The organism is Ruminococcoides bili (assembly GCF_040093295.1).
GTDB classification, from domain to species: Bacteria; Bacillota; Clostridia; order Oscillospirales; family Acutalibacteraceae; genus Ruminococcoides; species Ruminococcoides intestinale_A.
The window spans coordinates 1-115,343 of the sequence record NZ_JBBNJY010000004.1 but is presented as its reverse complement, the minus strand read 5'-3'; the positions used below and the strand labels follow the sequence as shown (position 1 = coordinate 115,343).

The 115,343-nt window shown below is 38.1% G+C and carries 111 protein-coding genes, 3 tRNA genes, 1 other RNA gene and 2 pseudogenes (1 of these 117 running past the window's edge); 30 read left to right on the top strand and 87 right to left on the bottom strand.

The genetic code is table 11. The annotated features are described in order from the left end of the window. From AAAY30_RS02550 to AAAY30_RS02465, 18 genes are all read left to right on the top strand, one after another. On the top strand, window positions 1–18 hold the end of the coding sequence (locus AAAY30_RS02550) for a protein arginine kinase (protein ID WP_022235012.1). It extends 981 nt beyond the left edge of the window; the window shows 18 of its 999 coding nt (coding positions 982–999); its start codon lies off the left edge, out of view; the stop codon is at window positions 16–18. A 39-nt stretch (window positions 19–57) separates the two neighbouring features. After that, window positions 58–2,511: an ATP-dependent Clp protease ATP-binding subunit gene (locus AAAY30_RS02545; protein WP_195411091.1), complete on the top strand. Its 2,454-nt coding sequence runs from the start codon at window positions 58–60 to the stop codon at window positions 2,509–2,511. 142 nt (window positions 2,512–2,653) lie between these two features. Then, on the top strand, window positions 2,654–2,851 hold the full coding sequence (locus AAAY30_RS02540; protein WP_117705753.1) for a DUF1858 domain-containing protein: 198 nt from the start codon (window positions 2,654–2,656) through the stop codon (window positions 2,849–2,851). A gap of 41 nt (window positions 2,852–2,892) precedes the next feature. Continuing rightward, window positions 2,893–3,549, top strand: coding sequence for a class I SAM-dependent methyltransferase (locus AAAY30_RS02535; RefSeq protein ID WP_499215940.1), 657 nt, complete (start codon window positions 2,893–2,895; stop codon window positions 3,547–3,549). Then, complete coding sequence (locus tag AAAY30_RS02530) at window positions 3,549–4,301, top strand: Nif3-like dinuclear metal center hexameric protein (RefSeq protein WP_195411089.1); 753 nt, start codon at window positions 3,549–3,551, stop codon at window positions 4,299–4,301. The genes AAAY30_RS02535 and AAAY30_RS02530 overlap by 1 nt, the downstream gene beginning before the upstream one ends. Before the next feature lie 107 nt (window positions 4,302–4,408). After that, entirely contained in the window at window positions 4,409–5,080 is a 672-nt protein-coding gene (gene trmB, locus AAAY30_RS02525) for a tRNA (guanosine(46)-N7)-methyltransferase TrmB (protein WP_195411088.1), read from the top strand. A 29-nt stretch (window positions 5,081–5,109) separates the two neighbouring features. Next, on the top strand, window positions 5,110–6,453 hold the full coding sequence (locus AAAY30_RS02520; protein WP_195411087.1) for a hypothetical protein: 1,344 nt from the start codon (window positions 5,110–5,112) through the stop codon (window positions 6,451–6,453). Window positions 6,454–6,487: 34 nt separating this feature from the next. Further along, entirely contained in the window at window positions 6,488–7,189 is a 702-nt protein-coding gene (locus AAAY30_RS02515; RefSeq protein ID WP_022235019.1) for a response regulator transcription factor, read from the top strand. Window positions 7,190–7,225: 36 nt separating this feature from the next. Beyond that, on the top strand, window positions 7,226–8,698 hold the full coding sequence (locus tag AAAY30_RS02510; RefSeq protein WP_022235020.1) for a HAMP domain-containing sensor histidine kinase: 1,473 nt from the start codon (window positions 7,226–7,228) through the stop codon (window positions 8,696–8,698). Between the two features lie 16 nt (window positions 8,699–8,714). Beyond that, the gene (locus AAAY30_RS02505) at window positions 8,715–9,704 is read left to right on the top strand and encodes a DUF1385 domain-containing protein (RefSeq protein WP_295053457.1); all 990 of its coding nucleotides are present in this window, start codon (window positions 8,715–8,717) and stop codon (window positions 9,702–9,704) included. A gap of 15 nt (window positions 9,705–9,719) precedes the next feature. Then, window positions 9,720–10,571 carry a peptide chain release factor N(5)-glutamine methyltransferase gene (prmC, locus tag AAAY30_RS02500; RefSeq protein WP_295053460.1) on the top strand — a complete coding sequence of 284 codons (852 nt, stop codon included), beginning with the start codon at window positions 9,720–9,722 and terminating at the stop codon, window positions 10,569–10,571. A gap of 121 nt (window positions 10,572–10,692) precedes the next feature. Further along, complete coding sequence (gene recA, locus AAAY30_RS02495; protein ID WP_178586275.1) at window positions 10,693–11,811, top strand: recombinase RecA; 1,119 nt, start codon at window positions 10,693–10,695, stop codon at window positions 11,809–11,811. After that, entirely contained in the window at window positions 11,811–12,428 is a 618-nt protein-coding gene (locus tag AAAY30_RS02490; RefSeq protein ID WP_252558866.1) for a regulatory protein RecX, read from the top strand. The genes recA and AAAY30_RS02490 overlap by 1 nt, the downstream gene beginning before the upstream one ends. Beyond that, the gene (gene rimO / locus AAAY30_RS02485; RefSeq protein WP_302196686.1) at window positions 12,418–13,764 is read left to right on the top strand and encodes a 30S ribosomal protein S12 methylthiotransferase RimO; all 1,347 of its coding nucleotides are present in this window, start codon (window positions 12,418–12,420) and stop codon (window positions 13,762–13,764) included. Before AAAY30_RS02490 ends, rimO begins: the two co-directional genes overlap by 11 nt. Window positions 13,765–13,831: 67 nt before the next feature. Continuing rightward, window positions 13,832–14,422 (top strand): CDP-diacylglycerol--glycerol-3-phosphate 3-phosphatidyltransferase, encoded by a 591-nt coding sequence (gene pgsA, locus AAAY30_RS02480; protein ID WP_296152634.1) that lies wholly within the window; start codon window positions 13,832–13,834, stop codon window positions 14,420–14,422. 29 nt (window positions 14,423–14,451) lie between these two features. Then, window positions 14,452–15,102 carry a serine O-acetyltransferase EpsC gene (gene epsC, locus AAAY30_RS02475; protein WP_022235027.1) on the top strand — a complete coding sequence of 217 codons (651 nt, stop codon included), beginning with the start codon at window positions 14,452–14,454 and terminating at the stop codon, window positions 15,100–15,102. Between the two features lie 12 nt (window positions 15,103–15,114). Beyond that, a complete protein-coding gene (gene cysS / locus AAAY30_RS02470) occupies window positions 15,115–16,512 on the top strand; it encodes a cysteine--tRNA ligase (protein WP_295026571.1) in 1,398 nt (465 codons plus the stop codon). Between the two features lie 78 nt (window positions 16,513–16,590). Next, window positions 16,591–17,370, top strand: a complete 780-nt coding sequence (locus AAAY30_RS02465) for a polysaccharide deacetylase family protein (RefSeq protein ID WP_022235029.1) — start codon at window positions 16,591–16,593, stop codon at window positions 17,368–17,370. Between the two features lie 220 nt (window positions 17,371–17,590). Here the strand turns inward: AAAY30_RS02465 and AAAY30_RS02460 are convergent, their stop codons facing one another. The 3 genes from AAAY30_RS02460 to spoIIID form a co-directional block, all read right to left on the bottom strand. Next, a complete protein-coding gene (locus tag AAAY30_RS02460; RefSeq protein ID WP_294663443.1) occupies window positions 17,591–17,749 on the bottom strand; it encodes a hypothetical protein in 159 nt (52 codons plus the stop codon). 191 nt (window positions 17,750–17,940) lie between these two features. Further along, the gene (locus AAAY30_RS02455) at window positions 17,941–19,146 is read right to left on the bottom strand and encodes a DegT/DnrJ/EryC1/StrS family aminotransferase (RefSeq protein ID WP_186935678.1); all 1,206 of its coding nucleotides are present in this window, start codon (window positions 19,144–19,146) and stop codon (window positions 17,941–17,943) included. A gap of 138 nt (window positions 19,147–19,284) precedes the next feature. Continuing rightward, entirely contained in the window at window positions 19,285–19,581 is a 297-nt protein-coding gene (spoIIID, locus tag AAAY30_RS02450; RefSeq protein ID WP_022235032.1) for a sporulation transcriptional regulator SpoIIID, read from the bottom strand. 269 nt (window positions 19,582–19,850) lie between these two features. On the opposite strand from spoIIID, the gene AAAY30_RS02445 reads away from it, so the two are divergent. Then, window positions 19,851–21,386 (top strand): transglutaminase domain-containing protein, encoded by a 1,536-nt coding sequence (locus AAAY30_RS02445; protein WP_499215939.1) that lies wholly within the window; start codon window positions 19,851–19,853, stop codon window positions 21,384–21,386. A gap of 238 nt (window positions 21,387–21,624) precedes the next feature. Here the strand turns inward: AAAY30_RS02445 and AAAY30_RS02440 are convergent, their stop codons facing one another. After that, window positions 21,625–22,503 (bottom strand): DUF624 domain-containing protein, encoded by an 879-nt coding sequence (locus AAAY30_RS02440; RefSeq protein ID WP_294657341.1) that lies wholly within the window; start codon window positions 22,501–22,503, stop codon window positions 21,625–21,627. 359 nt (window positions 22,504–22,862) lie between these two features. Here AAAY30_RS02440 and AAAY30_RS02435 point away from each other — a divergent pair, with 359 nt between their 5' ends. The 3 genes from AAAY30_RS02435 to AAAY30_RS02425 all read left to right on the top strand — a co-directional run bounded on the left by AAAY30_RS02435 (window position 22,863) and on the right by AAAY30_RS02425 (window position 26,097). After that, window positions 22,863–24,209, top strand: coding sequence for an ABC transporter substrate-binding protein (locus tag AAAY30_RS02435; RefSeq protein ID WP_249376019.1), 1,347 nt, complete (start codon window positions 22,863–22,865; stop codon window positions 24,207–24,209). A gap of 101 nt (window positions 24,210–24,310) precedes the next feature. Beyond that, window positions 24,311–25,189, top strand: coding sequence for a carbohydrate ABC transporter permease (locus AAAY30_RS02430; RefSeq protein ID WP_022235036.1), 879 nt, complete (start codon window positions 24,311–24,313; stop codon window positions 25,187–25,189). After that, the gene (locus AAAY30_RS02425; RefSeq protein WP_022235037.1) at window positions 25,189–26,097 is read left to right on the top strand and encodes a carbohydrate ABC transporter permease; all 909 of its coding nucleotides are present in this window, start codon (window positions 25,189–25,191) and stop codon (window positions 26,095–26,097) included. The genes AAAY30_RS02430 and AAAY30_RS02425 overlap by 1 nt, the downstream gene beginning before the upstream one ends. A 363-nt stretch (window positions 26,098–26,460) precedes the next feature. Here the strand turns inward: AAAY30_RS02425 and AAAY30_RS02420 are convergent, their stop codons facing one another. Continuing rightward, the gene (locus tag AAAY30_RS02420; protein ID WP_302601865.1) at window positions 26,461–28,416 is read right to left on the bottom strand and encodes a fructose-1,6-bisphosphatase; all 1,956 of its coding nucleotides are present in this window, start codon (window positions 28,414–28,416) and stop codon (window positions 26,461–26,463) included. Window positions 28,417–28,620: 204 nt separating this feature from the next. Here AAAY30_RS02420 and trhA point away from each other — a divergent pair, with 204 nt between their 5' ends. Continuing rightward, window positions 28,621–29,265 carry a PAQR family membrane homeostasis protein TrhA gene (gene trhA, locus AAAY30_RS02415; protein WP_302484271.1) on the top strand — a complete coding sequence of 215 codons (645 nt, stop codon included), beginning with the start codon at window positions 28,621–28,623 and terminating at the stop codon, window positions 29,263–29,265. Between the two features lie 268 nt (window positions 29,266–29,533). Here the strand turns inward: trhA and AAAY30_RS02410 are convergent, their stop codons facing one another. Next, window positions 29,534–30,508 (bottom strand): Gfo/Idh/MocA family protein, encoded by a 975-nt coding sequence (locus AAAY30_RS02410; protein ID WP_302190723.1) that lies wholly within the window; start codon window positions 30,506–30,508, stop codon window positions 29,534–29,536. Here AAAY30_RS02410 and AAAY30_RS02405 point away from each other — a divergent pair. After that, window positions 30,499–30,729 carry a hypothetical protein gene (locus AAAY30_RS02405; protein ID WP_302196690.1) on the top strand — a complete coding sequence of 77 codons (231 nt, stop codon included), beginning with the start codon at window positions 30,499–30,501 and terminating at the stop codon, window positions 30,727–30,729. The genes AAAY30_RS02410 and AAAY30_RS02405 overlap by 10 nt on opposite strands. Before the next feature lie 121 nt (window positions 30,730–30,850). On the opposite strand, the gene AAAY30_RS02400 is transcribed toward AAAY30_RS02405, so the two are convergent. The 22 genes from AAAY30_RS02400 to AAAY30_RS02295 form a co-directional block, all read right to left on the bottom strand. After that, window positions 30,851–31,483, bottom strand: coding sequence for an acyl-CoA thioester hydrolase/BAAT C-terminal domain-containing protein (locus tag AAAY30_RS02400; RefSeq protein WP_499215847.1), 633 nt, complete (start codon window positions 31,481–31,483; stop codon window positions 30,851–30,853). 210 nt (window positions 31,484–31,693) lie between these two features. Continuing rightward, window positions 31,694–32,785, bottom strand: a complete 1,092-nt coding sequence (locus AAAY30_RS02395) for a hypothetical protein (RefSeq protein WP_295053471.1) — start codon at window positions 32,783–32,785, stop codon at window positions 31,694–31,696. Between the two features lie 177 nt (window positions 32,786–32,962). Continuing rightward, complete coding sequence (locus tag AAAY30_RS02390; RefSeq protein WP_303248263.1) at window positions 32,963–35,194, bottom strand: S8 family peptidase; 2,232 nt, start codon at window positions 35,192–35,194, stop codon at window positions 32,963–32,965. Beyond that, window positions 35,187–36,254, bottom strand: coding sequence for an ATP-binding protein (locus AAAY30_RS02385; RefSeq protein ID WP_302601867.1), 1,068 nt, complete (start codon window positions 36,252–36,254; stop codon window positions 35,187–35,189). Before AAAY30_RS02385 ends, AAAY30_RS02390 begins: the two co-directional genes overlap by 8 nt. 149 nt (window positions 36,255–36,403) lie before the next feature. Further along, complete coding sequence (locus AAAY30_RS02380) at window positions 36,404–38,047, bottom strand: recombinase family protein (RefSeq protein WP_499215848.1); 1,644 nt, start codon at window positions 38,045–38,047, stop codon at window positions 36,404–36,406. Next, window positions 38,008–38,907, bottom strand: a complete 900-nt coding sequence (locus AAAY30_RS02375; RefSeq protein WP_295026589.1) for a recombinase family protein — start codon at window positions 38,905–38,907, stop codon at window positions 38,008–38,010. The genes AAAY30_RS02380 and AAAY30_RS02375 overlap by 40 nt, the downstream gene beginning before the upstream one ends. Then, window positions 38,904–40,424, bottom strand: a complete 1,521-nt coding sequence (locus AAAY30_RS02370) for a recombinase family protein (protein WP_295026590.1) — start codon at window positions 40,422–40,424, stop codon at window positions 38,904–38,906. The genes AAAY30_RS02375 and AAAY30_RS02370 overlap by 4 nt, the downstream gene beginning before the upstream one ends. 89 nt (window positions 40,425–40,513) lie before the next feature. Beyond that, window positions 40,514–40,669: a hypothetical protein gene (locus AAAY30_RS02365; RefSeq protein ID WP_295026591.1), complete on the bottom strand. Its 156-nt coding sequence runs from the start codon at window positions 40,667–40,669 to the stop codon at window positions 40,514–40,516. Further along, the gene (locus AAAY30_RS02360; protein WP_295026592.1) at window positions 40,662–40,799 is read right to left on the bottom strand and encodes a DUF3789 domain-containing protein; all 138 of its coding nucleotides are present in this window, start codon (window positions 40,797–40,799) and stop codon (window positions 40,662–40,664) included. The genes AAAY30_RS02365 and AAAY30_RS02360 overlap by 8 nt, the downstream gene beginning before the upstream one ends. A 500-nt stretch (window positions 40,800–41,299) precedes the next feature. Further along, window positions 41,300–41,746 (bottom strand): RNA polymerase sigma factor, encoded by a 447-nt coding sequence (locus AAAY30_RS02355; RefSeq protein ID WP_295026594.1) that lies wholly within the window; start codon window positions 41,744–41,746, stop codon window positions 41,300–41,302. 188 nt (window positions 41,747–41,934) lie between these two features. Further along, window positions 41,935–42,597 (bottom strand): hypothetical protein, encoded by a 663-nt coding sequence (locus AAAY30_RS02350; protein WP_295026596.1) that lies wholly within the window; start codon window positions 42,595–42,597, stop codon window positions 41,935–41,937. A 36-nt stretch (window positions 42,598–42,633) separates the two neighbouring features. Continuing rightward, window positions 42,634–43,785, bottom strand: a complete 1,152-nt coding sequence (locus tag AAAY30_RS02345) for an ABC transporter permease (RefSeq protein ID WP_337781443.1) — start codon at window positions 43,783–43,785, stop codon at window positions 42,634–42,636. A 3-nt stretch (window positions 43,786–43,788) separates the two neighbouring features. Next, window positions 43,789–44,199 carry an efflux RND transporter periplasmic adaptor subunit gene (locus AAAY30_RS02340; RefSeq protein ID WP_295027203.1) on the bottom strand — a complete coding sequence of 137 codons (411 nt, stop codon included), beginning with the start codon at window positions 44,197–44,199 and terminating at the stop codon, window positions 43,789–43,791. An 11-nt stretch (window positions 44,200–44,210) separates the two neighbouring features. Beyond that, entirely contained in the window at window positions 44,211–45,047 is an 837-nt protein-coding gene (locus tag AAAY30_RS02335) for a carbohydrate ABC transporter permease (RefSeq protein ID WP_295027202.1), read from the bottom strand. 11 nt (window positions 45,048–45,058) lie between these two features. Beyond that, window positions 45,059–45,733, bottom strand: a complete 675-nt coding sequence (locus tag AAAY30_RS02330; RefSeq protein ID WP_295027200.1) for a carbohydrate ABC transporter permease — start codon at window positions 45,731–45,733, stop codon at window positions 45,059–45,061. A 201-nt stretch (window positions 45,734–45,934) separates the two neighbouring features. Continuing rightward, entirely contained in the window at window positions 45,935–47,290 is a 1,356-nt protein-coding gene (locus tag AAAY30_RS02325) for an ABC transporter substrate-binding protein (protein WP_302704195.1), read from the bottom strand. A 213-nt stretch (window positions 47,291–47,503) separates the two neighbouring features. Continuing rightward, window positions 47,504–48,175 (bottom strand): ABC transporter ATP-binding protein, encoded by a 672-nt coding sequence (locus AAAY30_RS02320; RefSeq protein WP_302198913.1) that lies wholly within the window; start codon window positions 48,173–48,175, stop codon window positions 47,504–47,506. Between the two features lie 12 nt (window positions 48,176–48,187). Continuing rightward, complete coding sequence (locus tag AAAY30_RS02315) at window positions 48,188–49,300, bottom strand: hypothetical protein (RefSeq protein ID WP_302198912.1); 1,113 nt, start codon at window positions 49,298–49,300, stop codon at window positions 48,188–48,190. 7 nt (window positions 49,301–49,307) lie between these two features. After that, a complete protein-coding gene (locus AAAY30_RS02310; protein ID WP_295058548.1) occupies window positions 49,308–50,357 on the bottom strand; it encodes an FtsX-like permease family protein in 1,050 nt (349 codons plus the stop codon). Between the two features lie 61 nt (window positions 50,358–50,418). Beyond that, the gene (locus AAAY30_RS02305) at window positions 50,419–50,871 is read right to left on the bottom strand and encodes a hypothetical protein (protein ID WP_302198911.1); all 453 of its coding nucleotides are present in this window, start codon (window positions 50,869–50,871) and stop codon (window positions 50,419–50,421) included. A 177-nt stretch (window positions 50,872–51,048) separates the two neighbouring features. Continuing rightward, a complete protein-coding gene (locus tag AAAY30_RS02300) occupies window positions 51,049–51,627 on the bottom strand; it encodes an accessory gene regulator ArgB-like protein (protein ID WP_302198910.1) in 579 nt (192 codons plus the stop codon). Further along, the gene (locus tag AAAY30_RS02295) at window positions 51,627–51,782 is read right to left on the bottom strand and encodes an AgrD family cyclic lactone autoinducer peptide (protein ID WP_296152243.1); all 156 of its coding nucleotides are present in this window, start codon (window positions 51,780–51,782) and stop codon (window positions 51,627–51,629) included. The genes AAAY30_RS02300 and AAAY30_RS02295 overlap by 1 nt, the downstream gene beginning before the upstream one ends. A 200-nt stretch (window positions 51,783–51,982) precedes the next feature. Between AAAY30_RS02295 and AAAY30_RS02290 the strand changes: the two genes are divergently transcribed. Both AAAY30_RS02290 and AAAY30_RS02285 read left to right on the top strand, forming a co-directional pair. Next, window positions 51,983–52,690 (top strand): LytR/AlgR family response regulator transcription factor, encoded by a 708-nt coding sequence (locus tag AAAY30_RS02290; protein WP_295026612.1) that lies wholly within the window; start codon window positions 51,983–51,985, stop codon window positions 52,688–52,690. Between the two features lie 653 nt (window positions 52,691–53,343). After that, complete coding sequence (locus AAAY30_RS02285; protein WP_295026610.1) at window positions 53,344–53,985, top strand: sensor histidine kinase; 642 nt, start codon at window positions 53,344–53,346, stop codon at window positions 53,983–53,985. 165 nt (window positions 53,986–54,150) lie between these two features. On the opposite strand, the gene AAAY30_RS02280 is transcribed toward AAAY30_RS02285, so the two are convergent. The 47 genes and pseudogenes from AAAY30_RS02280 to AAAY30_RS02050 form a co-directional block, all read right to left on the bottom strand. Then, entirely contained in the window at window positions 54,151–54,417 is a 267-nt protein-coding gene (locus AAAY30_RS02280) for a helix-turn-helix domain-containing protein (protein WP_295026608.1), read from the bottom strand. Then, on the bottom strand, window positions 54,404–56,236 hold the full coding sequence (locus AAAY30_RS02275; RefSeq protein ID WP_295026606.1) for a VirD4-like conjugal transfer protein, CD1115 family: 1,833 nt from the start codon (window positions 56,234–56,236) through the stop codon (window positions 54,404–54,406). Before AAAY30_RS02275 ends, AAAY30_RS02280 begins: the two co-directional genes overlap by 14 nt. Further along, the gene (locus AAAY30_RS02270; RefSeq protein ID WP_302601837.1) at window positions 56,218–57,138 is read right to left on the bottom strand and encodes a DUF3991 and toprim domain-containing protein; all 921 of its coding nucleotides are present in this window, start codon (window positions 57,136–57,138) and stop codon (window positions 56,218–56,220) included. The genes AAAY30_RS02275 and AAAY30_RS02270 overlap by 19 nt, the downstream gene beginning before the upstream one ends. A 431-nt stretch (window positions 57,139–57,569) precedes the next feature. Beyond that, the gene (mobP3, locus tag AAAY30_RS02265; RefSeq protein ID WP_295026604.1) at window positions 57,570–58,997 is read right to left on the bottom strand and encodes a MobP3 family relaxase; all 1,428 of its coding nucleotides are present in this window, start codon (window positions 58,995–58,997) and stop codon (window positions 57,570–57,572) included. A 6-nt stretch (window positions 58,998–59,003) separates the two neighbouring features. Further along, window positions 59,004–59,423: a hypothetical protein gene (locus tag AAAY30_RS02260; protein ID WP_303248613.1), complete on the bottom strand. Its 420-nt coding sequence runs from the start codon at window positions 59,421–59,423 to the stop codon at window positions 59,004–59,006. Between the two features lie 387 nt (window positions 59,424–59,810). Further along, the gene (locus AAAY30_RS02255; RefSeq protein ID WP_295026602.1) at window positions 59,811–60,209 is read right to left on the bottom strand and encodes a hypothetical protein; all 399 of its coding nucleotides are present in this window, start codon (window positions 60,207–60,209) and stop codon (window positions 59,811–59,813) included. After that, window positions 60,206–60,718 (bottom strand): gamma-glutamylcyclotransferase family protein, encoded by a 513-nt coding sequence (locus tag AAAY30_RS02250; protein WP_302601836.1) that lies wholly within the window; start codon window positions 60,716–60,718, stop codon window positions 60,206–60,208. Before AAAY30_RS02250 ends, AAAY30_RS02255 begins: the two co-directional genes overlap by 4 nt. Before the next feature lie 12 nt (window positions 60,719–60,730). Beyond that, window positions 60,731–61,750, bottom strand: a pseudogene (locus tag AAAY30_RS02245) (amidoligase family protein). Then, window positions 61,747–61,986: a DUF6103 family protein gene (locus tag AAAY30_RS02240; protein ID WP_303248614.1), complete on the bottom strand. Its 240-nt coding sequence runs from the start codon at window positions 61,984–61,986 to the stop codon at window positions 61,747–61,749. The pseudogene AAAY30_RS02245 and the gene AAAY30_RS02240 overlap by 4 nt, the downstream one beginning before the upstream one ends. Further along, window positions 61,983–63,020 carry an NlpC/P60 family protein gene (locus tag AAAY30_RS02235; RefSeq protein ID WP_499215849.1) on the bottom strand — a complete coding sequence of 346 codons (1,038 nt, stop codon included), beginning with the start codon at window positions 63,018–63,020 and terminating at the stop codon, window positions 61,983–61,985. Before AAAY30_RS02235 ends, AAAY30_RS02240 begins: the two co-directional genes overlap by 4 nt. 54 nt (window positions 63,021–63,074) lie before the next feature. After that, complete coding sequence (locus AAAY30_RS02230; protein ID WP_303248616.1) at window positions 63,075–63,257, bottom strand: hypothetical protein; 183 nt, start codon at window positions 63,255–63,257, stop codon at window positions 63,075–63,077. Between the two features lie 9 nt (window positions 63,258–63,266). After that, the gene (locus AAAY30_RS02225; protein WP_303248617.1) at window positions 63,267–64,235 is read right to left on the bottom strand and encodes a hypothetical protein; all 969 of its coding nucleotides are present in this window, start codon (window positions 64,233–64,235) and stop codon (window positions 63,267–63,269) included. A gap of 85 nt (window positions 64,236–64,320) precedes the next feature. After that, on the bottom strand, window positions 64,321–66,159 hold the full coding sequence (locus AAAY30_RS02220; protein WP_499215850.1) for a VirB4 family type IV secretion system protein: 1,839 nt from the start codon (window positions 66,157–66,159) through the stop codon (window positions 64,321–64,323). A 10-nt stretch (window positions 66,160–66,169) separates the two neighbouring features. After that, window positions 66,170–66,988: a class B sortase gene (locus tag AAAY30_RS02215; protein ID WP_178586101.1), complete on the bottom strand. Its 819-nt coding sequence runs from the start codon at window positions 66,986–66,988 to the stop codon at window positions 66,170–66,172. Further along, window positions 66,975–67,574: a hypothetical protein gene (locus AAAY30_RS02210; RefSeq protein WP_106765355.1), complete on the bottom strand. Its 600-nt coding sequence runs from the start codon at window positions 67,572–67,574 to the stop codon at window positions 66,975–66,977. Before AAAY30_RS02210 ends, AAAY30_RS02215 begins: the two co-directional genes overlap by 14 nt. Window positions 67,575–67,660: 86 nt before the next feature. Then, entirely contained in the window at window positions 67,661–67,924 is a 264-nt protein-coding gene (locus AAAY30_RS02205; protein WP_106765356.1) for a hypothetical protein, read from the bottom strand. A gap of 10 nt (window positions 67,925–67,934) precedes the next feature. After that, window positions 67,935–68,867 (bottom strand): annotated as a pseudogene (locus AAAY30_RS02200) (conjugal transfer protein TrbL family protein). 15 nt (window positions 68,868–68,882) lie between these two features. Next, window positions 68,883–69,233, bottom strand: a complete 351-nt coding sequence (locus AAAY30_RS02195) for a DUF3852 domain-containing protein (RefSeq protein ID WP_302199169.1) — start codon at window positions 69,231–69,233, stop codon at window positions 68,883–68,885. Next, window positions 69,234–69,563 carry a DUF7768 domain-containing protein gene (locus AAAY30_RS02190; protein WP_302199170.1) on the bottom strand — a complete coding sequence of 110 codons (330 nt, stop codon included), beginning with the start codon at window positions 69,561–69,563 and terminating at the stop codon, window positions 69,234–69,236. It abuts the gene before it with no gap. Next, the gene (locus AAAY30_RS02185) at window positions 69,563–73,273 is read right to left on the bottom strand and encodes a SpaA isopeptide-forming pilin-related protein (RefSeq protein ID WP_337781439.1); all 3,711 of its coding nucleotides are present in this window, start codon (window positions 73,271–73,273) and stop codon (window positions 69,563–69,565) included. The genes AAAY30_RS02190 and AAAY30_RS02185 overlap by 1 nt, the downstream gene beginning before the upstream one ends. An 80-nt stretch (window positions 73,274–73,353) precedes the next feature. Continuing rightward, window positions 73,354–73,932 carry a hypothetical protein gene (locus AAAY30_RS02180; protein ID WP_302199087.1) on the bottom strand — a complete coding sequence of 193 codons (579 nt, stop codon included), beginning with the start codon at window positions 73,930–73,932 and terminating at the stop codon, window positions 73,354–73,356. A gap of 76 nt (window positions 73,933–74,008) precedes the next feature. Then, the gene (locus tag AAAY30_RS02175; protein ID WP_337781438.1) at window positions 74,009–74,713 is read right to left on the bottom strand and encodes a hypothetical protein; all 705 of its coding nucleotides are present in this window, start codon (window positions 74,711–74,713) and stop codon (window positions 74,009–74,011) included. A 63-nt stretch (window positions 74,714–74,776) separates the two neighbouring features. Then, entirely contained in the window at window positions 74,777–75,175 is a 399-nt protein-coding gene (locus AAAY30_RS02170; RefSeq protein ID WP_181966179.1) for a SpoVG family protein, read from the bottom strand. Between the two features lie 19 nt (window positions 75,176–75,194). Continuing rightward, window positions 75,195–75,479, bottom strand: a complete 285-nt coding sequence (locus tag AAAY30_RS02165; RefSeq protein ID WP_207735349.1) for an AbrB/MazE/SpoVT family DNA-binding domain-containing protein — start codon at window positions 75,477–75,479, stop codon at window positions 75,195–75,197. A gap of 2 nt (window positions 75,480–75,481) precedes the next feature. Then, on the bottom strand, window positions 75,482–75,679 hold the full coding sequence (locus tag AAAY30_RS02160) for a hypothetical protein (protein ID WP_117521226.1): 198 nt from the start codon (window positions 75,677–75,679) through the stop codon (window positions 75,482–75,484). Continuing rightward, a complete protein-coding gene (locus AAAY30_RS02155) occupies window positions 75,669–76,658 on the bottom strand; it encodes a DNA adenine methylase (RefSeq protein WP_207735348.1) in 990 nt (329 codons plus the stop codon). The genes AAAY30_RS02160 and AAAY30_RS02155 overlap by 11 nt, the downstream gene beginning before the upstream one ends. Before the next feature lie 123 nt (window positions 76,659–76,781). After that, window positions 76,782–77,999 carry a DNA (cytosine-5-)-methyltransferase gene (gene dcm, locus AAAY30_RS02150; RefSeq protein WP_302484710.1) on the bottom strand — a complete coding sequence of 406 codons (1,218 nt, stop codon included), beginning with the start codon at window positions 77,997–77,999 and terminating at the stop codon, window positions 76,782–76,784. 38 nt (window positions 78,000–78,037) lie between these two features. Next, entirely contained in the window at window positions 78,038–78,355 is a 318-nt protein-coding gene (locus AAAY30_RS02145) for a DUF4314 domain-containing protein (RefSeq protein WP_302199091.1), read from the bottom strand. 510 nt (window positions 78,356–78,865) lie between these two features. Next, window positions 78,866–78,950: transfer RNA gene (locus AAAY30_RS02140), tRNA-Tyr, on the bottom strand. 37 nt (window positions 78,951–78,987) lie between these two features. Next, a tRNA-Thr gene (locus AAAY30_RS02135) sits at window positions 78,988–79,063 on the bottom strand. Between the two features lie 411 nt (window positions 79,064–79,474). After that, window positions 79,475–79,551 (bottom strand) — tRNA-Arg (locus tag AAAY30_RS02130). Window positions 79,552–79,589: 38 nt separating this feature from the next. Then, window positions 79,590–81,485 carry an ABC-F family ATP-binding cassette domain-containing protein gene (locus AAAY30_RS02125; protein WP_252558854.1) on the bottom strand — a complete coding sequence of 632 codons (1,896 nt, stop codon included), beginning with the start codon at window positions 81,483–81,485 and terminating at the stop codon, window positions 79,590–79,592. Between the two features lie 41 nt (window positions 81,486–81,526). Further along, window positions 81,527–81,904, bottom strand: a complete 378-nt coding sequence (locus AAAY30_RS02120; protein WP_337781437.1) for a DUF5658 family protein — start codon at window positions 81,902–81,904, stop codon at window positions 81,527–81,529. Between the two features lie 45 nt (window positions 81,905–81,949). After that, complete coding sequence (locus AAAY30_RS02115) at window positions 81,950–83,395, bottom strand: TrkH family potassium uptake protein (RefSeq protein ID WP_186935669.1); 1,446 nt, start codon at window positions 83,393–83,395, stop codon at window positions 81,950–81,952. Window positions 83,396–83,407: 12 nt separating this feature from the next. After that, window positions 83,408–84,763, bottom strand: a complete 1,356-nt coding sequence (gene trkA / locus AAAY30_RS02110; RefSeq protein WP_302193547.1) for a Trk system potassium transporter TrkA — start codon at window positions 84,761–84,763, stop codon at window positions 83,408–83,410. Window positions 84,764–84,939: 176 nt separating this feature from the next. Beyond that, a complete protein-coding gene (locus AAAY30_RS02105) occupies window positions 84,940–86,235 on the bottom strand; it encodes an ATP-binding protein (RefSeq protein ID WP_195411073.1) in 1,296 nt (431 codons plus the stop codon). A 173-nt stretch (window positions 86,236–86,408) separates the two neighbouring features. After that, complete coding sequence (locus AAAY30_RS02100) at window positions 86,409–88,178, bottom strand: ArnT family glycosyltransferase (protein ID WP_337508943.1); 1,770 nt, start codon at window positions 88,176–88,178, stop codon at window positions 86,409–86,411. A 20-nt stretch (window positions 88,179–88,198) separates the two neighbouring features. Further along, on the bottom strand, window positions 88,199–89,758 hold the full coding sequence (locus tag AAAY30_RS02095) for an NAD(P)/FAD-dependent oxidoreductase (protein WP_443719464.1): 1,560 nt from the start codon (window positions 89,756–89,758) through the stop codon (window positions 88,199–88,201). A gap of 25 nt (window positions 89,759–89,783) precedes the next feature. After that, a complete protein-coding gene (locus AAAY30_RS02090) occupies window positions 89,784–90,281 on the bottom strand; it encodes a GtrA family protein (protein WP_302186263.1) in 498 nt (165 codons plus the stop codon). A 396-nt stretch (window positions 90,282–90,677) separates the two neighbouring features. Further along, window positions 90,678–91,139, bottom strand: a complete 462-nt coding sequence (smpB, locus tag AAAY30_RS02085; protein ID WP_302191188.1) for an SsrA-binding protein SmpB — start codon at window positions 91,137–91,139, stop codon at window positions 90,678–90,680. Then, on the bottom strand, window positions 91,139–91,741 hold the full coding sequence (recR, locus tag AAAY30_RS02080; protein ID WP_186935666.1) for a recombination mediator RecR: 603 nt from the start codon (window positions 91,739–91,741) through the stop codon (window positions 91,139–91,141). Before recR ends, smpB begins: the two co-directional genes overlap by 1 nt. A gap of 2 nt (window positions 91,742–91,743) precedes the next feature. After that, window positions 91,744–92,094: a YbaB/EbfC family nucleoid-associated protein gene (locus tag AAAY30_RS02075; RefSeq protein WP_022235210.1), complete on the bottom strand. Its 351-nt coding sequence runs from the start codon at window positions 92,092–92,094 to the stop codon at window positions 91,744–91,746. Between the two features lie 27 nt (window positions 92,095–92,121). Further along, window positions 92,122–93,801, bottom strand: a complete 1,680-nt coding sequence (gene dnaX / locus AAAY30_RS02070; RefSeq protein ID WP_499215851.1) for a DNA polymerase III subunit gamma/tau — start codon at window positions 93,799–93,801, stop codon at window positions 92,122–92,124. A 70-nt stretch (window positions 93,802–93,871) separates the two neighbouring features. After that, an RNA gene (ffs, locus tag AAAY30_RS02065) (signal recognition particle sRNA small type) lies at window positions 93,872–93,970 on the bottom strand. Window positions 93,971–94,125: 155 nt separating this feature from the next. Further along, window positions 94,126–94,755 (bottom strand): formate/nitrite transporter family protein, encoded by a 630-nt coding sequence (locus AAAY30_RS02060; RefSeq protein ID WP_337785840.1) that lies wholly within the window; start codon window positions 94,753–94,755, stop codon window positions 94,126–94,128. A 102-nt stretch (window positions 94,756–94,857) separates the two neighbouring features. Then, complete coding sequence (locus tag AAAY30_RS02055) at window positions 94,858–95,862, bottom strand: GGGtGRT protein (protein WP_337785841.1); 1,005 nt, start codon at window positions 95,860–95,862, stop codon at window positions 94,858–94,860. Window positions 95,863–95,882: 20 nt separating this feature from the next. Further along, entirely contained in the window at window positions 95,883–96,575 is a 693-nt protein-coding gene (locus tag AAAY30_RS02050) for an iron-sulfur cluster assembly scaffold protein (protein ID WP_195411066.1), read from the bottom strand. Window positions 96,576–96,922: 347 nt separating this feature from the next. On the opposite strand from AAAY30_RS02050, the gene AAAY30_RS02045 reads away from it, so the two are divergent. From AAAY30_RS02045 to AAAY30_RS02035, 3 genes are all read left to right on the top strand, one after another. Next, a complete protein-coding gene (locus tag AAAY30_RS02045) occupies window positions 96,923–97,744 on the top strand; it encodes a hypothetical protein (protein WP_303107139.1) in 822 nt (273 codons plus the stop codon). A gap of 75 nt (window positions 97,745–97,819) precedes the next feature. Further along, the gene (locus tag AAAY30_RS02040) at window positions 97,820–98,830 is read left to right on the top strand and encodes a stage V sporulation protein AD (RefSeq protein ID WP_303107137.1); all 1,011 of its coding nucleotides are present in this window, start codon (window positions 97,820–97,822) and stop codon (window positions 98,828–98,830) included. 148 nt (window positions 98,831–98,978) lie between these two features. Continuing rightward, a complete protein-coding gene (locus AAAY30_RS02035; RefSeq protein ID WP_022235203.1) occupies window positions 98,979–99,509 on the top strand; it encodes a phosphatase PAP2 family protein in 531 nt (176 codons plus the stop codon). 161 nt (window positions 99,510–99,670) lie between these two features. Here AAAY30_RS02035 and AAAY30_RS02030 read toward each other — a convergent pair whose 3' ends face one another. The 12 genes from AAAY30_RS02030 to AAAY30_RS01975 all read right to left on the bottom strand — a co-directional run bounded on the left by AAAY30_RS02030 (window position 99,671) and on the right by AAAY30_RS01975 (window position 113,923). Next, window positions 99,671–100,126, bottom strand: coding sequence for an L-2-amino-thiazoline-4-carboxylic acid hydrolase (locus tag AAAY30_RS02030; RefSeq protein WP_337781434.1), 456 nt, complete (start codon window positions 100,124–100,126; stop codon window positions 99,671–99,673). Window positions 100,127–100,689: 563 nt separating this feature from the next. After that, a complete protein-coding gene (ruvX, locus tag AAAY30_RS02025) occupies window positions 100,690–101,115 on the bottom strand; it encodes a Holliday junction resolvase RuvX (protein ID WP_022233826.1) in 426 nt (141 codons plus the stop codon). A 50-nt stretch (window positions 101,116–101,165) separates the two neighbouring features. After that, entirely contained in the window at window positions 101,166–101,831 is a 666-nt protein-coding gene (locus AAAY30_RS02020) for a potassium channel family protein (protein ID WP_186935663.1), read from the bottom strand. A gap of 12 nt (window positions 101,832–101,843) precedes the next feature. Further along, window positions 101,844–103,187: a TrkH family potassium uptake protein gene (locus tag AAAY30_RS02015; RefSeq protein ID WP_186935662.1), complete on the bottom strand. Its 1,344-nt coding sequence runs from the start codon at window positions 103,185–103,187 to the stop codon at window positions 101,844–101,846. A 107-nt stretch (window positions 103,188–103,294) separates the two neighbouring features. After that, window positions 103,295–104,689, bottom strand: a complete 1,395-nt coding sequence (locus AAAY30_RS02010) for an NCS2 family permease (protein ID WP_186935661.1) — start codon at window positions 104,687–104,689, stop codon at window positions 103,295–103,297. Window positions 104,690–105,070: 381 nt separating this feature from the next. Further along, window positions 105,071–107,944, bottom strand: a complete 2,874-nt coding sequence (gene secA / locus AAAY30_RS02005) for a preprotein translocase subunit SecA (RefSeq protein ID WP_302333230.1) — start codon at window positions 107,942–107,944, stop codon at window positions 105,071–105,073. A 30-nt stretch (window positions 107,945–107,974) separates the two neighbouring features. Continuing rightward, window positions 107,975–109,372: a penicillin-binding transpeptidase domain-containing protein gene (locus AAAY30_RS02000; protein WP_302198987.1), complete on the bottom strand. Its 1,398-nt coding sequence runs from the start codon at window positions 109,370–109,372 to the stop codon at window positions 107,975–107,977. A gap of 70 nt (window positions 109,373–109,442) precedes the next feature. Continuing rightward, complete coding sequence (locus tag AAAY30_RS01995) at window positions 109,443–111,116, bottom strand: FtsW/RodA/SpoVE family cell cycle protein (protein ID WP_186935947.1); 1,674 nt, start codon at window positions 111,114–111,116, stop codon at window positions 109,443–109,445. A gap of 144 nt (window positions 111,117–111,260) precedes the next feature. Next, window positions 111,261–112,013: a heparan-alpha-glucosaminide N-acetyltransferase domain-containing protein gene (locus AAAY30_RS01990; RefSeq protein ID WP_295053559.1), complete on the bottom strand. Its 753-nt coding sequence runs from the start codon at window positions 112,011–112,013 to the stop codon at window positions 111,261–111,263. Between the two features lie 11 nt (window positions 112,014–112,024). Then, window positions 112,025–112,771: an ABC transporter permease gene (locus AAAY30_RS01985; protein WP_295053557.1), complete on the bottom strand. Its 747-nt coding sequence runs from the start codon at window positions 112,769–112,771 to the stop codon at window positions 112,025–112,027. Between the two features lie 2 nt (window positions 112,772–112,773). Then, the gene (locus AAAY30_RS01980) at window positions 112,774–113,499 is read right to left on the bottom strand and encodes an ABC transporter ATP-binding protein (protein WP_499215852.1); all 726 of its coding nucleotides are present in this window, start codon (window positions 113,497–113,499) and stop codon (window positions 112,774–112,776) included. A 10-nt stretch (window positions 113,500–113,509) separates the two neighbouring features. Further along, on the bottom strand, window positions 113,510–113,923 hold the full coding sequence (locus tag AAAY30_RS01975; protein ID WP_177444159.1) for a helix-turn-helix domain-containing protein: 414 nt from the start codon (window positions 113,921–113,923) through the stop codon (window positions 113,510–113,512). A 341-nt stretch (window positions 113,924–114,264) separates the two neighbouring features. Here AAAY30_RS01975 and AAAY30_RS01970 point away from each other — a divergent pair, with 341 nt between their 5' ends. After that, a complete protein-coding gene (locus tag AAAY30_RS01970; RefSeq protein ID WP_499215853.1) occupies window positions 114,265–115,167 on the top strand; it encodes a dockerin type I repeat-containing protein in 903 nt (300 codons plus the stop codon). The last annotated feature ends 176 nt before the right edge of the window (window positions 115,168–115,343 follow it).

Below are 115,343 nucleotides of genomic sequence, written 5' to 3'. Positions count from 1 at the left end.
GCACTTGAAGAAGTGTAAAAAATAATCAGTAAAAAATTATCGAAAGGACTGACGATTATGTATGAATTCAGAGGATTTACTCAAAAGGCAAACAAGGCATTAAACCTTTCTATTGAGTCAGCTCAAAATTTCGGTCACGACTATATTGGCACCGAGCATATTCTGCTTGGTCTTATAAAAGAGGGCAGCGGTGTTGCCGCCGCAGCTCTTGAAGAATGCGGCGTAACGGCGGAGGCACTCGAAAAAGAGATTGCCAATGTTGACGGCAGAGGTATTCAGACTTCCCTCTCACCCGACAGCTTTACTCCCCGTACAAAGCGTGTTCTCAGAACCGCAATGATGATTTCTGCAAGGACAGGTAGCAGCTATGTAGGCACAGAGCATATTTTGCTTGCAATAGTTTCCGAAAGTGACAGCTACGCTACAAGTATTTTAAGAAAGCTCGGCGTAAGTTCTAATGCTGTTGCAAATGCGGTTGCAGGCGGCCTACAGAAAGGCTCATCCGAAAATCAGTTTTCGGGTATGGAAAACGGCTACCCACAAGGCAAAGAGGAGGGCGGCTCCGCACTCGAGAAATTCGGCAGAGATTTGACAAAGGCTGCCAAGAACGGTGAAATTGACCCTGTTATCGGCAGAGAAAAAGAAATAAAGAGAGTTATTCAGATTCTCTCAAGGCGTACCAAAAACAACCCTGTGCTTATCGGTGAGCCGGGCGTAGGTAAAACAGCAGTAGCCGAGGGACTTGCCCTTGAAATTGCAAACGGCAATGTACCTGAAATTCTGCGTGACAAAAAGGTTGTAAGTCTTGACCTTACAGGTATGATTGCGGGTGCCAAGTACCGTGGCGACTTTGAGGAAAGAATCAAATCCGCAATTGATGAAGTTAAAAAGTCAAAGGACACTATCCTCTTTATTGATGAACTCCACACCATTGTAGGTGCAGGTTCTGCCGAGGGCAGTGCCGATGCGGCAAACATCTTAAAGCCGTCGCTTGCAAGAGGTGACTTCCAGGTTATCGGTGCAACAACCATTAACGAATACAGAAAATACATTGAAAAAGATGCGGCTCTTGAGCGTAGATTCCAGCCTGTAAAGGTTGGCGAGCCTACAAAAGAGCAGGCTGTTGAAATTCTTAAAGGCTTGCGTGACAGCTACGAGGCGCACCATAAGGTAAGAATTACAAACGAGGCAATTGAGGCGGCAGTAAATCTTTCTTCCCGTTACATTGCCGACAGATACCTCCCGGATAAGGCTATTGACCTTATTGATGAGGGTGCGTCTAAGGTAAAACTTAAGGGTCTTACCTCTCCTCCGGACATCAAGTCGCTTGAAGAGTTAATTGACAAACTTGAGCAGGAAAAAGCAAGTGCCATTAACGAGCAGGACTTTGAGCGTGCCGCAAAATTAAGAGATGAACAGAAAAATGTTCAGTCACAGCTTGACACAGCCAAAAAGGAATGGTACGAAAACAGAGAGAACCGCAACGGCGAAGTTACTCCGGAAGTTATCGCCGAGATTGTATCGGAATGGACAGGAATCCCTGTTGTTCAGCTTACAAAAGAGGAAAGCGAGCGACTTCTCAACCTTGAAAAAGAACTTCACGAAAGAGTTGTCGGTCAAAACGAGGCAGTAAGCTCTGTTGCCAAGGCAATCCGCCGTGGCAGAGTAGGTCTTAAAGACCCTAAGCGTCCTATCGGTTCATTTATCTTCCTCGGTCCGACAGGTGTAGGTAAAACAGAACTTTGCAAGGCACTTGCCGCCGCTATGTTCGGTGATGAAAACGCTATGCTCCGTATTGATATGAGTGAATATATGGAGAAGCATACGGTATCCCGTCTTGTAGGTTCACCTCCTGGATATGTCGGTTTTGACGAGGGCGGCCAGCTTACGGAAAAGGTAAGAAGAAAACCATACTCGGTAATCCTCTTTGATGAAATCGAAAAGGCACACCCGGATGTATTTAACATTCTTCTCCAAATCCTTGATGACGGCAGACTTACCGACTCACAGGGCAGAACGGTTGACTTCAAAAACACTGTTATCATTATGACATCTAACATAGGTGCAAAACTTCTTACGGAAAAGCACAGTTCACTCGGATTTACCGATGAAAACAGTGAAAACAAGGAAACCGAAAACACCAAGGAGCTTGTGCTCGGCGAACTTAAAAAGGCTTTCCGTCCCGAATTTATTAACCGTATTGACGACATCATCGTATTTGACAGACTCAGCAAGGACGAGATTAAAGAAATTGCAGTCAAGATGCTTGCAGGTCTTAAAAAGCGTTTGTCCGATATGGAAATTGAAATTGAATTTACAGACGAGGCTGTTTCCGCAATTGCCGACAAGGGCTTTGACGAAGTCTACGGTGCAAGACCTCTTCGCCGTGCCATAACATCAGACATTGAAGATCCGCTTTCGGAGAAAATGCTTGACGGCACAATCAAAGCGAACAGCAAGGTTAAATGCGACTTTGCAGACGGAAAGTTTACCTTTGCCGAAGTAAAGTAAAAAATCCTAAAATTTAATATATATTTTTTGACTTTCGGTTAAAAAATATGTTATAATGATTTATCCGCTAAAATACCGTTTTTGGCGGATAAATCTGCTTTTAGATTTAATTTTGGCTTTGCCGACAAGGAGGTTTTTAATTATGGAAATCACAAAGAATTCTATCATCGGTGATGTTCTCGACAAATATCCCGAAACTGCCGAGGCTTTCTTCAGCATTGGTATGCACTGCCTTGGTTGCCCTGCATCAAGAGGCGAAACAATCGAAGAGGCTTGTATGGTTCATGGCGCAAATGCCGATGAGCTTATTGATGTTCTCAATCAGATTGCAAACAAATAATTTGTCCGTTTTTCACATTCGGGCTGAAAGGATTGATTAATTTGCAAAATAAAATATCTCTTGACCAAAGGCTTAGAATGTGTGCGGATTTTGTAAGGCAAAACGCAAGGCTTGCCGATATTGGCACAGACCACGCCTATCTTCCGCTGTGGCTGTGCCTTAACGGCACCTGTCCGTCTGCTATTGCCGCCGACATTAACCCCAACCCGCTTTCAAGAGGTCAGGCGGCAATAATGAATTTCAATGCCGAACACCTCATTTCCACAAGGCTTTCAAACGGTCTTGAAAATATCGGCGAAAACGAAGCTGACGATTTTGTAATTGCAGGTATGGGTGGGGAACTTATCGCAGCCATTCTTGACAGCTGTACATATACAAAAAACAGTGAAAAGCACTTTATTCTACAGCCTATGACCAAAAGTGAAGTTTTGATTAAATACCTTTTTGACAACGGTTTTGAAATTTTAAAACAGGACTGCTGTACCGCCGCAGGCAAATGCTACACAGTACTTCTTGTATGCTACAGCGGCAAAAAACGCGAATACACGCAAACCGAGCTGTATTGTGCAAAGCTGCAGCCATCCGTAAAATCCACACACAGGCTTTTTACAGAAAAGCAAATAACAAAACTTGAAAAACAGGCAAAGGGCGATGCCCGTTACGCTGAAATCGCAAAAAAGCTAAGGGAGATGCTCTGATGACTACAATAAAAGATATACTTGAATTTTTTGAGGAATTTGCACCCGTTGATACCGCTATGGATTTTGACAACTGCGGTCTGCTTATAGGCAGTAAAAACAAACCTGTAAGCCGTGTGCTTGTTGCTCTTGACATAACAAACGAGGTCGTTGACGAAGCAGATAGGCTCGGCGCAGAGCTTATCATAAGTCATCACCCCGTTATTTTTAATGCAATAAAAAAACTTGATTCCTCCTCTGTTCCCTACCGTCTTGCGGAAAAAAGCATTTCTGCCGTTTGTATGCACACAAACCTTGATTTATCCGAAAGTTTCGGTGTAAACCTTTGCCTTGCAAACGCAGTGGGACTTAAAAACACAAGGCTTTGCAAAAGCGGCGAATGTCTTTTTATGGGCGAACTCGACACGGATATTGAAAGTTTTGCAAAAACCGTAAAAACAAATCTCAATTGCAGCGGACTGAGATACACTAATGTAAAAAACGAGATTCACAAAGTCGCAGTATCATCGGGAGCAGGCGGTTCCAATGTGGAAAGTGCATTTTATGAGGGAGGCGATGTTCTGCTTACAGGTGAAATAAAACACCACGAAATTCTGCTTGCAAATGAACTCGGAATTTCAATTGTTGACGCAGGACATTTTAAAACCGAAGATATTGTAATATCTCCGCTTTGCCGTAAACTTTCTGAAAGATTCGGTAACACCTGCTTTACAAAATCGGAAGTATGTAACGATAAGATTAAATACATTTAAGCAATGTATTATTTATTAAATATTCGTTGCAATATCTGTAATAATTTGATATAATAGTATGATGAATATTTATGAGGAGATGCACATTAAGTGCATAATTTTACATTATGAGAATCAGAAAGAAAAAATGGGCAGAGCCTGAACTTGCGGTTTGCGATTTTTTTGTAAAAAATCCTGAAGAACACGCAGGCAAATGGAACGAAACTTTTAACAACGGACTTCCTCTTTACCTTGAAATAGGCTGCGGCAAAGGCGGGTTTGCAGGACAGTTTGCCGTTAAAAATCAGGATAAAAATATTATTGCGGTTGACATTAAAATTGATATGCTCGGCGTCGGCAGACGAAACATTGTTGAAATTTTCAAGAACGAGGGCAAAACAGACGCCGATATTACAAATCTTTTGCTTGTAAACTACAATGTAGAGCAAATTGATAAAATAATTACAAAGGACGATAAAATCAAGGGTATGTTTATTAATTTCTGCAACCCGTGGCCTCGTCCAAAGCATAACAAGAGAAGACTTACATTTCCCAAGAAACTTGAAATGTACAAAAATTTTCTTGACGAAAATGCCGAAATTCGATTTAAGACCGACGACGATGCACTTTTTGCGGACAGTCTTGAATATTTTGAGCAGAGCGGTTACGAAATCATCTACAAAACATACGACCTGCACAACAGCGATGTTACAGACAATATTGAAACCGAGCACGAAAAAATGTTTTCTGCCGAGGGTATAAAAATAAAGTATTTAAGAGCTGTTGTAAAGCACGATTAATTTTAACTTTTTATAAAGGAGGGACGGATATGAAAGTCAAAGCGGTTATTTCCGCCGCACTGTTGTGTGCGTTTGCAATTTCCGCAAGCGGCTGTGACGGTGCAGACATAGGAACAGACAACCTTATCCGCCCTCCGAAAACCGTCGGTGACGAGGCGGAAATCGAACAGCTTATTGCCGACACCGCAGGCAGCGGATACACCTTAAAATATCCTAAGTCGGGCAACTACCGCAGTGCCATAGTTATGAAAGACCTTGACAATGACGGTACCGACGAAGCAATTGCTTTTTACCGCACTCCTAACGAAACCAAAGCGGAAGTGCATATGCTTGTAATGTACTGCGCAAATGACGAATGGAAGCTCTCCGAAAACTGCGCCTTAGACGCAACCGATGTTGACTGCGTTGACTTTGCCGATGTAACGGGCAGCGGTACGCTTGAGATTCTTTCGGGCTATACTACATATAACTCAAGCATTAATAATCTTGCCTGCCACTCATACTCAAACGGCAAGACAAACAGGCTTACGGTTGAAAGCAGTTATTCAAGTTTTTACTGCTCCGATTTTGACAGTGACGGTGTAAACGAAGTAATGCTGCTGTCACTATATACCACAGAAAATGACGCAACAGCAAATATGCTTGTTTACAGCGAGGAACGCAACTGTCTTTACTCAAAGGCAAGCGTAAAAATGGACCCGAATATTACAAGATTTAAAAATATTACGGTAACAGCTGCCGAAAATGGACAAAATGTGCTTATAGTTGACGGTTGTTTTGCCAATGATGATACCGTCACACAGATTATTTATTTTAATACCGAACTTTCGGTTTTGAGAAATCCTCTTTATAAAGAAAAAGATAAAAATATTACTCAACGCTCTGCCGATATAATCTGTACGGATATAAACAACGATTCCGTTACGGAAATTCCTGTCGTTGACAAATTACCTTCAACAAGCGATGAAGATAAATCGGCTGTTGCGGATAAAATAAGCTGGAACAGTTTTTATCCGCAGAGTGAAATTTTAAATCACTTATCCGACCAAATTCCCGATTACCAAAACGGCTACAGCTTTACCGTTCCCGAAAGCTGGGCAGACGGTACATATACCGTCAGACTTGACAGTGAAAAACGGGCTATGAGCTTTTTTGAATGGGATTCCGACAACTTAGGACAAAAAGTATTTGAAATCAGAGCTTTTAAACTTGAGCAATGGGATGTCGGCGAGGACAGTGACGCTTATACATTAATATATAAGAACGAAAGCACAGCATACGCTTTTGCGGATGTAAACGAAGAAACATCACTTTCAATCAGCGAAGATGATATAAAAACAGCTTTTTCACTGATGACAGTTAATAATATATAATTTTTTTGGATAAAACACATTACGGAGGTTTATTATGAAAAAAATTCTTGTTTGTGAGGACGAGGCTGCAATTCGTGACTTTGTCGTTATCAACCTTACAAGAGCAGGCTATGATGTAGTCGAGGCTGACTGCGGCGAGGCTGCACTTCAAAAATACGAAGAACACAACGGCGACTTTGATGTTGCCATTCTTGATGTTATGATGCCGGGTATTGACGGTTTTCAGGTTTGTAAGGAGCTTAGAAGCCGCAACGGCGGTATCGGCATTATTATGCTTTCCGCAAAAACACAGGAGATGGATAAGGTAACAGGTCTTATGCTCGGTGCGGACGATTATGTTTCAAAGCCTTTTTCACCAAGCGAATTGCTCGCAAGAGTTGACTCCCTTTACAGAAGAGTGGCACTTGCACAGTCACACGCCGAAAACAACTTCAAAGAAGAGCTTAAAAGCGGCGAATTTACACTTAACTTAAGAAACCGTGCACTTATGAAAAACGGTAAGATGATTGAACTTACACAGGTTGAATTTCAGATTATGGAATACTTTTTCTCTAATCCGGGTACTGCCCTCGACAGAATGGACATTTTAAACCATGTTTGGGGTGACGCTTATGTCGGCGAGGACAAAATCGTTGATGTAAACATCAGAAGACTTAGAATGAAAGTTGAAGACGAGCCGTCTAATCCTAAGTACATTATCACCGTATGGGGACTTGGCTACAAGTGGAACGCCTGAACTTAAGGAAACACCTTTAAGGAGGGCGACAGCGTAATGTTTAAGGGTATTACAAAACGCTGGATGTTAAACACATTGAGCGTTATATTTACAATAATAGTTCTGATCGTTGTCAGCCTTATCTTTGTTATTACATATGTTTACCAAAGCAGTGTTGAACAAACACTTTCTTCGGCAGGCAATGAATTGTCGCTTGTATTTTCAGACTACGAGAGCGACAACACAACAAGTTTTAATTCATCTGCCCGTGAATATGTTGAAAACTTTGACCGTAAAGAGCAAATGGAAGTTATTGTAATAAATTCATCGGGCAGAGTAATAATGACTTCCACGGGTTTTACCCCGTCGGATAAAACTCAAATGCCTGATTTTCAGGACGCTCAAAACAACTCGGACGGTTACGCCGTATGGAACGGCAAACTTCTCTCCGGAGAAAGAGCAATGAGCGAAACCCGCATTATCAGCAATTCAAACGGCGTTATGCTCGGTGCCGTAAGATACATCGTGTCTATGGAACCCGTGCACTCAAGAATCTTATTTATTTCTGTTCTTTGCGTTGCGGGCGGTCTTGCAATAATGGCGCTTGTATTTTTGTCGGGACTTATGTTTATCCGCTCCATTGTTAAACCGATAGGCGAACTTTCACTTATAGCCGGTCAGATTGCGCAGGGCGACTTTTCCGCCTCCGAAAAAATCGAGCATAAGTACGATGACGAAATCGGCGACCTTTGTGACGCTATATCGGATATGGCAAAGGATTTGCAAACTACCGAACAGACTAAAAACGATTTTATTTCAAGAGTATCTCACGAATTAAGAACCCCGCTCACGGCAATAAAAGGCTGGGCAGAAACCATGCAGCTCAACGAAAAAGGCAAACTCGACAGGCGCACCTTTGACAAAGGTATGGGCGTTATTATAAAAGAAAGTGCCAGACTTACAAGCATAGTTGAAGAACTCCTTGATTTCAGCCGTATTCAGAGCGGCAGAATGGTGCTTAACAAAGAGAAACTCGATATTCTTGCCGAATTTGACGAAACCGTATATATGCTAAAGGACAGAGCCGTAAACGAGGGCAAGCATTTACTCTATGACGAACCTATGGACGCAATGTATCCGCCTGTTTACGGTGACAGCAACAGACTTAAGCAGGTTTTCCTCAATGTAATTGACAACGCACTTAAATACACACCAAAGGGCGGTGTGGTTGCGGCACAGGTTATTTACAGTAAGGATGACCCCGACATTATAAAAATTATAGTTACCGACACCGGCTGCGGAATACCTGCCGAAGACTTGCCAAAGGTTAAAGAAAAGTTCTATAAGGCAAATCAGACGGTACGAGGCTCGGGAATCGGTCTTGCAGTTGCAGACGAAATTATGAATCTGCACCACGGCTCTCTTGACATTGAAAGTGGAGAGGGCGTTGGCACAACAGTTACTCTTACCTTCCCTATCTACAAAGAGGGTGACGAGGATCAGCCGCAAACAGAAAATGTAAAACTATAAACGAAAGGATTGTGCGATGAGAAAAGTCAGTACAAAAAAAATCACTTCAATAGGCGGCAGTGCTCTTATTGAAGGTATTATGATGCGTGGACCTAAGCGTACTACCGTATGCGTAAGAACAGGCGAAAACGAAATTTACAGCGAAGACATAAAAATTACCACTATTCCCGAAAAATGTAAACTTTTTAAATTGCCGCTTTTACGAGGAATAGCAGGACTTATTGATTCAATGCGACTTTCTTATAAATCGCTTATGCTTTCCGCTGACAAAGCAGTTGAAGCGGGCGAAGTGGAAGAAGAAGAACCGAGCAAGTTTGAAAAATGGCTTGACGAAAAATTCGGCGACAAACTTGTTAAAGTAATAATGGTGTTTGCTTCAATCTTGGGTGTGGCACTTGCGGTCGCTCTGTTCTTCTTTCTACCGTCTTTCCTGTTTGACCTTACGGCAAATGTCGTACCCGTCTTTCAGGGTGACGGCGAGGGCGCTGTTTTCTGGAAATCAGTTTTTGAGGGTGTATTAAAGATAGCCCTCTTCCTCGGATACATTGTATTATGTTCACAAATGACAGAAATGAAGCGTGTATTTATGTACCACGGTGCAGAGCACAAAACTATTTTCTGCTACGAAAACGAAGAAGAGCTTACCGTTGAGAATGTAAGAAAACAGATTCGTTTCCACCCCAGATGCGGAACAAGTTTTATGGTGCTTATGCTTATTGTAGGCATTGTAATCGGTCTTTTTATTCCCGTTGCTCCGTTCGGCATCGGATTTTTAAGACCTGTATTTAAAATTCTTCTTCTCCCCGTTTCCTGCGGTGTCGGATACGAACTTATTAAAATTTGCGGCAAACACGACAATGCTTTTACAAGAATTATCGCCGCTCCGGGACTTTGGGCACAGAGAATTACAACAAAAGAGCCTGATGACAAGATGATTGAAGTTGCCATTGAGGCTATGAAAGCTGTTATCCCCGATGACGGCACAGATATTATTAACAACAAATAATTGCGAGGCTTTATTATGACTGTCGGCGAGGCTTACAGAAAAACTAAAGACATTTTAACAGAGGCAGGGTTTGAAGCTCCTGCCTTTGAGGCTTTGTGCCTTACGGAAAAAGTTTTCGGGTTTAATCGTCTTGCGCTCATTACAAAGGGCGAAGAAACTGTTGCAAGTGAAGAAAAACTTGCGGTTCTTGCCGAGCTGACAGAAAAACGCCTTAATCACGAACCGCTGCAGTATCTCCTCGGAAAGTGGAGTTTTATGGGAATTGACTTGCTCGTGGGCGAGGGTGTTCTTGTTCCGAGAGATGACACAGAGGTAGTTACTTCGCTTTGCATAGATTACTTATCATGCAAAGAAAGTCCGAATGTAATTGACCTTTGTGCAGGCAGCGGCGCTATTTCCCTTGCGCTTGAAAAATATGCAAACTGCAAAGTAACAGCGGTAGAACTAAGTGACAAGGCTTTTTCGTATCTTACACAAAACATTAAATTAAACAATTCTGCGGTAAACGCCCTGAACGGCGACATTTTTGAATGTCACAAAGACATTGCCGATAACAGTCTTGATCTCATAGTATCAAATCCCCCGTATATCAAAACTGCCGATATTGCATCATTACAGAAAGAAGTTCAACACGAACCTGCAATGGCACTTGACGGCGGCGAAAGCGGTCTGGACTTTTACCGAAGAATTGTTCCTTTATGGAAATCAAAACTTAAAGCAGGCGGTGCGCTTGCTTTTGAGCTTGGAGAAGGTCAATATGACGAGGTAAGCCGTATTTTGGCAGACAACGGCTTTGGCGGAATCACCGAAAGTATAGACTTCGGCGGTGTTCAAAGGGCTATAATTGGGACTTTGCTCCAAAAATAGAAAATTAGTTCGATTTTTTAGCCCTATACTTATTGCATTTTTTATGACGATATCTTATAATATACAAGTAATCAAACGGATTAACTAAAATTTAACCTGCATATACGGGAGGTACTTAATAATGGCTTTAGATAAGGAAAAAGCGCTGCAAACTGCGCTTACTCAAATAGAAAAGCAGTTCGGTAAAGGTGCGGTTATGCGCCTTGGCGAAAACAAACATATGAATGTTGACCACATTTCAACAGGTTCTCTCACACTTGACATCGCACTCGGTATCGGTGGTCTTCCACGAGGCAGAATCGTTGAAATTTACGGTCCGGAATCTTCGGGTAAAACTACGCTTTCACTCCACTGCATTGCTGAGGGACAGAAAAACAACGGTAATGTTGCCTTTATAGATGTTGAGCACGCACTTGACCCTACCTATGCGGCTGCACTCGGAGTAGATGTTGACTCTCTCCTCGTTTCACAGCCTGATACAGGTGAGGACGCACTTGAAATTGCCGAAGCACTTATCCGAAGCGGCGCTATTGATGTAATCGTTATCGACTCGGTTGCCGCTCTTGTACCAAAGGCTGAAATCGAAGGTGAAATGGGCGACAGCCATGTAGGCTTACACGCAAGACTTATGTCACAGGCATTAAGAAAACTTGCGGGCGCAATTAACAAGAGCAACTGCGTTGCTATCTTTATCAACCAGCTGCGTGAAAAAGTCGGCGTTGTTTACGGCAACCCGGAAGTTACCACGGGCGGCAGAGCGCTTAAGTTCTACAGCTCGGTAAGAATAGATATTCGTAAGCAGGAAGTTCTTAAGCAAAACGGCGAAATGATAGGTGCACACACAAAAGCAAAAGTCGTTAAGAACAAACTTGCACCGCCGTTCAGAGAGGCAGAGTTTGACATTATGTACGGCAAGGGTATTTCAAGAACAGGCGAATTGCTTGACCTTGCGGTAAAGGCAGATGTTGTTCAGAAAGCAGGCGCATGGTTCAGCTATGACGGCAAGCGCCTCGGACAAGGCAGAGATAATGTAAAGGAACTTCTTGAAAACGACAAAGAACTTTCAAAAGAAATTGAAGATAAGCTTATGGCAAATATAGACAAGGTTGTTGCGGCAAGCTCTCCTGCCAAAAAAGGCGCAAAGGCAAAGATAACCGAAGTTGCCAATGCTAAAAAGCCCGCCGACGCTCCTGCAGAAAATGCAAACAGCGCAAACATTGATGTGCTTGTTGACGAATAATGAAAATTACAGAAATCAAACCACGCAGAAAAAGACTTAGCGCTGTTTATATTGACGGCGAATTTGCCGTTTCTCTCGACACACAAACGCTGATTGAAAACCGTTTTGATGTCGGCAGAGAGATAGACGACGAAGATTTGCACGAAATTATAAAACTAAGCAATGAAAGGCGTGCAAAAGAAAAAGCTCTTTGGCTGTTGTCGTACAGAGAACATTCAAAAAAAGAGCTTGAGGATAAAATCCGCCGTACGGCAGACGAAGCTTCTGCACAGAAAGCTGTTGACAGAATGGAAGAGCTCGGCCTTGTGGATGACGAGCGTTTTGCAAGACACTATGCTGAAAAACTGCTCAACTCCAAGCATATGTCAAAGCGTGGCATTGCCTTTGAACTTACAAGAAAGGGCATTGATAAAGAAACCGCCGAACAGTTATGCGATGAACTTGATATTGATGTTCACGAACAAATAAGGGCGGTTATTGAGAAAAAATATAGGAATCTATCCGATGAAAAGGTAAAAAGAAGAGCTGTTGCCGCACTGCAAAGGCTCGGTTACCGCTGGGACGACATAAAAAGCGTTCTTTCGGAATATAATGAGGATGAAACAGATGAGTTCTAAAGTTGGTATTGTATCACTCGGTTGCCCTAAAAATCAGGTTGACGCTGAAATGCTGCTTTTTACATTAAAAAGCAAGGGCTTTGAATTAGTAAACGACCCCGCAGACGCAGATGCGGTTATTGTAAACACCTGCGGATTTATTGAATCGGCAAAACAGGAAAGCATTAACGAAATTATAGAGCTTGGCAAGCTCAAGCAGGAAGGCAAAATAAAAGCCATTATTGTAACCGGTTGTCTTGCAGAGCGCTATAAAAACGAAATCACCCGTCAGCTTTACGAAGTTGACGCAGCACTCGGAATCGGCGCTAACTCTCAAATTGCGGATGTTGTAGCCGAGTTGCTTTCGGATAATACAGAACATAAAGAAAAAATCGAGAAATTTCCCGACAAACAGCTTTTATGTCTTGAGGGCAGAAGAATACAGTCAACTCCTCCCTACACCGCTTATCTCAAAATTGCGGAGGGTTGCGACAACCGTTGTACATACTGCGCAATTCCTATGATTAGAGGTAAATTCAGAAGCCGCCAACCCGATGCGGTTGTTGAAGAAGCAGAACAGCTTGCCAAAGACGGCGTAAAAGAGATTATTGTTATTGCTCAAGATACAACACGCTACGGTGAAGACCTTTTCGGTGAACCTTACCTTGCAAAGCTTTTAAAAAGACTCTGTAAAATTGACGGATTAAAATGGATAAGAGTGCTTTATTGCTATCCGGACAGACTTACAGATGAACTTATCGACACATTTGCAGAGGAAGAAAAACTTGTTAATTACATAGATTTACCGCTCCAGCATTGCGACGGCAACATTTTAAAGAGAATGAACAGACACGGCAATCGTGAAAGTCTTACCGCATTACTTAACAAGTTAAGAGCAAAAGTACCCGATATGATTCTTCGTTCAACATTTATTACAGGTTTCCCCGGCGAAACCGACGAACAGTTTGAGGAACTTGCGGAGTTTGCCGCTGAAATTAAATTCCAGCGCCTGGGTTGCTTTGCCTACTCGGCAGAAGAAGGCACACCTGCGGCAAGTTTTCCCGACCAGATTGACGATGAAATCAAACAGCACAGAGCCGATATTATTATGGAACATCAGCAGAGCGTTATGGCAGAATACTGTGAAAGCCTCATCGGCAAAGAAATTGAGGTGCTTGTAGAAGGTTATGACAGAATTGCGGAATGTTTCTACGGCAGAACCTATGCCGACGCACCTGAAATTGACGGATGTGTATTCTTTACCGCAAACGGCACCAAACCACAGCCCGGCAGTTTTGTAAAGGTTAAGATTACAGATTATACGGATTGTGACCCAATCGGCGAATTGGCAGAATAATTTTATTTACATATAACCGACATCGGCATATAATATAATGGTGTCAAAAGGAGATCAGAGGGCAATTATGAATTTACCGAACAAACTTACTTTAAGCAGAATAATACTTGTGCCGTTCTTCGTGGCATCCTTGTTAATAAATTTTCCTTTTCACACAGCAGTTGCCCTTGTAATTTTTGTTGCGGCAACTTTTACAGATATGTTTGACGGTAAAATCGCAAGAAGCAGAGGACTTGTAACTGATTTCGGCAAGTTTGCAGACCCGCTTGCAGACAAAATTCTTGTATTAAGCGCATTGCTTTGCTTTGTGCAAACAGGTTGGTGCGACTGCATCGCAGTTATTATCGTACTTTTCAGAGAATTTTCAGTAACCTCTATCCGCCTTATTGCCGCTTCAAAAGGCAAAGTCGTTGCCGCAAATATTTTCGGCAAAATCAAAACCGTAACCCAACTTGTAGCTATTATTGCCATACTGTTAATGCAGTTTTTAATTGAATTATTTACCGTAACATCTGCATTTTCCGTTGATACAATTTTGTATCTCCAAGGCATATTTACAGTAGTTTCGCTTTGTCTTATTTGGATTTCAACAATTATGGCTCTTGTTTCGGGCGTAATTTATATTGTTCAGAACAAGCAGTTTATAGCAGATATGTAAAAAATCAACACCACATCGGATGTGATACTTTGTTTAAAACACTAAAGGCCGACCTTGACGCCGTTATGGAGCGTGACCCTGCCGCAAGAAACCGAGCCGAAGTATTCTTTTTATACTCGGGTTTTAAGGCTGTGCGCTCTCACCGTAAGGCTAATTGGTTTTTAAGGCACAATATGAAGTTTATTGCCCGCTGGATTTCACAGCGCAGCAGGCATAAAACAGGAATAGAAATACACCCGGGAGCTACCATAGGCAAGGGATTATTTATTGACCACGGTATGGGCGTAGTTATCGGTGAAACAACTATCATCGGCGACAACTGCACAATTTATCAGAATGTAACCCTCGGCGGTACAGGTAAAGATACGGGAAAACGACACCCTACACTCGGCAACAATGTGCTTGTAGGTTCGGGTGCAAAGGTGCTCGGCCCGTTTAAAGTCGGAGATAACGCACGAATTGCCGCAGGTGCGGTAGTATTGAGCGAAATTCCGCCGAATGCCACAGCGGTAGGTGTACCTGCCCGTGTGGTGAAAATCAACGGAATACGCAGCGAAACTCTCGACCAGATTCATGTTTCAGACCCTGTCGCACTTGCACTTTGCAGCCTGGAACAAAAAATTACAGATCTACAAAAAGAAATTGACGCTCTAAAGGCAGAAAAGGAAAGCAAAAAGTAAAGGAGCAGTAAAATGATTTTATACAATTCATTGGGACAGACAAAACAGGAATTTATACCTCATACAGCAGGCAAGGTTAATATGTACACCTGCGGCCCTACTGTTTACCACTTTGCCCACATCGGCAACCTTAGAACTTATATTATGGAAGATGTGCTTGAAAAGTACCTTCGTTTTGCGGGATATGATGTTAAGCGTGTTATGAATATCACCGATGTCGGCCACCTTTCAAGCGATGCGGATACAGGCGAGGACAAAATGCTCAAAGGTGCAAAGCGTGAGCACAAGACTGTTATGGAAATCGCAAAGTTTTACACTGACGCATTTTTTGAGGACTGCAAAAAGCTCAACATCAAAAGACCTGATGTTGTAGAGCCTGCAACAAACTGCATTGACGAGTTTATTCATATGGTTTCTGTTCTGCTTGAAAAAGGCTATGCCTATATTGCAGGCGGCAATGTATATTTTGATACTTCAAAACTTGATAATTACTATGTTTTCGGAAATATGAACGAAGATGACCTTGCTGTCGGCGTTCGTGACAGCGTTGAAGAAGACAACAATAAGCGTAATAAAGCGGACTTTGTTCTCTGGTTTACCAAGTCAAAATTTGACTCACAGGAGCTTAAGTGGGAAAGCCCATGGGGCGTCGGTTATCCGGGCTGGCATATTGAATGTTCAGCTATCAGCTGTAAGCACAACGGCGAGTATCTCGACATTCACTGCGGCGGTATTGACAACGCATTTCCTCATCATACCAATGAAATTGCACAGAGCGAGGCTTACCTCGGTCATAAGTGGTGCAAGTATTGGTTCCATGTACTCCACCTCAATGATGCAAGAGGTAAAATGAGTAAATCAAAGGGTGATTTTCTTACCGTATCTTTACTTGAAAGCAAAGGTTATAACCCTCTTGTTTACCGTTTATTCTGCCTACAGAGCCATTATCGCAAGCCGCTTACTTTCTCTTATGACAGTCTTGACAATGCGGCTATCGCTTATGACAAACTCATTAAGAAGATTTCTACACTTTCTCCTGACGGAGAGCCTGATATGGAAGCTGCCAAGCCTTATCTTAATGAATTTAATGACGCTCTCGGCAACGACCTTAACACTTCACTCGGTCTTACTGCCGTTTACAGCGTATTAAAAGGCAACATCAGCGATGCAACTAAACTTTATCTCATAGGTGAATTTGACAAGGTTCTCTCTCTTGACCTTACAAAAGCACAGGAGAATAAGTCTGAAAACCCTGTAAACGAAGAAGTTGAGTCACTTATTGCACAGCGTACAGAGGCTCGTAAAAACAAAGACTGGGCGACTGCCGACGCTATCCGTGATAAACTTAAAGAAATGAAAGTTGTTGTGGAAGATACAAAAGACGGCATTAAGTGGCATTTTGAAAACTGATTTTAAAAACGAATAGAATAAAATAAAAATCCCTTTCATATACTTTGACATAAGCAAAGTCAATATGGAGGGGATTTTATGCGTCTTTATATAATAACAAAACGAACCTTATTTTCAATTGGATTTTGTCTGCTGATTGGTGTAATTGCGGGCGGAATTGCTTTGACTTCTACCGTACAGGCAATTCAGACCGCAAGCGCACAGCGAGAAATCCCCATTTACTGCGTTGATACAGATAAAAAGCAGGTAGCGCTGTCTTTTGACGCCGCATGGGGCAACGAACAAACCGAACATTTACTTGATATTCTTGATAAATACAATGTAAAAACAACATTTTTCCTTGTCGGCGATTGGGTAGAAAAATATCCCGAGTCTGTAAAAGAGATTTCAAAGCGTGGTCACGATGTAGGCAATCACAGCAATACGCATCCGCATATGACGCAGATGTCGGTTGACGATATGAATACGCAGATTCAGACTTGCAACGAAAAAATCAAAGCATTGACAGGCAAATGCCCTACCCTGTTCCGTGCGCCTTACGGTGACTACAACAACGATGTGGTAAAAACGGTAAAAGCTAATAATATGTACTGCGTGCAGTGGGATGTTGACAGTCTTGATTGGAAAGACCCTACTCCAAATCAGATTACCCTGAACATAACAAATAAACTTAAAGACGGCAGTATTATACTTATGCATAACGGCGCAACAAATACACCCGAAGCTCTGCCAATGGTAATTGAGGCTATAAAAGCACAGGGATACGAAATAGTGCCGATAAGCCAAATTTTGTTAAAAGGCAATTATACAACCGATGTACAAGGTAAAATGCTCCCTGCTCAAAATGCCACATCATAATGTTTTAGCGAAGTAACAATCAGGCAACCACTAAGCTATATGCCAAAATTATAAAAGTTTGGTCTAAATTTTTAATTATTCCTCTTAAATTTTTCTCTGATTAACAGCAAAAAGCCTCCGCAATCAAGCGGAGGCTGATTTTATGGGATTTATTCTGCAACCTGATTAATAATAGCAAACTGATAAGCTGTAATCAGGTTAGCTCTCTGTCGCCAAAGAGTCAAAAGCTATTTGTATCATAGAGCAATGTAAGCTGATCAAGATATCCGTTAATCCGGTTGAGCTTATTCTTTGTTGCGGTTAAAAGCTTTGCGTTTGCAAACTCACCGTTAAGTATAGCGTCTTTCAAAGCCTTCCTCTGCTCGCTTGTAACAGTCACCTTTGGAATATCCTGCGGCTTTGCAAGTGAATATGTGCTTGTGCTGTTTGAAGTTATTGATGCAGCCGCAGTGGCATTGTCAATAAGTTTATTATTATATATTAAATGTTAAAACAAAAATTCCCTTACAAACCGATATAAATTTAACCTAACCGGTCTGTAAGGAAGTTTTTATTAAATTACATTAAATTTTACTTTAAAGTATTAATACACTGTTTAAAAGTTTCAATAACATACCATGCGTCATCGTCCGACATGGTTGTATTGAGCGGAAGTGTAAGCTGATTTTTATGCATATTATAGGTATTCGGATAATCCGAAATCTTAAAGCCTCTCTTTTTGTATGCGGAAAGCATTGGGAGCGGCTTAAAGTGAACATTGCACATAACACCGTTTTCCGCCATCATATTGTAGAACTTGTTACGATACTCGTCATCTTTTCCGATAAAGCGTACAAAATACAAATGACCGCTGCTCCTGTGATTTTCGTCGCAATGGTTAAGCACCTGAATAGGCAAATCCTTAAATTCCTCGTTATACACACGGATAAGCTCGTGACGGCGTTCAAGGATTTTTTCGTATCTTTGCAGCTGAACCACACCGAGTGCCGCAAGAACATCCGGCATATTACATTTATATTGAGTATCCACAACATCATATTCCCAAGACGCTACCTTGTTCTTCTGATAAGCGTCCTTTGTCTGACCGTGAAGTGACAAAAGCATATACTGCTTGTATATGTCGTCCTCGTCAAGCCATTCGTGCGGACGGTGAACGGCTGCGCCGCCCTCAGCAGTAGTCATATTTTTAACTGCGTGAAAACTGAAGTTTGTAAAATCGGCAATTTCTCCGCACATTTTGCCTTTTCTTCTTGCGCCAAAGGCATGTGCGCCGTCTGCCATAACAATTACTCTTCCGAATTTCTCCTGAATTTCATTCTTTGGCTTAAACACGCTTTTCTGTCGTTCAACAGCCTCAAAAATTCTGTCATAATCACAGATAACACCCGCAAGGTCAACAGGAATGATTGCCTTTGTATTGTGATTTATGGCAGCCTCCATTTTGTCATAATCCATCTCAAAGCTGCCGCTTTTGCAGTCAATCATAACGGGCTTTGCACCGACATGATAAACTATAGACGCTGTAGCTGTGTAAGTATATGCAGGTAAAATTACCTCGTCGCCCGGTCCGATACCGAGAATACGAAGTGTAAGTTCTGCGCAAGAGGTTTGTGAAGAAAGGCAAGCCGCACGCTCAACATTGCAATATTCTGCAATACGGCTTTCAAAAAGTTTTGTTTCGGGACCTGTAGTAATCCAGCCCGACTTTAAAACCTTTACAACCTCGTCAATTTCAGCCTGTGTAATATCAGGCGGCGAAAACGGAATTTTTCTCATTTCAACTTCTCCTTGTAACGGGATATTCAGTGAAAACAATAAGTATATAAAAATACTATAAAATCTATATTTGTAATTAAATGCTAAACTTCATTATACATCATATGTTTATAAAAGTAAAGCAAACAAATTGACTTTTCACTGATTTTGTTCACTATTTTTTAATTTTTCCCTCTCCTGTGCCTGTTTTTTAAGTAAATATTTATTCTTTGTTGCCATTCCCCCTCTTATATGTCTTTCGCTTTTGTTGGTTTCGAGTATTTGCCGCACCTCTCTGTACAATGCAGGATTTACCTTTCTTAATCTTTGGCTTACATCTTTATGTACTGTTGACTTTGAAATTCCGAATTTTTTAGCGGCTTTTCTTACGGTTGCCTTGCTTTCTATTATATATTCGCCGAGCATTGCCGCCCGTTCCTCAACTATACCTTTCATAAATTCCCCTCCGAATGGTTTATGGTAAATTATATGAAAGTGGCAACTTGTGTATGCAAGATAATATCATTTGTGGAAATCAGACATTTTATTACAAAATATTTATGTAAAAGCAACACAGAAATTGCGGCTTTTGTAGATAATAATAAAAAGAAGCGGCAAAGTTTGTGAGTTTATTTGCCTTGTTATATATTTATATTTATGCTAAAATGTAAATAGTAAATAAAGCATTTTTAGTTACTATGTTCAAAATAAAGGAAGCTGTAATTATGAAAAAACACAGTCGCTTATACAAAATGTTATCTGTTTTTTCAGCACTTGCAATTACTGCGCCTATGTTTGTAATCTCCGCATCAGCCTCTGTGAACGATTCCTCTGTAGGCAACCCAAACTATATTTCATATAATCAGGATTTTTACAATTCAAACTCCGAGCTTTGCAATACCCTTATAGATAGTATGGAAAATTTGAACAGCGAAATTGATGTTGAAAAATATCAATTATCTATAAATGATATAAAAAAAGCTATGCGCACAGTATCGGAAATAAGCCCCGACCTTTTCTATGTAAGCAAAACAACCTACGGTCTTGCAATCGGTTCTTGCGTAGCAAGAGTTATTCCTACATATATATATTCAAACGAACAGATTGTACAAATGCGAAGCGAGCTTGAAAGCAAGACAAATGAAATTCTTGCAAAAATTCAGCCGAATATGACTGATTTTCAAAAAGCCGCAATAATTCACGATGAAATTGTACTTAACTGTGAATACTCAAATTCACCTGACACACAATATACCCGTACTTCCGTTTATGATTGTATTGTAAACGGATATGCAAATTGCCAGGGCTATGCAAGCTCAATGTCTTATTTGCTTGAAAAAGTAGGTATTAATTCCGAAATTGTTGAATCCTCTCAAATGAATCATATTTGGAATCTCGCTGAAATTGGTGGAAATTATTATCATATTGACGCTACATTTGATGATCCTACGCCCGACAGATACGGTTTTGTGTCACACAAATATTTTCTGTTGAGCGACAGCGCAATTAAAACATCGTCGGATATTTCGGTGCATTACGGATTTAAAACAAACAATTCTTGTACCGGCACCGCTTATGATAACTCATATTACAAAAATCTTAACACAAAATTCTGTTACTCAAATAATCTTTTTTATGCCGCAGACAATAGCAACAGCGGTAAAAACTCAAAAAAACTTGTTGCTTTCAATCCCGAAACCGGTTATGCAGAACCTGTAGCGGATATTTCCGATAAATGGTACACTAACGGCGGTTTAAGCTATTGGCGCGACAGTTTTGTAAGTACAGACGAATACAACGGCAATATCTATTTTAACCTTAACAATTTTGTATGCAAATACAACACTGCAAACGGAACGGTAACCCAAGTTACAAATAAAATCAATACTTCAAACTATGCATACATCTATGGTATGAAAGTTGATAACGACGGAAATTTTCTTGCAGATGTAAAAAAATCCCCGTTAGACGATGCAAATATTATTAAACTTAATGTTTTGCCTGAAAACAAACAGGAAAAACTTGATATTGGTTTTGGCAAAGTAAACACTGATTTGTTAATTCCTCCTAAATTTTTATTAGGTGATATTAATGAGGACGGCAATCTTTCAATTCTTGATGTTACTCTTTTACAAATGATTTGCACAAATTCACTTGATGCAAAAGAATCGCAAAAACTTGCGGCGGACTATAACGCTGACGGACAAATTGATGTTAATGATGCAACCGCATTGCAAATTTATATTTCTAAAAACAGTTAGTAGTTTTTTCATTTTATACCATTTTTCCGAAAAGACATCTTCAAATAATGAGGGTGTCTTTTTTATTCCGTTTTTATATCGGAGTAAAGGAGTTAAAATAAGGTTTAGCAAAATACTTTGTTATAGTCTTATATTTTTTGTAATACTATGTTAAACCATAATATTCCCACTTAAAAAAAGTACAAAAGCAAAACTCCGCACAGGTCAGCCGACAACCTATGCGGAGCGTAATTTTATATTATTTTTCTGTTTTACTGTCTGTAGTATTTGATTCTCTCTTAATCATTTTTCCGTTTACAAAGACATAATCATTACTGCTGTCTGCTCTTTCGACAGCCTGCTGTTCAACTATTTTTTCTACTTTTTCTTCAAATTCTTTATCAACCAATAAATCTTTACCTGTAAAAGAACCAACATTTTCCTGTAATCCCTTTGCTATTATGACATTCACACCATAAGTTGCTATCAAGGGATAGAATAAAACCGCAACTGTTATTGCAATCACCAGCATTGCTCCCTCTGCTGCGGCAATCCATAATATAAAACCAAGCGATACGGCAATAAAGAAAAGCATTGCAAGAATATTTTTAAGGATATTACCGAAAACAAGTATAAAAGAATTTTTATAAATATCTGATATTTTCAGTTCATACGTAACCGACATTATCGGCACATAAAACATCATAGATGTAAGAATAAGCGAAAACAGAACATATACGGTAAGCATTGAACCGTATGCAAGACTTGAACCGAGCAATGAAAAATAATACATAAACGCAAATATCGAACAAGCTATAATTGCGTAAGTAACAACTCCGTGCAATAAAAACGCCTTAAAATTCTCTTTAACTGTACCGAAAAATGTTTTTGCAACCGGTACATCTTTTTTTTCAATTCCTATTTTTCGCACCGTCATAACAAGTCCCGCAAAAAACGGCATTGACGGAATAATTCCCAGACACCATACTATAATATTGTTAAAACCCGTAAGGTAACCTATCAAAACAAACAACGCCGTAAATACCGCAAACGCAACTGCATTGATAAGTTGGGCAAGCAGTAATTTGGGAAATTCAGTAAAAAACCGTGCAAAAGCACTATTTGAAAAACTGTTCATAAAAACCTTCTCTTTTAAAAGATATTAATACAATTCTACCACATTATAAGCTTTTATAGCAATAGTAATTTAATATTAATAAATTACAAAACTGTAAATTCAACCGATTATTTATGCTGTTTTGATATGATTACGGCGAAACGAGTCAGATTTCCACTGAAAAATTTGCCGTAATTTTTTGTAATTATTCATTTTACGCAACACCGTGTTTTTATAACAAATATAAATTTTTTAAACTTTTTTTAAAAAACTCTTGCAACTGTGACAAAAATATGTTATCCTTGTGATAACGAAGAAAAGCAAGGATTGCTTTTCACAATGCTCGCAAAGAGTAAATAATTGAAATTAAGGTGAAAATTATGAAAAAGTCAACAATCATAAGAGCATCTGCTCTTTCCGTTGCTGCTCTCATGGCTGCAACATCACTCGTAGGCTGCGGCGGCAACTCAAGTTCAAGCGACAGCGGTAGCAAATCAGACGGCGCTAAAAAAGGTTCGGTTTATTATTTAAACTTTAAACCTGAGCAGGACAAGGATTGGCAGGCTTTAGCAGCTAAGTACACAGAAGAAACAGGCGTTAAGGTTACTGTTGAAACTGCTGCCGAGGGTACATACGAATCAACCCTTACAGCTGCAATGGATAAGGACAACGCTCCTACACTCTTCCAGGTAAACGGCCCTGTAGGTCTTGCAAACTGGAAAGATTATTGCTATGACCTTAAAGATTCACAGCTTTATTCACAGCTAACAAATCAGGATTTTGCTCTTAAAGAAGGCGACAGCGTTTACGGCATTGCTTATGTTGTAGAAACATACGGTATTATTTACAACAAGACACTTCTTAAGAAATATTTTGATTCTGATTTTGCAACAATTAAATCAATTGACAAGCTCAACAACTTTGCAGCTTTAAAGACTGTTGCAGACGAAATTCAGGCTCACGCTTCTGACCTTGGCGTTAAGGGTGCATTTACATCAGCAGGTATGGATTCATCTTCAGACTGGAGATTCAAGACTCACCTTGCTAACCTCCCAATCTACTATGAGTACAAGGCAGACGGTATTACATCTACAGACGCTATCAAGGGTACATACCTTGACAACTACAAGAACATCTTTGATCTTTACATCACAGATTCAACTTGTGCTCCGACTGATCTTGCAAACAAGACAGCTACAGACGCTGTAACAGAGTTTACATCAGGCGAGGCTGTATTCTATCAGAACGGTACTTGGGAATACACAGGTATTAAGGACGCAGGTCTTACAGACGACGATCTCGGTATGCTCCCGATTTACATCGGTGTTGACGGCGAAGAGAACCAGGGACTTTGCACAGGTTCTGAGAACTACTGGTGTGTAAACAAAAACGCAAGTGAAGATGACATCAACGCAACACTTGATTTCTTAGACTGGTGTGTAACAAGCGAAGCAGGTACATCTGCAATGGCTGACAATATGGGCTTTGTAATTCCTTTCAAGGCTGCTAAGGAAGCTACCAATGTATTTGTAAAGGCTGATGCTGAATACACAGCAGCAGGCAAAACTCCGGTAAGTTGGAACTTTACAACAATGCCAAGTGAAGACTGGAAAAACGGCGTAGGTACAGCTCTTACACAGTATGCAGCAGGCACAGGCTCATGGGATGATGTTAAGACAGCATTCGTACAGGGCTGGGCTACAGAATACGCTAAGGCTAACGGCTAATCCGTAAATCCATTAATCATTAAAGGTTAAAATGTATGGCAGGGGAGGCGGCATCGTCTTCCCTGTTTTTTTGACAGAAAGTTTGACAGAAAGGTAAAAATATGTTTAAAAAACGCAGCAGAAAAATATATTTTCTTGTTTTTGTTGTGCCTACTCTTATTGCTTTTATGATCGGCTTTATATACCCATTCTTTCAGGGCATATACCTTTCGTTCTGTAAATTCCGTACAACAAGTAATGCAACATGGGTAGGTTTTGACAACTACATAAAAGCTTTTCAGAACGAATCGTTTATCCGCTCATTCTGGTTTACCGCACTTTTTGTGGTAGTATCGGTAATTCTCATTAACGCAATCGCTTTCTTTGTCGCCTATGCTCTTACGCTTGGCATAAGAGGCTCAAATGTTTTCAGAACCGTGTTCTTTATGCCAAACCTTATCGGCGGTATTATCCTCGGTTACATTTGGAAACTTATATTTGACGGTATTTTACAGAATTTCGGCACAAACATTGTGCTTGATGCTAACTTCGGCTTTTGGGGACTTATAATTCTTATGTGCTGGCAGCAAGCCGGATATATGATGATTATTTACATAGCCGGTTTCCAAAGCGTTCCGTCCGACCTCTATGAAGCAGCAAAAATAGACGGTGCAAACAAAAAGCAGTTACTTACAAATGTAACTCTTCCAATGATGGCTCCATCAATTACAATTTGTACATTCCTTACACTTACAAACTCATTTAAATTGTTTGACCAGAACCTTGCCCTCACAGGCGGTGCTCCGGGCGTTCTATCTGAAACAAGCGGTACAATGATTTATCAGACACAGATGATGGCTCTCAATATTTACAACACATTCTACGCTAACCAGAACTCAAGAGGTGTTGGACAGGCTGAGGCTGTAATCTTCTTTGTAATTGTTGTAATTATAGCACTTGCACAGCTTTACTTTACAAGAAAGAGGGAGGTGCAGCAGTAATGGCTAACGAAACAACTAAAGTTGCTCCTGCAACAAAAGTTAAGGCTAAAAAAGAAAAGCCGCCTAAGAAAAAGCAAACAAAGGGTATGAAAATACTCACAGTTATTTTTTCAATAATTTCTGTATTTTATGTTGCACCTGTTTTTATTGTTCTTATGAACTCGTTTAAAACAAATGCAGGCATCAGTAAGTATCCGTTTGCATTGCCAAATGCAGAAACCTTTTACGGACTCAAGAGCTATATTACAGGTATGTTCTTTGGTAATTTCCCATTTTGGAAAACAATTTTATGCTCGCTTTTCATTACTGTTGGCGGTGTATTTCTGATTTTGCTCTGCACATCAATGTGTGCATGGTATTTACAGAGATCAAACTCAATTATCTGCAAAATCATCTACTACTTCTGCATTTTCTCAATGGTAGTACCTTTCCAGATGGTTATGTTTACCCTTGCAAAAACAGCCGACAACCTTCACCTCACAAACCCCGTTGGTATTTTGGTTATATATCTTGGTTTTGGCGCAGGTCTTGCGGTGTTTATGTTCTCGGGATTTGTAAAATCTATTCCGATTGAAATTGAGGAGGCGGCCGATGTTGACGGCGCAGGTCCGCTAAAAACTTTCTTCGGCATAGTTCTTCCGATTATGAAACCTACATTTATTTCGGTTGGTATTCTCGAAACAATGTGGATCTGGAACGACTATCTTCTCCCTTATCTTATTCTTGATAAGTCGCTTTACAAAACCATTCCTATTCATATTCAGTATCTTAACGGTAGTTATGGTCACACAGATACAAGTGCCATTATGGCGCTCATCGTACTCAGCATTATTCCGATAATTATTTTCTACTTTGCTTGTCAGAAATACATTATTGAAGGCGTAGTAGCCGGTGCTGTAAAGGGTTAATAATTTTTCAGGACATTTTCAATGTGAAAATGTCCTGAATTTTTTAAATTTTCGTTGCTGAAATAACAACGGTCTGCAAAGTGGCAAACGGTACTTTTTACACATATTTTAAGAGGAAAGAAGATGTACTCTTTGAATTGAGTGAAGAGGCTTTCGGCAGTATTTTATTATGTTTTCAAGCAAACATATCAATTCTACAACAAAACAAGCGACAGTCTGATTCTCTGTTGCTTGTAATTACACTTTATTCGATTTTTTCCGGGTTACCCCAACTATTGACATTAAGCCGTAAAAGTTTTATAATCGTTTAAACTATTCATATACATATAGCAAAGCCGAACTCAATCAAGAGCTCGGCTTTATTTAATTCTTCTGATTTTGTCTTAGTGTACCGTTGCGATAGGCTTTTATGAGGTCTTTTAAATCTTTTATGTTCTCTCGTATTTTTTTGCCGTTGTCGGTATCCCCCACAAGTATTCTCTTTTGGCTGACCTCGGTCGCTACCTGATTTGTCTGCATATCTCTGCCGCTGCGGATTGTATAATCAACCGATTTAAACGGCTCGTGAGCGGTCAGCATTAAACCGTATGAATTATAAATCAGCGTATAACCCGCAATACCCGTAACTTTATGATACGGTTGAGAAAATCCGCCGTCAATTATAATAACCTTGCCGTTGCATTTAACGGGGCTTTCGCCCTCTGTATGGTGAATAGGCACATGACCGTTTATAATATGAGCATTGTCGCCCTTTATACCGAACATTTTAAAAATTCTGTCTACAACCTCTTCATCATTAAAGAGTCTGTAATAAACATCTTTTATTTCTTTATGGGTGCTCTCGTCTGCGATAAAATACCGTTCAAATGTAGTCATTTTATCCCTGCCGTACAGCGGAGAATCCGCACCGTTCCACAAGAACCACAAAATGTCCCTGCCCACTCGCTTTTCTTCTTCATTCACGGAGAAAAACGCTTTTCTGGCGCAGCGCTCAAGTTCATCGTAAAGTTCTTTTCCGCATAAATCTTCACCAAAAAGATTTATATTTCTGAAACTGCCGTCCTCATTCATCGGAATACAACCGTGGAAAAGCAGATTATTATTGCAAACCTTATAAAGACTTCCTTTTTGCAAAAGTAAATTAATATGTGATTTCAGCTTTGAACAGTTCACAAATGAATTGCATAGCTTTGCAATTACCGACTGTTCTTCACTTGTAAGCTCATAAGGATTATTAAAATCAATTGTCGGGAAATATCGGTCAAGCATAGGATATTCCTTACCGTCAATTGTAACCGTTCCTTTGTCTGCGTCAATTTTGTCAAGCAAGCGTCTGTTATCCATATTATACTCGGGATGTTTTGCTATTAACTGTCCCTCAAGTTTAAACTGAATAATCGTAATCGCCTTGTGCATTTTCATTGCGAGCACAGTTTGAGTATCCATCTCACTGCCGTGGCGACTGCGAATTGTAAACTGAGCGCAGGGGTCATCTGCATAGGTTTCCATTGCAAAAAGCACGAGCGGCATCATACTTATTCCGTATCCGTTTTCAAGCACAGAGAGATTATCGTACAAAAGGCTTGTACGCACAATATTTGCAATGCAGGCAGGCTGACCCGCAAAAGCACCCATCCACAATACATCGTGATTTCCCCACTGAATGTCAAGCGAATGATAATTCATCAGGCTGTCCATTACAAAATGCGAGCCGTAGCCTCTGTCATAAATATCGCCGATAATATGCAGATGGTCGATAACAAGCCTTTGAATAAGGTTTGACATCTCAACTATAAACTCGTCCGCACAACCTATCTCTATAATTGTATTTATAATTTCATCATAATAAGCCTTTTTATTGAGAACTTCTTTTTTCTCGGTAATAAGCTCCTCAATAACATATCTGAAATTTTCAGGCATAGCTTTTCTTACCTTTGAGCGTGTGTATTTTGAAGATACAATCTGACACACAGACACAAGTCTGTACAGCGTTGTGCGATACCAACTGCTGTCGGCTCTGCCCTGATTTTTTACATACTGTAATTTTTCTGACGGATAATAAATAAGTGAAGCCAAATCTTCTTTTTGGTCTTCAAAAAGAGTATCGCCGAAGACATCGTCAATCTTTTTCATAACAGCGCCCGACCCGTTGCGCAGTACATGGGCAAAGGCTTTGTATTCGCCGTGAATATCAGACAAAAAATGCTCTGTTCCCTTTGGCAAATTTAAAATTGACTGCAAATTAATAATTTCCGTTGCAGCACTGTCTATGGTCGGATATTGCTTTGAAAGACATTCCAAAAATCTTATTTTTTCCATAAATTCACCGCCAATTTCATTATACCCTTATTATATATTCAATTCTTGCATAATTCAATATTTTTATAAAAATCAATAAATCTGTTATGCCGAAAGTCAATAGCAAACGCTTTAGATTTTACAATTTGCATTATTCAGGATATTGAACAAAATCAATATAAAATGTATAATAAAATAAAATTCAACAATACTTGGAGGCATACAATGTCTGAAAAACGAAAATACACACTCGGAGAAGAAATTTTTAACTCTGTATCGCACGGTGTGGGCGCTTGCCTGTCTGTTGCCGGAACAGCAGTAATGATAGTCGCCTCGGTAATCCACACCAATGTATGGGGAATTGTCAGCTCGTGTATATACGGTGCTTCGCTGATTATTCTTTACACAATGTCAACTCTTTATCATTCGTTTACAAACAAAAAAGCCAAGGCTTTTTTCAGAATAATGGACCACAATACAATTTTTCTGCTGATTGCGGGAACATACACACCCATTACTCTTTACTATCTGCAAGGCGCAGTAGGTTGGATATTATTCGGCATAGTGTGGGGTGCGGCAATATTCGGAATTGTAATGAATTCAATTAACCTTGAAAAAGCACGAATACCGTCAATTTTCTGCTATGTGGCAATGGGATGGGTAATAATCTTTGCCATAAAACCGCTTATTGCATCAATGCCGAGTATTTCACTTGTATTTTTAATAATCGGCGGAGCTTTCTATACACTCGGAATTATATTTTACGCAATAAAAAAGGTAAAATACTTTCACTCAATATGGCATCTATTCACCATTGCAGGCAGTGTTTTTCACTACTTTGCAATCTTACTCGGATTCTGGAATATATAACAAAAAGCGACTGTCTGCGGGCAGTCGTTTTTCATTGAAGCAGCGTTTGCAAACTGATAATTAATCCTATATTTTTCGGCTCTATGTAAATAGTTGGGGTAAATCCGAAAAATAAGAAAGATTCTTTATCAAAAGTTGGGGGAAATTATGATTTTCGCACAAATTAAGCGAAATAATTTTTAAATACAGGTCAAGCCTTTTACCTTTTATAATTGCTCGATAAAACAATTTGCTAAATCATAATAACTCAACCGTTAATGAATAACCGTTACTCTTCTTCCGGGTAGGTCATTCCCCATTCTTTGCGAATATCGGTCATAATTTTCATTACATCTCTTGTAAAATCAAGGTGCATTAAGTCAGCGTTACCTGCAACCGTTTGCTCCATATCTTCAACTTCATAAAGCAGGGCATCCTTGGTTTCGCCCTCACTTACAGTTTCTGTATGTCCGTCATCTGTGTATGTTATAACCGCTTTCTGTCCTCTCGGATATTCAAAAATTTCAACATATCCTTTGTCAAAAGCAATTGTGCCACGCTTTGGCTGTTTTGCATGCAGTGAAAGTATCACAGACGCCATCTCTTCCTCTTTGTTTTTAAGAAGAATACTTGCCTGTTCGTCAACTCCCGTTTGCGCATATTTGACTTGTGAGAGCACTTCATTAGGGCAAGAGGTCATAAACCATCTTACAAAAGAAAGCGCATATACGCCAATATCAAGCATTGCACCGCCCGCAAGATTTCTGTTAAAAAATCTGTTTTTCGTATTATATTCTTTGTAACTGCCAAAATTCATCTGCAAAAGTCTTAACTCTCCCAAATCGCCCGACTGGATTTTTTCGTTGAGCGCTTTATAAATCGGCATATGGTAAATTGTCATAGCCTCGGCAAGCACAACATTATTTTCCTTTGCAAGCTTTATTGCCTCTTCAAGTTCTTCTGAATTAAGCGTTATTGATTTTTCGCAAAGCACATGCTTTTTCGCTTTCAGCGCCTTTCTTAAATAAGAAATATGTGTATTATGCGGTGTAGAAATGTAAATAATATCAACATTTTCATCTTCAAACAGCTCGTCAATGCTGTTATAAACCTTTTCAATACCGTACTTTTCGGCAAAAGCAACCGCTTTTTCGTGAGTTCTGTTTGCCACAGAGTACAGCTTTTGTCCACGGCTCTGCATTGCTTGCGCAAGCTCGTTTGCAATTACACCGCAACCAAGTGTTGCCCAATTAAATGTCTTCATCATCACCAGCTCCGTTTCATAATATAATACTTTCGTATTACAAAATCAGTATAGCATTACAAACGGCAATTGTAAATGTAACTGATGTTAATAATAAGTCAAATTTTGCTTTTTTATTTATAATAATTAACGAAGATGTAATTACAACTTCCACACCTTCTCCGATAGAGCAAACCGAAGCAAAAGAAAATGCTTATTATGACTTTTGGGGCCTTGAATAAAATCAATCCGCTAAAATAATTTAACCTAAAACCTAAAACCGCCGCTCAGATTTTTACTGAGCGGCGGTTTACTGTCTTAATTATTGATATTGTTTTGAATATTTGGATAATATTTTTAGAATCACATATTATTCCATTCACGCATAACCTTTCTTAATTTTAAATCAATATCAATTCTTGTCTGCCGACATTCATCGGCATGCTCTTTAGCTGATTTAAAAACAAATTTCATAACAAATTTTGAAAAGCCCGGCACAAGTAATTTAATTAATGTTTCAGGGAACACAAAATGAGTGCCGTATTTGTACACAAGCACCTCGTAATCACACTTATGAGGCGTTTTCTTTAATCGCTCGTCCATTCGTCTTATATACTTTCCCGTATTCCATAAAGTATCGTCATCTGCGCCGATTAAACATAACTTTCCGCAAATATTTTCAACCTTAATCATTTCTTTTTCGGTGAGATTATACGCTTTTTCGGAATCATCAAAAAGTTTTCTTGAACACAGAATATTGCCTGTTCCTTTTGTTTCCTGTTCTATCACTTTCCAATAATCAGGGTGTTTATACACAAAAGGCATATAATCAAGAGGTTTTCCATGCCACGATAATGTAGATTCACCCTCAATAGGCCATTCTTTACAGCCATCTTTATTACCTTGCATAAACCCCTGCCATACGAAGTCGCTTGGCGTCATTGCAACAGTTAAAGTAATATCAGAAAAATAAGATGCCGCCACCAAAGCAAGCATAAGCAACATACAGGCAAAAATAAAAATCCGTCCTCAATGAGAACGGATTTTGTCAGGGTTGAGCAAAAAAGATGTTTTTGCCAATTTTTATGGTAGTTTCGAACCAACGAAAACGAAAATAATTATTAGCAAAAACGCTTGATATGTCCCTAATACATTAGTATATTACTGCTAATCAATGCAGAGAGCGTATAAATTCTCTACCACAAATTAATTTATCTTGTACTTTTCTAAAAGAAGATTTGGAATAAGTTTTCTTTTAGATAAATCATAAGCTTCCTTTGCTACTAATATAGGATCAACAAAAGGAGTAGGAGATAATATTTCCGACGTATTTCTGCTAATTTTTTGAAGTTGCTCGTTGGGAAATATCTCTTTTTCAATTCGCTTTGAAAAATACACTTCTTCAGAATAAGATAACATTATATAGGTTAATGCTAATAATCTATCATCTCTATCCAACTTGTTAAACTGCCTATAGAAATTCCTATAACGCTTATCTCCGCTTTCTATAAACATAAAAACTGCGGTTTCATTTTGTAATGGGAATACGCATATGTTTATATTTTTCACTTTATATTCGGGAGACATATTATAAATATTATTAATAATATTTCTATTGAAATCTGCAATTAACGCTATTGCACCTTGAAAAGCTATCGGTACCACATAATTTAATTTTTCATAATAACATAGATAGTAATCCGAAGTACTATTTTTGTCTATAGATTTTTTAGCCTTTTTATAGCTTTCAATATATTCATTTAAATCCAAAGTATTTGTTTCATTCTTTACTCGCCTTAATTCTGATGGTAAACCAAGTTCTTTTTCTGCCTTATCATATAAGTTAATTTCAAACATTCTTTTACTTATAGCCATTAAGTTATTTTTCAAAGCTATTTGCCCAAGCATTTTTTGTGTTGGAACATTACAATAATTTTCCGGATTTTCATATTCTGAAAAAATCTTACTATCACAATTTCTGCAAATTAAATTAAATGTTCCTGCCTGATTAACACCTTTGTCAACTTTAAATATGGGATTATCAATAAAGGCATTTAGGGTAAGCACCTCGCCATTTTCTGCAATATTTCTTAAAACAAATGCAGGTATAGAATGAGAATTACAAAAGCTGGTAAACTTATTACCGCAGTAATAACAAGTTTCTTGCTTAGTTATCTCTCTAATTTCTTTTGAAAATTTTCCTATTTTCTTTTTCATCCCTATATCTTCTCTTAATCTTGATTTATCTCTTGGTAAAATATCACCTAAATCAAAAACTGATGCATAATCCTCAAACAAATAAAATCACCTCATATAATGTTTTTCAATAACATACAAAAATCGAATTACTTTACCAATCATTCAAAATGTTCAGATTATTTAAATTTGCAAGGGGGAGAGAGCATAAAATATGTTTTCACAAATTGAAAGATTTTCTTCAATTTAAAGAATTAGGTTAGAATTTTGATGTCATTTTCAGCTAAATTCGATTTCTTCATTAACTTTCTCATGGATATCAATTCTATTTTCAATATCAATCTTATTAACCAGCCAACCGTTCAAATTGCAATTTCTGATAAATTCATCAATCCTGTTAACGCCATACATTTCTTTCAGCGTCACTACAACTCCAAAACGAAGTCCCACACCATCTTTTGGATCTAACCTATTATTTGTTTTTATTTCCATTCCCCACTTTTTATTTTTGTACGATTTTTTGGGGATTTTTCTACTCTTTGGCTTCTCTGATATATACTTTACATTATCCCATTTTCTGAATCGTTCTCTTGCTTCGCCTTCAAGAATAAAACTTTTTGCTGTTCCCAACGAATCCTCTTGATTTTGCTTATCGTCATTTATTTCGATCAGCTTTCCATTATCTTTTATTCTTCCAAAGTGCAGATTAAGCTCGGTGTTTGTATAATCGACTCCTTGAGACCTGTCGCATATCGGGAAATAACACATAGTCGCTCTAGCAAAATAAGGGTAACTGTCATCTTTAAGCGGAACAGGAAAATGATAATTATAAGTATTCCATTTCTCACTTATATCTGTTACCACAAATTTGATTTCATCGTCTTTTGTCTGGACGATATCCTCAATTTTGATTGGAACAACACCGTGCCCATAAATAGCAACTTCTTCCGGAGTCGGTGTTTCATTCCAACCTCTCGCTGAGTCTATAATCATTGCTTTAGCTACTTCTCTGTTCAAACCTAATACATCAATCAAATAGGATAATTTTCTTGCAATCCAAGGAGCAGCAAAGGAAGTTCCTGCTACAAATGCAGCGCCCAATGGTTCGCAAACTTGAATATACTTTTCCTCACTTCCTCCATAATAGCTAACATCAGGCTTGGCGAAAAAGGAAAGCGCAAGACCTTTTCTGGTGTATTTAGTTGATAATCCGCTTTTTGTTACTGCATTTACTACTAAACTGTTTATTGAGTCTGCCGGAGATCCGATTTTTTCAATGTTTTCATTTGGCTTATTAGTTCCCGCAACAACAAAGATTATATCATTTTCGGCTTGGATCTGATCCAATACTGCAGCTTCGGCTGAAATGAAATTATCATTTACTTCCTTATTACTTCCTAAAGAAATATTCCAAACTTTAATATCCTTATTTTCGGCAATAATACATTTTATTTGCTTAATAATTGTGAATGATGAAAATTGGGCTCCGGCTGCAACACCAAAATGTCTTACTCTAAATCTTCCGCATCCATCATTCAGCCAAGGATTCAACTTTGGTCCATCTACAATAATCGATGATACCGCTGTTCCGTGACGATAATCACTGGGATTTTTGGGAATGTTTTTATCAACCATGTCGTGATATTCTACCCATTCACTGAAATATACCCGAATATCAAACAATGTATCAATTACACCAATAGTAGGCTCAATGCTTGGTGATGGAATATGAACAATATCTTGTTGATAATCTTCAATAAAATCTTCAGGGGACAGGTCTGATAAATTTTCTGTTGCCATAGAAACAAGATAAGGAGCCTTTTCAAACAAAACTTTAGATTGATTCTCATCTAAGAAAACCGTACGATTATCGAGAATCCTGCTTGATAAAATATCAATGCCAATTTCGTGGAATAGTTGTTTTGTATCCATTCCTGTATCATACAAAGTAATGATACTTTCCTTAAATTGTTGAGTTGCTTTTTCTACTTCAAAATCGTCAATATATGATACATCAGCCACTATCTGTTTGAATAAACTTTTTGTTAATCCGTATTTTTTAAAATTGATTTTATCGGTCACATAATTATCAAAAATTGCTTTAGTAATGTCATCTTTAAATACAGAAGATATTATTTCATCTGATTTATATAACATATCCATACTGCTATCTAAATCATCAATTGATAAAAAATAGGTGATTATATGCTTTGTTTTTTCGGCATTAAATTTTGCTCCTACGATAGCATAATTAGATTGATCTCCTTTAAACAGACCGGCAATACGGTTGCTTTTAGCTACTATTTTATTATAATGCACACTAATTAAAATACCGTTAAATGGTCTATTTTCGTGTGCCCAAAAATCTTTAATCTGAAAAAGCTTGGATGTTAGTTCCTTCAATTTCTGACTTGTAACAACTACTTTACTATTCATCGCAGGACCGCCACCGCTGGCACTCTTTGGTGCTTGAACAAAACGGTTTCCTTTTAGTTCCAAAACATTATTCATTTGTTTCATCCTCCTTATTCAGTTTTCTTGATACGGTGCTTTTTGACTCTCCTTTGAGTTTTTCGATTTCCCTTACCGTAAAGCCCTTTCCATACAATTGGTTAATATCGGTTTTATCAAGATTACCAATCAAACTGTTATAAAGCCTTCTTAAATAATCATATCCGGAATTAATATCACTGAAAGCCAAAGATGTTTTGATAATATTCTTCAGTTCTCCGGGATAAGGCAATTCGTCAGACGCATTTAAGATTTTTTTAAATAATCTTGTATCTTTAGAAATCCCTTTGAAATTTTTGATAAATGCCGAGAAATAATATTCAGCAACTTCAATTAGATCATTCTTGCTATATCGATTAAAATTAATAACAGCATCAAAACGTCTAATTAATGCTTTGTCAAAGTTCGAAAATAAATTGGTTGTTGCGATAATCACTATTTCTTTATTTAAATCAGTTAGACGATCAAGTTCTCGCAAGATAGTTGAAGTAACTCTTCCCATTTCACGCACATCATTGGAATTTATTCGATCTAATGCAATTACATCTATTTCATCAAATAATACAACCACTCTATTTGAATTTGGAAGCATATTAATTTCATTAAATACACTTGCTATATTCTTGTTAGTCTGCCCTAGTTTACTATCAATTAAGTTATCAAAATCCACACAAAATAAAGTTCTATCCAGCAAACGAGCTATGTGTTTAGCCGCCTCGGTCTTTCCGCTACCCGGGAGACCCTCAAATAAAAATTTATTGATGCCGATATTGTGATTAACCGCATTAATAATTCCTTTTATATCTTCTGAAATTTCAGTTGGTAAATTTAATGGTTCCATTACATTAGTGTTAATTTGTTTTAAAAATTCACTTTCAAAATCGCTGCTTTGAGGTGTATACAAATTAGATTCAGCAATCAAACTCATAATATATTCTGCCAACTGTTCATCTCCAATACTGTCAAAATATCTTGCTATATTTATTGCTTCGTTTCTAAAAGCATTTTCGTTTCTTTCAACATGATATTTTATCAGATTGATAACATTTTGCTTTTTCAAAACACATCACCTCTCATATTTTTAATTATAGCACGTTCTGGGACATAAATCAATATATTGGGACAAATCTTTTAGAGTTTATTATAAGTGTCTGTTTAAGGCATCACTATATATATGCTTATTTTTCTGATATAAATCGAACTTCACCCTCAATCAGAACACAGCCTTTGTTCCACCTCATACCCACCAACAAATACCACCTTGATTTTCTCTTTTGATTCTACGATTATGCAGTCGATTATTTGTCTGATAATTACATCGTTAAATTCCATAGGATGGTTTTTAAGTCCTTCTATGATTTGGAAGATTTCATCAAGTCTTGTTTTTGTATTTGCCTGTTTGCTGTTTGAGTTTTCATATATTTGCAATTCGTTTTGTAAGCTGTGTTTCTTAATTATGATTTCTTCAAGCTGTGATTCCAAAGCTTCTGCATTCTCAATATCGGCAGTTATCTGATTAAGCAAATCGACATATTCTTTGTCTAACCTTGCAATTTCTATTTGAATATCTATTGTTTTATCTTCAGTTTGTTCGCCTGAAAGTCCCATTTTAATGTGTTGCTTTAATTTTTCAAGCACTTCCGAGCATTTGCCGATGTTATTCTGAACAGCTTGTACAATGGCATTTTGCAATACACTTTCTTCAACTGACGGGGAGTGGTGACAATACTTTTTGCCGTAATCAAGTCGGTTAATACATCGCCACATTATTTTCTTTTTGCCGTCTGTTGTAGTCCAAGTGCATCTGCGATAGGGAGTGTGGCACTCACCACATATGAGCAGTTCCGACAGAGCGTACTTACTTGAGTATTTGCCCAACTCGGTTTTTGTGCCTATTTGTTTAACCTTTTTCTTACTTGTTCTTCTCGCCATTTCTTCCTGCACTCGATTAAACTTTTCGGGGGAGATAATGGCAGGGTGATTGTTTTCTACATAGTTTTGAGCCCTTTCTCCGTTGTTTCTTTTAACCTTTTTTGAGATACAGTCAACTACATATGTCTTATTTATGAGAGCGTCACCCTTATACTTTTCATTTGATAGAATTGATTTGACAGTACCGTAATGCCACACTTCCTTTCCAGTGGGGGTGGCAATCTGATTGGCAGTCAGATATTTAGCTATTGTTCTTACACTTTCACCCTCAAGATATTTATCAAATATTTCTCTGACAACCTTCGCTTCATCTTCAACGATTTCTGGTTTTCCGTCTGCTCCTTTTTTGTATCCAAGAAATGAGTTATAGGAGAATGACACCTTGCCTTCCTTTGCACTTTGTTGCTTGCCCCATTTTACATTGGCGCTGATATTTTCTGCTTCACTCTGTGCTATACTGCCGTAGATTGTAATATAGAATTCGGCGCCTGCATCCTTACTGTGCAGTCCCTGTTCTTCAAAATACACATCAACATTGAGTTCTTTCAGAATTCTTATATATTTCAGACAGTCAAGTGTATTTCGTGAAAATCTTGATATTGATTTCGTTATAATCATATCAATTTTGTGCCGCTTGCAGGCTCGAATCATCTTCATAAATTCATCTCGCTTTTTGGCACTTGTTCCCGAGATACCTTTATCTGCATAGATCCCTGCAAAAGACCATTTTGGCTCACTGTTGATTTTGTCGGTATAATGCTTTACCTGAACTTCATAGCTGTTGAGCTGTTCTTCCATTTGAGTAGATACACGGCAATATGCGGCTACCCGAATTTGTCTGTAGGAATTTTCGGCATCAGTTTCGGTCTTTATTTTTGGGGCTATGTAGTTGACCTTTCGCTGCAATACTGTTTGTTCCATAGTGCACCTCCGATTTTTTGATTATTCTTTAGCGTTATCTTTATATAGCTTTTGTCAAGGGTTATTGCGGTAACTGTTTTTGAGAATAGCGATAATGAAAAAGCTGAAAGCGGACTTGTGTTGAAGTCTGATCTCAGCTTTTCCGTTATATGATTTATCGAATTTATATTAGAATACTTTATGGAAGCGTTTCTGAATATCATCTCTGTAATGCTGTCTTTGTTAATTTTTCCGTGTTCAAGAATTTTTCTAATCTCATTTTCAATCCTTACGGTTTCGTTACTGATAACGCCACAGCCGTTATCCTCTTTTATTAAATCGGGATTTTTGATTATAGTGTTTAGCAAGTGGGTTGTTTCTTTAAGCAAAGTATCATCGTTGAGATGTATTATATTATGACAATCGTTGTTTTTGCAAATCCATCGAGTACCCTGAACACACCTTGTTTCGTGGTTTCGCTTTAAGGGCGAACCGCAGTTGGCACATAATATCGGTACATTGAGTTTGTATATATCCGACTCTCTGTCAACATTCTTTTGAGTATCTCTTGCAGTTTTCACTTTATTTGCCTTATCGTATGTTTCTTTACTGACTACAGAAGGGTATAAATCGATTCCTGTGTAAATATCATCATCAATTATTCTCTTGATTTTCCCTTTGTTCCACGATACTTCTCCGGGCATATATTCAATGTTCTCCGAAGTCAGAAGCTGTGCGATTTTCAGTAATGACAACCCACTGATATATAAATCAAATATTCTTTTCACTGTCATTGATTCTGTCGGATTTATTGTGATAATGCCGTTTTGATAAGCATATCCGTATTTAACCGTCCTGTTTTTCATTTTTTGTCCTTTCATCTAATAATCTCAGTTAATTCAAGTCCACCTGTTAAGGTGAATACAAGCTTATGATCATAGTCTGCTTTAATCAGTTCAACTGTGTCACTGAATATTTCCTCGTTGAATTGTTCACGGTAGTCGAATTTATCTATTATTTCACTCAGATGTTTCAGATTGCTGATTGTTTCCTCTGCTGAATCATCATTTAGCAGAACCTTGCGATCACTTCGCAGCTTTGAGATTTTTGAGTTGATTTCAAGAGTCTGCTTCGAGTATTCACTCTCACTTAATATTCCTCTTGTGCGGAGTCTTGCAACCATAATGTTCTGTGAGCTTAAATCGGCTATCTGTTTATCTATAGCGGATATTGTTGCCTGATTTGGATTTGATATATTTTCTATGTACTCAAGCTGACTAATCATATTGTCGAGAATTTCCGATTTATATCTTTTCAGTTTGCTCATCATCGTAATGTATGCGTCATATATATCAGTTTCAAGAAGTGTTTGTGTTGTACAATCTGTTTTCAGCGACGCTTTATATGAACAGCCCCAATACGCTTTGTTGTTGATTACTATCCGTCTGTAATTGTGGCCACATTCACTACACTTAATAATTTTGCTTAATGGATATGAATTTGTTAAATGTTGTACACTTCTCCTTTTTTGTAGTTCCTTTACTGCGTTAAATGTTTCTTTGGAGATAATTGCAACATTGCTGTTTTCTATATAGTATTTTGCACATTCACCCTTATTTTTCTTTCTCGCAAATGGTAATGCTTCTGTTGTATATGTTTTTTGTAGTAATGCATCTCCCATATATCTTTCATTATTAAGAACATAATCTACCGTAAAGCAATGCCATTTACCTTTTCGGGACGGAATTTGATTTTCATTCAGTGTATTTGCTATGGCTTGTTTTCCCATACCTTGTAAATACAGAGCAAATATTGTTCTTACTGTTTTTGCTTCATCTTCGTTAACTATAAGCTCATTGTTTGACAATCGATAACCAAAGGCTGGGTATGTAGTATTAAAAGCCCCTGACTCCATTCGTTTACGATAACTCCACCGCATATTATCCGATATATTCTGTGATTCCTGCTGTGCGGCAAGACCGGGAAGTGTTACAAATAATTCAGCATTCATTTTTTCGGAATCAAGAGCTTGTTCTTCGAAATACACACGAACACCTAATGCTTTAAGCATTCTTAATACGGTCAACAAATCACTTGTATTTCTCGCAAATCTTGAAATTGACTTAGTAATTATGCAATCAATCTTATGCTTTTCGCAGTCCTTTATGAGCCTTTTGAATTCATCACGCTTTTTCATAGATGTCCCTGATATACCCTCATCGGCATAAATATCAACCAATTCATATTCAGTGTGAATTTTAGAATAGTCAGTATAATATTTAATCTGAGTTGCAAATGAATTTAACTGGTCTGAAGAATCACTTGACACTCTGCAATAGGCTGCAAGTCGAATTTTTTTATCTGAATTTTTTGATGGCTGTATTTCAGTAACTACCATTTCAACGCCCTTTCCTTGGATTTTTGCAAGACAACAATATCACAATAGTTTGAAACTATCCAGCGAATATTACATCTTTTTTGAGCTTTTTATGCGGTCAGCAAAATGTTTTCAGATTCTTTCAAAACTATTTTTACTACGCATTTGTATTCTTCTTCTGTCAGTAAATTCATTTTAAAGAGAAGTTTCAACATATTCAATTCATAGTAACATTCTGAATTTTTTATTGCTCTACTCTTATTCATCTTTTTTGTTTTCCTTCGCATATTTGTAGTTTTCCGTATCTTCATCTGCTTTTGATGTGACACTGCAAAGGCACATTACCGCTACTCCGATAAACGCACCAAGAAACAAACCTATAATAAAACCTAACATTATAATCTCTCCATTCTATAATTTTATTTGTTACGCAGGCAACGGCTATGCACAGCACAACCGCCGCCTGCTGTTTATCAATCGTTTTGGATAGTTCTGTATTTCACACTATCCGATTGTCGCTATTTATCCTCGATTTCCTGCGACAAGGAACACATCAGACAGTTGTGCATACAACTTCATTGGAATCTCACCACCCTGAGGATCTCCCAGAGCCGCCCTCGTATGTTGCGACGGTTTTATCACGCTCGACTTTCGACCGGACGGAAGTATCATTATCCCATCTGCCTGTCATCGCCTTCTTTATATTTACCTTACAAAGTCAGAGTCCTAAAGTCCTTTACAGGAGTTCGCTCTTGTAGCTTGTCCATTCCGAACAGCAGAAGGAAAGTATCTGATGTGCTGATATTCTGTTTTCAAGGTTCACAGAGGTATAAAATAACCCCCTCACTTTATTTGCCGTTAAGTGAGAGGGTTGATAACCATAAAAATTAAAAATTTTAATTTTTATTTTCTATGATTTTTTTAAGTTTTTCAAGGATGCGATGCTTTCTTTTGTTCACTGCTACCTGTGAGATACCAAGCAATTTAGCTATCTCTCGTTCAGTCATATTCTCAAAAAACACCTTTTTAATAATATCCAGTTCTTCCGCTGTCAGTTGTTGCAAAGCGATATGTAATTTTTCAAGATCAACATTTATCTCAACCTCACATTCTACACTTTTACTGTCATACGAGAATTGCATTGAATTATCATCAATCAGCCTATTAAGAGAATCTTCTCGACTTGGCACAATTTCTTTGATATTTCCATCCTTTTCTTTAATAACACGCTCTGTTTTCAGATCTTTTTCAAAATAATCAATTTTTCTTTGACCTTTCACATAAGCTGCATAGACTTCGTCTGTCACTTCAATAAAATGACCGTCTATCCATAATTCTTTCAATATTATTTCCTCCGATTGTTCTGAATTTCCGTAATTTCAGATTAATCGGAGGGTTTTTATTCCTATAAAGCATTTTGCCCTTTCTGCTTTTAACGCAAAAAAGGTAAAAAAAATGCCGACAGGTAATAGCATTAAAAGCTATAACTTGTCGGGATTTATTATGTAATTAAATTATTTCTTTATGTATTTTATCTATTTTCGTTATTATGAGAACAAAGCATATTTATAACAGTCTGATTAATATAAAATGAACCTTTTGCACCTGAATCTCTTCTCATATTACGAAAACATTTTCTGACTTTAGCTCGAATATTGCTATATTTTGTAATATCATTCAAACATTCATTATATACATCAACAATATCCCATATTAAACTCACCGAAAATGTATTGCACATTTTCTCATAATTTTCGCAAATAAACTTCTTTAATGGAGATATAATTAGATTTTGTTTTGCAGCAGTATTCATTTCAGCACGTACATTTTTATTATGAGCAATGTATTCATCCGCTAACAACTTGACTAATATATCACTCAATCTTTCATATAAAGGCCTATTATTTTCATATAATTCGTCAACCATTTTCTGTTTGCGTTTTATATGATTAATTAACAGCGGAATAACAACCAGAGATAAAATTCCACCTACAATTGACGCAATCCATACACGAATATCTTCAGGACAGGATAAAAAAGCTAATGCAGTTGGTACACCAATTATGACTACAGAACAAACAAACAGAATAATATAGTTTACAACTAACATTTTATCACAAAAATCACTTATTTTATCAAAGACTCTTCTAACTTTTGGCCGCTCTTCCCTGAGTTTTTCAAATTTTAATAACATTGTATAAATTTTTCTTTCTCTAAAAATTGAGTAATCTTAGCCTCTGTTTTGAAGTAACAAAATTACTCTATTTATCAGTATATTAACAATACTAAAAAGAACTACAGAAAACAACGCAAATACAACCAGTAACCACACAAGTAATAAAAATGAAATTGAGTAGAGGTTAATAAGAAAAGTATTACCTGTCAAAGCAAGAGAATTAATATTATTTGAATTATCAACAATCACCGATATGTAATAGGACACATCAAAAATATTATCATTTGGTATATACTTTGATATTATGAAAATGCTGAAATCCGACAGCAGGAATATTGTCAGCAATACCACAGGTATACCGAGAGCTGTTATAATTAACAGAATATATTTGTGCGGTATTGCTCTCAGTGATTTCCAAAAATAATTTTCAGTCAGATTTTCTTTGATATCGGCAACAAACTTTCTGCATAGTCTGTACCATATTTTCAAAGACACGGCACACAAAGCTATAAACAAAATCAAAAGTAAAATATGCTCAAAGTTTTCGATAACCTTTGCTTTTTCGGAAAAATTCGTCGGGTGGTACTGAGTCAAATTCATCTGCTCAATCAGTGGCGCTGAAAAAGATTTGTTGTCATAAGCAATGATATTAACGTCGCAGTTTTTGTATTCTTTGTAGCCGGAATAAGGGACATAAACTCTCTGCTTTCCGTCGCTTGATAGGCTGTTTATTATGTTTTCATCTTCATTTATGATACCGCAAATTGTGTAAACTTCATCATTTAGCGTTATTGTTTTTCCTACTGCATTAGTATTAAAAAACAGTTTAAGAGCAAGACTGCTTTCAATGACAGCAACCTTGTCTTTATTCTCCATATTCTCTTTTGTAAAACCTTTTCCGATTAGTTTATGATTATAAATCTCAAAGTAACTCTCATTGGTAAGAACCGGTAAAACCGTTTCCGCTTTAACACTTGTTTCTTCAAGCTCTGCACAAAAACTTACTCCATCAAAAGAAATTCGCTCTGACAGTTTTTCAATATCTGCAATAGTAAGCGGTAAAGCGTCTGATTTCAGATTATAATTCATCTGCGTTATAGAGGGCAGCTGACGCAACGCATTGCCGCTGACATAAAAGCAAAGGCAAAAAACACAAATGGTAAGTACTGTAACTAAAACAGCAGAAAAAATTCTCTTCTTTTTCATCCGCTATTCCTCCTCAGCAATATGCACCCTGTCACCATTTGCAATGCTCTTTGAAGTCGAGTACACAACCTCCATACCGCTGTATATATTGTCAGAAGTTACCTCATAATAAAGGTCGTCACTGTTTTTGATGTCTACGGTAACTTCGCTGACAGTGGTTTTGTTATTTTCATCAGTTTTTGCAACAAATACCGTCCCTGTGTTCCCCATTGCATCAACAGCAGAAAGCGGTAGTAAATATCTGTCATCACGGCTCTGCTCTCCGTCAATAGTACCATATGTTACCTCTGTAACCTTTACCTGCGGCAAAAGTATGTTGTCAATAGTGGTTGAGAAGTATGTAAGAAGAGCAAGCGCAATTAGAAATGCAATACCAAATCGTAATGCGTATTTTTTCAGCTTATTTTTTTTCATTTGGCACTCTCCTAACTTTTATCAACTTGAATAAACGGCGAATCTATATCCCTTTGCCCATAAAGATAAATAAGCAAAGGAATTATCATAAACATAACTCCGCAGGCAAAAATTATTCCATAATCGGAGTTACTTATATCCGACAGTCCGATTGAAAGTGGATACATAGCCTCATCATCAAAGTAGATAAGCGGCTGTTCAACAACATTCCAATTATCAATGAAGCAGAGCAAAGTCAGGGTAATTAGCCCTCCCTTTATTTGCGGCAAAATAATGTTTGTAAAAATCTTAAAATATGACGCACCGTCAATTCTTGCGGCTTCAATTGTTGATTCGGGAATATACTTTATGCTCTGTCTTAATAGACAAATTCCGAATGCAGAAAATGTACCGGGCAGTATTATTGCAAGAAAGTTATTAAGAAGTTCAAGATTGTCAAGAACAATATAATTCGGTACAAGTGTTACTTGCAAAGGTAAAATTAACAGAACAATATAAACAAAAAACAGCTTATCTCTGAAAGGAAATTTCAGCTTTGCAAAAGCAAATGCCGCAAGTGCAGATACTATAACTTGAGCTATTACTGTTGGAAATGTTATAATTACCGAGTTCCAGAATTTAAGAAGATATTCAGGGCGTCTGAAAAACACCTGATAATACTGTTCAAGTGAGAACATCTCAGGAATGAGGTTAATCTCCTTATATGCTCCGTTAGTAAAATCCAGCATTGAAGCGACCTGCGAATTTGACATAAACGAACAGGCAATCATATACACAACAGGGAAAAGAAAAATCGCTGTAATTAAAATAAGAAAAATATACTTAATAATTTTTATCGTTCTTTTCACTTTACTGCCCCCTATTCTGCAAAGCTGTGCTTTCGTTCGAAAATGAAGAAAGCAAGCAGTACAATTATCATAAACGCAGATAAAATTATTGATGCTGACGAAAGTCTGGGATAATTCAGATTGTAGTAATTATTATTGATAAAGTTTTGCAGAAAATAGACATTTGAATTCGGATAATCACCAAACAATGCAAAGACCTCACGGAAGATTTTGAAAGAATAAATCAATTCCATAAGGAAAACAAAAAATGTTGTCGGTGTAATCATCGGTATAGTAATTCTTGTAACTATTTGAAATGAACTTGCACCATCAAGCCTTGCACTTTCATAGAGCGACTGCGGAACATTTGCAAGTCCTGCCGTAAACAAAATCACACAAAATCCGCAGTATTTCCAAATGTAAATAAAAATTATCATCACCATTGAAAATTCGGAATTAAAAAATTCAATAGTATTAAAACCGAAAAAATTAAGTATTCCGTTAATTGCTCCGTAATCATCAAAAACCACCTGCCACACGCAGATAAGCGAAGCTACAGGCACTACAACAGGGATAAGCAAGGCACTTCTGAAAAACGATGATATTTTCTTAAAAGAATTAAGAAACAGTGCAATTAAAAACGAAATCACCATTAAAAGCGGTATTGCAACAACAGTAAATATTGATGTGTTTTTTAAAGCAAGCAAAAAGGTATTATTTTGAAAAAGGTGTATGTAATTTTCTATTCCTACAAAAGTGCCTCCAACGTATAGGCTTTTTATAAAACAAATTATGTACGGCACAACGTAAAAAACTGCTATCCCTAAAAATGATGGCAATATAAACAGATATGCCGCTATATGCTCTTTTTGTTTCCTTGTTAATTTAGATTTTCTCATAATTCATTCCTACTCAGTCAAATAAATTTCCGTTGCCGCCGAGAGCTGACGAATAAACTTTTCCTTTGAAATATCCCCGTTTAAGTAATCGTTCACAATATCTCCGATAACCGAGGAGTTGTAATAAGTATTTTCAAATTCCAGATAATCATATAAAGTACAACTGCTTATACTGTTAATCATATCTAAATATTCATTAAAAAACTTAGTTTTTATTTCATCTGAATATTCTTCCTCAGATTTCTCATACTCTCCATCATCATTAATATCATATACACGTTTTGACGTATAGTCAATTACATATTCAAAAGCAGCTTTATTTACAGGCAGTGCCCTTACCACTATTGATGGTGATGAGCTGCTTTCACTCCATAATTTTTGAATATCATAACTTAAAACATATTGAATAAAAGCCAATGCTTTTTCTTTGTTATTTGAATTATTATTCAATGCAATACCACATTGAACAAATGCTGATACTGCATTCGCCTTTTTATTGTAGTTTGGAATAATAACCGGCGTGCTGTTATTATTATAAATATAAAAATAAGAATTTAGCGTACTCATCATAGAACCGTCGAAAGATAATTGTGAAGTACGAAACAAATAATTACCTATTATATCCCATGTAGTTCCTTCTTTTCTTGAATTATCATTCCTAATCATTTTTCCAATATAATCTAAGCTCTCGGTAAATTCATCGCTTGAAAATTCTGTAGTTTTATTATAAAAATCCACATATTCATTAACATAGGAAAGGAAGAACTTATATGTTTCATCTTTATTTCCAAAAAGCGCATAACTATGGTCTTTGTCAGATAACCGTATCTCTAACTCTTTAAATGAAAAGTTAGTATTTCCCAGATTATATTTATCTAATATTTCCTGAGTTGTTATAAGTATATTGGGGCAATAAGCTATAGGTATAATATATCGCTTTCCATTGTAAATTCCGCAATCCATTATTGTTGAATTATAGTCATCAAAATCTATATCGGATTTGTATAATTCCGCAAGCTCATCTATATCCGCAAATGAACCGTTATCAATCAGCTTTTCAAAAGGTAATTTTTGATTCAATGAAATTATGTCGGGTCCTTTCCCCGCCATTATCTCCGTTGATATTTTTGTAAGCATAGTATCTTCCGAATCAAATTCCACAATTTCAATTTGATAGGACTCATCGTAATGCTTTGTACAATATTTATTGTACCTTTCAATAATATCGCAAATATCATCCTCATAGTATGCACAATATGTAAGCTTTGAGGAATTGCTTGAAGCTGTGCTTTCACCACATCCGCTGAAAGCAAACACAGTAATAATAAATTGTAATGTTAAAATTATCGCAATTTTATTTTTCATAATGATTCACCTTGTGATTATATATATCTTAACATAATTCTAAATTATTAATCTGTAGTTTATCTGAATTTTTATTAATTCAGGTAGATTGGAGGACTTCTGTTTTAAAAAAACATAACTGCCCTTTCTGCTTTCAATGCAAAAAAGGCAAAAAAATAATGCCGACAGGCAATAGCGTTAAAAGCTATTACTTGTCGGCATTTTAATATTTTTTTACGAACAAATATCCTTAATAATATTACCGTCCTTTATTTCTATAATATGGTGGCATTGATTGGCTATTTCTAAATTGTGTGTTACTATAACTATTGTAATTCCATTCCTGTTTAAATCAAAGAGCATTTTCACTATTTCTTCCGATGTTTTACTGTCCAATGAGCCTGTAGGTTCGTCGGCAAATATGTATTCTGGGCTTGTAACCAAAGCACGCGATATAGCTACCCTCTGTTTTTGACCACCGGAAAGCTGTGATACTTTTTTAGCTTTCAGGGACACAATTCCTGTTTTCTTTAAAGCTCTCATTACTGAACCTTTTTTATCCTTTATTTTCTTATTAAAATATAAGGGTGTCATTACATTTTCAAAAACAGTAAAATCATCAATCAATGCAAAATCCTGCAATACTATTCCAATCTTAGAACTTCTAAGCTTTGATTTTTTACTTTCGCTAAGTTTATTAATATCAATATTATCAAGATAATATTCTCCGTCAAAATTATCAATGCATGACATAATATGTAATAATGTGGATTTACCCGCACCGCTTTCTCCTATAATTGCAACCGTTTCTCTATCGTCAATTTTTAGGTTTATGTTGTTTAACGCATGAACCATATTTTTTTTCCCTTTTAAATATATCTTGTTCAAATTTTTAATTTCAATCATAGTTGCCTCCGATTATCTTTTATATTTAAAAACTTCTATAGGTGGGTTTTTCTTTAATATTCTATAAGGAATTAACGATAATGATAACAGTATCATAATTATAGCTATTATAGCAATATAATTAAGCCAACACATACTTTTTTGCATAACAAAAATAAATATTACAAAGAATACAACCAATGTCAGAACAATATAGATAACAGTATATAATAAACTTATCAAAAAACATTTTTTGGTTGAAGCACCGCATAGATATAAAATGGAATAAAAATAAAGATTCTTATAAGTAGAAATAGCAATGCAACCAATCATTCCAAACAACGAAACTAAAGATAAAGTTAAAAGAATCGGACCTAATGCTCTAACTCTTGCATAAGCATCTTCTTTTCCGTTTTCTAACACATCAAAAAAAGTTCTGACATAATAATAATTACTAAACAGTTTATAAGCTTCATTTAAATCGTTTGAATTTTTTAAAACTATAGCTTCAGTCATTCCGGTACTAATAATTTCTTTTGGCAAATAATTATATAATGTTAATAACGGAATTTCAAATGATTCATCTGCTTTGCCTAACATATCTTTTGTATTCAATTCTGTACCGCCATTATTAAAAGTACAGTAGTAGGAGGTTTTTAATATACCAACAATCTTTCCCGTAAAACCATTTTCTGAATCAATATCAATTATGTCACCAATATTAAAATGTTTATTTAAGGAATAAGGTATTACTACAGGAATGTTTTTTAAATCATCTGTACACTCGTTTAGCCATGTTCCTTCTAATAATTCGGGAGTATAATCATTTACAAATTCATTGCTATATCCATAAAGAGTATATTCTCCTAAGTAAGCTACACCACCCAATTCACAATAATCTATTGAATTTTCGGGCAATTTATTTAATAATCTTTCCGGAACAGGATTACCGCCATTATCAACTATTATTCCGTTTATATTTGAAAGTCCACTGCTAATGTACTCATCAACTGTAACAAAGTAACTATTTGCAGTAACTAAAATATCGCTTAATAATAAAGTGGAAGCAACTAATTGTATTATTATAATTATGCTCATTAATATATTCTTACAGAAAAGATGGTATGAAAATTTAATTAACTTCATTATTTTGTCACCCCAATCTTTTTTCGGAAATAGATATATTTTTTACATATTTTGAAATTACAGGAGCACTAGTAATAATAATAACTATAAAGTACACTATAATCATACTAATGTAATCATATATTCCTAAGCTGTATGTAAAATCCTCATATTGTACATATTCAATTATGCTTGGCAAGACACATCTTGAAAAAATACATCCACATACAAATGATATTAAAGCAATAATGAAAATTACATTAGCTAAGAGAAAAATGCAAGTTGTTTTTGTCGCACCGTTCAATCTATAAATATAAATAATTTTGTTATTCTTTTCTAATATATATAAATAGACAAATGCTACATTTATCATTGATAACAAAAATATTCCTATATATATAATAGTAGTAGAATCATTCCATAAGCTGTCAATATTTTTTATTCTTTCCGGATAGATTATTTCTGCATTTTCAAAGCATTCCGTCAATTGAGAAATAATTTTATTATTTTCATCGTCATCAGGATATTTATCTAAAACAATTGATACAGATTCATTATTATGCTTCACATCATTTATAGACGATATAGGCAATATATTATAACCGCCAACTGAATATGTACCAATTACAGTATATTTATCATTACATATTGATATTTTATCCTCTTCTATCACACCTTCATCACCTGATATTATTACATGTTTGTTTGTCACAAATTCGTCTTGGTTGAAATATCTACCATGCTTAATGTGATTGGGATAGTAAAGATAGTCAAACATTATTCTTGTATCATCAATATTAGCTTTTATGGAGACTGCATTTAATTCTAAATCACACTTATTATTAAAATGCTCTATCTCTTTTAGCATCGTATTATCATCAATGAATGCACCATTAAACGATACAGTATAGGTCTTAGAACTATCATATTTTTTATTTGCATTTGTATAGCTTGCAAAATACGAAAACACAAAAAGAGATGCAAATATAGATATTATCTGTATTAAGCAAAGAAATCCAACCAATAACTTATTATTTTTAAAAAAATGCCAAAAGATTTTAATTGATAAATTTAACATTAGCTTCATCCTCAAAAGGATGCCCTTATAGTACAAGGACACCCTCAACTTGAATATCTACTTATGATTGAGTTCCCACAACATTGTATATTAATGTATTGCTGTTATTGCTCAACGTGAAAATGTGTTTAGTGCTACCAACAGTAGTACCGTAGCCTGCCTCTTTGTTTACATAATTTGAAGAAGAACCGCTTGCGGCCAAGTCACCGTTTGTTTTATAAATATAAACGGCGACACTTGTTGATTTTAAACTGCTACTGCTATTAATTTTGGAATAAGCTGTATCAGAATATGTAGGGAAAGTACTGCCTTTCCAATGTTGTGCGGTGACTGTTGCACTACCTCCACCAGAAACCGAAAGCGATTTTGTATGCTTTTTCTCAGTTTGATCGGTCTTACTGAGTACGTACGAACCCGAACTGGTTGTGGTTGCAGCTGATGCACTAAAACAACCTAACATTATCGTTGAAACCATTAAGATACAAAATCCTAATAAGAACATTTTCTTTTTCATTGTAAAACCTCTTTCTTTTTAATATATTTATAATTTTTCGCAAATTATTAAAACATCGGAAACTCCTCCTTCCTGAGAATACAATAAATAATTTCTTTTGTATTTATGTTCTTCATTTATATTTGTTGAGTTTGTCTACAGTAACCTGAAATCGTAAATGCTTAGTTTAATCCTAGTTTAATTTGTAATTTGGACTTTTCTCATTAATAACACCAAGGTGCTCATTATAACTCCGCATATCAAAGAGTACCCTATGTTTCTGAGTTCTGTTAAAACACAAAATAATGATATGATAAATATACAGACTGAAATTAAAACAGCTAATGTTTTGTACCACTTTTTCTCGTAACTATTCAATGGATTGTTTTCTGTGTCAAGAGGGGACATTAATATTATCAACACCACACAAAGCAATTCAAATATTATGAGTAAATAAGTAAATATATTACCAACACTATTTGACAATTTAATTAAGCACAACATTATTATGCTTGAAATAACAGAAAACGCATAACACCTGACCGGCGTTTTAGCGTGATAGCCGCCTGCAAACTTACGGATAGCTATAAAAGAAAAATAGAAAACTAAACTTTCAATAAATAAATTGAAACACAATCCTAATATCATAACAGTTGCAATATGTATTAATGATGATAAAATAATATTAGCAGCATATTCGTAAATTTCTTTATCTTCGTTTTTTATAAGGTCGTTTGATACAAAAAACTCTATGAGTTTTGAACTAAACTTTTCCATTACTTTATCTTTTTAAATTTGTCAAGCTTGGCAGGAGCCTTAGGCTGATACATAAAAAAGCAAGTGGATGAATTAGCATTTATTGAGAGTGCTAATGTAAAACTAGCAATAATTGCAGGTGAAATTTTGCAGATAATGGTTTTAATTGTCTTCATAGTATTATTTCCTCCTTTTGTTGGAATTTTAACACATATTAGAAATAAAAACATAATTTTTGCAAAAATGATATCAATTTCATTCAAAGTGATGTATTTTTCTAATTATTTCGTCAAAAATAAAAAAATTATACCTAAAACAATGACATTTTTTGCAATATATGTTATAATTATGTTATAATTCGCGGGAGGTTTTCCTTTTGAAAGTATTAATTTGTGACGATGATAAATGTATTGTCGATGAAATTAAAAACAATCTGAATACATTTTCAGATAAACATAGAATAGTTTTTGATATTGATTTGTTTTACAATGGTGTAGAACTGTTGAATAGTAATATCAGTTATGATATGGCGTTTATCGACATTGAAATGCCGCAGGTAAACGGGCTTACTTTGGCGGCTCATTTAAAAGCTTTTAATTCCAATATAATTATTTTCATAATTACTTCCCACGAGTCTTATCTTGACGACGCAATGGATTTGGATGTGTTTCGCTATCTGTCAAAGCCTATTGACAATGACCGTTTTTTCAGAGCATTAAATACGGCTATTAACTATTATCATTCCAATACTCAAATAATAACTCTTGAATACTATGACGAGTATTATTCTGTTTTCACAAGCGATATAGTATATATAACTACTGAAGAAAGAAAGGCTGTTATTATAACACGGCAGAAGAAGTATTATACAAATAAAAAATTAAGTTGTTGGAAAGAAAAACTAAAGGATTACGATTATTTTGCACAACCGCATTACAGCTATCTTGTTAATCTGAGGTATGTCTCGGATTTTAATAAGACTCAGCTTAATATTAAAGTAGATTTAAAAACTGAAACTCTACCTATATCTCAAAGGAACTATTCAAACTTTAAAAAGGCATATTTTGCATACATAGGGGTATAAAAATGGTATATACAATTTGCTATGCGTTTATTTTTCTTGCAGAAATTCTGATATCACTGTTTTATTTTGAAAACAAATTTGAAAGAAAATCAAGCAAAAAATTTTTGTTATTTTCAGTTGTTATTGTGTATGTATTATTGTATTTATCTCGATTATTGAATTTAACATTGGTTAATTTAATTGCATTTTTTGCGTGTAACTTCTTTTTACTTTATTTTTGTTATTTCATAAGTGTTAAATCCTGTATTTTCCACTGTAGCATATTACTTATATTTATGGCAATCACAGAAAGTATTGTTATGTTTGTTTCAACAGTATTATTCGGTACGGATTTATTCACTTGCCTGGATAATTCTCTAAGTCTCATTATTCAATCGACTCTCAGTAAACTGTTATATTTTTTGATAATTTACTTTGTATCAAAATTCTCAATAAAAGAACATAAATCAGAAAGTTATTCTCTTTCTATACCTCTTTTGGTTTTACCTGCCTCAAGCATTCTGCTACTGTATGCAGTATCATATGCACTACACAATTTTGATTTAGAACAAAAATACATGTATTTATTAATAATAAGTATAGTGCTATTACTTTTCTCAAATATAGCGGTTTTTTGGGTATATGAATTTACTTTGAAAACTCAAAGACACAATATGGAATTGGAATATGAAAGGCAAAATGAAAAATCTACGGCTGAGTATTATGATTTACTTAATGAGCAAAATGAAAACTCAAAAATTGTTATGCACGACATAAAACGGCATTTAAACGCCATTAAGAGCATTGCCAAAGACAAGTCTGTTACAGAGTACATAGACGATTTTATTGAAGACTTCAGCATAAATAAATCTGTTGATTATTGTAACAATCCTATGGTCAATTCAATCGTCAACAGGTACAAATCCTTCTGTGACAAGTTCGGGGTGAAGATGAATATTGACATCAGAAGTGCTGATTTTAGCTTTATGAGCGAACCCGACATAACTGCTCTGCTTGACAATCTGCTTGAAAACGCAGTTGAAGCGGCACAAAATACAGAGAACGGATTTATAGATTTTTCGGCTTTCGTCCGCAAAAATAAGTATCTGTCAATACAGCTTACAAACTCTGTAAAGAATATTATAACCGTCAAAAACAACCGCATAGCATCATCAAAAAAATCTGACGCAATACATGGAACGGGACTGAAAAGCATTAAAAGAGTAGTTAAAAAATATGACGGTGAAATAAATATGAACTTCAATGAGGATGATATGACCTTCACATCAAATGTTGTGTTTGAAATTCGGAGATAACGCAGTAATCGAATCATATAATTCCTTGACTAATGAAATGCATTATATAATGAGAAATTCCAATACCTAATAATACTGATATCAACAAGATGAGATCTAATTGATGGAATTAAGAATCGGAAAGAAATTGCAAATATAAAAGTTTTGCAGTTGGATTTATTGTTATTATTTTTGCCTATTAAACATTTTATATAGCAAGCTACTTTTACCCCCATGTTCACGGTATCTCTGCTTGGTTTCGATTAGTCCAACTTTTTTTAAATCTTTAATAGCTCTTCTAACTGTGGCAGGCGACAGCTTTATGTCGCCTGCTATTTTATTTACTGAAGGCCAACATTCGCCGTCTTTGTTGGCTCGGTCAAGGAGGTAGCGATATACGGTAAATGCTCTGTGTGGTAAGTCAATTTTGTAGAGATAATCAAGGTTGCTCATTGTATTTCGCCTCCGTTTTTAGAACTGTCTTTTTATCTGCGCCTTTTGACTCGTCATCATTTTCGTTAGGTTCTGTACGGATATTTCCGGTCTGTGGATTATCAACTTCATCTGTTTCAGGTACAGGCTTTTCAGTTAGTTCAGGGGGATAACTTTCAATAATACCGTTTATTATTTCAACTCGGTTTGCATACTGGACATTTCGGTTGCCGTTTTCTGCTACCTGATATTGTTCTTCAAATTCAATTCCCCACTTAAAGAACAGTTTTAACTTAACCCTCATCGGGTAAAAGCCTGTTTTCATAACAACAAATGTACCTTTTGGGAGCGACTTTAATTCGTCAGGTGTCATCAACGGTCGTTCTATCATCTGCAAAGACTGCGACGGGTCGTTCTTACTTTTACTTACAGAACCACTCATTACAGTTCTACTGCCAAGTGACTTTGACAACACTTCAGCACTTGTGCTGTTGGGAGCAAAGCCACCGAAGATTGTTAGCTGTGTGTTGTCGATTATGACATCTGCACCCTCTTTACCGTAGTTCTGCTCAAGCTGTGCAAAGGATTGAATGATTGGCACTATCTGCAATCGTCTTGAACGAGAAGCAGAGAACATCATTTCTGCCGATTCAATCTTAGGCAGAGTTCCGAATTCATCGCAAAAGAAAACACAACGGTTTTTAAGTTTACCTCCGTTTTCATCAGCAACTGCAAGTATTTCCCTGTAAAGCTGTTGGATAATTAGCGACACCATAAAGAATGTATTGGGATTTTCCTCCGGCATAACAATGAAAATTGCACTTTTCTCCTTGCAAAATCTCTCCGCATCAATTTCTGTATCAAAACACAAAATCTGCTCTAACTCGCTGTCAAGAAAAGCATTAAGCCTTGAAAGTGCCGTACTCATAACAGATGCCATACTCTGCTCTGATGTGTTAAGAGCCGCACCGGCAAACCATTTAGCCTTGTGATTTTCAGGGAGTAAATCCATAAGCTGTTGAAACTGATTTTTTCCTTTCTGTCCTGACGGAGCAAGCAATTCCTGAATGATTTTATAAACTGAAACAATGTGCCTTTCTTCAGGCTTGCAAAACTCTGCAACTAAAAGAATTGTTGCAGTCAGCAATCCTTCGGCAGAATCATAGAAATATGAGTTTTCACCGAAAGATGCACCGTCCATTCCGTTTGAGATAATCGTCTTTGATATGATTTTTGCGTACTTTTCGGCTTTTGCCTTGTAGGAAAGGCAGTCGGGATTTTCCTTGTATAAATCAAAATATTTATTCACAAGGTGCAGAAGGTTGTTTCCGTGTGAGCGTGTGGGATTACGCAAATCTATAACCGAAACATTGTAACCGTAATACTTTTCTGCAATCGTTCCGTAATTGCGAACTACATCACCTTTAGTGTCCGTTGATAAGAATGACATACCTGTTGCACAGGCATACTCAATGCAGGGATACAGCCAGTAGGCAGTTTTACCCACACCTGCCGCACCAATCATAAGTGCGTGAACATCTCCGGTATCGACAAGTGCTGTTGTACCACCTCTATGGCTCTTACAACCTACAACTATACCTTGTTCCGTAGGTCGGCTGTCGGGATTTGTTCTCCATTCAGTCGGCTGAAAATCAACTTGCTTGTAGGTGTTTCGTATCTCTTTTTTGGTCGCCCACCGAGCTGTGCCGTGCTGTCCTTGTCCAACAGTTTTATCCTTTATACGATTCAGCGAATAGTAATTACCCACAGTTGAAATGATTATTAACATAGCAAACATTGTGCCTGTTGCGATAATCAAAGTTATAATTCCTGACGGCATAATTGTTCATCTCCTTTCTCTGATAAAGTTAAATCCTCATTCCAGTCCTTATGAATTGGAATGAGGATTTCATTTTGTATGTTCATTTTGTTTAATTTTTCTGCAATTCTTTTGTTTGCTAACTGTCCGGCTTGGTCGTTATCGAAACATAGATACACATTTTTGATGTTGGGGTTGTCTTTCAGGCATTGAAAAAGCACCCTGTTCGAAACTGAACAGGATGCCCCATAGCTGTGACTTTTCCAATTTTCCTTATGCATACTTATGAATGACAGCATATCTATCGGTGCTTCAAACAAATAAAATCTGTCGCTTTTTCCATGCCAATGAAAACTAAACTCAGGCTGACTGCCTGCAACATTTCCTTTGTACGGATTGCTTGTTACCGTTCCCCTCTTATGTGCGTGGCGAGGTTTACCGTTTGTATCGTAGCCTACGAACAAAGCACTATGGTAGTCGGCAGATTCATAAATCATCTTTCTACGCACAAATTCATAAAGCACATCTTTATCAATGCCACGAGTCAACAGCAGATAAGAAAAAAGTCTGCTCATTCTGTCATTCTTCTGCGGCAGTTCAAAGTTTTTGTACCTTATTTCTATGGGCGGTGAAGTTATTATCTGACCGCCACTACCATTCAAAAGCATTTCCACCGTTTCGGCATAGTCCTTGTTGTAAAATCTGCGGACAAAATCTATTGCATCTCCGCCTTTCTGTTCGTACTGATGATACCAGAGATGACCTCTGATTGTTACCTTTTGTGAACCGTCAAGCCACTCATACTCCGAACCGGAACGCTTAACTTTTTCACCTTGGCTTACAAGAAAAGAGGCAAGGTCTGTTCGCCTTGCCTGTTCTCGTTGTTCTTTTGTAAAATGAATGTATGTTGATATTGTTATCACTTCCTTAGTTTTAATATATTTTTCTTTTCTGCTGTAATATCTTAACTTGGGTAAGTTCTTCTCCTATCACCATGACAGGTGGCACCTGTCTTTGTTTGGGTATAGTTGCCCCTTGGCGGAGAAATATTTAATTTTTACGCTTGAAATAAAACAATTTTTTGCTATAATAATATTATAGAATAGTCCTTAATGAGTGTGGTTGCAATTTTGATTTCTGGCTTTTCTGTTTCAATTTCTTTTAAAATCAAGAGCAATTTAGATTTCAAATTTACATTGTCTGGAGAGAATATTATGAAATTAATAGTGACATGTATGCTGGCGGATATTACAGGCGGTTGTGGAGATTGTAACAGCTACTATGTCCAGTATCTCAGCCACACATTGAAATAAGGTAACACGCCTGGGGGTTCGACTCCCCCAGTCTCCGCCATTTACATTTTCAAACCCTGTGCCTGCTTCTTATCATTAATCTTCTGCTGTAATTTTTTATCTGTTCTTTGTGCTTTCTGCTTTTCTTCAAATCTCAGTTGATTTTGAATCATATTGCAGAGGTAACGCAGGAGATTTAATGAAGAAACTGCAACGCTGTTTCGGTTTGTTTTAATTGAATAATGAGGATACAAAACACCTCTGCCTGAATCAAAGACTGATTTGACAGAGGTGTTTTCTTCATATTTAAAGGGACTTGTAACAGGTTCTTCGTCTGCATTCTCGATTTCTTCAACCTCGTCTTCGGCGAGTTTTAATTTCAATGCTTCCTTGATTATTGCATTCTTAATAGATTTGAATTCTTTGTTTTGAGCAAGAGGTATTCTGTCCGGCACTTCATCTGTGTAGGTTTTGATTGTGTTTTCCTTTTGCTCATACCATAAATCATACAGTTTTGCTATCCTATCATCACTTGCAAGTTCTTCAACAATAAAATCCACAAGTGCCTTTACATCAGGCTTGAGATAACCGTAAACTTTTTTGCCACTTGTCTTTGAAAGCCTGTGGGCAAGTTCCAACAGCTTTTGCTGAATAGATGAGTTGATATGGATTTCAGAATTGATTTTAGAAACCAAATCATCAACAACATACCTCGCCTCTGCTCGTAGCTTATCCCTGTGTTCTGTTTGCTTTTCGTATACGCATAATAAGTCCTGTTGAAATATATCCTTCGCAAAAGAGGAACGCAGATTTTCAACTCCCTTTTGAGTAAGATAACCTTCATTTTCAACAGTTGAATATGCAATCAAATGAACATGTGGATGATGTGATTCATTATGAAATGCAGCATACCAATGAAGATTTTGTGTAGGTATTTTCAAGTTTTCAGCAAGAGTTGCTGTCTGTGTTCGTAGCATATCTCTCCATCGAGTACCCGTGTTAAAGCCAAGCCGTTCAGCATCTTCTCTGCGAATTGAAATAATTGCAGTCCAAATATTCCCTTTGTGATTGTTAAGTTCTTCAGATACCTTTGACAACTGAACCTGTACGCCATCATCTGTGAACAGACCATGAGAGCCAAATCTTTCGGCACGGGGACGGGTAGCAATATATTTTGCATATGATTTTCTGCCCTCAATTTCATAAGCATTATCCTCAATCGCACGGGAAATAAAATCGGATGCCGTACCCATATTCAGCTTTTCAAGGTAGTCCGCATACTCAAACATTTCCTTGCAGTCTGGAAAATCTTTTATGATTTTTTCAATTAGATTCTTCTGCTTAGTCGTTGCAGGAGCAAACTTTTGCGTATCGTCTATCTTGTCAACGCCATCACGAGTAGCAATATACTTTGCATAACCGCCTGCACTTACTTTTCGATTTGGCTTGAGATACTTGAGATATTTGAATTTGGTAACCAGTCTTGGCATTATAATTTATCCTTTCTGCCAATTGTAAGCATCGTCTAAAGAAAAAGAACCGTTTAATCTTTTGACTTCCTTTACACATTCACCACGAAGTTTATTAAGCAATTCCTTATCAATATTCTGCGTAGCGGCAACAATATTCATTGTCATCGCAAGCTCAACAGCAAGTTTGAAAATCATTCTGTTCATTCGATTGTCGCTCTCGGCAACAATTGATTTTAAAGTTGATGTAAGAATGTTTGGAAGATACTGACTATTGTCATTAGAAGAAAGGTAACCTATATAAAAAATGATTGCTTTTTCTATAAATTCACTTCTACTACCACAGTTATCCTCCTTGTAAATATTTTCAACCATATCAAGTGTTGATTCTTTTATCCAAAGTGCAAATTTTCTTTTAACTTCTTTTCTATTATCCTTTTCATTCAAGTACAAAACCTCCTTTAAAGTCACAACCCATAGTTGTAACTCCTACAATTATGGCTGTTTATTCGGCAAATCGGGCAGAACAATCCACATATATGACCCCAATGCTTAAAATTAACTCCTATGAAATTATGAGACCTAAAAGTGCGAAAAACCGCATGGCAGTCGGCGTTGCCGTCTGCTGTGAACCGACACGAGGGAGCAACTGCAACCCCGTGTCTTTCTCCTGCTTAAATACCTACCCTCGAAAAACTGCCCAATTTGCCGTAACTTCGATTTTTCACACCTTGCCACAAACCGCCTGATTTTGGCTTTTATGCGATTTCGGATACTTTCCCGACTTCTTGTTTAAAAGCCGACACGTGGCAAATGTGGCGAAAGTTTCGCCGATTATTCCTTATTCATAACCTTGCCTTTTACGACTTCAAAATTGCAGTCGATATATGAGAGTTTGTACTCTTTAACTTCACGACTTAGTATATTGAACATTTCCTGTTCCAGATTCAGAGAATTGTATTTCACATCATCATTTAATGTGTCATAGCATATCCATCCTTTGCTGTCGGGAGTGTCCTTTACAAGAATGTCATATCCTATCGTCATACAGTCAGGTGTGGGAAATATTATTGCATTGATTTTTACACAACCTACTGTGAGAGATGCAAATAACTTTTCATGCTTGTCCTTTGGATTTTCGGAAAGTATCTTTCTGACTTCTTGCGTTGATAAATACCTTCTAAAAATATATTTATCTCTAAGTTGCTTTTTCAGTTTCTTTCTCTCATTCACAATTTCATACCTCCCATGCTGAAATCTTCATCATCAAATAAATTCGGCTCACTGTTTTGTTCTTCCATAAATCTATCTGCGCTGTTCTTCACTGCATCTTTAAACACACTGTCATCAAGATTGCAATCATGGTAGCCCTGAAGAACTGTGTAATAGTAATTACTACCGGGCAATCCAAATTTTTGCTTTAAGTCCATAATGTAAACCATAGCAGACAGTTCTTCTCCGTTGTTCATCTTGACAGAAACATCCTGTTTGAAATAGTGCGAGGGATAACCCTCATATCGGTCAAGTCGCATTTCATCAATAGGTTTTATATCCCATACAGCAACGGGAACGGACTTTCCTTTGCAATGTGCGATAGTGGCATATGCTCCGGTCGGCATACCTTTAAACTGCAATTGATAATTTTCTATCACTCCTGTTCCTACAAGAGTTGCAGTTGGACAACGATATGCCATCTGCTTTAAATTCAAGTTGCTTCCATAGGCAACATATAACTTACTCATAATTCTTCCTCCTTACATTCTCATAACTAAACCCGAAGTTTCTTCCTGCTGTTCAGCAGTTTCAACTTCGGGTTCTGAATTTATATTTTCATTTGTACTGTTCTGCAAGACCTCAAGTCTTTTCTGTGCAAGTCTTTCCTTTTGCTTTTCAGCCTGTGCAGGATCTTTCCACGCAATATTGCCGTCAAGATTTTTCAGGAGATGATGACGGGCGGTTTTAAACTCGTCACCGATAAGTCCTAACCTCAACAACCAAGTACGGAAAGTATATTTTTCGTTATCCGATACTGTTTTTGTATGTCGTGCAGACTTTTGAATTAAAGCCTGATGACTTATTGCAAGGCAAAGCTGAATTGCACTTTTCACTTCTCCTGCGTGTAGTGTTGAATTGAACAGGCGAAATTCAATAGTACCCTTACTGAACACGCTGTGCAAATTCAATCCGTGATAACGGCTGTCATCATAGTGTCTGTAACTGTAGTCACCTCCGTCATACCACATTGATTTTAGTTGTTCCATTGAAAGAGGAGGTCGGTTATTGATTTCATCAAGAAATCTTGTATCCATCTTCTGACAGTAATGCTCACGGCTAACATTCACTTTAAGTGACTTTTAGAGCAAGTCCTCTTTTGATGCCATAATATTAACTATATTGCGAAGTGTTTTCGGGGTGTGTGTTGATGCGTCTATGTGGCAATGCATACCGCAACTTGAATTAACTCTTGCTCCTGCACCACGAAGTTTTCTGACTAACTCCTGTATAGTTTCAATATCATTGTAATTACAAATGGGTGTGACGAATTCAACAGAGTACAAAGCACTTGCCTGTTCACCTGAACGGTTGGTACATCTAAGGCTCGCATCACGCATAATCTTCCATTGTCTGTTATCATTATCACGGACAGAATATGAATCATAGCAACCTCCGATATGAGTTGCTGTGGTATTAAAATAACCGGCTATCACTTTCGCCGCAGTACTGCGAGTGATGCCGGTCATTTCAATTTCTACACCAAAGTTTTGAGTTTTCAAGTTACCACCTCGGTATTTTCTTCCTGTGGCTTTGGCTTTTTAGGTTTGGGTGGTTTTGCCTGCAATGACTTCATATCAATAAATTCCCTGACATTTGCAGGAACATATTTTGAGTACAAAGTATCAACCGATTTTTCCAGTTCTTCTTTGAAATCAAAATCACGCTGTGACATATACAGCTTGACAGCAGACAGTTTTTCATCATCATACATTATGCTTACGCTTGTTTTCTTCATTTTGATTTTACCTCCACATATTTGATATTTGGTATCTTCATCCACTTAGTCCAGCCACGATTTTTAAGCTGTGTTTTCACAACTCCGTAGGCTGTGCCTTGTGCTTCTATTACTTCTCCGTTGCCGACATACACACCTATGTGACCGTCCATCCATACAGCAAGTCCGGGTATATCGGGCATAGTTGAGATTGCTCCGCCTTCTTTAACATTGTTCCGGATTGTATTCGCACCGCAATCAGTAAAGCCGTTTGAACCGACTGTTATCTGATCACTGTCAGCATTGTACCAAGCGTATGATTTAATCAGTCCTATGCAATCAACAACTCGTTTGCCAAGCCATTTTTCACCGACAGTTCTCATCTCTCCACCTGCCTCGTTGTTGCCGGGAAACAGACTTGCCTGCTGGTCGAGATACTGCTTTGTACAAACTTGTCCGTGACCGCCGTATACATAACCCCAGCCGTTTTTGTATGCGTTCTCACACCACTTAACAAGGTCAAGATTATTCTTTGTGGTCTTATCAGTAAAACCTGCGGTACTGATTTCAGCACCATTGATTGACTGCATCATCTTTTGGAACTCGTCATATTCAATCTCTGTTCCGAATTTCTGATTGACGGCATTTATCAAATCCTCATCAGACTGATTCTTCTTAAAACAGGAAACAAAGTTTTTTACAAAATCTTTATCCTTTGATTTATCAGACAGAGAAAACAGATATATTACCTCTGCCTGCGTATTGTAGTCAGACAATTTCTTTTTATCAAGCTGTTTTTCAACCTCGGTCATTGTGTCGTTGATAAGCTGAAAGTTTGCCATCTGCTCGGCAGATATATTTTCCTGTATAGATTGACTTAACTTGTCCGTGTCAATATCCATACTGCCGTTAAAAATTGAAATAACAGCAACAATCGGCATAACCACAATTATGATTATGCCGATTACTATACCGCCTATTGTTTTTATTACTTTTTTATCTGTTAGCAGAGCAACTGCTATTTTCTTCAGTGCCGCACCTATTGTGGCAGACATTGTATCACCTCCTAAAAAATGCTAACGAGGTTCTGATGAACCCCGTTAGCATTTTTATTCATTATTTTCAATTAATTTCCTTTTACAATTCCTCTTTATCTTCCTGTTAATAATAATAGGTGAAGCAACATAGTTGCTGCTTTTACTAATATTTTTATCATCATAATTATATAATTCTTCTATAATAGGATCATAACAAATAATTTTAAAATAAATTTTTTTTATAAATTTAATCATGTCAACCTCCTAAGAAATTTCTTTAATTAGATAACTTTCAAAGAAATGATATAAAGAATCACTAATTGCACAAGCATATTTAATGCTACTCATAAACTGACTATACTTATAATTATTCTTTTCGTCATCAAAAGTTTCTTCAGAATCAATACATAAAAAACCAACAACATGAAAATAATCATCATCTCTACACAATCTTTTCAAATCTTGATGCATATTAGATACTTTAATTCGTATTGGTACAACTATTGCAGAATTATACTTATATCCCTCATGAGAATTTCTAAATTTTTCGCCAGAGTCTCTATCAAATTCAGCTATAGTTTTTTCTAAATTTTCTGAACAAAAACAATCTCTTTGTTTAAACTTACCAACATTTCTTAAAATAATTTCAAAATCCGTATTTTCTATTATTTTATCTGTTTTTCTATCATGTTGATAACGTTCATCTGCAGTAGAAGAACTTCTTACAAAAGTTTGTATTTCCCATTCCTCTAATTTTTTGTTCAATAAAGTATCTGTTTTCAGCAGTTTGATGCAAACTGAAGTTTTCGCATTTAGCAATCGATTAAATATAGTTTCTACTTGGTTGCATAAATTTTTAGCTTTATCTCGAAACATCTCAATTTCCACATCTTTATTTTTATCCAAAAAACTATTGCAGTCCCTTAAATCATGAAAGAATCTATGAAGCTTTTCTCCTATCTCTTTATTAATTGCTAAATTAATTTTCTGAATATTTGCTTTTGCTCTTTTCACTGCAAACACTCTATACACTAAATATATTGATATAGTAAAAATTAGTACAGCTACAAGAATAGAGAATACCAATATACAAGTCTCATTACCAGTAACGCAAGAAACAATTAATCCAACTAAAGAACAAAAATTAAAAAATAGCATTATCCAAGCATTATTAGCAATAGTTTCTATGTTAAATTTTGAAGTATCGTTATGTTTTTTGTCAACCTTTGTCATATAATTCCTTCTCTTGCCCATTATAATTTTATTATAGTTCTTATACAACTATTTGTCAACTTCAAACATTTTTTGTATTATATTTTCATCTTCCCCCTGCACTGCCGAAAATCTCAGCCTTATATTCCGGTGCCTGAACAAGTAACAAATACCTTTCATTACCGCACCTGTACAGGCAAGTGCCTCTTTCTGCGAACTTGATTAAGTCGTATTCGTTTGGCTCAACCATTAAAGCATCTTCAAAGTCCTTTGGATTGATATTGCCCGGATAGAACAGGAAGTGATGAGTTGGAATTGAGAAAAGCGGTTTTGTAAATTCCTTGATACTCGGAATCAGAAAATCATCAATGTTCTGACTTGCAAGAATTACAGACGAATCCTTTTTACGCACACGCTTCATTGCGTTTCTGATATATTCAATGGCAGTTGGGTTTGAAAGAAAAAGATACATTTCATCTATTGATGCAACTGTATTTCCCTCTCCAAGGAGCTTGTTGCTCATATATGAGAGAATATTAAAAAGCATAGCGTCTTTTAGTCTTTTGTTTGTATCGAGTAACCCTTTAACTCCGAAACACAAAAAGCTGTCATCTGTGATGTTTGTATGACCGTTAAAGTATTTGCTTTCGGAACCTACACACATACTGTGAATACCCAAACAAACCTCCTGCAAAACTTCTTCTGTGTAGAGGTATTTTCTCTTGCGGTCGTAGGTCATATATTCTTCTTCACATAAGTCGTAAAAGTCACTCATTACGGGAAAGTCTGACGGTTTCTTTGTGCTGTAATCCGTTGAGTCTGTAATGCCGAATCGTGCATATAGCTTCATAAGCAAAATTTCAATGGTATCAAGCTGAACATCTGTAAAGTCCTTGTAGGCGCTGAAAAAATCCTTTAAAAACGCAATGTGTTGTGACAATCGGGTAACTTTGTTAAACGCATCAGGCGCATCTTTGTCAATATCACCTTGACCTGTATTCCAAGCCTTAGGTTCAAGAGGGTTTATCTTGTATCTGCCGGACATAAAGTCAATGTAACAACCGCCAAGTGAGTCGGTCAGGTTCTCATACTCTGATTCAGGGTCAAGACAAACGATTTTCTTTCCACTTTCACGAATGTTTGTGAGAATGAGTTTCAACAAATAACTTTTTCCTTGCCCTGAGTTGCCGAGAATAAGGATATTTGAATTTGTCTTGTCCTCTGTTCGTCTGTCAAAGTCAACAAGAATATTCGTGCCGTATTTATCTCGTCCGATATATAAGCCGTTGGGGTCTGTCTTAACTGAGAAGTTAAACGGGAACAGATTTGCGACAGAACTTGCCGGCAACACTCTTTCATAAAGACTGCCGAATTGATTTGAACCTATGGGTAGAGCAGACAAGAAACCTTCCTTTTGACGAAGTGTAAGTCTGTCAACCACAATATTTGACCGGGTAAGCTCCATTGCAATATCGGTTTGAAGTTCCTTTAGTTTCTGTTTGCTCTTGGCTTTCAATTCTATAAATACCGAACAATGCAAAAGAGGTTCTTTGTTCTTGTGCATATTTGCAATGAGGGTAACAACATCCTGCAGATTGCCCTGTGCCTCAATGGTTTCGTTTACATCATTACCGCTTGATTTCAGTTTGTTTTTGCGTGTGGCGTTCTGTATGATTTTTCTCTGCTCCATACTTTCCACAAGTCTGTGATAAATGCGAAGCGTTACACAATTTCTGTCGGCAAGCTGAGAAAGTATTGCCTGTTCTTCCGTTGAGGTTGGATATTCACGCACCGCCCACACACTGCGATATGAGTCCCCAACAATGTAGTGATCGGTAAAGAACTTTATTGTTGACGGCAGAATCATATCAAAGAAATCTTTAGTGTAAATCTCCTCTGCCTGCTGTGGTGTAAGCACCTTTGGTTTTCTTTTAAACAGTCCCATTTTTACCTCCTTAGTTTCGTACCGCCAATACAAGTATGCGGTCATCCTGATTGTTGCCGTAACAGGTTGACAGCGTTAATATCTGCTGACCGTATTTTGGTGCGATACCTGTTTCATAAATAGATTTTTCTTTTGCGTATTCAACCAAAGAGTTGTACCTCTTTTCTGTAAGCGCTGATGTAAACCTGTACCATTCATCATCAGACTTAACTTTCAGAACAGCAAAGACGGTATATGCAGATACACCGCCTTTTGTTTCAAGCGCAACTGCTTTGTGTTCATCTCTGTATGAAGAGCTTGTATAGTTGCAAAGCTCGGCAAACATTGTGCCGTTGTTCATATGGTGTCCGTAGATTATGAGGTTTGTGCTGTCGGTTGAACATCTGCTATCCAAAAAAGGCACACCGCTAAGGCTGTATTCACCGTAAAAGTTTTTATTCAGATACTTTTGCGGATTATCGGGTGTGTGCATAACAGGATAGTTTATGTTTGTGCCTGTTATGCTTATCCAACCGAAGCATTCGGAATTCATCGCAATTAATTCTGATATTGAATGAGGTTCGTAATAGGTTGTGTAATACACAGGCTGTTCAGCTTGGACTTCATTATCTGAATCACTGACTTTTAATAAATTCGGCTTTCTAACTATTTCTTCAAGAGTTGCATCTGTTGTTTCCTCAGTAACGATTTCTGCAAGCTGTCTGAATTCTTCTTTTTCTTTGTTTTCGGTGTAAAGTTGTGAGAACACCGAAACAAGACAGGTAATTAAAATTGAAGAAAATATACCTATAACAATTCCCATTTGGATTTTCCCTTTATGCTTCTTCATTTTCAGCCTCCGAAATATATTGCTCGCCGTCATAGTCAGGCATAAGGTCACCGTTCATACTTGCATCAAAGTAGATTGCAAGAAATCGCTTGATGTCACCTTTGCTCATTCGTGTTACCTCAAAGCCTTGGTCTGCAATGATTTTTTCAACCCTGTTTGCTTTCTGCAACACATTTTCCGACTTTGCGGATTTGCACCTTGCAATGAACAAAAACTGTCTTGCTGTTGAAGTTTCCGTCTGAATACTGTCAAGAAATTTTAAATCCTTGTTCAGAATTTTTCTGACTTTTTCATTACTTTCTTCTTCAATTCTGTCTTTGATATAGCTTTTGTTTGTGTCAAAACACTCACAGGAATCGGTACAGGTTATCTCAATATCAGGCACAGCAGAAAGAATCATCATAAGGTGACGAATCTTGATTTCAATGTTGATGTGCGACAACACAGAAATATTTGTAGGCTGTACCATAAAGAAAACAAGCTCGTCTTTACCAACCTTTAAGCCGTTTTTGGTAAAGGTCTTTATACCGATTAAGTACTGCGTTGATTTGCCCTTCCTTTTTTTCTTAATTCTTGATTTACGCATTTTGTGTTTTTCCTCCATATCATAGTAATTTCGCAGGCACACAAAACTTGTTAACAACAAGCCAAGTGTGCGAATTGGGTGCAGCGTCACGCTGCCCATATAAACTCTTGTTGTGTTGAAATAAAATACTTCACAGCATAGCGGATAAAATCAAGCACAGTTGTATCTTCAAGTCGGATTGTAAGGAAACCGAAGCATAGAGTTACAACAAGTGGTAGAAAAAACTGTGTCTGTGCAAACATAAGCACAGACAACAAAAGCGCTATACAGATAATTGCAAAATCTCTCAAACTCCACAGCCATAAGTTGGCTGTGGCTTTTAAGTTTTTCGGATATAAATATGTGGTCATTTAATTCTCCTCATTTCGTAGCTCTCGCTACACTTTTTGTTAGGTTTACTGCTGTTGTAGTTGCGTGAACAATGCTTGTCATATTCACCTTTACAGATGAATCAAGACCAAACTGCTGTGCTATTCTCGGTACTTCGTTTGCCGACAGCATAATGCCTAACCCCAACAACATATTGTCGGGAAATGTGAGCAAACCGAGGAACAACAGAGTTGTCTGCAAAAAGGCTGTAAGACAAAGGGCAGCAATCTGTTTCATCCACTGATTAAAACCGTCCTGATAACCTCTCGGAACGCTGAACATATACAGAGAGCCTACTGCCATTTGAATCAAAAGTATTCCGCCTCTCTTTATATTTGCGAAAAAGATCTAAATAACGCAATAAGCAAAGGCTATCATACATAACAGATTCAGTAACCCAAATGTTGTCTGTGTTGATACTGCAAAACAGCCTTCTAAAACACTTGTACTTTGTCCCGACAAATTGAGGCTTTGCTGTCCTGCCATTATAGATGACAGATCCTTTGAAAATGTGTTTTGCAGGCTGATACAGAATTTGTACAGTTCCACAGGCACAACACCAAAAAGAGAACAGGCAAAGAAGCCTTTTAGAACATTGATTGCAGTTGTCTTAATGTTGGCCCTGCCGTTTTGGTATTCTATTGCTACATCAAATACGGCAACTACCGTGCCTGCAACAAACAAACCCCAGCCGAACAGGGTAAATAAATTGATTGTTGCCTGAACCCATTCAAGGTCGAAAATATCTGCACCCATATTGCCCATCATTGTGAAGAAGTCAGCCACGGCATTGTAAATGGTTTCATAAAACCACTGAAGCATTGTGTTCCATATTGCGTTTGAGATTTGTTCACCGAGAAAGTCAAATGTACTGCCGATAGCATCGCCTATTCCTCCGATAAAATCTCCTAACCAATCAAACATTTAATTCCCTCTTTTCTATCCCAGTACTGTCCAGATATACAGAGGAGCGGTCAACGAAAATACAAGACAACCGAAAAGGATTGCAGGTGCAGTAAATTCAAACTGACCGTGTTTGCGATAGTCCATATACGCTGTTGCAAGTTTGACAAAGAACAGAATTGCAAGAATCATATCAACAGCAGGAAAAACTACATTATTAACTACATTTTTGATTTGTGTTTGAGCCGCCGTCCAAGTGCTTTCGATTGCACTTGAAACATCACCTGCGGCGAATACCGTTACTGCCGATATTGCAAACAAAACAGCAACAACGGCAACAGTCAGAAAAATCTTTAAAAGTTTCACTCTATTACTTTTTACTTTCATTTAGATAACCTCCGTTTTCTTCAAATCCTTTTCCGATATATATTTCACCTTGATATTGAGCTTCTCGGCAAAGATAATTTCCTTTTTCATACCCTCGGTTATTTCATCACCGAACACCCATACTTCATCACATACCCACAACAGAGAGAGATCTGCCTGCATACCGAGTTTTCTTTCGTCAGGGATTGCATCATCTAAAATGAGGGCGTAAAAATGCGGTATGACAGGAGCCATACCGCACTTAAATATATATCGGGCATATCGTTTTGCGTTTTCAATGTTTCCGGAAATGTTGCCACTCAGTGGTGAACATATATATGCCCTTCGCATTATTCATCATCCCCGTCTTTCTTTTTGATTTTGATAATTACAACAGATACAAGTCCGCCCAAGGCTACTGCACCAAGTCCAATCCAAAAACCGATATTTGAGTTATCGCCCGTCTGTGGCTTTTCAGGTTCAGGCTGTGGATGAATTTTAACGGTCTGATTCTCGTCCTCAATATCTGTGTGTGTGGCAATTTCTACATCTTCACTGTACAGAGATTCAAAGACGACAATATCGGTTTCTTTTGTAACAGCAGAGCCGTCAAAGGTGAAAGACACAGTTACTTCACCGTTTGATGTTTCCGGAGTGAATGTTACTTCAGAGGTAATTTCTTCATCGTCAACTACAAACGGCTTTCCTGTTTTCTTATCCATTAAAACACCTTTTAAAGTGTATTCCTTGTTAGGTACAAGATGTCTGAAACTTACAACATCATCAATGGTAACTGTTTCTCCTGCTGTGACTTCCTTTTCTCCGTCAATAGTTGCTGTGGTTTTCAGTTTGGGGATTTTATCGTTTTCCACTGTGATTTCAATTACTTCATCATTCTTTGATACAGTAACGGGATAGGTTTCAGCGTTTGGCAGATAACCCTCGGCAGGCTTTAATTCACACACAATGTACTGACCGTAAGGAATATTAAAAAATTCAAACACACCGTTCTCATCTGATTTTGCCGTGAGGATTGCATTTTCTTCAGTATATTTCTTTTCATCTGTGCCGAATAAGCCGAATACCGCACCACAGATTCTGTCTTTAGTTTCACGGTCAATCTTCAAACCTTTGATTGTACCGTAGATAAGATCATTTATGATTGGTTCTCCGTTGTTTACTGTAATATTTACAGTTGCAATATTCTGCCCTGCGTATTCAAACACAACGGGATATTTCTCATCAGAGAGAATATAATGGATGTCAGTTTTTATTTCCTTAACATAGTAACTTCCAAACGGAAGGTCTGTTGTGAATGTTGCCTTACCGTTTTCATCACAAGTGATGATTTCAACAAGTCCGTCTTTTGGAATAACCGTACCGTTTGATGCTTTAATATCCTCATCGGCATAAAGTCCGAAAGAAATTCTTTTGATTTCATCACCATTACCGATACCAAAAGTTTCATCCTTTTCAAGCACTTTTAAAAGGTCGATTTCCGCCTTCTGTCTTTCGTTTACAAATGAAGTTGATGTGTTTGTCACCTTTTCGTTCTGTCCTGCATAGGTGAGTTCAATATGATTTACTGTCTTGTTCAGAACAGTTCCGTTAGGAGCAACGGTTTCTATAACACGATATTTACCGAGGTAAAGTTCGTTACTTGTTGCTGTACCTTTTTCGTTTGTTTTCAGCGTTGCAACAAGTGTGTCCTTTTTCACTCTTACTGTACCATCAGGAGTTGTAATGTCCTCATCAGCATAGATTTCAAAGACAGCACCTGACAAACCGCTGACAGAATATTCAGGCTGATAGATGGTCGGAAGTGCAATATCATTTCCGTTTTCATCTGTATATCCGCCGCCTATTGCAGTTACATTTGAGAAAATCTCGCCTGTTTTTTCTACGGTAATTGTACCTTTCTGCGGTGTGTTTTTCTTCTCTGTTTTTACGATTGTAATGCCGTTTTCTTCACTTGTGTTTTCTGCTGTAATATCAAAATATACAGGAGTGCTGTCAAGGATATATCCGTATGGAGCCTGAACCTCTACTATGGAATATCCTTTTCCATATGGTAGAGTTTCGGGTGTGATAAGACAGCCTTCTTCATCTGTATAGAAAGCATCAATCTTTGTAACAGTTGGGTAAGTATATTTCATAGTTACAAGCTCACCCTTTGGATTGTAAATCTGAAAGCCTGCGCCTGCATATGGAATCTGCTTACCTGTTTCAGAATCCACCTTTACTATCTTTACATAACTTTCAAGACCTGCGTTGTTAATTAAATATTTATAGGTCTTGTCGTTTTCGTTTATGAACACATCAAAGTCCTTTAAGAACTCTGTACCGTCCCAACCTTTGGTCTGATGAACAGTGTATGTGCCGTATGGTAAATCTTTAGTTTCTGCAAAGCCGTATTCATCAAATAGAAGTGTATCTCTTTCCGTTTCTTTTGCTTTACTGTAACTGCCCGACGACTTGAGATACACCTGAAACTCTGCACCCTTTTCGGGAGTTTCTATTTTTGTACTTCCGTCATCGGTATGCTTGATTATAGAGATTTTTCCCTTTGTAATATCTTCGGTAACACCTATTGAAATTGAGTTGTTTTCAACTGTGTAATTCTTTGATTCTGTGCCGATATGGTATTCGGTTTCATCAAGCAGATAACCCTCGCTTGGCTCAATTTCTTTCAAAGTCCACTTATCACCGCATACATAGTATGAGGTTGTGAAACTTCCGTTTTGGTCTGTGGTATATTTATCTACAAGTTTTCCGTTATTGTAGATGCCGTAAACTGCACCTGCAAGTGTAGCGTTTCCCTGTGCTATTTTTGTTTCGGAATCGGTTTTGGTGACAGTCAAATTCCACTTCTTAAGGACATTTGCAAATGAAACTGTGACAGTTTTGCCTGACTCCACCTTAACAGTTTTACTGTTCTGTTTTGCATATTTTTCCTCTGTGTTTTCGGTTACTGTGTAAGTACCGGGTGCAAGGTCTGTCAACTTAAATTCACCCTTTGAATTTGTTTTTACGGTCTTGCTGTAGTTTTCGCCCTTAACTGTAAACTCAATATTTGCAACATTTCCGTCCTCGGAGGTTTTAACAAGTTTCAGATTACCTGAGCTTGTCTTTACTTTGAAATATGCTCTTATCGGGTCTGCATCATTTTCAACACCCGTGATTACATCCTGCAAACTCGCATCACCATACGGAACAAGCACAGTTTTGCCCACATCCGGCATCAACTTTTCAGAGTTAAAAATTACTGCATCATTTACTGCTGAAGTTGAGGTTAATGTCAATTTATTTCCCGATTTTGTGGCTGTAATTCCGTTTGTTGTTTTGAAAGTAAACTCATCAAGAATTTTGTTGCTATCAGTAAGTGTAACAGAATATTTTCCATCACTATACTTCATTTCATAGGTTTCTGCCTTTGATGCGATTGCTGATGCAAAGCTTGGAACAGTTGAATAGTTTGCAAGGCTTTTTGAAATTGCATTGTAAACCGACTTAACACCTGGGTTTGCACCGCCTGCACAAATGCCGTCTATATATTTTGTGTTGGTGCATTTGTAACCGTCATTTGTACTTCTGCAACCTGACACAAACTCCCAGACAATGAGCTGTGTTGCAATCCATTTCTGATCTTCTGTACCGCTTAAATTCTTTCCCGAACCGGGTTTACCATACAGCAGAGCAAGGTTAATTGCTTTCTGCTTTGCAGTACCTAAATTTTTCCACACAGTCGAACCGTTTTCCGTCAATGAATTGCCTGAAAACAAGCTGTGACCGGGTTCAATGCAGTAGGCTTCTTTTCCGTCTGCAAAAATCTTGCACAGTTCTTCGCCGGGAGTTCCGACCGTGTAACCATCGCTGACAGTTGTCTGCTGAAATTTGATTGTATTGCCCGTGCTGTCATAACAATAATCAAAAGTGATTGTAACCTTATCACCGCTTGCCGCACTTACGGGGAGAGTAAACATTGTGCTAAATGCGATGAGAACAACAAGTAGTATTGCCATTATTCTTGTAAATTTCTTGTTTTTGATTAAATTCGTCATATTAAAAATCCTTTCATAAAAAATATGGGGCAAGATTTTACCCTTGCCCCGATTGATGTTTTATTCTGTTTTTAATCCAATCATAGATTCATCATCTGCCTTTCATCGTAATCTTCATCTATATCATCGGACTGCTTACCGCCGTCCGTTATATTGACATACTCGCCGATAATGCTCAGCGCCTCGCAGTAACTGCCTGATTTTGTAACACGACCGCACATTTCTTTTGCCTCATCTGCCATACCGTTTTGCTTTAAGGTATGACTTGCAATTCCCATCAGATTGAAAATATTGCCGTCCTGACCTATCAATTCACAGTCGGGTTTCTGCTTTACCTCAAAACCGCCCAGCTTGTTATCCACATAATCGGAAAGCCAAGTTCCGGCAAAGGCTGTATATGACTGCAATCGCCACATTGACAGCTTGCCAACATCAAGGTGAACATTATCAAAGGGATATAGAATACAGGTAACTCCCTCATTTTGAAACACAGACACATTATCGAATTTTGTATCATCAAGGAGTATTCCGTTTTCTGTGAGAATATCATTTATACCGTCAACCCATTCCTTTACTTCACCTCCGCAACCTTGGAGGATTAGTCCTTCCTTGTTATTCATCTTTCTTAAATCATTTGTTGTAATGTTTTTAATTGTCATTTACATTTTCCTTTCACATAAAAATAGCACCCACAATTAGGTGAGTGCAGAAAAATTTGGCTGTCGGGCCACCCGACTAACAATAGACCACATATATTTTGTTGCTTTCTGCTACTACATTAAATGACAGGTCACTTGGAACTATGCCGTCATTTTTGTAGTAGTGTGCCACATACTCTATATCGGCATAACAGTCTGCAATCAAACTTTGTGTATCATCATAGTATGATGCATTTGTAGGTGAGAACCAACTTGCGTTGCCTGTGTTAAGAGAACTGTCATATTTCATACCAAGCTGTTTGCCGTAGCTTATGGCTGAATTTACAGCAGAAGTTACATCAACACTTTTCTTCTCTGTGGGTGGTTGTGTTATCTTTTCGGTCGGTTTCTCTGTTGCTTTTTGAGTAGGTTTTTCTTTGGTTGCTTTGGTTTTCTGCTCCGTATCTTTTGGTATTGAACCTTGCTTTGCTTGAGTTGGTTCAGTTGCCGAAACAACCGACGGATTTTGCCCACTGTCGGCTTTTTCTTCGGATTTGGTATCCGTTTTCAAAGATTTTGTTTCTTGCGATACTGTGGGGTTTACCGTGGTTTCTGCTGTTACAGTAGTTTCAATCTTACTTGTTGTATTGCTTACAAAAGTTGTTTCAGATACAGAAACATCCGCAGTTTTTGAAACTACGGATGTCCTAATATCATTATTTGCTTTTTCTTCTGCTGTACAAGCCGTGAATGTTCCTGCCGCTAAAATAAATGTAAACATAATTGCGATTTTCTTTTTCATGCTATCGCCGTCCTTTCAAGCAACAAGTATATCCAAAGATTTTGAAATGTCCAGAGAATTTTACTACATACTCTGCAAAAAGTTTTCCGATTCATCTTCCGACATATTCTCAGTTTCTGATTCTGCCTGCTGTTCGTCGAGTGACTGATGATATGCTTCCATAACCTTGTTGTTTAGTAAAGTCCTGGCTTCTTTGGAAATTGGGTGGGCAATCTCGTTGAAATGTTTTTCACCGTTATCATCAACATATACATTTGCAGGCATAGCAACAAACAGACCCTTTGCTGAATTCATAATTCTTACGCCGTGAACAACTACAGCACCACCGATTGTGACGCTGGCAAAGGCTTTTGTTTTGCTTTCTTCAAGACTTATGATCTTGTCAATTTTCACCTTGATATATGGCAGTTTCTTTTTCTGATTGTTGTTTTTGTTTCCTTTGAAATTTGTATTCTGTGCCATTATTAAATTTACCTCCAATTTAGTGTTTCTGTTTTTCTGCCCACAACAGAGAAAGATGCACAAGTGCGTCTTTCTGTTCTTCTTCGGACAGACTGTCAAGGAAATCTTCAAGAGTGTAATTTTCCTCGAATTCTTCTGCAAATTCATTGCAGTTATCGCAGATTTTCTCTTTACGCACAACTACCGAATCGTCATCAAGTTTTGTAAATGACAACACATCATTGTACTTAAACCCGATATATTTTCTAATTTCATATGGAATTGTGATTCGTCCTCTCTTTCCGAGAAACCTATATAATTTCATCGTTATTCATCCTCACTTCCTTCAAATTCATGCTTTTCTCTGCAATCATCACAGATGCAGTCGCAGTCACATACTTCATCTTTGCATCTTTCAAGAATAATTAAGCCATCTGTGGCTGTAATCTTGATAATCGAACCTGATATGATGCCTGATACAATTAATAAATCAAGCGGCATGCTGATGTATACTCTATTTTCCATGGTAAACAACATTCTCCTTTATAATTTTATTCACTTCTCTTGTTTGGTTTGTATCAAAAAAGTTGAGTTGATACGGCTTTGACCGTTCACGCTCACGCATATCATAATTTGATATTATAATTTCGTGGAATTCCTCTCCCGGTTTATACTTTTGAGCCATACTGTGAACTCTCGTAAACCTCAAAAAGTAACATCCTTTATACAAGTTTCTGCTTTCTTCACAATCGTTATATGAAAGCAGGAATTTCCCTTTGATTCCGAAAAGAGTATCACGAAGTCGCAAATGGTCATCCCAATTAAAACCACAAGAATAAAAGTGTTCAGTTTTAATATAGGGAGGATCACAATAAAAGAAAGTATCTTTTCGGTCATAATGGTTTATCAGCGTTTGAAAGTCCTGATTTTCAATTACCACATTTGACATTCTCACACTTACATCTTCTATCAACCTAAATAGACTTCGTATAGAAAAGGGTTGACAGGCAAAAGATTTTCCACTGCTTGAATAACTGTATCGCAGTAATTTTAGAAACATAACTGCTCTGCGAATATCATAATCCGTTGCAGATTTACTAAATAGTTCTATAATTTCTTTAGCTTGAGGTTCAGGTAACATTATTTTAGTAAGTTCTGTTTCCTCGTCAATAAAGTCGTTTCTAAAATTTTTGTGCTTAAAAAAGTCTTTGAGTACATTAAAATCATCTCTTGAATTAAGAGGATAGAACCCAAGTTCTTTTAAAAAAGCCATGGGTCTTTCCTTTATGCAATGAAACAAATTTACAAGGTCTTGATTATAATCGTTGTAAACCTCAAATTTGTCCGGCTTTGATTTGCCAAGCATTACTGCTCCTGAACCACCAAAAGGTTCAACATATCGGTAGTATTCCAATGGAATAACCTGATAAATAATAGGTAATATTGAAGTCTTATTACCTACCCATGTTACGGGTGTTTTGATATTATCCACCTCCTGTGGCAATATCAATCGCCCCTGAAACGACAAAAAGCCGTTGATTAAATTAAAAAATCTAACCAACGGCTTATATATATATGAAAACCGATATCAGTCGTTTGGAACGATTGATATCAGTTGTTATTTTTATTATGTTTTACTGTTTTCGTTGACCTGTTTAATTATCTTTCCTATTTCAGATATTACATTCACTGTAACAGCATTTCCGGCTTGTTTATAAAGCTGGGAATCCGACATTCCTGTTGCAAGGACTTTATCAAACTGCTCATCTGTAAAGCCTTGCAATCTCCAACACTCTCTTGGAGTAAGCTTTCTTATTCTGCCGATATGAATTTTCTTTTCCTTATCCACGAATACAACAAGGGGATGTTCCTCATCATCTGTAAGGTTGTAATCTTCTATGAACACAGCAGAATGTTCTCCTTTTCTATTGCTGATGTCGGATGCGTGACGGGCTGTAATGCACCTTGCAATTTCGGTCATTTTAGGGTCAGGGTTCATATCAATAAAGTAATATGCCTGAGTTTGGGATGTTGTAAGGGTGTGTGCAACTTGGTTTCCAACTCGTCCACGCCTTGAATTTTGTCCCAAAAAAGCTGTATCAATGCTGTCACCGGGATAGGCAATTTGGTATCCGTCCTTGGTATTTACCTTTATCGGAAGTCCAAATTCCTCTATGCTATACAGACCTGTTCTGCCACCAAAGCCACCGGCATTACTTGTTAATGTAATACTTGTTCCTTCTGAGGAATATATGCGGTCACCTTCTTTGCCCGGGTATCTTTGTACAGTAGTTTTAGAATTTGTCTGCGTGAAAGATAATACTTGTCCGGCACATTTTTCTCTATGAAATCCGATAATATACAATCTTTTTCTGGATTGCGGAACTCCGAAATTTTTGCTGTTAAGCACTTGCCATACGACATCATACCCCAATTCGTCCAACGAACTGAGGATTGTTTTAAATGTCCTGCCTTTGTTATGACTAAGCAGTCCGGGTACATTTTCAAGGAACAGATACTTAGGTCTTTTAACGGAAGCAATTCTTGCAATTTCAAAGAACAGCGTTCCTCTGGTATCTTCAAATCCTTTCCTTTGTCCTGCAATTGAAAAAGACTGACAATGGAATCCTCCTGTAATAAGGTCGATATGGGGTAACTGTTCGGGTATGATTTTTCTTGCATCTTCAAAGTAAAGTTCGCCTCCTGTATCATACATTGCTTCATATACCTGCTTTGCATATTTGTCGATTTCACAATATCCTATGCATTCAAAACCGCCGATGGCTTCAAGACCTGAACGGAAACCGCCTATACCGGCAAACATATCAAAAAATTTGATTGCCATAAATCTTCATACCTTTGAAGATTTGTTTTATACTCACCTCACTGTTTCATAATCATTTCATTATCTTCATCAAGCGTTTCTTCTTCAACTGCTGATGAAGATTGGTTTTCAGCTTCAATTTCTTCCTGCGAAAGTTTTCTGAATACATCTTCACTGGGAACAACACCAAGAGAACGACCGTTGTCCCAATCAGGAAAAATCGTACCCATATCATCTACGGCTCGAACTGTACCTCTTGTACCGGATGGCACAGGAGAATATGGGTCGTTCATACAGATAAGCTCGATTCTTGTGCCGGGTGGATACATCTGCTTAACGCTTGCAGCAAGTCTGCGCTTTCTATCAAATTTATTCAAGTTTATTACCTCCATAATTGAATTCGTAATCTTGTTGAATTTAAGTAGGACTTCTGATTTTTGTTTTCATATGTCTAACCTCCGTTATTAAATTTTTTGTTGTCATCAGATTTGATGTCTTTTCTTTTATGACTACTTTCATTATCAAAAGAGTAATCGTTACGCCTATCAAAGTTAGGCTTTTGTTTCATTTGTCGCTCAAACTTTCTAAGTTCAGGTGTGTCTGTAAAGTACATTAAAATCTCCCTTTCTTTGTAAAATAAAAAAAGCAACCGTCTTAATCTAAATTAAAACGATTGCAATAAAAAAAGAGCCGAAATTATATTTCTATAAAATCGGCACTATTAATGATATTATTAAATTGTATTTTCGAGGGTTCAAATCTCCAAAAGTGGGAAAAGGGTAAAAAAACATCTACGGTTATGTCTTTAAAAATCACTGGAGATATAACAAAAAAAGCCCGATTTTATCGGACTTTTTTGTGGTTATATCTTTTTTGCACAACCATTATGGTGGGAGAAGGTGGATTCGAACCACCGAAGTCAGTGACAACAGATTTACAGTCTGCCCCCTTTGGCCACTCGGGAATTCTCCCATATGTAAAGCCTACTGCCTAAACAGTAGGCTTCTTTTGGAGCTGGTGGACGGACTTGAACCCCCGACCTGCTGATTACAAATCAGCTGCTCTACCAACTGAGCTACACCAGCGTTTTTCGCTGTTTCACAAGAGATTTTGTTTTGTTTTTGTATCTCTCGTTGACTGCTCATATATAATACCATACGAGGTTCCAAATGTCAACACTTTTTTCAAACTTTTTTAAAAAATTTCAAAAAAGTTCTTCAGTCCCGCAAAAGCGGCTTAAATCCCTTTTTCCTTTGTATATAAAAATAAAAAACACCGCAAAGGATGTTTTTTATTTTTTGGCCCACCCGAAGTACTCTTTCTTATTCTTTTACTCTCTGCCTCGTATATAACGGCTTGTTCTCAATTATAATATCATCAACGCTCCTCCCTAAAAACAGTCCACCGGACTGTTTTCTTAACGGTCGGCTTCAAATCCCTTCGTTTTCTTTGTATATAAAAAATAAAAAACACCGCAAAGGATGTTTTTTATTTTTTGGCCCACCCGAAGGGATTTGAACCCCCATTCTCCAGAATCGGAATCTGTTGCGTTATCCAATTGCGCCACGGATGGATATTCAGCCGTATTTTCATACGGCTTTTTATATTTAATTAATCTGAAAGTTCTTCCCAAATTGCATACTGTTCTTCCTGTTCATTCTGCAATTCTTCGAGTTTATTTGTAAGTTCAATAAGTTTTTCGTAATCAGCCGCTACTTCCTCGCCTGACAGCAATTCCTGTGTCTGCGCTATTTCTTCATCAAGTCTTTCAATTGCCTCTTCCGCTTTTTTAAGTCTTGTCTGTTTTTTGCGTTCTTCACTCTGTCTTTGCTTTTGCAGGAAGTAATCATTCTGCGGTTTTTCTTTTTTGACCGCCGCTGTCTTAACTTCGGTCTGCTCGGTTCTTATATGCTCAACATAATAATCGTAATTGCCAAGATATTCGGTTATACCGTTCTTATCAAGCACAAGCACTCTATCTGCCAACTTATTGATAAAATAACGGTCATGGCTGATTATGAGCAAAGTACCGCTATAGTCGGCAAGTGTTTTTTCGAGTTCTTCTCTTGACGCCGAATCAAGGTGGTTTGTAGGCTCGTCAAGCAAAAGGAAGTTACTGCCCTTAAGCATAAGTTTTGCAAGCGAAATTCTCGCTCTTTCGCCGCCGCTCATTTTTGAAAGAGGTTTAAATACCTCGTCACCTCTGAAAAGGAATGATGCAAGCGCACTTCGTACCTCTGTTTGAGTCATCTGAGGAAAAGTATCCCATATTTCATCTACGGCGGTATTTTCAAGGTTAAGGTTTTGCTGTAACTGGTCAAAGTAACCTACCGTTACATTTGTACCGTACTCGTACTCGCCGCTGTCCTGCGGGCATTTTCCCGTTAAAATTCTGAACAGAGTTGTTTTTCCGCAGCCGTTACCGCCGAGAATAAATACTTTCTCGCCCTTTCTGATATGTATGTTTACATCAGAAAACAGCTTTTTATCTCCGAAAGATTTTGAAAGATTACTGCACATAAGAACATCATTGCCGCTTTCAATCTTCGGAGTAAATCTCATTTTTACGGTATCAAGCTCGCTTTCGGGTTTAACAAGCTGAGCCTTTATGCGGTCTGCCTCTTTCTGCTTGCTTGCGGCGGTGATAAAGTTTCTCTCTCTGCCCCAGCGTTTCTGCTGTTCTACTATGCCCTCTATACGCTTAATTTCGTTTAAGTCATTTTCATATTTATTCTTTAAAGACTCGTTATATGCCTCTTTTTTCTTGATAAATTCAGAGTACGAACCTTTATAGCACATTGTTTTGCAGTGCTCAAGTTCAATCGTCTTGTTTGTAACATTGTCAAGAAAATATCTGTCATGACTTATTATAATCATTGCGCCCTTAAAGTCACGCAAAAAGCTCTCAAGCCAATTTACTGCGCTTATATCAAGGTGGTTTGTAGGCTCGTCAAGCAAAAGGAAGTTGCTTTTTGAAAGCAAAAGTTTTGCAAGGCTTAATTTTGAACGCTGACCGCCGCTTAAATTTCCGACAGGCATATCAAGTTCTGCCTCTGTAAAGCCGAGCCCGAGCAAAGCCGAGCGTGTGCGGCTTTTGTATGTAAGTCCGCCAAGTCTTTCAAACTCGTCAATAAGCCTTGTCTGGCGCTCTACAAGCGCATTTAAGTCGCCGTCTTTATTTTCTATCGCATTTGTTACTTCGGCTATCTCCTGCTCTGTATCGGTCAAATAATCGAACACGGACAGCAGTTCGTTATAAATGCTGATTCGTGGATTATTGCAGGCATGCTGCTCCATATAGCCGACAACAGTATCCTTGGCAAAAACCACATTGCCCGATGTAGGTGAAATTTCGCCGTCCAATATTTTAAAGAGAGTTGTTTTGCCCACGCCGTTTGCACCGATAAAGCCAACTTTATCCCTTGACTCTACCTCAAACGATACATCGGTAAACAAATTTCTTTCTATAAATGTCATTGTAAGATTACTTACAGATAATGCGGGCAAAAACAACACCTCCGTCTTTACTCATTCTCTATTATTTTACATTAAAATATAAAAAAGAGCAATACAAAATTGAAAATATGCCAAAGATTTACGAGCATATATATAGAAATACCCACATACAGCATTATGTTTATTATAATACTGTCGCCTGCGTTCGCCCATTTGTTTACCAAACAGCTCAACAGAATTACCGCAAGGGGAATTACTCCCTTGATTATAATTGTCTGCCAAAAATTGTTTAAAACAGGCTGCATAACAGGATTAGCCTCTGCAAAGTATCCGCTTGCAAGCAAAGCCTCAGTGCATATCCAATCCGTTATATTGAGAAAATACAGAAAAAACATCTTTTGATAAAAGGTGAATTTTATCCTTTTGGGTTTCTCTGCTTTTTTAACCGCTATGTTTATTGCCTCTGACATTAAAAATCACCTCACAACTATTATTTGCTGTGAGGTGGTTAAATATTACGATTTTTTCCATGCAGACGGTGCAAAAAGGAGCAAGAGCGGGTAAATCTCAAGTCTGCCTGCCAACATATCGAAAATAAATACTATCTTTGACAAAATGCTGAAATCGGCATAATTTCCTACAGGGCCAACCGCACCAAGGCCCGGGCCCGTATTGTTAAGATTTGCCGCTACCGCCGTAAAACTTGTTGTAAAGTCCATATTGTCTATGGAAACAAGCAAAAAGCTAATGGCAAACACACCTATATAAAGCACCAAATACATTGAAGTGGTACGCATAATATCGTGATTTACTGCCTTGCCGTCCATTTTTACGAGTTTAACATTTCGTGGGTGTACAAGGAGAGAAAATTCCTTTCTTACCTCCTTAAAAAGCAGGATAATACGGGAAATTTTAAATCCGCCGCCCGTACTGCCCGCCGAAGCACCGATAAATGTAAGAATTATAATAACCGTTTTTGAAAGTTCAGGCCATTTATTAACATCGGTAAGTCCGAAACCTGTTGTAGAAATAATTGATGATACATAGAAAAAGCTCTGATGGAAAGCGTCATACGGCTTGTAAATCGAGCTGATATTAAATGCAATAATTGCAGTTGAAACCGCTACTATTCCAAGGTATATCCACAATTCCTCAAATTTGAGCGATTGTTTGAATTTTCTTGCAATAAGACAGAGATATACCGAGAAATTTATGCCGAACAAAAGCATAAACACGGCAATTACAGTCTGCACATAATAGCTCTCAAAAGCCGCTGCGTTGCTGTTATATATTCCGAATCCGCCTGTACCGGCAGTTGAAAAACTTGTGTTTATTGCCTCAAATACATTAAGACCGCCAAACAAAAGCAAAATAAACTCAAGTGCGGTAAGAGTAATATAAATGCCGTAGAGCATAGTGGCATAATTTCTCATTCGAGGTACAGCCTTGCCTATGATAGGACCGGGGCTTTCTGCTTTCATAAGAAAAATATTCTGCTGTCCGCCGAGTTTAGGGATTATTGCGAGCAAAAAGACGATAACACCCATACCGCCTAACCAGTGAAGAAAACTTCTCCACATAAGCATACCTTTGCTAAGCGCCTCTACATCATTGAGAATTGTTGCGCCGGTTGTAGTGATACCCGATACGGTTTCGTAAAAAGCATCTATAAAAGACGGGATTTCTCCGCTAAGCCAAAACGGCATACAGCCTACAAGCGAAAGCAAAATCCAACTAAGCGCCGTTGATGCAAAACCTGCTTTTTGGTAAAGCACCATATTTTTAGGCTTTTTAACCTTTATAGCAAGTACACCGAGTATTGCGCTTACAACACCGGTAAGCACAAAATACCACGCCTCTTTTTCACCGTAAATTAAAGATGTAATTGTGCCTATCTGCATTGCAACGGCATCAACTATAAGCACCCAACCCAAAATATAAATAATACTTCGTTTATTCATAGTTATTTAACCTCAATGCTTTAAAATATCATCAAGGTCGCTAAGGCCTTTATGCTTAGTAATTACAACTACGGTATCGTCACACATAATTTTATCGCTGCCTTGCGGAAGTATAATTTTTCCGTGACGATTAATGCTGATAACCTGCAAGTTATCTTTTAAATTAAGTTCCTGCAAAGGAATACCCGTTACTCTTGATGTACTGCGCACTCTGAATTCAAGCGCCTCTACAGCGTCATCATTGAGTTTGTACAATGTTTCTACATTACTGCCGAGTGAATTCTGCATTGCACGGATATAACTTGCAATATACTCGCCCGTAAGATTTTTAGGGTGAATAATAGTTTTTATTTTTAAGTTGTGAAGAATTGAGTCAAAAGAAGTATTGTTTACCTTTGTAATAATCTTTGCCTTTGACACACTCTGAATATACAGCGAAATGAGAATATTCTCCTCGTCATAGTCCATAAGTGCAGCCACACCGTCGGCGTGTTCAACACCTTCGCTTAAGAGAAGATCCTGATCCATACAGTCACCTTGAATAACAACGGCCTCGGGAAGTATGTTTGTAAGTTCCCAACAACGATCAGAATTTTTTTCAATAATTTTTACGCTTGCACCCGAAGCAATAAGGTTTTTGGCAAGATAGAACGAAATCTTACCTCCGCCAAGCAAAATCACATCTCGGCTTTTACCGATTGATACGCTGATACGCTTAAAGAATTTTGCCGCCACATCGGCCTTTGACGCAACAGAAATTCTGTCACCACCAAGCAGCACAAAGTCACCGTTAGGAATAAATACCTCGTTACCTCTTTCGACAAGGCAAATTCTGACTTTACCTTTTAAAATATCAATCTGGCTTATCTTTTTATTCGCTATTGAAGAATTCTCGGGAAGAGCGACTTTTATAAGTTCAACCGAGCCTCTGGAAAAAGTGTCAATTTCAAGAGCACCCGAAAATCTGAGAAGTCTGCTCATTTCTTTTGCCGCCGTAAGCTCCGGATTGATAGACATTGAAAGACCGAGAGTATCTTTAACACGGTGAATATCCGCCGCATATTGCGGATTTCTTACTCTTGCAATAGTGTGTGTTGTACCCGCAGCTTTTGCCATAAGGCAGGTATAAAGATTTACTTCATCGAGAGCCGCCGCCGCAATAACAAGGTCAGCCTTTTCCGCCCCAGCCTCCGCAAGCACCTCATACGATGCACCGTTACCCTCTATTCCCATAACATCAAGGGAATTAGAAAGATTTTGCACAGCGTTGCGGTCAATATCAACTACAACAATGTCGTGCCCCTCCGCATTAAGCTGGGACGCTATAGATGTGCCGACTTTACCGCATCCGACAATTACTATCCTCATATTATTACCTCATAAAATTAATTGGACAAAATATGTCAATTATAATTCTAACTAATCATACACCAATTAAATATGAAAATCAATACATACTCGTTAAAATCTCTGTTTATTGAAGTTACAAATCCGTTACAAATCAAAAAGCCCGAAAATTATCTGATTTTTATAAATTCAACCGCTTAAATACAAAAGGCGGCATATAAAGGAACTGTTTTTTTATTATCTTCATATCCAAAATTCTTAGCAGAAAGTTTTATTGCATATTTAGGATTGAATTTTTTCATATATATGCCAAGGCTCTTGGCTTTTGTATTGTCAGCAGACTTTACCTCTATAGGAATAATATCCGAAGCTCGCTGTATTATAAAATCTATTTCAGCGCCCCTGTCGGATTCCCAATAATATGTCTTATGTCCGTTAATTGTCAACTGAACATTAACATAATTCTCTGTCATTCCGCCTTTGAATTCATTAATTTCATCAACCATATAAAGTATATCGTTAGCAGATAAAGATTTTTTTGCGCATAAAAGCCCCGAATCCGATACATATATTTTAAAAGAATCAATATCACGATAATTTTCAAGCGGCTTTTTTATTTGTTCGGCTTTATAAACCTGTGAAACTATGCCCGAAAGATTGAGCCATTCAATTGCATTTTCAAATTCAGATGCTCTTCCGCCTTTTTTTATTAGCTTATATTGAAATCTTGTATTCTTTTTTGAAAGTTGGACGGTAATATTATCATAGGCGAGCCTTGTCTTTTTTATCTCATTGAGATTATTATATTTGCTCATATCATTAAGATAACTTGCAAGAATTGTGTCTTGATTATGTCGAACAAGCACATAATCTTTTGTTTGTGCAAAAAGTGAAACACATTCAGGCATTCCGCCGACTACAAGATATTGACGATATAACTGCATACATATATCATGCAATGCCGCCGGCATAGGTGCATTGCTTTCAAATGATTTTCTTATCATTTCCGTCAGGTCTTTGTTGCCCATTGCTATCATAAATTCTTCAATATCCATAGGATACATAGTTTTGATATCCACTTTGCCTACAGGAAAAGAAAAAGTTGAACGATTGACGGCTACTCCAAGCAAACTGCCTGCAACAATTATATGATATTGAGGAGCATTTTCGCAAAAATATTTTAGTGAAGTCAGTGCTCTTTCGCATAATTGTATTTCGTCAAATACAATCAAAGTTTTTTCACTTACAATTGTTACTCCCGCAATATGCGATAAAATAGGAATTAGATAATCGGGGGTTATATTTTCATCAAAAGTTTTATTTAATGACGGATTAGTTTCAAAATTAAAATATGCTACATTTTCATAATATTCTCTGCCGAATTCAAGCACTGTATATGTTTTTCCAACCTGTCTTGCCCCCTGCAAAATTAACGGTTTTCTATACTTACTTTCTTTCCATTTCTTTAAATACTCCATAATTTTTCTGTACATAAGCCAATCCTCCTTCAATCATAATTATATTATAACATTTATTCGTGTAAAAACAAGTGAAATATATCGAGATTTTTACATTAAATTGCATAAATAGTTATCAGAAATTTCATTATTTTACACTTATGTTTTCAGATAAACAAAAAAGCCCTCAAAAGAGAGCTTTTATACTGTTACGGCATTCCTACTATATAATAAACAAGTACAGAAGAAACGCTGAATACCGTTACAAGAGTGTAAATTGCACCTCTTGCAACAGATTTATATTTTTTGTCTGAAGCTTTGCCTAAATACTGCACCGCAAGTCCCGTAAAGAATGCTCCGAGTATTATAAGCGGTACTGCATATCTTATGTTTTCTGTACATACAAATGGGAATTGGAAACAGAAAATATAATATGATACAAAGAATACTGCATATATCAAAGCAATAAATATTTTATGTACATTGTTAAGGGCTGAATTTTTCCTTTTACAAAAAGCATAAATCATTGCCGCAAATCCGAATATTCCGATAAGAACCGCAGACCAGAACAAAATAATGTTAAACCCTGCAATTTTCGGATAATTGTTTGTGTTTATAAGTTCGTCAAACATTGATGTCTTGAACAATGCCACAAGCGGGTTGTACTCGTTATATGACGCACCGTAGGTGACAAACTGATCGCCTACATTTGCATACTGATTTAAACCGAAGTCAAACAGTCTTTTTGCATACGGCAAATTTCCGATATACTGGTCGCTTGTAATTGAAAGTGCCGGCACATAGGTAAGCGGTACTCCGAATTTCAAAAGATTTCTTACCTGCCACCACAGTGCAAGAGGCGCACACACAACGCCAAAGCATAGAAATTGAACGAGGTACTTTTTAAAGTCCTTTAAATTCTTAAAGAAAACATATAAAAATACAAACGCAATTGCAGGTGCTACCATCCATACGGAAAGCTTTGTCATCATTCCCAAGCCAACACAAAGAGAAATTGCCATAATTCTCGGGAAAGTCGGATTTTTATACCAATAAAGCGTATTTAAAACAGCCGCAAGCATAAAGGCAATCGAAAGAATATCGTTGTTTACGCTGCCTGCCATTATGTAGAAAGTAGGACAGAAAGCCACTATTGCGACTGCACATACAAGACCTCTGCCTTTTAAACCCAATTGTCTGAAAATCTTATATGAAAGAACCATACAGATTGATGAATAGAAAAGTGTGAGAATCTGCACATTTTCGCCCGCAGCATAGTAATCTATACCTAAAAATGTCTGCAAACGCATCCATAATGCCGCTATGATATGGTGGAACGGAGGATGATAGAACTGCCAGTAATTTCTTACATCAAAATCAGGCAGATTAAAGTTTTCGTAAAAATATCTTATATATCCGCAATGACCTATTTCCATATCGAAATTTCCGACATCGTGTTGTCTTACCGAAATATCGGTATAAAGCACATAGGCAAGCCTTAACACAAAGCCGAGTGCAAAAATTACAACCACAAAAGCCTTATCCGTCAGTCTGTCTGTACAGGCAAGGTAAATAAGCACAAGCGCCGACACAAGCAAACCGTAATTCAGAATATGAAAAGCCGTTGAACCTTTCATAAGTATTATTAAAAACAGCCCTATCGCACCTGCAAATGAGGCGACAGACATAAACAAAGCCATCTTTTTTCTGCTGTCGTCATCGGTTGTGTTTTTTGAACTGAAATAAATTCCGACAGGAACTCCCGCAAATAATACAATGAGCATAGGAACAATCGCAAATATCGGCAAAAGACTTCCGAATGATGTGCTCGTTGTAATAACCGTGCTTGCGAGGCACAATATTGCAACCGCAATGTACGGATGTGAAGTTACAAATTTTATAAAACCGTTGCAAGGATGATTTTCCCTTTGTACAAGGCTGTGCTCATCCTGCACCAAATGGTTAGGTTTAAATTCCATCAGATTACCTCCAAAACCGATTACTTTGTTTCGTGGTATTCTTTTTCGGTATTTACATTCCAAATTGTGCCCTTGTCTGTTTTGCCTGCCTTTATAGCTTCTGCGGCACGGATAGCGGTAAGCATAGAGTGGTCCATATTATTGTAACGATGCTGACCGTTTCTGCCGATGCAGTAAAGGTTTGTGTATGTATCAAGATACTTGATAAGCTCGTCCATTTGAGCATAAGTATCAAAATAAGCGGGATAAGCCTTTTTGATTTTCTCACGGTGAGAGTCGAGAACTTCGCTTGAACTGATAACGCCCATTGATTCAAGTTCTTTTGTAGCAAGCTTAATGCACTCTTCATCGCTTAAATTCCAGAAATCGTCTCCCTCGGCGCAGAAATATTCAAGTCCGATCCATACTGTATTTTCCGGGTCTTCCACCATATACGGCGACCAGTTGTTGAAAATCTGAATTCTGCCGAGTTTTACGCTGGTTTCCTGAACATAAATCCAGCAATCGGGTACGATATTGTTAAGAGTTTTCATCTTGGTTTCATTCTTAAGGTTAAGTTTATTAACAAGAAGTCCGACCGTAACAAAATCTCTGTAAGGAAGATTCTCTGCAATATACTTAATCTCCTTTGAAGGCTCATCGCCTGTCATACCTGCAACAAGGTCTTTAACAGGCATTGACGATACAAAAATATCGCCCTCAATAGTCTTTTCGCCTTCGGGAGTATTGCAAACAACGGCTGTAATCTTACCGTCTTTGCATACAATATTCTTTACACTGTGATTTTTAAGAAGTTTTGCGCCTCTTTCAATCGCTCTGTCAGTAGCAATCTCCCAAAGCTGTCCCGGACCGTACTTTGGATACCAGAACTGCTCAATAAGCGAGGTTTCCACCTCTTTTGATGATTTTTTGCCGCCGAATGCCTTTGAGAACATATCCTTTAATACGGCTCTGATTGAAAGTCCCTTTACACGCTGTGAACCCCAATCGGCTGAAATTTCACTCGGATGTCTGCCCCACAGCTTTTCTGTATAGCCCTCAAAAAACATTGAATAAAGCACCTTACCGAAACGGTTAATGTAGAAATTCTCAAGAGAATCTTCGGGCTTTTTGAACATTACGGATTTAAGATAGCTGAAACCTGCTTTCATTGTGGTGAGAAAGCCCATATTTTTAATTGTTGCCGCCGACATTGTAACGGGGTAATCAAAGAAGTGCTTGTTATAGTAAATTCTTGAAACTCTGTCACGCACAAGAATAACCTTGTCGTCCTTTTCGGGGTCAGGGCCGTTTTCAACCAGCGGCTTTTCTCTGCCGAGAATTTTATCGTCAAAAGACGGCTTGCCCTGTACAGGCATAAGCTCGCTCCACCAATTCATTACCTCGTCGCTCTTTGAGAAAAAGCGGTGACCGCCGATGTCCATACGGTTGCCGTTGTAGCGTACCGTTTGAGAAATACCGCCTATACGCTCTGTTTCCTCAAGAATTGTAACATCATATTCGCCTTTTGTGTCTTTCAACAGCTCGTTTGCAGCTGTAATACCGGCAGGGCCTGCTCCAATAATAATTACCTTTTTCATTATTTTCCCTCTCTATTTCACAAAATTATTTTTTGCTCTTATCAAATAAAATAAATTTTCTGCCGCAGAAGTTCCATAAAAATACAACTACAGTAGAAACTATCTTGCCGATGTGGTAATACTGAATACCCCAAAGCCAGAAATACTTTGTTTCGCCGTTTACCACAGCAGATTCGCCGCCAAACACAAGACCTGTCGCAAGCGGATTTTGGAAAAGCCAGATAATTGCGGCATTAATTCCGAGACCGATTACACCGATAAGTGCAAAGGCAAGAAATTCCGCAAATCTGTTTTTTATTTTTGAATTTTTAAATATCCAAAATGTACTGAGCAGGTAATTTACCAACAAACCCGCAACAAAAGAAACGGTTGACGAAACCACGGGATAAACCGAGAAAACCTCTGTTAAAAGCGTCATTACGCCAAAATCAACAACAAAGGCAAAACCGCCTACAAAGCAATACCTGAAAAACTGAATAAAAGTATTGTCGGTATCACCGACAAACAAGTTCTTGATTTTCATATAATTTTCCTTTCGCACCGCAAAGCAGTGTTGTTTTTTCCACACTAAGCTATTATATAATTTTAATTCAAATAATACAAAAAGTCAATCTTTTACGCCATTTTTATACAAATTAACAGCAAAAAATAAATACCTCTGCAGCCAAAGCGCAACGGTATTTTGTGTTTAACGGATTTTATTTAAAATTATGATTTGCACTGTTAAGATTTTATAATCGCAACGGATAGTTTAGTGGTTTTCAAGCGTTGTCACTCGATTATCACTTTACTAAACCTTAATAAAAAATCAGGTCAGAGGTTATCACATTTTTACGACATTCTCTGACCGAACTTTTATAATTTTGATTGCGAAAAGTTATACTGTTACGCGCTTTTTGCTTGTTTTTGCCTGTTTAATTTAAAATCTGTTTTGCTCCTTAATGGCACGCTCCATATCTCGTTTTGCAGAGCGTTTTGCCATATCCTCTCTCTTATCGTAAAGTTTTTTACCTTTGCACAGACCCACCTGCACTTTAACCTTGCTGTCTTTAAAATAAAGACTTATCGGTATAAGCGAATAGCCCGTCTGTTTTATAATACCAAAGAGGCGGTTGATTTCTTTTTTGTGCATAAGCAGTTTGCGCACACGCATTGGGTCACGATTAAAAATATTGCCGTGGTCATAGGGAGAAATATGCATTCCGTTTATGAAAATTTCGCCCTCAACTATAGAGCACCAACTGTCCTTAAGGTTTACTCTGCCTGCACGGATTGATTTTACCTCTGTTCCGCAAAGCTCAATGCCTGCCTCAAAAGATTCTTCAATAAAATAATCGTGATGTGCCTTTTTGTTCTGCGCTACTGTTTTTAATGAAGCCATTATATTTCACTCCTGCCTTCAAGAGCCTTTGCAAGTGTGTATTCATCGGCATACTCAAGATCTCCTCCGACGGGGATACCGTAAGCAAGTCTTGTAACCTTAACTCCGAGCGGTTTTAACAGCTTTGAAATATATAAAGCTGTTGCATCACCCTCTACGGTCGGGTTTGTTGCCATAATAACCTCTTTAACATCATCTCCGTTAAACCTTGCCAAAAGCTGTTTTATGGTAATGTTATCGGGGCCGATTCCGTTAAGTGGAGAAATTGAGCCGTGCAAAATATGATACACACCGTTGTACTCGTGTGTTTTTTCGATTGCTGAGGCGTCACGGGGAGTTTCAACCACACAAATAACCGACTTATCTCTTGCGGGATTTGCACATACGGGACAAAGTTCTTTATCCGTAAGATTACAGCACTCTGCGCAATAATGGATTTTTGTGTGAGCATCAGTCACAGCCTTTGCAAGTGCCTCTGCGTCTGTTTTTGACAGGTTAAGCACATAATATGCAAGTCTTTGCGCTGTTTTGTGACCGATACCGGGCATTCTTTCAAACTGCTCCACCAACACTTCGAGGGGAGCAACATTATAATTAGACATTATTAAAACATTCCCGGAATGTTAAGTCCGCCTGAAATAGTTTCCATTGTGTCTTCCTTTTCCTTACGGGCAGCTCTTAAAGCCTCGTTTGTAGCTGCAATAATAAGGTCGGAAAGCATCTCTACATCTTCGGCATCAACAACATCAGGAGAAATATCAATCTTTGTGAGTTCCATCTTACCTGTTAATGTTACGCTTACTGCGCCGCCGCCCGATGTAGCTGTGTATTCTTTTGCCTCAAGCTCCTGTGAAGCCTGTTCCATATCGTCCTGTAACTTTTGAGCCTGACGAGCGAGCTGCTGAATGTTGTTTGCGCCACCGTTGCCGTAGCCCTTTGGTAATCTTGCTTTCATATTAAAAACATCCTTTCAATTACATATTTATTCTTGTGTTATTTCTACTCCGCTGCCCTCAAGGCTTTGCACAAGAGAGTTGAGCGGGTCTGTTTTTTCAACTTTTTTAGGTGTTGACCTTTTATAAGGCCCGAGGCTGTAATTTTTGCCTGTCAATTCAAGCAAAGTCTGCTTTATTTCTGCTCTTCTGCCGTTTTGTCTTAACAAATCAAACGCAAGCTCATTGTTTGTGTCAATCAAAAGGTAATTTCCGCTTTCGTAAGCTGTCGAACCTGCAAAGGCAGCCGCTATTGACCTTGAAACCGATTTCAGGCTGTCAACTACTTCTACCCATCTTGCAAAAGGCACTGCATTATCGTAAAGTTCGTCAAGGTTTACGCTTGCTCTCTGTGCAACAGGCTTAACCTCCGGTGCAGGCTTTGCAACAGGTGCTTTCTTGTGCTCCGGTTCGGGTTTTGCAAACGGTTCTTCAACTTCGTTCTGTGTATTCGGTACACTTGCCGATTGCGCAGCTTCCGCCTGTACGCTCTGCTGTGCAGGCTGTGCGTAATTTACGGTAATTCCACGCTTTACCGCTTTTTCAAGTGCAGTAACTCTTGCGGTCAATGCCTCTACCGTGCCATCAAGTTCGGTTGCCGACAGCTTTACAAGAGCCATCTCAAGCTCTGTTCTGTCGCCTGTTCCCCTGCCCATTCGCTGATATGCCCTTGAAAGCACATCCATATAGAAAACTATATCTGCAAGCGAAAGATAATCCGACTGCGTAACCGCCTGCTCAAACTCATCGTCCGACATTATCAGAATATCTCTCGGATTTTTGATTGTTTTAATAAGCATCAATGCTCTGAAATGTTCAACAAGTTCATCACAAAGCCTTGCCATATCCTTTGACTCGGAATACAGCCTGTCTATTATCTCAAGCGACTTTGTGGGATTCTTGTTAATTATAGCCGTTGCAAGTTCAAAAAGATATGTTTTGCTTACAAGTCCCGCCGCATTGCGGACTACTTCCTCATCAATATGAGAACTTACGGCAAGACAACTGTCCAAAAGCGAAAGTGCGTCACGAAGTGCGCCGTCTGCAACAGATGCAAGCATAAGCGCCGCCGACTCGGTAATCTCTGCATTTTCCTGCGAAACCACATACTCTACTCTGTCTGCTATTGCCTTAGGCGGTATTCTGTGAAAATCAAATCGTTGACATCTTGAACGGATTGTCTGCGGCAGCTTGTGAACCTCGGTAGTGGCAAGTATAAAAATTACATGCTCGGGCGGTTCTTCAAGCGTTTTAAGAAGAGCGTTAAAAGCCTCTGTGGTAAGCATATGTACCTCATCGACAATATACACCCTGTATTTGCACTTTGCGGGCTTAAACTGTACCTCGTCAATTATCTGACGAATATCATCAATTTTACGGTTAGATGCGGCGTCCATCTCGACAATATCAAGAATACTTCCGTCATCAATACCCTTGCAGATTTCACATTCGCCGCAAGGATTGCCGTTTTGCGGATTAAGACAGTTTACAGCCTTGGCAAGAATTTTTGCGCAGGTGGTTTTGCCTGTTCCTCGTGAGCCTGTAAAGAGGTAAGCGTGGTTAAGTCTGCCGGACGAAACCTCGTTTTGCAAAGTCGAGGTAATATGCTCCTGTCCCGAAACATCGGTAAACACGGCAGGTCGCCACTTGCGGTAAAGCACACGGTACATACAAAACACCTCTCTTCAATAAAAAATGCAAGCCGTCAGCCGAATATTATACGGCATCATGCAAATAAGTGAACGACAGACTTACTGCATCGCATCGGCAATACTGCTTAATGCTGCTCGGTTCCCCGCCTGACATGATTCACAGACCCCAATCGTACAGGGCCTGCCGCTCACTTAATTGCACGCTTAACTGGCTTGCAATTACTTTGTAAGTATAGCATAAATTTTCAACAAAATCAATACCTTTTTAATAAAAATGCAAAAGGTCGGCAATTTCAACAATTACCGACCGAATATTTTTACATATAAATGTTATATTCAAATTTACTTTTTAACTTTTTCCTTATACATTACAGTAAATGCTCTGAAAATTATAGAGCCTACGCCGTTTGCGACAGATACTGTTAATATGTAAACAAACATTTTCGCAACCTGTTCAAGTGATGACGCTGCATAAGAAAAATAACAAATATCTGCAATACTGTGTTCAAAGCCTGCAAATATAAAAGCGGGAATACCGAGGAAAATACCGAGATATTTGCCGAGCGGACTGCTGTTTGCGCTGTAATTTTCTACAACAATATACATAATCATACCGCAAAAAATACCGAGAATAAATGTCTGCAAAAAATTCTGCGAAAGTTTATTTTCAGCAAGAACAATAGCTGCCTCGTTATATTTAGGGTTTGCAAACCTCAGCGGAACTGTTGTTATAAGGCAACCGACAAGGTTACCGAGCCAAATCATAAGGCAATTCGGATTATTTTTTGTAGGAATAACATAGCCGATTTTGCCTGTAAAAAGATTAAACCCAAAAGCACATATACCAAAAAGTCCCAGGCAGAACAAAATTGAACCGAATACTTTATTTTCAGATGAAATAAATGCTGTAACACCCAATCCAATCATCACGCCGGCAGGTACAGACTTTAAAAATGTGTTCCAATTACTCATATTATAACCCCTTGTTATATACTTTGTATAAATCCGAACTCAAAACGAGAGGTCACAGAAAAAACTCTGCGACCTCCCTAATTGCATTAACCGAAAGGTTTATTATTTATTTAATCCCTCGTAAACTGCAACTGCACATGCAACTGTAGCGCCTACCATCGGGTTGTTACCCATGCCGATAAGACCCATCATCTCAACATGAGCAGGAACTGAAGATGAACCTGCAAACTGAGCGTCACCGTGCATTCTGCCCATTGAGTCTGTAAGACCGTATGAAGCAGGACCTGCGCCCATGTTATCAGGGTGAAGTGTACGGCCTGTACCGCCGCCTGAAGCAACTGAGAAATACTTAACGCCGTTCTCAATAGCCCACTTCTTGTATGTACCTGCAACAAGGTGCTGGAAACGAGTTGGGTTAGTTGAGTTACCTGTGATAGATACACCAACATTTTCGTGCTGCATAATAGCTACACCTTCACGAACATCGTCTGCGCCGTAGCAACGAACAGCAGCTCTTTCACCGTCTGAGAAAGCTCTCTCTTCAACGATCTTGAGCTCTGATGTAAAGTAATCAAACTGTGTCTTTACATATGTAAAGCCGTTGATTCTTGAAATGATGTAAGCTGCATCCTTGCCAAGGCCGTTAAGAATAACCTTAAGCGGCTCTTTTCTTGCCTTGTTAGCGTTACGAGCGATACCGATTGCGCCTTCAGCGGCAGCAAAACTCTCGTGACCTGCGAGGAATGCAAAACACTTTGTTTCATCTCTGAGGAGCATTGCGCCGAGGTTACCGTGACCACGACCAACATTTCTCTGCTCTGCAACCGAACCCGGGATACAGAAAGCCTCAAGACCGATACCGATGCACTCTGCAGCCTCTGCAGCTGTCTTTACGCCCTTCTTAATAGCTACCGCACAACCAAGTGTGTAAGCCCAACCTGCATTCTCAAATGCGATTGGCTGAACGCCCTTAACGATGTCATAAGCGTCAAAACCCTTGCTGTTGCAAAGCTCTCTTGCCTCTTCAAGATTTGCAATACCGTATTCGGCAAGGCACTTCTCAATTTTAGGCATTCTTCTTTCCATACTTTCAAATGTAACTGCCATTATAGTGTCCTCCTACCGAATTATTCTTCACGAGGGTCAATGTACTTAGCCGCATTATCAAAACGACCGTACTGACCGATGTTGTTTTTGTAAGCTTCGTTTGGCTCTACACCGTGACGAATGTCCTCAAGCATCTTGCCAAGCTTTACGAACTGATAGCCGCAAACCTCGTCATTCTCATCAAGAGCTGTCTTGAGTACATAGCCCTCGGCCATTTCCATATAACGAACGCCCTTAGCGTTTGTGCTGTACATTGTACCAACCTGTGAACGGAGTCCCTTACCGAGGTCCTCAAGACCTGCGCCGATCGGAAGACCACCCTCTGAGAAAGCTGTCTGGCTTCTGCCGTAAACGAGCTGCTCAAAAATGTTTTTCATAGCTGTGTTGATAGCATCACAAACAAGGTCAGTATTAAGGCACTCGAGTAATGTCTTGTTAGGGAGAATTTCAGCAGCCATAGCAGCTGAGTGAGTCATACCTGAACAACCGATTGTTTCTACAAGAGCCTCTTCTACGATACCGTCTTTTACATTAAGTGTGAGCTTGCAAGCACCCTGCTGAGGTGCGCACCAGCCAATACCGTGTGAAAGACCTGAAATATCCTTAATATCATAGGATTTTACCCACTTACCCTCTTCAGGAATAGGTGCAGGACCGTGTTTTGGACCTTTTGCGACAGTGCACATCTTTTCTACTTCATTTGAATAAATCATGTGTACTTCTCCTTTCGATTATTGTTGAGCCTCTACACTCATACACATTTATTATAATGCGAAATATCGCATTTTTCAAGCATTTTTTACAAATTTTATCCTGCTTTTAATTTGTATATTTTGGATATATGTGTGGCATACTCAACAAAAAAGCACCTGTGCAAAGCAAAGCAATAGTCAGAATTTACTCTGTCATATCAAAAATTTTCACTGATAATTTTAAAAGTATTGCAATTTTAACATAAGTATAAAATATAGTTGAAATAATCAATAAATTATGCTATAATTTTTAGTATGAGCGTGTAAATACGCATATTGTAAAAAATATAATAAAAAGGCTGATGAGGATGAAAAAATTTTTCGAAAATAAGTTAAACACCGTACTCACTGTTATTCTGGGCGTGCTGATACTTGCACTTTTAGGTCACTCTGTAATTTCAGCTCTCACACCGCAGACAAAGAAACCCGCCGTATCTACTTCTGACACAGCATACAAAAGCCGTATTAATCCTAATATAACAAAAATTGCCACAGCAGACACCACAGCAAGCGAACCTACGGAGGCTGCTGCAACAAAGCCGACTAAACCGGCTTCAACACAGGCAACAACGGTAAAACCGTCAACCGCTCCTACAACTGTAAAGCCAACGACTGCCAAAGCGTCTACGGTTGCCACAACGCAAGCACCTACGGTACAATTTGCCACAGCAATTCCTGCCGCAGAACCTGCCGATTACAACGAGCAGTGGAACGCAGGCTATCTTGTAGCTATTGACAATCCGGACAAAACATACAAGAGCGGTCAGGTTACACTTTCGGATCACGACAGAGATTTGCTTGAAAGACTTTGTATGGGCGAGTTTGGCTCGGGTGGATTTGTCGGTGCATCACTTATCGCACAGTCTGTAAAAGACGCAATGTGCTTTGACGGATTTACAAGCGTTGATGCAATCATCAGAGATTATCACTACACAGGCAGTACGGACATTCCCGCAAACGACAATTGCAAACAGGCTGTAAGATATATTTTTGACGAAAACCACGATGCCGTTCAGCACAGAATACTTTATATGTATAACCCTCTCCTTGTTGCAAGCGAATTTCACGAAAGTCAGAATTACATTCTCACATACGAAGATGTAAGATTCTTTGACCGTTGGGGTTATTGATTTTACTCACCACGCCGATTATTTATAATAATTAAACTCCCTTTTGCAAATAATAGTGCAGAAGGGAGTTTTTTTATGATACGAAGAATCGGAGGTCACACGCTCGGCTTTGAAGAAATGCCGTCAATAATCGGTTACGCCTCGGTTGCGGGAAAGAAAGAGAGCGAAGGTCCTCTCGGCAAAGGCTTTGACAAGATTATTTATGACAGCTATAACGGTAAGAACACCTATGAACAGGCGGAAAGCACACTGCAATTTACCGCTGTAGAAACCGCAATGCAGAAAGCCGGTGTTAAAGCAGAGGACATCGACTACATTTTTGCAGGAGATTTGCTCAACCAATGTATATCGTCAAGCTTCGGTCTGCGTGATTTCAACATTGCTTACCTCGGGCAGTACGGAGCCTGTTCCACAATGGCTCAAGGCTTGCTTATGACGGCTGTATTTGTTGAGAGCAATGCGGCAAACACCGCTGCGTGCGTTACCTCTTCTCACTTTGCCTCTGCGGAAAGGCAGTACCGTTTTCCTCTCGAATACGGCGGAGTTCGCACACCGACCGCACAGTGGACTGTTACAGGTTCGGGATGTTGCATTGTAAGCAACGCTAAAAAGGGCGCTTGCATAGCTCGGGCAACGGCCGGAAAAATAGTTGACCTCGGCGTAACCGACGCTAATAATATGGGAGCAGCTATGGCGCCTGCCGCAGCACAGACATTCATTGATTACTTTGCCGACACAAATACAAAGCCGTCCGATTATGACGCTGTTTTTACGGGTGACTTGGGCTTGGTCGGCAGCAGGTCGCTCTATGATTTGCTTAGCCTTGAAAACATCGATCTTGAACCAAAGCATTATGACTGCGGTATGATGATTTTTGATTTAGAGGGACAGGATGTTCACGCAGGAGGTTCCGGCTGCGGATGTGCAGGTTCGGTATTTTGCTCGGAAATTTTAAATTCCGTAAACAATGGAAAATACAACAATATTCTTTTCATGGCAACAGGTGCGTTGATGAGTCCTACCTCATCGGGACAGGGTGAAAGTATCCCGTCGGTCGCTCATTTAATCAACATAAAATTAAGATAAATTTTATAAAAGCTCTGTTCAAAACAAAATTCTTGTGCTATAATAAAGATGTGTAAGGATATTGTTCAAAGTATAATAATTATTTGCTAAAATTATTAACATCTTTTGGAAATTTAACAGTATCAGCGTTGATTAGGAGTTTTGTTTTATGTTCGGGCGGATTCAAACAGTTGACAACAAAGTTCTATATAATATCAGCAGAATGCACAAGCCTGCTTTAACCAAAATTATGGTAGCTTCTTCAAGACTGGGAAATGCCGGCTTTGTATGGTGGGCGATCTGCATACCGTTCTTTGTTGTACCGGAGTGGAGAAAAACAGGCTTTAACTTTGTTTTTGCCCTCTGCCTTGCTCACCTTATGGGCGAAATCATTATTAAACATCTTGTAAAGAGGACACGCCCCTGTCATCTGCTTGAGGACGAGGAGCAGATTATAAACAAACCGAGGTTTTACTCATTCCCGTCAGGTCATACAACGGCGTCATTTGCGTTTGCAACAACGGCACTGTTAAGATGTCAGCCTGCGGCTTGTCTGCCGATTCTTTTCTTGGCATTTATGATTGGCTTTTCAAGAATTTACTTGAGAGTTCACTATCTTACAGATGTAGTTTGCGGTATGCTGCTCGGCTCAACCTGCGGAATTATCTCTGTAATGCTTTTCAATAATGTTTTCAGCTAAAATCAAATAAAAAATATGCACTCTTTGAGTTAATTCTCAAAGAGTGCTTTTTGTTTGCCATTAAAATGTAGGGCTTTATCAAAAGTTAGGAAAATTATTGGTTATCATATAAACTTAAGTAAAATAATTAAAAAAACACATTGTCTATGAAATGCATTTCCTCACTTATTTCTCCTGTAACCCTCATCGTCTATGTATTCTTCGTGTTGTTTAAGATATTCTTCGTCCTTATCTCCGCAAATTGTATAATCGCACACACAGCCGTTTGCGCAGGTTGTTTTTCTTACAAGTCTTGCATGGATAAGCTCCATAGCGGTATAGTCGGGATTGCACATTGCAGGCATCACTTCCGGCAAATTATGTTCCCTTGCAAAATACGCAATCTGACATTTTGTAAATTCATAATAGATTAGCTCATCTTTTTTGTACGGAGCTACATTCATATCAAAATCGTCCCACTTGTAGCACTTCTTTTTAGATAAAGCAAAAAACCAATACATCAGATTTTCATATATCGGTTTATTGCAATCGACAAACTTCAAATTTTTAAATGCAGGCAAAAACAAATTGCCCTCCATCTCCTCGATTTCCGCAAGAGATGTTTTTTCTTTGCACACCACATAACAACTGAACAGAGCAATACAATCGTAATTTCCGCCGGCGCCGTTGTGGAAATTCTTTTTCCGCCTAAATCCGTTCTGTAATCTTTTAAAAATTCAACATACTGAAGCTGAACCTTTGTGAATATTTTTTCAACATCTTAGGCAGAATAATGCAGAGAAATTTTATTTAAAATTTCCTCCCTGCACTGCTTCGTATACAATATATGGTGTTCACGGTCAAACACAAGTTCTTTATCTTCCATTCGCCGATTTTCTTTCCTTTTTGAATTTGCCTTTAACCCTTACATTTCAAATTTTTTCGCTTAAATTTTTTGTTGAAAATTATACCTTGACACAAGATTTATACTATTTGTAATCAAATTCTTTCCACATTCAAGTATTAACACCTATGTTGAAAACTCCTGCGTTAATTGTTGAAATGTTACATTTCTGTAAAAGATTGGGTGTTACTTGTAAAAGGGCTGTAGTTTTGACAGTCGTTTAACATAGCTTTTCACACTTTCCACATAGTTTTCAACATTTATGTTAAAAGATGTGTTAAATACAAATTGTATAAATTAATAATTCTTACTGTTCTTTCTTTTATCAAGATAATTTTGCAAAATTATCGTTGCGGCAACTTCGTCTACCACATTTTTTCTTTTTTTGCCTCTTGTATTTGTATCGTTTAAAAAGTTGTGGGCTGTAATGGTAGTACCTCTTTCGTCCTGCAAATCCACCTGCAACCCTGTTTCGTTGTGTAAACGCTCCGCAAAGGCTCTTGCGTTCTGCGCACTCTCGCCCTCACTGCCGTCCATATTTTTAGGAAGACCCACAACCACGATTTCAGCCTTTAAATTCACAACGGTTTCTTTCACTTTTTCAAAAAGTTTTTCGGGTGATTTTTCAAAAATTACCGTATGCGGCGACGCTAAAAACTCTGTCTTATCGCAAACCGCTATACCTGTTCTTGCTTTGCCCAAATCAACTGCCGCTATTATCATATTAACATCCTTTCAAAAACAGGGAACCCTTCCGAGTTCCCCTTTTCATATTATCGTGACGGCCTTTTTACATCTGATGCAACACTGAATACATCACTTGATTTGCCAAGCACTACAAGATGGTCGTTTTCATCAAAGACATAATCGCCGCCAAGGTTCAGATTAAGTTCATTATCATTTTTTACCGCAATAATATTAATCTTATGTTTACGACGAACATCAACATCCATTACCTTTTTTCCAACCCACGATGATACCACGGGAATTTCAAAGATAGAATACTCCGAAGTGAGTTCAATATAATCAAAAATATTGTCTGCATTGTATCTTACCGCAAGGTTTTCGGCAATCTCTTTGTCGGGATATACAACCTCGTCAGCGCCTATTTTCTTTAAAAATTCAACCTGTCTTGCCCTTTTAGCCTTTGCAATTACATACTTTGCACCGAGTTCCTTTAAAATGGAAGTAATTTCGAGGGAGGCATAAAAATCCTCACCGATTGTCACAAAGCAATAATCAAAAGTATTAACTCCTATAGATTTCAAAATTCCGTCTGCCGAGCAGTCACCGCAAAAAGCGTCGTTGAATTCAGGTGAAAGCTCCTGTATGAGTTCCTCGTCCTTGTCTGCAATCATTACTTCATTGCCAAGGTCCTGCATTTTTCGTGCAAGATAAATTCCAATTGTTCCCATTCCGATTACAAGTACCGACTTCATAAATGTTTCTCCTTAACCGATTAATATCTGTTCTGTAGGGCGCTTTACAGGTGCTTCGGGTTTTCTTTGTCCAAACACAAGCACAAGCGAAAGTCCGCCGATTCGTCCGCCATACATCATTATCATTAATATTATTTTTGATATTGCCGAGATTTGGTTTGTTATGCCTTTTGACACTCCTACAGTGCCTGCCGCTGAGGCGGTTTCAAACAATACCTGCGACATACCCAATCCCTCTACGCTGCAAATAATCATTGACGAAAGCATAACCGCAAAGAGATAAATCAAAATAATTACCGCCGACTGCTTAACCACATCAGACACAATTCTGCGCTTAAAAGTGTTTATATCGTCACCGCCTTTCGCCATTGCAAATACCGCAATCACAACCACCGCTATTGTAGTTGTTTTCAGGCCGCCCGCCGTTGAACCCGGGCTACCGCCTATAAGCATAAGAATAAGCGAAAGCAATGTGCCGGAATCCGAGAGATTTGAAAGGTCAATTGTATTAAAACCTGCCGTTCTTGTGGTTACCGACATAAACATAGCGTTTACAATTTTTTGCGGAACAGTCTTGTCGGCAAGTTCGCCGTTGTATTCAAAAATAAAAAAGCCAAGTCCGCCTGCGACAAGCAAAATTGCCGTTGTAACAAGAACTATTTTAGTATGAAGCAAATATTTAGAAAAATGAAATTTATTTTTTAAAATGTCATTCCACACAATAAAGCCGATACCGCCGATTACAATAAGCGACATTATAATTATGTTTACATAGTAATCATTTGTATAGTAAGTCAGCGAAGAATACGGTTGGCGAAATCCCATAAGGTCAAAGCCTGCGTTGCAAAAAGCAGAAATTGCGTGGAAACAACTGTAGTATATTCCTTTCAGCATACCCATTTGCGGACAAAAGCGAAAAGCAAGTAATACAGCACCTATTCCCTCAAAAATAAAAGTACCTCCGACTATTTTCTTAACGAGTTTTAAAGTACCGTCAATTTGAGTATTGCCCGATGACTGCATCATCATTTTGCGTTCACGCATATTAATCTTTTTGCGCAAAAATATTGAAATCATTGTTATTATCGTCATAAGGCCAAGACCGCCTATCTGAATCATTATCAGAATAACAATCTGTCCGAAAACAGTCCAATGAGTAAATGTATCAAATACAACCAATCCCGTAACACAGGTTGCGCTTACCGATGTGAAAAGTGAATCAATAAAATTCGTCCATTCCCCCGTCTTTGAGGAAATCGGCAGGCACAAAAGGAAAGTTCCCAACAAAATTACAGGAATAAAGCTCAACGCTATAAATCTCGTGTAGCCGAGCTTTGATATTAACTTGCTTATCATTAAGCATTCACCGCCTTAAATTCTATTGTATCATATTATATAACAATTCACAACAGAAAAATGCTCCTGCAAGCATTTTGCAGGAGCATAAATTTTAATATTGACTTTTAAGAAGCAATATGAAGAACTATGGTTACTATTCGTACTACAAAAAGTGCGGCTGCAACCCACATAACAGGGTGAATCTGCTTGATTTTACCTGTAACGATCTTGAGGATAACCCAAGAAATAATACCGAACATAATACCTGTTGCAATTGAATATGCAAACGGCATCATAATGATTGCAAGGAAACCGCCAACTGTGTCGGCAATGTCAGACTCAAAGTCCATTTGAGTAATGTTCTTAAGCATTAAAAGTCCAACGAACACAAGAGCAGGAGCTGTTGCAAATGACGGAATTGCAAGGAAAATCGGGTAGAAAGGAATTGCAAGAAGGAAGAGAATACCTGAGGTCATAGCTGTAAGACCTGTTCTGCCGCCCTCGGCAACACCTGTTGTTGACTCAACATAAGAAGTTACGGTTGATGTACCAAGACAAGCACCTACGCAAGTACCTACGGCGTCAGCCATTAAAGCCTTACCTACTCTTGGAAGCTCACCTTTTTCGTTGAGGAGGTTACCCTGCTGTGCAACACCGATAAGTGTACCTACTGTATCGAAAAGGTCAACAAAGAGGAATGCAAATACAATAACTGCAAAGTTTACTACATTCTGTGCTACATAAGTAAAATCGAACTTAAATAAAGTTTCTGTTGCCATATTCTGAACAGGAGCAAATATTGCATAGTTTGAGAAATCAGGAATAAGTGAAGTGCCCTGATACCAACCGCAAAGCTGTGCAATAATGCCGAAAATGTAAGTAACAATGATGCCGATAAGGATTGAACCCTTAACCTTGAAGTGCCACAAAGCGGCTACAATAAGAAGACCTACAATTGCAAGAACTACATTTGCGGAACCTAAGTCACCGAGTGTTACAAGTGTTGATGACTGAACAGCTGTGCCGTCATAGTAAGCATCGGAAACGATAACGCCTGCACCCTTTAAACCTACAATTGTAATGAAAAGACCAATACCTGCCGAAATACCGAGTTTTAAGTTCTTAGGTACTTTATTAACAAGTGTTTCACGGAATTTGAAAAGTGAAAGGATAATAAAGATAATACCTTCAACAAGGATTGCTGTAAGAGCAACCTGCCATGGATTTGTAATACCCTGTGATGCAAGCTGCGGAACTACTGTGTATGCAAAGTAAGCATTAAGTCCCATACCGGAAGCAAGAGCAACAGGATAGTTTGCAAAAAATGCCATAAAAAGTGTAGCAAATGCTGCCGATACTGCTGTTGCAGCAAAAACCGCACTTGAGTCCATTCCGGCAGCGCCAAGCATACTTGGGTTTACGGCAAGTATGTAAGCCATTGCAAGGAATGTGGTAACGCCGGCAACAACTTCTGTTTTTACCGCGGTACCGTTTTCTTTGAGTTTAAATAGTTTTTCCACTTAGAAAACCCCTTCATTAAATTTTTTATACAAAAGCCAAAAGGCTATTGTTTACCGCATTAATACTAAAAGTATGACACCTTTCGAGCAAAAAGTCAATGCTTTTGCGGCTGGAAAAATATTTTTGTAAGATACTATAAAATATTCCGTTAATTTTTTAACATTAATACAATAACATATTAATATGATAATTTAATATACTGTATTTCACAAAAATTTTTATTAGATTATGGGTAGAAAAATACTTAACCCAAGCTTTTATAATTACTCGGCGAAATATTTTGCTAAACCATAATTACCTAAACTTTCAAAAACAACCGACAACAAAAAATTCCGACCCTTGCAGATCGGAATTTTTTATCTGTTTAATTTTCAGTAAAATTATTCGTCTTTGCCGCAGCACTTCTTGTACTTTTTGCCGCTGCCGCATGGGCAAGGATCGTTTCTGCCGACTTTTTTGCCTTTACGGATAGTTTTGTTGGCTGTGTCTGTCCCGTCACCCGAAGTTTCTGTAGGCTGAGCAACCTGCTCACGCTTTAAAGCAATTTCAATCGGGCTTTCTTTAGGCTCTTCATCTTCGCCGTTATTTAAAACTACCTGATGTGCAGCCTGTGCCTGCTTTAATGCCATACGCTTTGCAGCCTCGATAGCTTCCTGACGCTTTTTAACCTCATATACCTTTTTAGGCATAACGAGCATCATCTTAACTGTATCTTCTCTGATGCTTTCAATCATCTCGTCGAACATATCAAAGCCTTCAATGCGGTACTCTACTACAGGGTCATGCTGACCGTATGAACGGAGTCTGATACCTGACTTAAGCTGATCCATATTATCAATGTGATCCATCCAGTGTGTATCAACATTCTTGAGGAGATATACACGCTCCATTTCACGGATAGTTTCGGTCGGCAAAAGCTCCTCGTTTTCTTTATAGATAGCTTTTGCATCTTCGATAAGCATATTCTTAATGTCTTCGGCTTCCATATCCTCAAGGTCTTCGAGGTCAAAGTCGTAACGGCTCTCGTCCTGAATAAGCCAATCCTTATAATAATCCTTAAGGCTCTGGAGATTCCAATGCTCACGAGGGCCGTCCGGGAGATACTGCTTAACGCTTGTGTCAATTGTATCTTCAATCATCTTATAGATAGTATCGTGTAAGTCCTCACCGTTAAGAACCTGATCACGCTGACCGTAGATAATTTCTCTCTGCTTGTTAAGAACATCGTCGTACTGGAGTACATCTTTACGAATACCGAAGTTACGGAGTTCGATTTTCTCCTGTGAGCTGTCAATGATATTTGAAATCAACTTAGCGTCAATCGGCATATCATCTTCAACATTAAGGCGCTCCATAACCATCTTCATTCTGTCACCGCCGAATAAACGCATAAGATCGTCTTCTGTAGAAAGGAAGAACTTACTTACACCCGGGTCGCCCTGACGACCTGCACGGCCCTTAAGCTGGTTATCAATTCGTCTTGATTCGTGGCGCTCTGTACCGATAATGTAAAGGCCGCCTGCTTCTCTTACCTTTTCAGCTTCTTCTTTGATTTCTTCTTTATATTTTGAGTTAAGCTCATCAAATGTCTTTCTTGCATTGAGGATTTCCTCGTTATCTGTTTCTGCGTGACCTGTTGACTCTTCAATAAGTTCATCTGTAAAGCCCTGCTTACGCATAGATGCTTTAGCCATAAATTCAGCGTTACCGCCAAGGATAATATCGGTACCACGGCCTGCCATATTTGTTGCGATTGTAACCGCACCGAGCTTACCTGCCTGTGCTACGATTTCAGCCTCTTTTTCGTGCTGTTTGGCGTTGAGCACATTGTGCTTGATGCCACGCTTTTTAAGCATTTTTGAAAGTTCTTCCGACTTTTCGATAGAAATTGTACCGACAAGTACAGGCTGACCCTTTTCGTGAGCCTCTACAACCTGGTCGATTACATTCTTAAACTTGCCTTTTTCTGTCTTGAATACGGAGTCCGGAAGATCTATACGCTGAACAGGCTTGTTTGTAGGAATTTCAACAACATCAAGTTTGTAAATTTCCTGGAACTCCTCTGCCTCTGTCTGAGCAGTACCTGTCATACCTGAAAGCTTTTTGTAAAGGCGGAAGTAGTTTTGGAATGTGATTGTAGCAAGAGTTTTGCTCTCGTTCTGAATCTTTACGCCCTCTTTTGCTTCAATTGCCTGGTGCAAGCCCTCGTTAAAGCGTCTGCCGTACATAAAACGACCTGTAAATTCATCAACAATGATAACTTCGCCGTCTTTAACAACATAGTCAACATCGAGTTTCATAATACCGTGAGCCTTGATAGCCTGGTTTACATGGTGCTGAATTGTAAGGTTTTCCGGGTCTGTAAGGTTTTCAATGCCGAAAAATTCTTCGGCTTTCTTAACACCGTTCTGTGTAAGTGTAGCTGTTTTCTGCTTTTCGTCTACAACATAGTCGATGTCGTTTTCTGCGTAGTAATCCTCCATATCTTCTTTGGAGTCAAGCTCTTCAAAGCGCTGAACCTTTAAAGTTCTGGCAAACTTATCTGCCTTTGCATACAAATCTGTTGACTTGTCGCCCTTACCCGAAATAATAAGAGGTGTTCTTGCCTCATCAATAAGGATTGAGTCAACCTCGTCGACAATTGCGTAAGCGTGGCCACGCTGTACTTTCTGTTCCTTGTAAACAACCATATTATCACGGAGGTAGTCAAATCCGAGTTCGTTGTTTGTACCGTATGTAATATCAGCTTCGTATGCCTTTTTTCTGCCCTCGTTGTCAAGTGAATGAACAATAAGACCTGTGGTAAGTCCGAGGTATCTGTAAAGTTTGCCCATCCATTCGGAGTCACGGCGTGCAAGATAATCGTTGACTGTTACGATATGTACACCCTCGCCTGTAAGACCGTTAAGGTATGCAGGAAGTGTAGCAACCAAAGTTTTACCTTCACCTGTTTTCATTTCGGCGATTCTGCCCTGATGAAGTACGATACCACCTATAATCTGTACCGGATAATGTTTCATACCAAGTACACGCCAAGCACCCTCTCGGCATACAGCAAAGGCATCCGGTAAGATGTCATCTGTAGTTTCGCCGTTTGCAAGACGCTCTTTGAGAACAGCTGTCTGATTTTTGAGTTCGCTTTCGCTCATAGCCGCATACTTGTCCTCAAGTGCAAGCACCTTATCGCAAATCGGCTGAATTCGCTTTAATTCTTTTTTACTGTAATTGCCAAACAAGGCTTTGAGAATATTCATATATAAATGTCCTTTCGGTATAAATTCTTTTTACTGTACGGCAGCTGCACCGAGTGATTTTGCTGCCTGTATCATAGCTGCCTCAACAACAGGACCCGCATAGGTAAAGCCAAAACCCGAGTCTTCCACAACGCAGGCAAATGCAAGAGGGCAATCCTCGTCCTTTGCATAACCTACCATCCAACCGTTAGGGCCTTTGTCCTCGCCGACCTCGGCAGTACCTGTCTTTGCGCATATCGTAAGTCCGCCAAACAGATCGTCGCCGTAGTAATCGGTCATTGTAAAGCGCATCATATCGTCAAGCGCTTCTGCCGTGCTGCTGCTGAAAAGTTCGTTTGTACTGTCCGAGCCGCCCAATCCGAGCACACCCAGAATTGAACCGTCCTTTATCATATACGGTTCTTTTGTTTTGCCGCCGTTTGCGATTGCTCCGCAAATAACAGCCATTTGCATTGGGTTTACTTTGTCATTGTACTGACCGACGCCCGACCAGCCGAGCTGGTTTGTGTTTGCATCGCTTACATCGTAATTTCCCTTTGCGGTTTCGTTGTCATCCACCTTAAAGCTGCTGTTTATGCCGGCTTTATTTGCGGTGGCAGTCATTTTTTCTTCGCCGAGTTCAACCGCAAGTTCCGCATAAACAATATTGCAGGAATGTGACATTGCCTCTTTAAAGTTTATGTAACCGTGCGGTTCAACACAGGTCACATCACTTCCGCCGATATCTTCCTTACCCGAACAGTACCATGTACGGTCGTAGATGTCGGGAAGATTTTCAATAGCGCAGGCAGAAGTAATTATCTTAAAAATCGAACCGGGCGCATAGGTTGAAGAAATAGTATTGTCAAGATACACACCCTCGTAGTCTTTTTCGTTTTCCTCGGTAATTTCGGGAGGCGCTTCCGGATCGTAAGCCTTTGTACTTACGGAACAGATGACCTCACCTGTTTTGTAGTTATATACAACGCAAGCACCGTCTTTGCCGTAGCCTGACAATACATCATAAGCCGCTGCGCAGGTGTCTGCGTCTACTGTCAGATTAATGTCATTGCCCTTTCTTAGAGAATCGGGCATATTCAGTCCCCAAATAAGATTATATCCGATAAGCTGGGAACGGTATCTGCTCTGTAAAGCAGTAGAAATATTAGAAGAATTATCGCCTATTGTGTGCAAAAGCGAAGTTCTGACGCTTTGGTTTTCATTATAAACTCTTTTTCCGTCAACACTTTGAGCAAGAATATTGCCGTTGCGGTCATAAATTGAACCTGCCTTTGCAAGTCCGTCAGTTCCTGCGATGTGGTAGTTATAGTGCTGATCTACCCAATCGCCCGAATTTGCAACGAGCTTGTAGGCAAAAAAGCCCATACCGCCGATAAAGGCTACCGTAACCGCAAATATAAGCGTACTTCTCCGTAATACTCTTTTCATTCAAACACCGTCCTTTCTCTGATTTATTCAGAGGGTACTGCAAAGCAATACCTCATTCGGTTTTGTAAGATTATTTTTTCACCGCATATGTTCTTTCGTCTGCCGCCTTGATAAATGCAATAAGTCCCCAACAGGAAAGCACACTTGAACCGCCACAGCTGATGAACGGGAATGTTACACCTGTAAGCGGAAGAATATCGGTTGCGCCAAAAACATTGAGTGAAAGCTGTATTACAAGCAAACCCGCAGCACAGCAGGCAGAAATAGAATAGAATGTACTTCTGCTTCTTGTTGTGATTGCTCTTGCATAGATAACAAGGCAAGCTACCGCAACGGCGAGAGTAATTGCAACAATTACACCCATTTCTTCGGAAACCAAGCCAAAGACGAGGTCGCTCTCCGACGCTCCGACGCCCTTTAAAAAGCCGTTGCCTATGCCGACGCCGAAAAGTCCGCCGCTTGCTATATATGTAAGCACATGAGTTTGCTGATAACCTAAGTCATTTGCGTATTCCCACGCATGTCCCCAAGCCTTAAAACGGTCGAGAACATAAGATTTAAAGCGCAACACAATAGACACACCGAATACAGCCGCCACAATGGCAAGAATTACTGTTTTAAAGTCGCCCGAACGCATAAATGAGATTAAAAGGAAGGTCATAAAGAATATGAGCGCTGTACCGAAGTCACCCATTAATGCAAGCAATCCTACACAAACAGCCGAGAATATAATAAACTCAAACAAATTCTTTTTTGTCTGTAATCTGTCAAGTGTGTTTGCACCTATAAATATGTATATGATTTTTACTATTTCGGACGGCTGAAGAGAAATACCGCCAATGCTGATCCAGTTAGCCGCACCGTAAGTTATTTTGCCGAATACTATACTCACGCCGAGCAGTCCTACTGCGGCAATCATAAGTCCGTATCTTAATTTTGTTGACGAAGTTCTGTCCGGGTCCTCAATAAACTTAATTATTACGCAGAACAGCGCCATTCCCACAACTGCGGCAATAAGCTGTACATAAGCCGACCGCTCTACCTGCCGCACAAGCAGCATTACACCCACGCCCGTCAAAAACAGCGCAAGGCTTTCAAGTTCAAAACTCACCCTTTTAAGTACCTTTGAAGAAACAAAGAAAAATGTCCATTCTGCCACTGCAAGGCATCCGAAAAGTACGAGCGGTGAATACTTGTTGGTACCGTCCTGCCAAAATACCGCCTCTACGCACATAAAGAAATGGAAAAGCGTGATTAAAAGCATAAGCTTCCACGACTTCATTGCAGGCTTGTTGTTGGCTTTCTTAAAAAACCAACTGTAACGGAGATTTTCGTCATAATCTTCGCCACGCAAAAACTGAAACTGCGAATTGCCCACACTGATAACATCATCAATAAGCACTCTGGTTCTGCCCACAGCTTCTTCGCCGTTTACATATGTACCGCCTTTTGAACCCGTATCGCAGATATACCAGCCGCTGGCTCTTCTCAAAAGAACACAGTGATTTCTTGAAACGGCAGGGTCATCAACGACAATGTCGCTTGCCCTGCTTCTGCCGATTGAATTTTCCCAGAAAATAACAGGAAGTTTAAGTCCTGTAACTGTATTGTAAAGTGTAACAAGAGGCTTTTCGGGCCTTCTGCGACGACGCATTGCAGCATAGCACTGATATACAATTATAATAGCATATACCGGCATTAATATTCTTAACGCAACAATGGCTAAATCGTAAATTACCGTCATATCAAGCACAGGCATCCTCCTTGTAATCATAGCTAAAGTTATACATTTATCATAATACCGCATTTTGGTAAAAAAGTCAATAAAAATAAAGGCGGTTGACCCTCAACCGCACAATATGATTTATCAAAAGCTATTATTTGCTTATTAATACCCGTAAATAATTGTCATAATCAGCATTATTACAGGCTGATGCAAAAGATATATTATAAGACTGTATCTTCCTATTACATTTAATATGGGAATTTTAAAATAAAAATATTTCTCCCATTTTATTTTCTTTATTATACGCCATAAAAATATTCCGAACACAAACATAAACAGCCACGGAATTATCGAAAAATAGTCGCTTGAAACAAAATCATACGAACGAAAGCCCAAGAATGACAGATATTTATATTCGTACAAAAAAGACGGCAGTTCAATAATCGGTATTCCAAAAAATCCTATGTAGCCTGTCGGAACTCCGTATGTAACGGCATAAAGCATAAAACTCAAAATTGCACCCACTACAGTAGGAATTGCATTAAATAAGTCTTTCAGTGCCGAACATATAAGCATTGAAATACCCAATAAATTCAGTATTCCGAACCAAACAACCTGACTCGGTATAGCTATTGCAGTAACTGTTGTAACAACAAAACCGCATAAGCTCACTATTATTCCGTTTCTGACCGTATGATTTGAAAAATTAAAAGACACTCCCGAAATAATAATAAACGATACACAAATAAAGCGTTCCCATACGGCAAAAAATGAGTTTGTAAAAGCAGAACCGTCGCCGTATATCATAAAAATATCATACAATGCGTGAAACGCAACCATATTAATAACGGCAAAGCCACGGATTGAATCAATTAAGTCATATCGTTTTTTACTTTTTAGAGTGTCCTTGTTCATTCGCAAATTCCTTACTTATCCTGTTTCATTCTGCGGTTAAACAGCAATACAGCACAAGCAAAAATTACTGCGGCATATCCGAATACCCAAAGTAATTCGGGTATTATCTGCGAATAATTGCCCTCAAGCGCTGCCCTTAAAGCATTTACGCAATGAATAAACGGCAAAAATTCTGCGATTTTTTGAAATGCACCGCCTACAAGCGAGATGTCAAACCATATATTTGAAAGCCATGCCGACAGGTTTGTGAGTACCGCACCGCATATTATACCTACCATTTTATCACTAAATGCCATACCGCACAATAGCCCTATTGAAATATATAAAAAAGCAGGAACAATACTTACAACCGCCGCAAGCAAAATATTTGCCGAAAAAGATAAACCGAAAATCAGCGCAAACAAACAGGTAACAAGTGTTTGCAATAAAGCCATAGGAATGAGCGGTACTGTATAACCGAGTATGTAGCCGCTCGGCTTAAGGGGCGAAGCGTAAAGTCTGATAATAAAAGCCGTGCATCTGTCTTTTGAAACCAAAAGCGCAGAAAAAAGCGACAAAAACACAAGTCCGAATGCGCTTATTCCGCCCGTAAGATTTTTTATTTCAAACAAGGTCATATGTGCCTCTTTCGGAATACTTGAGTTAATTACCGACAACAAAACAAGCAATACAATAGGAAAAGCAATACCGAAAATTGATGTTAAAACATCTCTCTGCAATTCCTTTGCATTTCTTGACGCAAAAGCTAAAGTTTTCATAATCATTTACCCTCTTCCGCAATTTTTACAAAAGCGTCTTCAAAAGATGTGGCATTAACGCTGTTTTTAAGTCCGTCAGCCGTACCCTCAGCCACAAGATTTCCCTTTACCATAATACCTATGCGGTCTGACAGCGACTCCGCCTCTTCAAGATAGTGAGTTGTAAGGATTACCGTAATCTTACCTTTTAAAGCGCTGATTTTATTCCACAATTCTCTTCTTGCCAAAACATCAAGTCCCAAAGTCGGCTCGTCAAGAAATAAAATTTCAGGGTTGCTTATAAGCGCCATTGCAATGCTCAATCTTCTTTGCCAGCCGCCCGACAAGGTTTTTGCCTTTGATTTGGCTATATCGCTCAATTCAAAATCTTCTATCATTTTTTGAGCTTTGCTTACTGCATCTTCATTGCCAAATCCGTAAATTCTCGCCATTAATTCAAGATTTTCTCTTACGGTCAGATTTGGCGCAACTGCGGTTTCCTGCGGTGATACATTAATAATTCTCTTAACATCTTTGCTGTCATTTACAATGCTGTATCCGTTAAGCACAGCGTCACCGCTTGTCGGCTTAATCAGACACGAAAGCATTTTTATTGTTGTAGACTTGCCCGCACCGTTTACGCCGAGCAACCCGTAAATTTCGCCTTTATTTATAGAAAGATTAATTGAATTTACCGCAACTTTATCTTTGTATTTTTTTGTAAGATTTTCAGTTTTTATCGCTAACATAAATAAAACCTCATTCCTCAAACACAAAATCACTTGCAATAGAACGGCTTACCTTGCCTATTCCCAAGCCACGCTTTATATCCCCGACAACGAGCAACTTATCTCCGGGTTTAATGTCAAAAACATCTCTTGCGTGTTTAGGAATAACTATCTGACCACGCTCGCCTACTTTTACAATGCCGAAAACATATTTTCCGTCCTCCGAATTTGTCGATTCCTCTTCAACGGATATTTTATCGTGTACAAGCTCATCGAGCGATATTTCATAAAGATTAGCAAGTTCGCTGCATTTTATAACATCGGGAATACTCTCTTCGTTCTCCCATTTAGCCACAGACTGACGGGAAACATTGATTTTTTCCGCTACTTCTTCCTGTGAATAACCCTTTGCTTTGCGCAGCGCCTTTAAATTCATACCAATCATATTTTTCACACCTTTCATAGCCTAAGTATAGCACAGCAAATTTACATAAACAACCAACTAAATTATACAAGAGATGTAAAGAATAGTTGCGTAATTAAACATATTCTATTAACTCAAAAAATTAAGTGATACATATTCACAACAAATATATTTATAATGCATTTTTAACATATATTAATAAAAATGCACAAATATACAAAATTGTTTTCTGTTATTATTGCAGTTACATTTTCATCGTTTTTATAATATAATCAAATATAAGATAAAATAAATATTAGAACTTTACCGACAAATATTTACTTTATCAGTGAAGATGTATAGTTTAGAAAGGAATAATAATTATGAAAAAAATCACAAAAGTTGTTTGTTCAACTGCTCTTATCGTAGGTATGCTTGGAACAGCTCAAGCTTTTTCGGTTTCTGCGATGGTAAGACCTATAATTACAGGCGATGTTGACGAGAATTTTAAAGTTGATATCAATGATGTAACACTTCTTCAGAATGCGCTGGCAGGAAGTGCAGAAATTGATAAAAGACAATTTTATGCAGGAGATGTCAATTTTAACGGTGTAAACGATGTCAGTGATGTTACTCTTATTCAGGAACATATTGCCGGTACATATGAATTTGAGAGAAATAGTACTGCTTCGGAACACATTATCCGTAATTTTTGCGCCGATTATGATTCCGGAAAGGCAATGGCAGGCACTCCTGTAACATTTACCGCAACAATGGATTCGGGCGTTACACCGTTCAGCTATGAATTTTTGATTAACGGCGAGGTTGTTCAGCAAAAATCAGAGTTAAACACATTTACTTATACATTTAGTGAAAGTGGCAGCTATGATGTTTCGGTAAGGAGTTATAACGCTATTGATGATTGCACAGAGGAAACCCTGTATAATTATACGGTAGTTGACGCATATGAAAGTGAAAATCCTGTTATTGTGGGTATTCATACAGATAAGGACTACATCGGTAAGAGCGATAATAATGTAACAATTACCGCAAATGCATTTATGGGAACTGCTCCTTATCAGTATAAGTTTACACTTGACAACGGTTTATTGGTACAGGATTATTCGGATGACAATAATTTCTTTATTGATATGCGTAAACTTAATTATGAGAACAATACTCCGTTAGAAATAGGCGACCATACCGTACTCGTTGAGGTCAAGGATGCAAACGGCAAAACCGCACAGGAAACATTTACATTTGAAGTTAAAGAACCAAGAATGTGATTGTCCGAAACAGCATAATATGATATAAAAATTCAGCCGACAAACTTAGTTTTGTACTATGTTTGTCGGCTTATTATTTGTCAAAGTTGGTGGGATTAGGTTTTAGAAAATTATCGGTCGGGCAACAAAGTAAAGAAAAAGATAAACTTTCCGTCCCGAATATAAAAGTTTGGAGA

What these genes read in the sequence shown, in the direction of transcription:
- AAAY30_RS02545 (WP_195411091.1), top strand. Translation starts at nt 58, where the DNA reads ATGTATGAATTCAGAGGATTTACTCAAAAGGCAAACAAGGCATTAAAC.
- AAAY30_RS02540 (WP_117705753.1), top strand. Translation starts at nt 2,654, where the DNA reads ATGGAAATCACAAAGAATTCTATCATCGGTGATGTTCTCGACAAATAT.
- AAAY30_RS02530 (WP_195411089.1), top strand. Translation starts at nt 3,549, where the DNA reads ATGACTACAATAAAAGATATACTTGAATTTTTTGAGGAATTTGCACCC.
- trmB (WP_195411088.1), top strand. Translation starts at nt 4,409, where the DNA reads ATGAGAATCAGAAAGAAAAAATGGGCAGAGCCTGAACTTGCGGTTTGC.
- AAAY30_RS02520 (WP_195411087.1), top strand. Translation starts at nt 5,110, where the DNA reads ATGAAAGTCAAAGCGGTTATTTCCGCCGCACTGTTGTGTGCGTTTGCA.
- AAAY30_RS02515 (WP_022235019.1), top strand. Translation starts at nt 6,488, where the DNA reads ATGAAAAAAATTCTTGTTTGTGAGGACGAGGCTGCAATTCGTGACTTT.
- AAAY30_RS02510 (WP_022235020.1), top strand. Translation starts at nt 7,226, where the DNA reads ATGTTTAAGGGTATTACAAAACGCTGGATGTTAAACACATTGAGCGTT.
- AAAY30_RS02505 (WP_295053457.1), top strand. Translation starts at nt 8,715, where the DNA reads ATGAGAAAAGTCAGTACAAAAAAAATCACTTCAATAGGCGGCAGTGCT.
- prmC (WP_295053460.1), top strand. Translation starts at nt 9,720, where the DNA reads ATGACTGTCGGCGAGGCTTACAGAAAAACTAAAGACATTTTAACAGAG.
- recA (WP_178586275.1), top strand. Translation starts at nt 10,693, where the DNA reads ATGGCTTTAGATAAGGAAAAAGCGCTGCAAACTGCGCTTACTCAAATA.
- AAAY30_RS02490 (WP_252558866.1), top strand. Translation starts at nt 11,811, where the DNA reads ATGAAAATTACAGAAATCAAACCACGCAGAAAAAGACTTAGCGCTGTT.
- rimO (WP_302196686.1), top strand. Translation starts at nt 12,418, where the DNA reads ATGAGTTCTAAAGTTGGTATTGTATCACTCGGTTGCCCTAAAAATCAG.
- pgsA (WP_296152634.1), top strand. Translation starts at nt 13,832, where the DNA reads ATGAATTTACCGAACAAACTTACTTTAAGCAGAATAATACTTGTGCCG.
- cysS (WP_295026571.1), top strand. Translation starts at nt 15,115, where the DNA reads ATGATTTTATACAATTCATTGGGACAGACAAAACAGGAATTTATACCT.
- AAAY30_RS02465 (WP_022235029.1), top strand. Translation starts at nt 16,591, where the DNA reads ATGCGTCTTTATATAATAACAAAACGAACCTTATTTTCAATTGGATTT.
- AAAY30_RS02455 (WP_186935678.1), bottom strand. Translation starts at nt 19,146, where the DNA reads ATGAGAAAAATTCCGTTTTCGCCGCCTGATATTACACAGGCTGAAATT.
- spoIIID (WP_022235032.1), bottom strand. Translation starts at nt 19,581, where the DNA reads ATGAAAGGTATAGTTGAGGAACGGGCGGCAATGCTCGGCGAATATATA.
- AAAY30_RS02445 (WP_499215939.1), top strand. Translation starts at nt 19,851, where the DNA reads ATGAAAAAACACAGTCGCTTATACAAAATGTTATCTGTTTTTTCAGCA.
- AAAY30_RS02440 (WP_294657341.1), bottom strand. Translation starts at nt 22,503, where the DNA reads ATGAACAGTTTTTCAAATAGTGCTTTTGCACGGTTTTTTACTGAATTT.
- AAAY30_RS02435 (WP_249376019.1), top strand. Translation starts at nt 22,863, where the DNA reads ATGAAAAAGTCAACAATCATAAGAGCATCTGCTCTTTCCGTTGCTGCT.
- AAAY30_RS02430 (WP_022235036.1), top strand. Translation starts at nt 24,311, where the DNA reads ATGTTTAAAAAACGCAGCAGAAAAATATATTTTCTTGTTTTTGTTGTG.
- AAAY30_RS02425 (WP_022235037.1), top strand. Translation starts at nt 25,189, where the DNA reads ATGGCTAACGAAACAACTAAAGTTGCTCCTGCAACAAAAGTTAAGGCT.
- AAAY30_RS02420 (WP_302601865.1), bottom strand. Translation starts at nt 28,416, where the DNA reads ATGGAAAAAATAAGATTTTTGGAATGTCTTTCAAAGCAATATCCGACC.
- trhA (WP_302484271.1), top strand. Translation starts at nt 28,621, where the DNA reads ATGTCTGAAAAACGAAAATACACACTCGGAGAAGAAATTTTTAACTCT.
- AAAY30_RS02405 (WP_302196690.1), top strand. Translation starts at nt 30,499, where the DNA reads ATGTCTTCATCATCACCAGCTCCGTTTCATAATATAATACTTTCGTAT.
- AAAY30_RS02410 (WP_302190723.1), bottom strand. Translation starts at nt 30,508, where the DNA reads ATGAAGACATTTAATTGGGCAACACTTGGTTGCGGTGTAATTGCAAAC.
- AAAY30_RS02400 (WP_499215847.1), bottom strand. Translation starts at nt 31,483, where the DNA reads ATGCTTGCTTTGGTGGCGGCATCTTATTTTTCTGATATTACTTTAACT.
- AAAY30_RS02390 (WP_303248263.1), bottom strand. Translation starts at nt 35,194, where the DNA reads ATGAATAATGTTTTGGAACTAAAAGGAAACCGTTTTGTTCAAGCACCA.
- AAAY30_RS02380 (WP_499215848.1), bottom strand. Translation starts at nt 38,047, where the DNA reads ATGGAACAAACAGTATTGCAGCGAAAGGTCAACTACATAGCCCCAAAA.
- AAAY30_RS02375 (WP_295026589.1), bottom strand. Translation starts at nt 38,907, where the DNA reads ATGAAAGGACAAAAAATGAAAAACAGGACGGTTAAATACGGATATGCT.
- AAAY30_RS02370 (WP_295026590.1), bottom strand. Translation starts at nt 40,424, where the DNA reads ATGGTAGTTACTGAAATACAGCCATCAAAAAATTCAGATAAAAAAATT.
- AAAY30_RS02365 (WP_295026591.1), bottom strand. Translation starts at nt 40,669, where the DNA reads ATGAATAAGAGTAGAGCAATAAAAAATTCAGAATGTTACTATGAATTG.
- AAAY30_RS02360 (WP_295026592.1), bottom strand. Translation starts at nt 40,799, where the DNA reads ATGTTAGGTTTTATTATAGGTTTGTTTCTTGGTGCGTTTATCGGAGTA.
- AAAY30_RS02350 (WP_295026596.1), bottom strand. Translation starts at nt 42,597, where the DNA reads ATGTTATTAAAATTTGAAAAACTCAGGGAAGAGCGGCCAAAAGTTAGA.
- AAAY30_RS02345 (WP_337781443.1), bottom strand. Translation starts at nt 43,785, where the DNA reads ATGAAAAAGAAGAGAATTTTTTCTGCTGTTTTAGTTACAGTACTTACC.
- AAAY30_RS02340 (WP_295027203.1), bottom strand. Translation starts at nt 44,199, where the DNA reads ATGAAAAAAAATAAGCTGAAAAAATACGCATTACGATTTGGTATTGCA.
- AAAY30_RS02325 (WP_302704195.1), bottom strand. Translation starts at nt 47,290, where the DNA reads ATGAAAAATAAAATTGCGATAATTTTAACATTACAATTTATTATTACT.
- AAAY30_RS02320 (WP_302198913.1), bottom strand. Translation starts at nt 48,175, where the DNA reads ATGATTGAAATTAAAAATTTGAACAAGATATATTTAAAAGGGAAAAAA.
- AAAY30_RS02315 (WP_302198912.1), bottom strand. Translation starts at nt 49,300, where the DNA reads ATGAAGTTAATTAAATTTTCATACCATCTTTTCTGTAAGAATATATTA.
- AAAY30_RS02310 (WP_295058548.1), bottom strand. Translation starts at nt 50,357, where the DNA reads ATGTTAAATTTATCAATTAAAATCTTTTGGCATTTTTTTAAAAATAAT.
- AAAY30_RS02305 (WP_302198911.1), bottom strand. Translation starts at nt 50,871, where the DNA reads ATGAAAAAGAAAATGTTCTTATTAGGATTTTGTATCTTAATGGTTTCA.
- AAAY30_RS02300 (WP_302198910.1), bottom strand. Translation starts at nt 51,627, where the DNA reads ATGGAAAAGTTTAGTTCAAAACTCATAGAGTTTTTTGTATCAAACGAC.
- AAAY30_RS02295 (WP_296152243.1), bottom strand. Translation starts at nt 51,782, where the DNA reads ATGAAGACAATTAAAACCATTATCTGCAAAATTTCACCTGCAATTATT.
- AAAY30_RS02285 (WP_295026610.1), top strand. Translation starts at nt 53,344, where the DNA reads ATGGAATTGGAATATGAAAGGCAAAATGAAAAATCTACGGCTGAGTAT.
- AAAY30_RS02280 (WP_295026608.1), bottom strand. Translation starts at nt 54,417, where the DNA reads ATGAGCAACCTTGATTATCTCTACAAAATTGACTTACCACACAGAGCA.
- AAAY30_RS02275 (WP_295026606.1), bottom strand. Translation starts at nt 56,236, where the DNA reads ATGCCGTCAGGAATTATAACTTTGATTATCGCAACAGGCACAATGTTT.
- mobP3 (WP_295026604.1), bottom strand. Translation starts at nt 58,997, where the DNA reads ATGCCAAGACTGGTTACCAAATTCAAATATCTCAAGTATCTCAAGCCA.
- AAAY30_RS02250 (WP_302601836.1), bottom strand. Translation starts at nt 60,718, where the DNA reads ATGAGTAAGTTATATGTTGCCTATGGAAGCAACTTGAATTTAAAGCAG.
- AAAY30_RS02240 (WP_303248614.1), bottom strand. Translation starts at nt 61,986, where the DNA reads ATGAAGAAAACAAGCGTAAGCATAATGTATGATGATGAAAAACTGTCT.
- AAAY30_RS02235 (WP_499215849.1), bottom strand. Translation starts at nt 63,020, where the DNA reads ATGTCTGCCACAATAGGTGCGGCACTGAAGAAAATAGCAGTTGCTCTG.
- AAAY30_RS02230 (WP_303248616.1), bottom strand. Translation starts at nt 63,257, where the DNA reads ATGATTAAATTTATAAAAAAAATTTATTTTAAAATTATTTGTTATGAT.
- AAAY30_RS02225 (WP_303248617.1), bottom strand. Translation starts at nt 64,235, where the DNA reads ATGACAAAGGTTGACAAAAAACATAACGATACTTCAAAATTTAACATA.
- AAAY30_RS02220 (WP_499215850.1), bottom strand. Translation starts at nt 66,159, where the DNA reads ATGGGACTGTTTAAAAGAAAACCAAAGGTGCTTACACCACAGCAGGCA.
- AAAY30_RS02215 (WP_178586101.1), bottom strand. Translation starts at nt 66,988, where the DNA reads ATGAAGAAGCATAAAGGGAAAATCCAAATGGGAATTGTTATAGGTATA.
- AAAY30_RS02210 (WP_106765355.1), bottom strand. Translation starts at nt 67,574, where the DNA reads ATGCGTAAATCAAGAATTAAGAAAAAAAGGAAGGGCAAATCAACGCAG.
- AAAY30_RS02205 (WP_106765356.1), bottom strand. Translation starts at nt 67,924, where the DNA reads ATGACCACATATTTATATCCGAAAAACTTAAAAGCCACAGCCAACTTA.
- AAAY30_RS02195 (WP_302199169.1), bottom strand. Translation starts at nt 69,233, where the DNA reads ATGAAAGTAAAAAGTAATAGAGTGAAACTTTTAAAGATTTTTCTGACT.
- AAAY30_RS02190 (WP_302199170.1), bottom strand. Translation starts at nt 69,563, where the DNA reads ATGCGAAGGGCATATATATGTTCACCACTGAGTGGCAACATTTCCGGA.
- AAAY30_RS02185 (WP_337781439.1), bottom strand. Translation starts at nt 73,273, where the DNA reads ATGACGAATTTAATCAAAAACAAGAAATTTACAAGAATAATGGCAATA.
- AAAY30_RS02180 (WP_302199087.1), bottom strand. Translation starts at nt 73,932, where the DNA reads ATGACAATTAAAAACATTACAACAAATGATTTAAGAAAGATGAATAAC.
- AAAY30_RS02175 (WP_337781438.1), bottom strand. Translation starts at nt 74,713, where the DNA reads ATGAAAAAGAAAATCGCAATTATGTTTACATTTATTTTAGCGGCAGGA.
- AAAY30_RS02170 (WP_181966179.1), bottom strand. Translation starts at nt 75,175, where the DNA reads ATGGCACAGAATACAAATTTCAAAGGAAACAAAAACAACAATCAGAAA.
- AAAY30_RS02165 (WP_207735349.1), bottom strand. Translation starts at nt 75,479, where the DNA reads ATGAAATTATATAGGTTTCTCGGAAAGAGAGGACGAATCACAATTCCA.
- AAAY30_RS02160 (WP_117521226.1), bottom strand. Translation starts at nt 75,679, where the DNA reads ATGGAAAATAGAGTATACATCAGCATGCCGCTTGATTTATTAATTGTA.
- dcm (WP_302484710.1), bottom strand. Translation starts at nt 77,999, where the DNA reads ATGGCAATCAAATTTTTTGATATGTTTGCCGGTATAGGCGGTTTCCGT.
- AAAY30_RS02120 (WP_337781437.1), bottom strand. Translation starts at nt 81,904, where the DNA reads ATGTCAGAGGCAATAAACATAGCGGTTAAAAAAGCAGAGAAACCCAAA.
- AAAY30_RS02115 (WP_186935669.1), bottom strand. Translation starts at nt 83,395, where the DNA reads ATGAATAAACGAAGTATTATTTATATTTTGGGTTGGGTGCTTATAGTT.
- trkA (WP_302193547.1), bottom strand. Translation starts at nt 84,763, where the DNA reads ATGAGGATAGTAATTGTCGGATGCGGTAAAGTCGGCACATCTATAGCG.
- AAAY30_RS02105 (WP_195411073.1), bottom strand. Translation starts at nt 86,235, where the DNA reads ATGTACAGAAAAATTATGGAGTATTTAAAGAAATGGAAAGAAAGTAAG.
- AAAY30_RS02100 (WP_337508943.1), bottom strand. Translation starts at nt 88,178, where the DNA reads ATGGAATTTAAACCTAACCATTTGGTGCAGGATGAGCACAGCCTTGTA.
- AAAY30_RS02095 (WP_443719464.1), bottom strand. Translation starts at nt 89,758, where the DNA reads ATGAAAAAGGTAATTATTATTGGAGCAGGCCCTGCCGGTATTACAGCT.
- AAAY30_RS02090 (WP_302186263.1), bottom strand. Translation starts at nt 90,281, where the DNA reads ATGAAAATCAAGAACTTGTTTGTCGGTGATACCGACAATACTTTTATT.
- smpB (WP_302191188.1), bottom strand. Translation starts at nt 91,139, where the DNA reads ATGGCTTCATTAAAAACAGTAGCGCAGAACAAAAAGGCACATCACGAT.
- recR (WP_186935666.1), bottom strand. Translation starts at nt 91,741, where the DNA reads ATGTCTAATTATAATGTTGCTCCCCTCGAAGTGTTGGTGGAGCAGTTT.
- AAAY30_RS02075 (WP_022235210.1), bottom strand. Translation starts at nt 92,094, where the DNA reads ATGAAAGCAAGATTACCAAAGGGCTACGGCAACGGTGGCGCAAACAAC.
- dnaX (WP_499215851.1), bottom strand. Translation starts at nt 93,801, where the DNA reads ATGTACCGTGTGCTTTACCGCAAGTGGCGACCTGCCGTGTTTACCGAT.
- AAAY30_RS02060 (WP_337785840.1), bottom strand. Translation starts at nt 94,755, where the DNA reads ATGAGTAATTGGAACACATTTTTAAAGTCTGTACCTGCCGGCGTGATG.
- AAAY30_RS02055 (WP_337785841.1), bottom strand. Translation starts at nt 95,862, where the DNA reads ATGGCAGTTACATTTGAAAGTATGGAAAGAAGAATGCCTAAAATTGAG.
- AAAY30_RS02050 (WP_195411066.1), bottom strand. Translation starts at nt 96,575, where the DNA reads ATGATTTATTCAAATGAAGTAGAAAAGATGTGCACTGTCGCAAAAGGT.
- AAAY30_RS02045 (WP_303107139.1), top strand. Translation starts at nt 96,923, where the DNA reads ATGAAAAAATTTTTCGAAAATAAGTTAAACACCGTACTCACTGTTATT.
- AAAY30_RS02040 (WP_303107137.1), top strand. Translation starts at nt 97,820, where the DNA reads ATGATACGAAGAATCGGAGGTCACACGCTCGGCTTTGAAGAAATGCCG.
- AAAY30_RS02035 (WP_022235203.1), top strand. Translation starts at nt 98,979, where the DNA reads ATGTTCGGGCGGATTCAAACAGTTGACAACAAAGTTCTATATAATATC.
- ruvX (WP_022233826.1), bottom strand. Translation starts at nt 101,115, where the DNA reads ATGATAATAGCGGCAGTTGATTTGGGCAAAGCAAGAACAGGTATAGCG.
- AAAY30_RS02020 (WP_186935663.1), bottom strand. Translation starts at nt 101,831, where the DNA reads ATGAAGTCGGTACTTGTAATCGGAATGGGAACAATTGGAATTTATCTT.
- AAAY30_RS02015 (WP_186935662.1), bottom strand. Translation starts at nt 103,187, where the DNA reads ATGATAAGCAAGTTAATATCAAAGCTCGGCTACACGAGATTTATAGCG.
- secA (WP_302333230.1), bottom strand. Translation starts at nt 107,944, where the DNA reads ATGAATATTCTCAAAGCCTTGTTTGGCAATTACAGTAAAAAAGAATTA.
- AAAY30_RS02000 (WP_302198987.1), bottom strand. Translation starts at nt 109,372, where the DNA reads ATGAAAAGAGTATTACGGAGAAGTACGCTTATATTTGCGGTTACGGTA.
- AAAY30_RS01995 (WP_186935947.1), bottom strand. Translation starts at nt 111,116, where the DNA reads ATGACGGTAATTTACGATTTAGCCATTGTTGCGTTAAGAATATTAATG.
- AAAY30_RS01990 (WP_295053559.1), bottom strand. Translation starts at nt 112,013, where the DNA reads ATGAACAAGGACACTCTAAAAAGTAAAAAACGATATGACTTAATTGAT.
- AAAY30_RS01985 (WP_295053557.1), bottom strand. Translation starts at nt 112,771, where the DNA reads ATGAAAACTTTAGCTTTTGCGTCAAGAAATGCAAAGGAATTGCAGAGA.
- AAAY30_RS01980 (WP_499215852.1), bottom strand. Translation starts at nt 113,499, where the DNA reads ATGTTAGCGATAAAAACTGAAAATCTTACAAAAAAATACAAAGATAAA.
- AAAY30_RS01975 (WP_177444159.1), bottom strand. Translation starts at nt 113,923, where the DNA reads ATGATTGGTATGAATTTAAAGGCGCTGCGCAAAGCAAAGGGTTATTCA.
- AAAY30_RS01970 (WP_499215853.1), top strand. Translation starts at nt 114,265, where the DNA reads ATGAAAAAAATCACAAAAGTTGTTTGTTCAACTGCTCTTATCGTAGGT.